This window comes from Brevibacillus sp. HB1.1 (genome assembly GCF_013332445.1).
Lineage (GTDB): Bacteria > Bacillota > Bacilli > Brevibacillales > Brevibacillaceae > Brevibacillus > Brevibacillus porteri.
The window spans coordinates 346,029-459,807 of record NZ_JABMIV010000003.1 but is presented as its reverse complement, the minus strand read 5'-3'; the positions used below and the strand labels follow the sequence as shown (position 1 = coordinate 459,807).

Annotated in this window: 118 protein-coding genes, 1 pseudogene and 2 riboswitches; of the genes and pseudogenes, 46 read left to right on the top strand and 73 right to left on the bottom strand. The window is 47.6% G+C overall.

Annotated features, from left to right (window positions below):
* Nucleotides 1–165: 165 nt before the first annotated feature.
* A complete protein-coding gene (gene eutH / locus HPY27_RS12015) occupies nt 166–1,440 on the top strand; it encodes an ethanolamine utilization protein EutH (RefSeq protein ID WP_017250064.1) in 1,275 nt (424 codons plus the stop codon).
* Between the two features lie 40 nt (nt 1,441–1,480).
* On the opposite strand, the gene HPY27_RS12010 is transcribed toward eutH, so the two are convergent.
* From HPY27_RS12010 to HPY27_RS12000, 3 genes are all read right to left on the bottom strand, one after another.
* Complete coding sequence (locus HPY27_RS12010) at nt 1,481–2,125, bottom strand: DUF2625 domain-containing protein (protein ID WP_173622753.1); 645 nt, start codon at nt 2,123–2,125, stop codon at nt 1,481–1,483.
* 19 nt (nt 2,126–2,144) lie between these two features.
* Nucleotides 2,145–2,471 carry a YnfA family protein gene (locus HPY27_RS12005; RefSeq protein ID WP_106833682.1) on the bottom strand — a complete coding sequence of 109 codons (327 nt, stop codon included), beginning with the start codon at nt 2,469–2,471 and terminating at the stop codon, nt 2,145–2,147.
* A gap of 125 nt (nt 2,472–2,596) precedes the next feature.
* A complete protein-coding gene (locus tag HPY27_RS12000) occupies nt 2,597–3,082 on the bottom strand; it encodes an SRPBCC family protein (RefSeq protein ID WP_174225082.1) in 486 nt (161 codons plus the stop codon).
* Between the two features lie 240 nt (nt 3,083–3,322).
* Between HPY27_RS12000 and HPY27_RS11995 the strand changes: the two genes are divergently transcribed.
* Both HPY27_RS11995 and HPY27_RS11990 read left to right on the top strand, forming a co-directional pair.
* Nucleotides 3,323–4,204, top strand: a complete 882-nt coding sequence (locus HPY27_RS11995) for a YitT family protein (RefSeq protein ID WP_017250060.1) — start codon at nt 3,323–3,325, stop codon at nt 4,202–4,204.
* A gap of 159 nt (nt 4,205–4,363) precedes the next feature.
* Nucleotides 4,364–4,858, top strand: coding sequence for a GNAT family N-acetyltransferase (locus HPY27_RS11990; protein WP_174225081.1), 495 nt, complete (start codon nt 4,364–4,366; stop codon nt 4,856–4,858).
* Between the two features lie 56 nt (nt 4,859–4,914).
* On the opposite strand, the gene HPY27_RS11985 is transcribed toward HPY27_RS11990, so the two are convergent.
* Together HPY27_RS11985 and HPY27_RS11980 are read right to left on the bottom strand one after the other, a co-directional pair.
* Entirely contained in the window at nt 4,915–6,654 is a 1,740-nt protein-coding gene (locus HPY27_RS11985; protein WP_174225080.1) for a sensor histidine kinase, read from the bottom strand.
* Entirely contained in the window at nt 6,651–7,367 is a 717-nt protein-coding gene (locus HPY27_RS11980) for a response regulator transcription factor (RefSeq protein ID WP_017250057.1), read from the bottom strand. The genes HPY27_RS11985 and HPY27_RS11980 overlap by 4 nt, the downstream gene beginning before the upstream one ends.
* A gap of 108 nt (nt 7,368–7,475) precedes the next feature.
* Between HPY27_RS11980 and HPY27_RS11975 the strand changes: the two genes are divergently transcribed.
* Genes HPY27_RS11975 through HPY27_RS11960 form a run of 4 tightly spaced genes read left to right on the top strand, consistent with a single transcriptional unit; the run spans nt 7,476 to nt 9,512 of the window.
* Complete coding sequence (locus HPY27_RS11975) at nt 7,476–8,189, top strand: ABC transporter permease (protein WP_017250056.1); 714 nt, start codon at nt 7,476–7,478, stop codon at nt 8,187–8,189.
* The gene (locus tag HPY27_RS11970; RefSeq protein WP_173622748.1) at nt 8,189–9,109 is read left to right on the top strand and encodes an ABC transporter ATP-binding protein; all 921 of its coding nucleotides are present in this window, start codon (nt 8,189–8,191) and stop codon (nt 9,107–9,109) included. The genes HPY27_RS11975 and HPY27_RS11970 overlap by 1 nt, the downstream gene beginning before the upstream one ends.
* Nucleotides 9,099–9,296 (top strand): hypothetical protein, encoded by a 198-nt coding sequence (locus tag HPY27_RS11965; RefSeq protein WP_017250054.1) that lies wholly within the window; start codon nt 9,099–9,101, stop codon nt 9,294–9,296. The genes HPY27_RS11970 and HPY27_RS11965 overlap by 11 nt, the downstream gene beginning before the upstream one ends.
* A 30-nt stretch (nt 9,297–9,326) precedes the next feature.
* The gene (locus tag HPY27_RS11960) at nt 9,327–9,512 is read left to right on the top strand and encodes a hypothetical protein (RefSeq protein ID WP_017250053.1); all 186 of its coding nucleotides are present in this window, start codon (nt 9,327–9,329) and stop codon (nt 9,510–9,512) included.
* A 56-nt stretch (nt 9,513–9,568) separates the two neighbouring features.
* Here HPY27_RS11960 and HPY27_RS11955 read toward each other — a convergent pair whose 3' ends face one another.
* Entirely contained in the window at nt 9,569–10,273 is a 705-nt protein-coding gene (locus HPY27_RS11955; protein ID WP_174225079.1) for an HAD family hydrolase, read from the bottom strand.
* Nucleotides 10,274–10,371: 98 nt separating this feature from the next.
* Between HPY27_RS11955 and HPY27_RS11950 the strand changes: the two genes are divergently transcribed.
* A complete protein-coding gene (locus HPY27_RS11950) occupies nt 10,372–10,647 on the top strand; it encodes a hypothetical protein (RefSeq protein WP_026043211.1) in 276 nt (91 codons plus the stop codon).
* A gap of 5 nt (nt 10,648–10,652) precedes the next feature.
* Here the strand turns inward: HPY27_RS11950 and HPY27_RS11945 are convergent, their stop codons facing one another.
* Nucleotides 10,653–11,063: an acyl-CoA thioesterase gene (locus HPY27_RS11945; RefSeq protein WP_017250051.1), complete on the bottom strand. Its 411-nt coding sequence runs from the start codon at nt 11,061–11,063 to the stop codon at nt 10,653–10,655.
* 141 nt (nt 11,064–11,204) lie between these two features.
* Between HPY27_RS11945 and HPY27_RS11940 the strand changes: the two genes are divergently transcribed.
* From HPY27_RS11940 to HPY27_RS11930, 3 genes are all read left to right on the top strand, one after another.
* Nucleotides 11,205–11,660 carry a DinB family protein gene (locus HPY27_RS11940; protein WP_174225078.1) on the top strand — a complete coding sequence of 152 codons (456 nt, stop codon included), beginning with the start codon at nt 11,205–11,207 and terminating at the stop codon, nt 11,658–11,660.
* Nucleotides 11,657–12,175 (top strand): GNAT family N-acetyltransferase, encoded by a 519-nt coding sequence (locus HPY27_RS11935; RefSeq protein WP_017250049.1) that lies wholly within the window; start codon nt 11,657–11,659, stop codon nt 12,173–12,175. The genes HPY27_RS11940 and HPY27_RS11935 overlap by 4 nt, the downstream gene beginning before the upstream one ends.
* 146 nt (nt 12,176–12,321) lie before the next feature.
* Nucleotides 12,322–13,260, top strand: a complete 939-nt coding sequence (locus tag HPY27_RS11930; RefSeq protein ID WP_174225077.1) for a DMT family transporter — start codon at nt 12,322–12,324, stop codon at nt 13,258–13,260.
* A gap of 65 nt (nt 13,261–13,325) precedes the next feature.
* On the opposite strand, the gene HPY27_RS11925 is transcribed toward HPY27_RS11930, so the two are convergent.
* From HPY27_RS11925 to HPY27_RS11895, 7 genes are all read right to left on the bottom strand, one after another.
* Nucleotides 13,326–14,345 carry a S66 family peptidase gene (locus tag HPY27_RS11925; RefSeq protein ID WP_174225076.1) on the bottom strand — a complete coding sequence of 340 codons (1,020 nt, stop codon included), beginning with the start codon at nt 14,343–14,345 and terminating at the stop codon, nt 13,326–13,328.
* A gap of 192 nt (nt 14,346–14,537) precedes the next feature.
* On the bottom strand, nt 14,538–14,888 hold the full coding sequence (locus HPY27_RS11920) for a hypothetical protein (RefSeq protein ID WP_174225075.1): 351 nt from the start codon (nt 14,886–14,888) through the stop codon (nt 14,538–14,540).
* 155 nt (nt 14,889–15,043) lie between these two features.
* Entirely contained in the window at nt 15,044–16,480 is a 1,437-nt protein-coding gene (locus tag HPY27_RS11915) for a sensor histidine kinase (protein ID WP_174225074.1), read from the bottom strand.
* Nucleotides 16,480–17,178: a response regulator transcription factor gene (locus HPY27_RS11910; RefSeq protein ID WP_174225073.1), complete on the bottom strand. Its 699-nt coding sequence runs from the start codon at nt 17,176–17,178 to the stop codon at nt 16,480–16,482. The genes HPY27_RS11915 and HPY27_RS11910 overlap by 1 nt, the downstream gene beginning before the upstream one ends.
* 195 nt (nt 17,179–17,373) lie before the next feature.
* Nucleotides 17,374–18,708: a branched-chain amino acid transport system II carrier protein gene (brnQ, locus tag HPY27_RS11905; protein WP_174225072.1), complete on the bottom strand. Its 1,335-nt coding sequence runs from the start codon at nt 18,706–18,708 to the stop codon at nt 17,374–17,376.
* A 119-nt stretch (nt 18,709–18,827) separates the two neighbouring features.
* A complete protein-coding gene (locus HPY27_RS11900; RefSeq protein WP_173622740.1) occupies nt 18,828–19,757 on the bottom strand; it encodes a DNA-3-methyladenine glycosylase family protein in 930 nt (309 codons plus the stop codon).
* 75 nt (nt 19,758–19,832) lie between these two features.
* Entirely contained in the window at nt 19,833–20,753 is a 921-nt protein-coding gene (locus tag HPY27_RS11895; RefSeq protein WP_017250041.1) for a proline dehydrogenase family protein, read from the bottom strand.
* A gap of 201 nt (nt 20,754–20,954) precedes the next feature.
* Between HPY27_RS11895 and HPY27_RS11890 the strand changes: the two genes are divergently transcribed.
* From HPY27_RS11890 to HPY27_RS11880, 3 genes are read left to right on the top strand one after another with little or no spacing between them, the layout of a single operon-like run.
* The gene (locus tag HPY27_RS11890; protein ID WP_017250040.1) at nt 20,955–22,685 is read left to right on the top strand and encodes a sigma-54 interaction domain-containing protein; all 1,731 of its coding nucleotides are present in this window, start codon (nt 20,955–20,957) and stop codon (nt 22,683–22,685) included.
* Complete coding sequence (locus HPY27_RS11885) at nt 22,676–23,821, top strand: winged helix-turn-helix domain-containing protein (protein ID WP_174225071.1); 1,146 nt, start codon at nt 22,676–22,678, stop codon at nt 23,819–23,821. The genes HPY27_RS11890 and HPY27_RS11885 overlap by 10 nt, the downstream gene beginning before the upstream one ends.
* Nucleotides 23,822–23,878: 57 nt before the next feature.
* Nucleotides 23,879–25,135, top strand: coding sequence for an MFS transporter (locus HPY27_RS11880; protein ID WP_174225070.1), 1,257 nt, complete (start codon nt 23,879–23,881; stop codon nt 25,133–25,135).
* Here the strand turns inward: HPY27_RS11880 and HPY27_RS11875 are convergent.
* Nucleotides 25,107–26,225, bottom strand: a complete 1,119-nt coding sequence (locus HPY27_RS11875) for a PQQ-dependent sugar dehydrogenase (protein ID WP_254612880.1) — start codon at nt 26,223–26,225, stop codon at nt 25,107–25,109. The two genes, HPY27_RS11880 and HPY27_RS11875, sit on opposite strands and share 29 nt — an antisense overlap.
* A gap of 628 nt (nt 26,226–26,853) precedes the next feature.
* Entirely contained in the window at nt 26,854–27,474 is a 621-nt protein-coding gene (locus tag HPY27_RS11870; protein ID WP_017250036.1) for a PilZ domain-containing protein, read from the bottom strand.
* Between the two features lie 119 nt (nt 27,475–27,593).
* On the opposite strand from HPY27_RS11870, the gene HPY27_RS11865 reads away from it, so the two are divergent.
* Entirely contained in the window at nt 27,594–27,767 is a 174-nt protein-coding gene (locus HPY27_RS11865; protein WP_007722723.1) for a YlaF family protein, read from the top strand.
* 11 nt (nt 27,768–27,778) lie between these two features.
* Here the strand turns inward: HPY27_RS11865 and HPY27_RS11860 are convergent, their stop codons facing one another.
* The 3 genes from HPY27_RS11860 to HPY27_RS11850 form a co-directional block, all read right to left on the bottom strand.
* Nucleotides 27,779–28,834, bottom strand: coding sequence for a tetraprenyl-beta-curcumene synthase family protein (locus HPY27_RS11860; RefSeq protein WP_174225068.1), 1,056 nt, complete (start codon nt 28,832–28,834; stop codon nt 27,779–27,781).
* Nucleotides 28,835–28,956: 122 nt separating this feature from the next.
* Nucleotides 28,957–29,895, bottom strand: coding sequence for a response regulator (locus tag HPY27_RS11855; RefSeq protein WP_174225067.1), 939 nt, complete (start codon nt 29,893–29,895; stop codon nt 28,957–28,959).
* 4 nt (nt 29,896–29,899) lie between these two features.
* Nucleotides 29,900–31,183 (bottom strand): sensor histidine kinase, encoded by a 1,284-nt coding sequence (locus HPY27_RS11850; RefSeq protein WP_174225066.1) that lies wholly within the window; start codon nt 31,181–31,183, stop codon nt 29,900–29,902.
* A gap of 137 nt (nt 31,184–31,320) precedes the next feature.
* On the opposite strand from HPY27_RS11850, the gene HPY27_RS11845 reads away from it, so the two are divergent.
* The 3 genes from HPY27_RS11845 to HPY27_RS11835 are packed head-to-tail and all read left to right on the top strand — an operon-like array spanning nt 31,321 to nt 34,791.
* The gene (locus HPY27_RS11845; protein ID WP_174225065.1) at nt 31,321–32,304 is read left to right on the top strand and encodes a TAXI family TRAP transporter solute-binding subunit; all 984 of its coding nucleotides are present in this window, start codon (nt 31,321–31,323) and stop codon (nt 32,302–32,304) included.
* Between the two features lie 6 nt (nt 32,305–32,310).
* The gene (locus tag HPY27_RS11840) at nt 32,311–32,844 is read left to right on the top strand and encodes a DUF1850 domain-containing protein (RefSeq protein WP_174225064.1); all 534 of its coding nucleotides are present in this window, start codon (nt 32,311–32,313) and stop codon (nt 32,842–32,844) included.
* Complete coding sequence (locus HPY27_RS11835; protein ID WP_174225063.1) at nt 32,845–34,791, top strand: TRAP transporter permease; 1,947 nt, start codon at nt 32,845–32,847, stop codon at nt 34,789–34,791. It abuts the gene before it with no gap.
* 77 nt (nt 34,792–34,868) lie between these two features.
* On the opposite strand, the gene HPY27_RS11830 is transcribed toward HPY27_RS11835, so the two are convergent.
* On the bottom strand, nt 34,869–35,789 hold the full coding sequence (locus HPY27_RS11830; protein WP_017250029.1) for a CvfB family protein: 921 nt from the start codon (nt 35,787–35,789) through the stop codon (nt 34,869–34,871).
* Between the two features lie 190 nt (nt 35,790–35,979).
* Here HPY27_RS11830 and HPY27_RS11825 point away from each other — a divergent pair, with 190 nt between their 5' ends.
* Entirely contained in the window at nt 35,980–36,759 is a 780-nt protein-coding gene (locus HPY27_RS11825) for an undecaprenyl-diphosphate phosphatase (protein WP_174225062.1), read from the top strand.
* A gap of 33 nt (nt 36,760–36,792) precedes the next feature.
* Here the strand turns inward: HPY27_RS11825 and HPY27_RS11820 are convergent, their stop codons facing one another.
* Entirely contained in the window at nt 36,793–36,999 is a 207-nt protein-coding gene (locus HPY27_RS11820) for a hypothetical protein (RefSeq protein WP_017250027.1), read from the bottom strand.
* A gap of 64 nt (nt 37,000–37,063) precedes the next feature.
* Nucleotides 37,064–37,423 carry a toprim domain-containing protein gene (locus tag HPY27_RS11815; protein ID WP_017250026.1) on the bottom strand — a complete coding sequence of 120 codons (360 nt, stop codon included), beginning with the start codon at nt 37,421–37,423 and terminating at the stop codon, nt 37,064–37,066.
* Nucleotides 37,424–37,559: 136 nt separating this feature from the next.
* On the opposite strand from HPY27_RS11815, the gene HPY27_RS11810 reads away from it, so the two are divergent.
* From HPY27_RS11810 to HPY27_RS11795, 4 genes are all read left to right on the top strand, one after another.
* A complete protein-coding gene (locus tag HPY27_RS11810) occupies nt 37,560–37,718 on the top strand; it encodes a hypothetical protein (protein ID WP_017250025.1) in 159 nt (52 codons plus the stop codon).
* 49 nt (nt 37,719–37,767) lie between these two features.
* Nucleotides 37,768–38,058, top strand: a complete 291-nt coding sequence (locus HPY27_RS11805; RefSeq protein ID WP_017250024.1) for an ArsR/SmtB family transcription factor — start codon at nt 37,768–37,770, stop codon at nt 38,056–38,058.
* 76 nt (nt 38,059–38,134) lie between these two features.
* On the top strand, nt 38,135–39,319 hold the full coding sequence (locus HPY27_RS11800) for an MFS transporter (RefSeq protein WP_174225061.1): 1,185 nt from the start codon (nt 38,135–38,137) through the stop codon (nt 39,317–39,319).
* 80 nt (nt 39,320–39,399) lie between these two features.
* The gene (locus HPY27_RS11795) at nt 39,400–40,647 is read left to right on the top strand and encodes an MFS transporter (RefSeq protein WP_174225060.1); all 1,248 of its coding nucleotides are present in this window, start codon (nt 39,400–39,402) and stop codon (nt 40,645–40,647) included.
* Nucleotides 40,648–40,712: 65 nt separating this feature from the next.
* Here the strand turns inward: HPY27_RS11795 and HPY27_RS11790 are convergent, their stop codons facing one another.
* Nucleotides 40,713–41,795, bottom strand: a complete 1,083-nt coding sequence (locus HPY27_RS11790; RefSeq protein ID WP_371736742.1) for an agmatine deiminase family protein — start codon at nt 41,793–41,795, stop codon at nt 40,713–40,715.
* Nucleotides 41,796–41,925: 130 nt separating this feature from the next.
* The gene (locus HPY27_RS11785) at nt 41,926–42,753 is read right to left on the bottom strand and encodes a MerR family transcriptional regulator (protein ID WP_174225059.1); all 828 of its coding nucleotides are present in this window, start codon (nt 42,751–42,753) and stop codon (nt 41,926–41,928) included.
* A gap of 192 nt (nt 42,754–42,945) precedes the next feature.
* Between HPY27_RS11785 and HPY27_RS11780 the strand changes: the two genes are divergently transcribed.
* The 5 genes from HPY27_RS11780 (at nt 42,946) to HPY27_RS11760 (ending at nt 48,086) form a co-directional block, all read left to right on the top strand.
* Complete coding sequence (locus tag HPY27_RS11780) at nt 42,946–44,280, top strand: ammonium transporter (RefSeq protein ID WP_174225058.1); 1,335 nt, start codon at nt 42,946–42,948, stop codon at nt 44,278–44,280.
* The gene (locus tag HPY27_RS11775; RefSeq protein ID WP_254612878.1) at nt 44,174–45,343 is read left to right on the top strand and encodes a DUF294 nucleotidyltransferase-like domain-containing protein; all 1,170 of its coding nucleotides are present in this window, start codon (nt 44,174–44,176) and stop codon (nt 45,341–45,343) included. Before HPY27_RS11780 ends, HPY27_RS11775 begins: the two co-directional genes overlap by 107 nt.
* An 11-nt stretch (nt 45,344–45,354) precedes the next feature.
* Nucleotides 45,355–46,062 carry an exonuclease domain-containing protein gene (locus HPY27_RS11770; RefSeq protein ID WP_017250017.1) on the top strand — a complete coding sequence of 236 codons (708 nt, stop codon included), beginning with the start codon at nt 45,355–45,357 and terminating at the stop codon, nt 46,060–46,062.
* 55 nt (nt 46,063–46,117) lie between these two features.
* Nucleotides 46,118–46,609, top strand: coding sequence for a GNAT family N-acetyltransferase (locus HPY27_RS11765; RefSeq protein WP_174225057.1), 492 nt, complete (start codon nt 46,118–46,120; stop codon nt 46,607–46,609).
* A 223-nt stretch (nt 46,610–46,832) separates the two neighbouring features.
* Nucleotides 46,833–48,086: an MDR family MFS transporter gene (locus tag HPY27_RS11760; protein ID WP_017250015.1), complete on the top strand. Its 1,254-nt coding sequence runs from the start codon at nt 46,833–46,835 to the stop codon at nt 48,084–48,086.
* A gap of 69 nt (nt 48,087–48,155) precedes the next feature.
* Here HPY27_RS11760 and HPY27_RS11755 read toward each other — a convergent pair whose 3' ends face one another.
* The 10 genes and pseudogenes from HPY27_RS11755 to HPY27_RS11715 all read right to left on the bottom strand — a co-directional run.
* Nucleotides 48,156–48,743, bottom strand: coding sequence for a hypothetical protein (locus tag HPY27_RS11755; RefSeq protein WP_174225056.1), 588 nt, complete (start codon nt 48,741–48,743; stop codon nt 48,156–48,158).
* The gene (locus tag HPY27_RS11750) at nt 48,740–49,228 is read right to left on the bottom strand and encodes a YbaK/EbsC family protein (protein WP_017250013.1); all 489 of its coding nucleotides are present in this window, start codon (nt 49,226–49,228) and stop codon (nt 48,740–48,742) included. The genes HPY27_RS11755 and HPY27_RS11750 overlap by 4 nt, the downstream gene beginning before the upstream one ends.
* Complete coding sequence (locus tag HPY27_RS11745; protein WP_174225055.1) at nt 49,225–49,962, bottom strand: MOSC domain-containing protein; 738 nt, start codon at nt 49,960–49,962, stop codon at nt 49,225–49,227. The genes HPY27_RS11750 and HPY27_RS11745 overlap by 4 nt, the downstream gene beginning before the upstream one ends.
* Nucleotides 49,963–49,987: 25 nt before the next feature.
* Complete coding sequence (locus HPY27_RS11740; RefSeq protein WP_017250011.1) at nt 49,988–50,785, bottom strand: NAD kinase; 798 nt, start codon at nt 50,783–50,785, stop codon at nt 49,988–49,990.
* A gap of 102 nt (nt 50,786–50,887) precedes the next feature.
* Nucleotides 50,888–51,358, bottom strand: coding sequence for an NUDIX domain-containing protein (locus tag HPY27_RS11735; RefSeq protein WP_238144642.1), 471 nt, complete (start codon nt 51,356–51,358; stop codon nt 50,888–50,890).
* A 74-nt stretch (nt 51,359–51,432) separates the two neighbouring features.
* Nucleotides 51,433–51,831: a YugN-like family protein gene (locus HPY27_RS11730; RefSeq protein ID WP_017250009.1), complete on the bottom strand. Its 399-nt coding sequence runs from the start codon at nt 51,829–51,831 to the stop codon at nt 51,433–51,435.
* Between the two features lie 151 nt (nt 51,832–51,982).
* Nucleotides 51,983–52,783, bottom strand: a complete 801-nt coding sequence (locus HPY27_RS11725; RefSeq protein WP_017250008.1) for an LSm family protein — start codon at nt 52,781–52,783, stop codon at nt 51,983–51,985.
* 88 nt (nt 52,784–52,871) lie between these two features.
* Nucleotides 52,872–53,975 (bottom strand): glycine oxidase ThiO, encoded by a 1,104-nt coding sequence (gene thiO, locus HPY27_RS11720; RefSeq protein ID WP_174225054.1) that lies wholly within the window; start codon nt 53,973–53,975, stop codon nt 52,872–52,874.
* Between the two features lie 639 nt (nt 53,976–54,614).
* Nucleotides 54,615–54,731, bottom strand: a riboswitch (TPP riboswitch).
* Between the two features lie 64 nt (nt 54,732–54,795).
* A complete protein-coding gene (locus HPY27_RS30590) occupies nt 54,796–55,020 on the bottom strand; it encodes an excisionase family DNA-binding protein (protein WP_371814326.1) in 225 nt (74 codons plus the stop codon).
* A gap of 15 nt (nt 55,021–55,035) precedes the next feature.
* Nucleotides 55,036–56,385 (bottom strand): annotated as a pseudogene (locus tag HPY27_RS11715) (glucose-6-phosphate isomerase); the annotation flags it as partial.
* 210 nt (nt 56,386–56,595) lie between these two features.
* Between HPY27_RS11715 and HPY27_RS11710 the strand changes: the two are divergent.
* The 3 genes from HPY27_RS11710 to HPY27_RS11700 are packed head-to-tail and all read left to right on the top strand — an operon-like array spanning nt 56,596 to nt 59,803.
* Nucleotides 56,596–57,873 (top strand): efflux RND transporter periplasmic adaptor subunit, encoded by a 1,278-nt coding sequence (locus HPY27_RS11710; RefSeq protein WP_017250004.1) that lies wholly within the window; start codon nt 56,596–56,598, stop codon nt 57,871–57,873.
* Between the two features lie 26 nt (nt 57,874–57,899).
* Entirely contained in the window at nt 57,900–58,619 is a 720-nt protein-coding gene (locus HPY27_RS11705; protein WP_007724719.1) for an ABC transporter ATP-binding protein, read from the top strand.
* Nucleotides 58,616–59,803, top strand: a complete 1,188-nt coding sequence (locus HPY27_RS11700) for an ABC transporter permease (RefSeq protein WP_017250003.1) — start codon at nt 58,616–58,618, stop codon at nt 59,801–59,803. The genes HPY27_RS11705 and HPY27_RS11700 overlap by 4 nt, the downstream gene beginning before the upstream one ends.
* A gap of 44 nt (nt 59,804–59,847) precedes the next feature.
* Here the strand turns inward: HPY27_RS11700 and HPY27_RS11695 are convergent, their stop codons facing one another.
* The 3 genes from HPY27_RS11695 to HPY27_RS11685 are packed head-to-tail and all read right to left on the bottom strand — an operon-like array spanning nt 59,848 to nt 60,491.
* Nucleotides 59,848–60,024 (bottom strand): hypothetical protein, encoded by a 177-nt coding sequence (locus HPY27_RS11695; protein ID WP_007724726.1) that lies wholly within the window; start codon nt 60,022–60,024, stop codon nt 59,848–59,850.
* 48 nt (nt 60,025–60,072) lie between these two features.
* A complete protein-coding gene (locus HPY27_RS11690) occupies nt 60,073–60,219 on the bottom strand; it encodes a hypothetical protein (protein ID WP_007724729.1) in 147 nt (48 codons plus the stop codon).
* A complete protein-coding gene (locus HPY27_RS11685) occupies nt 60,219–60,491 on the bottom strand; it encodes a DUF3886 domain-containing protein (RefSeq protein ID WP_017250002.1) in 273 nt (90 codons plus the stop codon). Before HPY27_RS11685 ends, HPY27_RS11690 begins: the two co-directional genes overlap by 1 nt.
* A gap of 97 nt (nt 60,492–60,588) precedes the next feature.
* Between HPY27_RS11685 and sspK the strand changes: the two genes are divergently transcribed.
* The 5 genes from sspK to HPY27_RS11660 all read left to right on the top strand — a co-directional run bounded on the left by sspK (nt 60,589) and on the right by HPY27_RS11660 (nt 65,025).
* Nucleotides 60,589–60,720: a small acid-soluble spore protein K gene (sspK, locus tag HPY27_RS11680; RefSeq protein ID WP_007724732.1), complete on the top strand. Its 132-nt coding sequence runs from the start codon at nt 60,589–60,591 to the stop codon at nt 60,718–60,720.
* A 769-nt stretch (nt 60,721–61,489) separates the two neighbouring features.
* A complete protein-coding gene (locus tag HPY27_RS11675; RefSeq protein WP_069847490.1) occupies nt 61,490–61,846 on the top strand; it encodes a DUF3905 domain-containing protein in 357 nt (118 codons plus the stop codon).
* Nucleotides 61,847–61,987: 141 nt separating this feature from the next.
* Nucleotides 61,988–62,284 (top strand): iron-sulfur cluster assembly accessory protein, encoded by a 297-nt coding sequence (locus HPY27_RS11670; protein ID WP_017250000.1) that lies wholly within the window; start codon nt 61,988–61,990, stop codon nt 62,282–62,284.
* Nucleotides 62,285–62,357: 73 nt separating this feature from the next.
* On the top strand, nt 62,358–63,470 hold the full coding sequence (locus tag HPY27_RS11665) for a site-2 protease family protein (RefSeq protein ID WP_069846884.1): 1,113 nt from the start codon (nt 62,358–62,360) through the stop codon (nt 63,468–63,470).
* A 217-nt stretch (nt 63,471–63,687) separates the two neighbouring features.
* Nucleotides 63,688–65,025, top strand: coding sequence for a hemolysin family protein (locus HPY27_RS11660; RefSeq protein ID WP_017249998.1), 1,338 nt, complete (start codon nt 63,688–63,690; stop codon nt 65,023–65,025).
* Nucleotides 65,026–65,122: 97 nt separating this feature from the next.
* On the opposite strand, the gene HPY27_RS11655 is transcribed toward HPY27_RS11660, so the two are convergent.
* From HPY27_RS11655 to HPY27_RS11645, 3 genes are all read right to left on the bottom strand, one after another.
* Nucleotides 65,123–66,100, bottom strand: a complete 978-nt coding sequence (locus HPY27_RS11655) for a cation diffusion facilitator family transporter (RefSeq protein ID WP_017249997.1) — start codon at nt 66,098–66,100, stop codon at nt 65,123–65,125.
* A gap of 146 nt (nt 66,101–66,246) precedes the next feature.
* The gene (locus tag HPY27_RS11650) at nt 66,247–66,561 is read right to left on the bottom strand and encodes a DMT family transporter (RefSeq protein WP_017249996.1); all 315 of its coding nucleotides are present in this window, start codon (nt 66,559–66,561) and stop codon (nt 66,247–66,249) included.
* Nucleotides 66,558–66,911, bottom strand: a complete 354-nt coding sequence (locus tag HPY27_RS11645; RefSeq protein WP_017249995.1) for a DMT family transporter — start codon at nt 66,909–66,911, stop codon at nt 66,558–66,560. Before HPY27_RS11645 ends, HPY27_RS11650 begins: the two co-directional genes overlap by 4 nt.
* A gap of 143 nt (nt 66,912–67,054) precedes the next feature.
* A riboswitch (guanidine-I (ykkC/yxkD leader) is annotated at nt 67,055–67,158 on the bottom strand.
* 147 nt (nt 67,159–67,305) lie between these two features.
* Between HPY27_RS11645 and HPY27_RS11640 the strand changes: the two genes are divergently transcribed.
* Nucleotides 67,306–67,776: a low molecular weight protein-tyrosine-phosphatase gene (locus tag HPY27_RS11640; protein WP_174225052.1), complete on the top strand. Its 471-nt coding sequence runs from the start codon at nt 67,306–67,308 to the stop codon at nt 67,774–67,776.
* 26 nt (nt 67,777–67,802) lie between these two features.
* Here HPY27_RS11640 and HPY27_RS11635 read toward each other — a convergent pair whose 3' ends face one another.
* The 3 genes from HPY27_RS11635 to HPY27_RS11625 form a co-directional block, all read right to left on the bottom strand.
* A complete protein-coding gene (locus HPY27_RS11635) occupies nt 67,803–68,621 on the bottom strand; it encodes an alpha/beta hydrolase family protein (protein WP_174225051.1) in 819 nt (272 codons plus the stop codon).
* Nucleotides 68,622–68,727: 106 nt separating this feature from the next.
* Nucleotides 68,728–69,039 (bottom strand): hypothetical protein, encoded by a 312-nt coding sequence (locus HPY27_RS11630; RefSeq protein ID WP_173622719.1) that lies wholly within the window; start codon nt 69,037–69,039, stop codon nt 68,728–68,730.
* 15 nt (nt 69,040–69,054) lie between these two features.
* A complete protein-coding gene (locus tag HPY27_RS11625) occupies nt 69,055–71,367 on the bottom strand; it encodes a hypothetical protein (RefSeq protein WP_174225050.1) in 2,313 nt (770 codons plus the stop codon).
* 289 nt (nt 71,368–71,656) lie between these two features.
* Between HPY27_RS11625 and HPY27_RS11620 the strand changes: the two genes are divergently transcribed.
* The gene (locus HPY27_RS11620; protein WP_017249992.1) at nt 71,657–72,040 is read left to right on the top strand and encodes a winged helix-turn-helix transcriptional regulator; all 384 of its coding nucleotides are present in this window, start codon (nt 71,657–71,659) and stop codon (nt 72,038–72,040) included.
* Nucleotides 72,041–72,606: 566 nt separating this feature from the next.
* On the opposite strand, the gene motB is transcribed toward HPY27_RS11620, so the two are convergent.
* The 9 genes from motB to HPY27_RS11575 form a co-directional block, all read right to left on the bottom strand.
* Nucleotides 72,607–73,416, bottom strand: a complete 810-nt coding sequence (gene motB / locus HPY27_RS11615; RefSeq protein ID WP_017249990.1) for a flagellar motor protein MotB — start codon at nt 73,414–73,416, stop codon at nt 72,607–72,609.
* Nucleotides 73,409–74,224 carry a flagellar motor stator protein MotA gene (gene motA, locus HPY27_RS11610; RefSeq protein ID WP_017249989.1) on the bottom strand — a complete coding sequence of 272 codons (816 nt, stop codon included), beginning with the start codon at nt 74,222–74,224 and terminating at the stop codon, nt 73,409–73,411. The genes motB and motA overlap by 8 nt, the downstream gene beginning before the upstream one ends.
* Nucleotides 74,225–74,315: 91 nt before the next feature.
* The gene (locus HPY27_RS11605; RefSeq protein ID WP_017249988.1) at nt 74,316–75,047 is read right to left on the bottom strand and encodes a ZIP family metal transporter; all 732 of its coding nucleotides are present in this window, start codon (nt 75,045–75,047) and stop codon (nt 74,316–74,318) included.
* A gap of 125 nt (nt 75,048–75,172) precedes the next feature.
* A complete protein-coding gene (gene def, locus HPY27_RS11600; RefSeq protein ID WP_174225049.1) occupies nt 75,173–75,688 on the bottom strand; it encodes a peptide deformylase in 516 nt (171 codons plus the stop codon).
* A gap of 4 nt (nt 75,689–75,692) precedes the next feature.
* Complete coding sequence (locus HPY27_RS11595) at nt 75,693–75,935, bottom strand: helix-turn-helix domain-containing protein (RefSeq protein ID WP_007722000.1); 243 nt, start codon at nt 75,933–75,935, stop codon at nt 75,693–75,695.
* Nucleotides 75,936–76,046: 111 nt separating this feature from the next.
* Complete coding sequence (locus HPY27_RS11590; protein WP_017249986.1) at nt 76,047–76,649, bottom strand: flavin reductase family protein; 603 nt, start codon at nt 76,647–76,649, stop codon at nt 76,047–76,049.
* 103 nt (nt 76,650–76,752) lie between these two features.
* Nucleotides 76,753–77,544, bottom strand: coding sequence for an ankyrin repeat domain-containing protein (locus tag HPY27_RS11585; protein ID WP_174225048.1), 792 nt, complete (start codon nt 77,542–77,544; stop codon nt 76,753–76,755).
* A gap of 93 nt (nt 77,545–77,637) precedes the next feature.
* Nucleotides 77,638–79,656: a hypothetical protein gene (locus tag HPY27_RS11580; protein WP_174225047.1), complete on the bottom strand. Its 2,019-nt coding sequence runs from the start codon at nt 79,654–79,656 to the stop codon at nt 77,638–77,640.
* Nucleotides 79,657–79,853: 197 nt separating this feature from the next.
* Entirely contained in the window at nt 79,854–81,581 is a 1,728-nt protein-coding gene (locus HPY27_RS11575) for a methyl-accepting chemotaxis protein (protein WP_174225046.1), read from the bottom strand.
* Nucleotides 81,582–81,758: 177 nt separating this feature from the next.
* On the opposite strand from HPY27_RS11575, the gene solA reads away from it, so the two are divergent.
* Nucleotides 81,759–82,892, top strand: a complete 1,134-nt coding sequence (solA, locus tag HPY27_RS11570) for an N-methyl-L-tryptophan oxidase (RefSeq protein ID WP_174225045.1) — start codon at nt 81,759–81,761, stop codon at nt 82,890–82,892.
* 63 nt (nt 82,893–82,955) lie between these two features.
* On the opposite strand, the gene HPY27_RS11565 is transcribed toward solA, so the two are convergent.
* The 10 genes from HPY27_RS11565 to HPY27_RS11520 form a co-directional block, all read right to left on the bottom strand.
* The gene (locus tag HPY27_RS11565; RefSeq protein ID WP_174225044.1) at nt 82,956–83,786 is read right to left on the bottom strand and encodes a protein-glutamine gamma-glutamyltransferase; all 831 of its coding nucleotides are present in this window, start codon (nt 83,784–83,786) and stop codon (nt 82,956–82,958) included.
* A 390-nt stretch (nt 83,787–84,176) separates the two neighbouring features.
* On the bottom strand, nt 84,177–85,088 hold the full coding sequence (locus HPY27_RS11560; RefSeq protein ID WP_026043204.1) for a DMT family transporter: 912 nt from the start codon (nt 85,086–85,088) through the stop codon (nt 84,177–84,179).
* 163 nt (nt 85,089–85,251) lie between these two features.
* Nucleotides 85,252–85,950 carry an LrgB family protein gene (locus HPY27_RS11555; RefSeq protein ID WP_174225043.1) on the bottom strand — a complete coding sequence of 233 codons (699 nt, stop codon included), beginning with the start codon at nt 85,948–85,950 and terminating at the stop codon, nt 85,252–85,254.
* The gene (locus HPY27_RS11550) at nt 85,928–86,317 is read right to left on the bottom strand and encodes a CidA/LrgA family protein (RefSeq protein WP_017249977.1); all 390 of its coding nucleotides are present in this window, start codon (nt 86,315–86,317) and stop codon (nt 85,928–85,930) included. Before HPY27_RS11550 ends, HPY27_RS11555 begins: the two co-directional genes overlap by 23 nt.
* 114 nt (nt 86,318–86,431) lie before the next feature.
* Nucleotides 86,432–87,328 carry a LysR family transcriptional regulator gene (locus HPY27_RS11545; RefSeq protein WP_017249976.1) on the bottom strand — a complete coding sequence of 299 codons (897 nt, stop codon included), beginning with the start codon at nt 87,326–87,328 and terminating at the stop codon, nt 86,432–86,434.
* 111 nt (nt 87,329–87,439) lie between these two features.
* Nucleotides 87,440–88,552 (bottom strand): Ig-like domain-containing protein, encoded by a 1,113-nt coding sequence (locus HPY27_RS11540; protein ID WP_069846922.1) that lies wholly within the window; start codon nt 88,550–88,552, stop codon nt 87,440–87,442.
* Nucleotides 88,553–88,645: 93 nt separating this feature from the next.
* The gene (locus HPY27_RS11535; RefSeq protein WP_017249974.1) at nt 88,646–89,833 is read right to left on the bottom strand and encodes an ROK family transcriptional regulator; all 1,188 of its coding nucleotides are present in this window, start codon (nt 89,831–89,833) and stop codon (nt 88,646–88,648) included.
* Between the two features lie 135 nt (nt 89,834–89,968).
* Nucleotides 89,969–90,889: a homoserine O-acetyltransferase MetA gene (gene metA, locus HPY27_RS11530; protein ID WP_017249973.1), complete on the bottom strand. Its 921-nt coding sequence runs from the start codon at nt 90,887–90,889 to the stop codon at nt 89,969–89,971.
* Nucleotides 90,890–91,031: 142 nt separating this feature from the next.
* A complete protein-coding gene (locus HPY27_RS11525; RefSeq protein WP_017249972.1) occupies nt 91,032–92,291 on the bottom strand; it encodes a Glu/Leu/Phe/Val family dehydrogenase in 1,260 nt (419 codons plus the stop codon).
* A gap of 198 nt (nt 92,292–92,489) precedes the next feature.
* A complete protein-coding gene (locus HPY27_RS11520; RefSeq protein WP_017249971.1) occupies nt 92,490–93,938 on the bottom strand; it encodes a nicotinate phosphoribosyltransferase in 1,449 nt (482 codons plus the stop codon).
* A gap of 145 nt (nt 93,939–94,083) precedes the next feature.
* Here HPY27_RS11520 and HPY27_RS11515 point away from each other — a divergent pair, with 145 nt between their 5' ends.
* The 4 genes from HPY27_RS11515 (at nt 94,084) to HPY27_RS11500 (ending at nt 97,280) form a co-directional block, all read left to right on the top strand.
* Nucleotides 94,084–94,725, top strand: coding sequence for an MOSC domain-containing protein (locus HPY27_RS11515; RefSeq protein ID WP_017249970.1), 642 nt, complete (start codon nt 94,084–94,086; stop codon nt 94,723–94,725).
* 24 nt (nt 94,726–94,749) lie between these two features.
* Nucleotides 94,750–95,436 (top strand): 23S rRNA pseudouridine(2604) synthase RluF, encoded by a 687-nt coding sequence (gene rluF, locus HPY27_RS11510; protein ID WP_017249969.1) that lies wholly within the window; start codon nt 94,750–94,752, stop codon nt 95,434–95,436.
* Nucleotides 95,437–95,623: 187 nt separating this feature from the next.
* Nucleotides 95,624–96,892, top strand: coding sequence for a threonine synthase (gene thrC, locus HPY27_RS11505; protein WP_174225042.1), 1,269 nt, complete (start codon nt 95,624–95,626; stop codon nt 96,890–96,892).
* A gap of 187 nt (nt 96,893–97,079) precedes the next feature.
* Complete coding sequence (locus tag HPY27_RS11500; RefSeq protein WP_007721941.1) at nt 97,080–97,280, top strand: cold-shock protein; 201 nt, start codon at nt 97,080–97,082, stop codon at nt 97,278–97,280.
* Nucleotides 97,281–97,459: 179 nt separating this feature from the next.
* Here HPY27_RS11500 and HPY27_RS11495 read toward each other — a convergent pair whose 3' ends face one another.
* Complete coding sequence (locus HPY27_RS11495) at nt 97,460–98,119, bottom strand: Crp/Fnr family transcriptional regulator (RefSeq protein WP_173622712.1); 660 nt, start codon at nt 98,117–98,119, stop codon at nt 97,460–97,462.
* Between the two features lie 179 nt (nt 98,120–98,298).
* On the opposite strand from HPY27_RS11495, the gene HPY27_RS11490 reads away from it, so the two are divergent.
* Nucleotides 98,299–99,012 (top strand): alpha/beta fold hydrolase, encoded by a 714-nt coding sequence (locus tag HPY27_RS11490; protein WP_017249966.1) that lies wholly within the window; start codon nt 98,299–98,301, stop codon nt 99,010–99,012.
* A gap of 52 nt (nt 99,013–99,064) precedes the next feature.
* Here HPY27_RS11490 and HPY27_RS11485 read toward each other — a convergent pair whose 3' ends face one another.
* Entirely contained in the window at nt 99,065–100,492 is a 1,428-nt protein-coding gene (locus HPY27_RS11485; RefSeq protein WP_026043203.1) for an aminotransferase-like domain-containing protein, read from the bottom strand.
* A 112-nt stretch (nt 100,493–100,604) separates the two neighbouring features.
* Between HPY27_RS11485 and HPY27_RS11480 the strand changes: the two genes are divergently transcribed.
* Nucleotides 100,605–101,528, top strand: coding sequence for a DMT family transporter (locus HPY27_RS11480; protein ID WP_173622711.1), 924 nt, complete (start codon nt 100,605–100,607; stop codon nt 101,526–101,528).
* A 59-nt stretch (nt 101,529–101,587) separates the two neighbouring features.
* Here the strand turns inward: HPY27_RS11480 and HPY27_RS11475 are convergent, their stop codons facing one another.
* From HPY27_RS11475 to HPY27_RS11455, 5 genes are all read right to left on the bottom strand, one after another.
* Nucleotides 101,588–102,565: a DUF4367 domain-containing protein gene (locus HPY27_RS11475; RefSeq protein ID WP_174225041.1), complete on the bottom strand. Its 978-nt coding sequence runs from the start codon at nt 102,563–102,565 to the stop codon at nt 101,588–101,590.
* Complete coding sequence (locus HPY27_RS11470) at nt 102,543–103,115, bottom strand: RNA polymerase sigma factor (RefSeq protein ID WP_017249962.1); 573 nt, start codon at nt 103,113–103,115, stop codon at nt 102,543–102,545. Before HPY27_RS11470 ends, HPY27_RS11475 begins: the two co-directional genes overlap by 23 nt.
* Nucleotides 103,116–103,364: 249 nt before the next feature.
* Complete coding sequence (locus HPY27_RS11465) at nt 103,365–103,691, bottom strand: DUF1904 family protein (RefSeq protein WP_012684582.1); 327 nt, start codon at nt 103,689–103,691, stop codon at nt 103,365–103,367.
* A gap of 73 nt (nt 103,692–103,764) precedes the next feature.
* On the bottom strand, nt 103,765–105,822 hold the full coding sequence (locus HPY27_RS11460) for an ABC transporter ATP-binding protein (RefSeq protein ID WP_173622710.1): 2,058 nt from the start codon (nt 105,820–105,822) through the stop codon (nt 103,765–103,767).
* A 4-nt stretch (nt 105,823–105,826) separates the two neighbouring features.
* Nucleotides 105,827–107,578: an ABC transporter ATP-binding protein gene (locus tag HPY27_RS11455; protein WP_017249960.1), complete on the bottom strand. Its 1,752-nt coding sequence runs from the start codon at nt 107,576–107,578 to the stop codon at nt 105,827–105,829.
* Nucleotides 107,579–107,978: 400 nt separating this feature from the next.
* Here HPY27_RS11455 and HPY27_RS11450 point away from each other — a divergent pair, with 400 nt between their 5' ends.
* Nucleotides 107,979–109,337 carry a TrkH family potassium uptake protein gene (locus HPY27_RS11450; protein WP_174225040.1) on the top strand — a complete coding sequence of 453 codons (1,359 nt, stop codon included), beginning with the start codon at nt 107,979–107,981 and terminating at the stop codon, nt 109,335–109,337.
* Nucleotides 109,338–109,358: 21 nt separating this feature from the next.
* Here HPY27_RS11450 and HPY27_RS11445 read toward each other — a convergent pair whose 3' ends face one another.
* From HPY27_RS11445 to HPY27_RS11430, 4 genes are all read right to left on the bottom strand, one after another.
* Entirely contained in the window at nt 109,359–109,985 is a 627-nt protein-coding gene (locus tag HPY27_RS11445; protein WP_017249958.1) for a class I SAM-dependent methyltransferase, read from the bottom strand.
* Between the two features lie 115 nt (nt 109,986–110,100).
* Entirely contained in the window at nt 110,101–110,808 is a 708-nt protein-coding gene (locus tag HPY27_RS11440; RefSeq protein ID WP_173622707.1) for an alpha/beta hydrolase, read from the bottom strand.
* A gap of 242 nt (nt 110,809–111,050) precedes the next feature.
* Nucleotides 111,051–112,463: a YfcC family protein gene (locus HPY27_RS11435; protein WP_017249956.1), complete on the bottom strand. Its 1,413-nt coding sequence runs from the start codon at nt 112,461–112,463 to the stop codon at nt 111,051–111,053.
* Nucleotides 112,464–112,493: 30 nt separating this feature from the next.
* On the bottom strand, nt 112,494–113,627 hold the full coding sequence (locus tag HPY27_RS11430) for a M20 peptidase aminoacylase family protein (RefSeq protein WP_174225039.1): 1,134 nt from the start codon (nt 113,625–113,627) through the stop codon (nt 112,494–112,496).
* Between the last annotated feature and the right edge of the window lie 152 nt (nt 113,628–113,779).

Here is a 113,779-nt window from a genome sequence, read left to right as displayed (position 1 = left end):
TGTTTATTTTTAGCGAGCTATGAAAGCGGTTCCAGCTGGTTGTTATTGCCATTACCTGTAAACAAGTTCATACAAAAGTAAGCAAAGGCGCTTAGGGTCTATCTCATTCATTGATGAGGTCCTAAGTGCTTTTATTGTTTACATCCGCAAAAAGGTGGGATATCCATGGAGCACATTGGAAGCGTCATTATTTACATCATCATGTTATGTGCAGTGATTGGTGCCATTGCCGCGATTCGCAACGCCGATGAGGGTCTCGGTAAGGAGTTCATGGAAGGGATTCACTCAACAGGTTACATCTTCGTTCCTGCTGCCGGTATTATGGCGTCCCTACCGTACATCTCTTGGTTCGTAGAAAAAGCGGTATCACCCATCTTCAACAAAATTGGAGCAGATCCTGCGATTGCGGCAACTGCGATTCTCGCATCTGACATGGGTGGCTATCAGTTGGCAAACCTCCTGAAGACCTCCACAGAAGGATGGGTTATGGCGATGATCGTCGGTCTGATGGCCGGTGCTACGATCGTGTTCTCCATCCCAATGGGACTTGCTATGTTGGACAAGCGCGACCATAAATACATGGCGCTTGGCGTAATGTCCGGTATTTTGACTGTTCCGATTGGTGCTTTTATCTCTAGTGCCATTCTTGTTTTGACAAATGCAGAGGTTCGTGCTGAAATCTCGACGAACGCTGAATCGACTTATGCTTTTGCCATTGGCTTCGGACAGGTACTTCTGAACCTTTCACCGATTTTGTTCTTTGTACTAGCGATTGCTGCTGGTCTGCGTTTCCTGCCAGACTTGATGATTAAAGGCTTCATGATTTTCGGGAAGACAATGGATGCAGCTATCAAGCTCGTTCTCGTATTCTCGATCGTGCAACACTTTACTGGCATCTTTACAAAGATTTTCGGAGCTTGGGGCTTCGATCCAATCATCGCCGATCCAACCGATCAATACCGTGCGTTGGAGACCGCTGGTTACATCGGTATCATGCTCGCAGGTGCGTTCCCAATGGTTTACATGCTGCGTAAATATGCAGCGAAGCCACTCGAAGCATTGGGTAATAAGCTGGGCATGAGCCCTTCTGGTAGTGCAGGCTTGCTCGCAACTAGCGCGAACATCCTGGCTATGTTCCGTCTCATTCGTTCCATGCCGCCAAAAGACAAAGTTATCAACATTTCCTTCGGGGTTTGTTCCGCTTTCTTGCTGGGTGACCACTTGTCCTTCTCGGCAAACTTCCAACCGAACATTATCTTGCCGGTCATGATTGGTAAATTGGGTGCAGGTATTATCGGGATTGCTTTTGCTTACTGGCTCTCCGTTCCGAAAGCACTTGAACTAGAAAAACAAGATCGTGCTGCGGGAATTATCGGTCCAGATGAGTACTTGGATCATCATAATAGCGCTCAAGCTGAAGTTGCAGCAACCAAACAATAAAAGCAAAAGAGCGGTCCTTCGTGGGCCGCTCTTTTTTCCTTTACACAACCTTCTGGTTCATCTCCCAAATTTCCCATGCAGGTACCGGCTTTTTTGAGCACCCCTCCATCGTTAATTCACGCGCTTCTTTTGACCACAAAAAAGGATAGATCGCGAACATTTCATCCCCTTTTAGCTTGGAAACGTCCTTCTCCCAATCCTTCCAGAAAAATGTCGCATAAAACGTATGGATATCCCCCGTCATTGCCCAGTGCAAAAAGTCGGTATAGCCAATCTCAAGATCCTCCCACGCGAGACTGTCCGGAGCAAAATACCATATACCGCCTACCGAATCTGGAAACATTCCACCATTAATCGCAAAGAATCCCCCTATGACATCGTCTGCTACCAACAGCATCTGATTCATGGCACATTGCTGATTCCAAGAAGTGATGGAACGGGGTAAATTCGGATGACCTGACCCTAGAATCCGGAGCCAGCCTTGATGAATCAGAATCCCGCCTGTTTCAAAAGCAACAGCCCCTAGAGTTGACCTCGTCGTTACTTGTAAATCAACAAGCTGTTTTTCCCCTTTCTCCTGTTCAGATGGAAGAAGGGTAATCTTTCGGTCTGATGCTGACTGCCATTTTTTTATCTCTTCGATCGCTGAATCCTTTTCGCAGTACAATTCCTCGAAGCTTTTCATTGCAACCTCCACTCCAAAGTTATTGGCGCGGCGCCCATAAGATGACGCTCACTCCGATCAGGCAGATAATAGCGCCTACCCAGTCATACAAATCAGGTGTCTTTTTATCCACCAGCCATCCCCAAAAAACAGCAAGAATGATAAATACCCCTCCATAGGCGGCATATACCCGCCCGAAGGAAGGGAAGCTTTGAAGCGTAGGAATGATTCCGTACAACACCAGGATCAGCGCCCCGACGATACCGTACCAGTATGGCTTGGACTCCTTTAGCCAAAGCCATACCAAGTATCCCCCGCCGATTTCGGCCAATCCCGCTAAAATAAACAATAGTATCGATACCGTCATCCATGTTTCCTCTTTTCCTATCAAAACGAGTAAGTGCAAAGATCACGTCTATTATCTGATTGTCCCTCATAGTCTGTATATGTAATCATCACATTGGCTCGCCATGACGGACGAATCTTCAAAATCTACCCTTGATGGGCAGCCTGTGGAGAGCAGCACAGATCTCCTTTGCCCGATTCAAGTGCAGATTTCAGGCTCCCCAAAACATGAGACCAAGCCATTTCGTGCCAGCCCCGAGCCTTTTCCCACTCCTCTCCCTCTTTCCAACCGAAATGCTCGACCAATACTTGCGTTTTCCCCTCTGCTTCAGACAAGGTGACAAGCACGTAAGTCAAGGCATCCTCGTGATTCATGGTATCTGCGAATTCATCCGGTCCCTTCCATGTAAAGCCCAAACGCTCCTTCGGTTCAAAATGGGTAATGATGCACCCTTTCGTCCCCATCTGGTCGCGATTGGCTGGATGGAAGTACAATTCGTACGTTCCGCCCAGATACGGCTCAATAGTTGCATCAGGCGCAAACCACTGAACAAGTCGTTCCTTTCGTGTCCATGCCCACCAAACCAGCTCTATGGATGATGATACTTCTATCTCCGTTTTGAAGAAACCCATTAAACTTCCCCCCAACTATTTTCCTAACAGTTTGAAAATAGCAATTTCTGTATAACCAGTCAATACAAGCACTCGCTATCTCCAATTTCATGCCTGAACGAGATTTTAAGCGTATAAATGAGTCTGAACAAGTCTGAATGGAATATTTTTTACTAAAAAGTGTAATTGTGCAGTAATCGCATAAGAATGAATGCTATAATAGCTAAGTAAGTAAAAAATTTCACAATGGGGAGAGGAACGATGGAACAACCACTTGCAAAATCGACTCATCAGAAATTACCCATTGGAAAATTGCTCAAGAGGGTCTTCGGTATCCTGATTGGTGCTTCCCTGTTCTCGGTAGCACTCGAGATTTTTCTCGTACCGAACAATATTATCGACGGTGGAATCGTAGGTATCTCGATTATTACCTCGCATCTGTCTGGATTGCCTCTTGGCGTTTTCCTTTTCGTGCTTAACTTGCCCTTCTTAATCATAGGGTACAAGCAAATCGGAAAAACGTTTGCACTCTCGACCCTCTTTGGGGTTACGATCATGTCAATTGGAACGACACTCCTTCACCCTGTCCCAGGGCTAACGGATGATCCCCTGCTTGCAGCTGTATTTGGCGGCATACTTCTCGGGATTGGTGTAGGACTTGTTCTTCGCTATGGAGGCTCTCTGGATGGTACAGAGATCGTCGCTGTACTACTTAACAAGAAATCTCCGTTCTCCGTTGGTGAGATCGTTATGTTCATGAACTTATTCATTTTGAGCAGTGCCGGATTTGTATTCGGTTGGGATCGCGCGATGTACTCGCTGATTGCCTACTACATTGCATTCAAAATGATCGATCTGACCATCGAAGGCTTCCAGGAGTCGAAAGCGGTATGGATCATTAGCGACAATCACAAGGATTTGGGAGATGCGATTGTTGCTCGTCTGGGCCGTGGTGTGACCTATTTGAATGGTGAAGGCGGCTATACTGGAGACGACAAGAAAGTAATTTTCTGCATTATTACACGATTAGAAGAAGCCAAGCTGAAGCTGATCGTGGAAGAAGTTGACGAGAATGCCTTCTTGGCTGTCGGCAATATTCACGATGTGCGCGGCGGGCAGTTTAAGAAGAAAGCGATTCATTAGAGGGAAAAAAGTGTACCCTATAGAGCAGACTTTTAAAAAGTCGTTCTATAGGGTATTTTTGTAATTACGTTCTGTAAAGAAATGTCTACCATTTGTTTCCACAAGCTGATAAATAGAGTACGATATTCGTATCACTCATGGATGAAGGAGGTTTTCTCAGTGAATCAAGCATTCTCGATAGAGCGAGTTCCTTTTGAACAGAAGCACGCTCTCAAGCAACTGTTGGAGCTGTATACGTACGATTTCACTGAGTTTGAGCCTTTCGAAGTAGATGACAACGGCTTGTTTGGCTATGACTACTTTGAGAAGTATTGGGTAGAACCAGAACGCCATCCCTTTTTTATCAAGGTTAATGGTAAGCTGGCCGGGTTTGTCCTTGTCCGCATGCTCACAACCTCTGATCCAGATTTGCCATCGATCCACTCCATTGCTGAGTTTTTCATCATGAAACGCTACCGTCGGCTGGGGTTCGGAAAAGCGGTCTCCCATCAAATCTTCAAAATGTTCCCGGGTGCCTGGGAAGTCTTTCAATTGGAAAACAACATCCCTGCCATCAGCTTTTGGCGTACCAGCATCCGCGATTACACAGCCCATCACTATCAAGAGCGTCAAGAGGATGGCAAAGTCATTCAAACGTTTATTTCGAAACCGTAATACTAGAAAAAGCCAAGGGACATTGCGAATCCCTTGGCTTTCCTTATAGAAACCAGCTAGCTGGTGACCGCAGGAAACGTCATTACGACAACAGTTCCGCTACCCAGCTTGCTGTCCACCGTAATCTCTCCCCCGTGAGCCAAGACCAGCTGCTTGGCTATCGCCATGCCCAGCCCCGTTCCACTAGTATTCTCTCCTGTATGCCCACCTCGGTAGTATCTTTCGAACAGATTAGCCAGTGTCGTCTCATCCATTCCCGGACCATCGTCGGCAATTTTGACGACAAATTGATCTGCTGCAATCGACTGTACCTCTACGAGCACGTGTGTACCTGTCGGGGTATACTTGATCGCGTTTGTCAAAATGTTGACGATGATGCGGCGAAACCAGATTGGATCGACCTCGGCTGTTATCGATTGGACATTCGCCGAAAATTCGATGTCATGCAAAGAAGAGCTCGGATCGTTCACCATATCCACCACAATCCTGCGAATGGTTTCTACGATCGCGACAGGTTGTTTGACCATCGGCAAAGCTTGGTTCTTAAGTCGATAGGTCAAATTCAAATCCTCAATCAGCCCGTTCATGTAGTCTGACTTTTCCCGTATCGTTTTCCCAAATTCGCTGACTTCTTTTCTGTCCCACTCGTACTGTTCGGACTCCAAAAAGGTAGCATAACCGTAAATCGAGCTCAGCGGTGTCTTAAGATCATGGGAGAGCCCAGTAATCCATTCCTCTCGCGTCTGCTCGATCTCTCGTTGAAGCTTTTCATTGGAACGCAAGGTTTCACTCAGATGCCGGAGAGCGTCAAACACATCCTTGAACACACGAAATGATTTCTTTTCTTTCCCTCGCCAATTCCTTCCGATTGGTTTTCCTTTTTTCCCGATGGGCTCCTCATAGCGACCTTGGGCCAGTCTTTCTAGCCAATTCACCATATGCAAGAGCGGCTTACCTACCCGCCACGCATACCAGCTACCTGCGAATAAAACGACCAGGATCAAAACAATACCGATCTGAAGGAACGTTTCCTTGACCATGGCATCCTCAGACGTCTCTTGGACACCAGACTGATAGTTTGGATTCGGAATGCCTACTACGTATGTCAAATCGCTATTTTTGTCATATCTGCTAGTGATATGAACAGGAACATTTTTGGCTGTCTCACCATTCTGAAGAACTTCCGTCATGTCTAACTGGGCGGAAGCGTTCGGGTGATTCCATTGATGGATGAGTTTCCCCGCACGATCGTATACCAAGTACCATGCCTTTTCTTGGGAAAAGCTTTCGTTCAACTCGTTCCATGTCTCCTTGCTCTTTCCCGTTTTTGCTGCGATCAGGCGCTTCATCATTTCTTTTTCGGGAGCGGGTGTTCCATAAAGGATGATCATGTTCTCGTCAAATTGGTTAATGACCCAATGTGTGATGTGATAACGAGAAGCATCACGATTTTCTACATAAGCGATCCACTCCCCTGGCCCAAATTGACTGGGAACATCAGCAGGTGTCCGATAGTTGTACAGAATTTTACCGTGCTTGTCGATGATCTGCAACCAGCCTTGATGTCTCGCAACACTCTTCTCGATTTCCGGATTGACGTGAATACGCTCCCCCTCATAATCAATCTTCAACGTCAAATCAGACGCATCCAGCCTGGACAAATCGATGGACAATTGCTCGTTCATGATCCGCCAGCCTAACCCCAGCATCGCGATAATCAGAAATAGCAGCAAAACGAGGAGAAATCCGAACAGCTGCCGGACATATTGAAAGATCAGCTTGTTCCGCAAATTCATGACTGTCTTGCCGGGCTAACCAGCTTGTAGCCCAGCCCTCTCACCGTAACCAGGAGCTTTGGCTGTCCCGGATTTTCTTCTATGCGCTGACGCAGCTTGTGAATGTGCACCATGACTGTATTTTCATCAAACATCCCGTACTCGTCTTTCCATACATGATCGTATATTTGTTCTTTCGTAAATACTCGGTTTGGATTCTGGCAGAAGAAGACGAGCAAGGAAAATACTTGCGCCGGGCAGTCTACTCGCTCTCCGTTCACGAACAGCTCGGCTGCCTCCACATTTACGTGAAAACGTCCAAAATCAAAGCGTTTTTCTTCCGTCGATGGAGCAGATCCCCCCAAGGTTCTGCGCAGATGAGCCTTCATCCGGGCAACGACCTCTAACGGATGAAACGGCTTCGTAATATAATCGTCCGCTCCATAAGCAAATCCACTTAATTTATCAAAATCCGTGCCCTTTGCTGTCAGAAAAAAGATTGGTGCCTTTGTTCGCTGGCGCACTGCTCCGCACAGCTCAAAGCCATTTTTATCAGGCAGCATGACATCCAGAATCAACAAGTCGTATGTCTTCTCCTCCACGAGACGAATCGCCTCTGCTGCTGTCGTACATGTATCGATCTGGACAAAGCCTTCCTTTTTCAGCACTGTTTGGAGCATCTGCAAAATCGCTTCTTCATCATCTACCAGCAAGATTCTTGCTTCTTTCTCCATATCCGTTCCCTCCCCTGCTGTCATTCATTCTACCATGAGAAACGACACCAACAAAAAAGATAAGGAAATGGTAAGGTAGCGTTTTAGTAGGGGAAAGGTCTGGCCATTATGATGAAGGAGAAAGGAGCGGATTCACCTATGTGGGCTATTTGCCAACACGAATTTTTTCGGTTGTTTAAAAGTATCAAATCGTTAATTACCGTTGCCTTTATCGTAGGCATCTCGTACTTGGTTTCTGACCTCGTCAATCAGGCAGCAAGCTTTCTGCCACAACAGGAGCTGGCGCAGGGACATGCGCTTGGTATATTTGTACTTATCATGCTGTTTGGGCCGTTGTTTGTATTCAGCCTGTCCCATGATGTCATAAATCGTGAGCTAGCGGGCAGGACGATTCGCTTTCTCGTCACCCGGACCTCACGTAATCAGATCATTTTAGGGAAATTTCTCGGAGTGGCGTTCTTCTGGCTAACCTGCATGCTTATTACGTTTGGCGTAGTATTCGCCACCGTGCAAACGTTTGACGCCAAGACCTTTTACCTCTGCGTATCCCTGCTTATCTATTGCATCTCGCTGGCACTGCTGCTCTCGCTCGTGATACCTCGCCCCAGCTACACGATGTTTTTGGGAATTGTGATCGCACTGATTATGCCAGGTCTCGGTCTGTGGAGCACCTTCTCCAGTCACCCAGCAGCACCATGGATTAAATATTTGACACCCTTTTCATTTATGGAAAAAGGCGGCGCCTGGACCGGCTTCATATGGCTCTATGCAGCAGCTTTCCTAATCGCTTCTATGTACTTATTCCGACGGAGGGATTGTTAATGGCAATGATCGAGACCATACAGTTGAACAAGCGCTTTGGCAATCGCACGGTCGTGAATGACGTCAGTCTTACTGTGCACAGCGGGGAGATTTTCGGATTCCTCGGTCGAAACGGCGCAGGAAAATCGACCTTTATCAATATGCTGACAGGTATTCTGATTCCGACAGCAGGCACCATTCGCATGTTTGGAGAAGATGCCCATACAGAGGGATGGAAAAAACGAATTGGCGTACTGCCGGATTACTCCACCTTCTACGACCATCTCTCACCTGCGGAGCACCTGCACTATTTCGCTCAGGTAAAAGGCGTCACACTGACAAAGGAAGAATGCATGCGCCTTCTGACAGCTGTTGAGCTTGAGGAGCATGCATCCCGCAAAGCCAAAACCTTTTCCTTCGGGATGAAAAAGAAGCTGGGGATTGCCCAAGCATTAGTCGGAGACCCAGAGCTCATCTTCCTTGATGAACCTACTTCTGGCGTAGACGTCGAATCAGCCCTGCATATTCAAAATTTGCTGCGCAAGCTCCATCAACAAGGAAAAACGATCTTCATGACCTCGCACAATTTGAATGAAGTCGAGAAAATCTGTACTCGCATCGCCATCATGAAAAGCGGAAATATCAGTTCTCTCGGCACTCTCGATGAGTTGCAAGCTGCCCATCAGGCATGGCGATCTGTGCATGTGCGCCACTCGGCTTTTGCTACAGAGGATTCTGGAAACCTGCGCACCTTTATTGAGTCACTCGGGCGCAATACAATTTGGGAAGACGGGCGTCTCTCGATCCAGGTCGATGATGATCAAAAAGTGGCAACCCTCGTTCGTGCTCTTGTTCAGGGACGTGTGGATATTTATGGCGTGAACGTTGAAGTACCTTCGCTCGAACGAATCTTTATGGGGGAAGAAGCTCATGATGCTTAATCTCGTTTTTGCCCTGCTTCTATCCGGGATGCTGCTTTTCAACATCTCGATAGGAAAAAGCGTGACCACCGGAAGTATGTCAATCACGATTGGCCTGATTGTCCTCAATCTCATCTTTTTCATCACAAAGTACAGGAAGAGTCATCATGAAAAAATGAAAGATCAGGTTAGTAGAAACCATCGATAATCAGGCTCATGTAAATGGGGGGAGATTCGCATGGCCAGTAGATATCTGGAGTTTGCCGTTATCCTGACAGGGATGTTACTGTATAAAATCTTTTGGGGAAATCTTTCATCGGGAGCTATTGGGATTTTAATTGGGCTGATTATTGTTACTCTCATCCTTTTCATGAGAAAGCAGTACGCAAAACGTGAGGAACAAAAGAAGCAAGAAAATACTTAGAAAAAAGCAGCTCGATTGCCACCGAAAACAGCTATGGGGCAACGGGCTGCTTTTTTCTACAAGATTGCAAGAAGTTGATCCAGTCGTTCAATGACAGCGAGTGGCTGATGCTCGGAAGTAGGTTTCTTCCCACCTGGATTGATCCAAACCGCTGAGAAGCCTGCGTCCATCGCGCCTGCTACATCTGCCTCCCACGTATCTCCAACGAACAGCACCTGTTTGCTCTCAACACCGAGTTTTTCACGAACATGTTCATATATGCGTAGATCAGGCTTATGATGTCCGATGATTTCGGAGATAAACACCCGCTCCCGAGGAAAATACGCAGACAAACCCAACCGCTCCACTTTGATAAAAGCCATATCGACAGGGCCATTGGTGACAATCCCTAGCGTATGCTCTTCTGCCAACTTCGCAATGGTAGACTGAACAGTGACATCTGGCTGGACTGCATCCATACATGCCGCCTGATAGGCTCGTTGAAAATCGTCGACCTGCTCCACTTCAATCTGTCGGTTACAATCAGCCATGGCTCGCTGAAAACGTAACCTTCTGTATTGCGTAAAATCGTAGCGTTTGGCAATCACATCGCCCCACAAATCATCTCCGTGGCGCCGCAGACCCTCAAGGAATTTCTCTTGGTCTAGTTCTGCTGTAAGTGCATGTGCCGCGATCGTCTGCTGCATCCCTTTCTCCCAGCAAGCTGAAAAATCGAAGAGAGTGTCGTCGAGATCAAATAGGATTGTTGTAAATTTGGACATGGCTGAGTTGCGTCCCCTTCCCTTTTTCTTGCTGTTTCATTGTGCATATGACTCTGTCTTTTGTTATGATCATTGTAACGGAAAAAGGAGGTGGAAACATGTCTAACGAAAAACTGGATATTTTGATAGAGGGTATGAATGAGTTGCGTTTGGTTTCTCATGCTCTTATGGATCGGCAGGACGAATTGGATGCCAAGATGGAAGCTTTGACTATGGACGTTCACCAGTTAAAAAACGATGTTGCCGAACTAAAGCAGGATGTTGCTGAGTTAAAGGAAGGTCAAGATCGCCATGAGCGTATCTTGGAGACATTGGCGCTGCGCGCTCTCGAATGGAATAATTTCCGCCGAGATTTCATTCGCAAGTCATCCTGATGCCTTTAGCTTTTAGGCAATTCCACAAGCAGTGTCTCTTTCAACTCAACTGGCAAAGAAATAGACTGGCGTGTATTCGCATCGATCATGACCATTGTCACATCGGCGTCCGCCACTAATACCTCTGCAGCGTTGTACAGCTCCTGGCGGATGACGAAGCTTTTTTCACCCACCTTGATCACCGTAGTAAGCGCCGTTACCTCTTCACGCATCTTCAACTCTTTGCGGTAGTTAATATTTATATTGACCACTACCGGCATGATGGCCCGTCGCCTCAATTCATCCAGTGTAAATCCTTGCTCCCATATCCACTCAAAACGCGCCCACTCCATGTACTCTAAATACTTAGCATTGTTTACATGTCCGATTACATCAATATCAGTAGAACGCACAGTTAAATTATAGCGATGAGCCATCGTTCTCACTCCTTGTTTTTCTTCAGTATAACGAATTCAGCTAGCTGAGTGAACATTCATTCAAAATATTCCGAATGATCATGCTGTTCTTTCCTGATCTTTTTCCTATAATAAAAATAAACCACTAGAAAGGAAGATTGGATGTTCGAACAAGAACTATTGCCGACCTTGCAAACAGCTCGCTCTCGGTATCAGGATGCACTCGTCCATTTGAATGAAGCCGAGCTTGGCTGGAAGCTGGCTCCGGGCTCCAATTCTATCGGATTTTTGATTCATCACATCGCGGAAGTTGAATATCGATTCTGTATGATGTTTTTCGGCAGAGCAATCCCGTCCGAAATCACCCTCACTACAATTGGACCTGTAAAGGATGAAGGAAATTTTACCGACTTGTCTGCCTTGCTTGCTTTCAAAGAGGCTGCCTACCACCACTTGCTGGATTCTCTGGCTACCCTGCCAAAAGACGCGTGGGAAATCCCCTGTGAAGCACCGATTGCCACGTTGACTCCCCGTCAGGCACTTGGTCGTCTGATCTATCATATGGGCTACCACGGCGGGCAGATTGGACTTATCCGCAAGTACGGAGGACCTCAATGAGTCTCATTCTGACAGGTGAGCGGCTCATCATTCGCGAATTGCTGCGCGAGGACTTACCCGACTTACTCGCCACCTACAACAGTAATCCAAAGTACAATCAGCTTCGAAACGGCATGAGCACAGTAAGTCTTGCTGATCTGGAAGTCGAATATGACACCACCATACGCATACCTTCCGGGCATTGGCTCGCCATTACTCGTGAAGGTACGATCATCGGAGTCATCCATATCGTCCTCTCCAGTGAAAACGATCCAAAAAGCTGGATTAGTCTCTTGCTACTGCATGCCGACTATCAGCAGCAGGGCTTTGGAAAAGAGGCAGTGGCGCTCATAGAAGACTACTGCATCCAACATGGCAGTCAGCATGTTCATCACGGTGTCATTGCGCATAATGAACCCACTCTTCTTTTCTGGGGGCGGCTTGGCTATGAGCAGTATCGTCAGGTGGAGGCACCAGTCGGTCGTCTGACACAACCGGTGCTGCTGGTAGCCAAGTGGCTAACCCCTACAAAGTAAGGAGGTGAAATATATGAACCGTCGCCTTTTTGAAAATGATGTGCCCACCCTCCTCTCCTAGTCGGTGAGGAAGCGGTTCTCTTACTGCCTCCCGGCTACGGAATAACGCTCGAATGATTGATTCATTATTCCGGGAGGGACCTGTTATGTCACAATCACAATGGAAGCAAATGTTTTTGGGTGCTGTCTGCCTAACGCTCGCCGCAGCGATCTGGGGCGGTGTTTATGTAGTCAGCAAGGTCGTGTTGGAAGTGATTCCACCGTTCACGCTATTGATTTTTCGCTTTTGCATTGCTTTAGTCGTGTTGGGGGCATTTACCGTTGCTCACAAGGAGCGTGTCGCGAAAAAGGATTATCCTCTACTGATGGCCATCGCATTCGTCGGGGTCACGATCTCAATCGCCGCGCAATTTCTTGGTACCAAGCTGTCTACTGCCCACATGGGTGCATTGATTACCTCCGCATCGCCTGCCTTTATTGCCATTTTTGCGGTCTGGCTACTAAAGGAGCTCATCCATTTGAAGCAGGCAGCGGGTATTTTGTTAGCGACGATTGGTGTGATCATCGTCATCGGTGTTCCAGATCAAGCTGACGCCCAGTCTTCCCTGACAGGCAACCTGATTTTGCTCGTAGCAGCGATTAGCTGGGGATTGTATACCGTTCTCAGCAAAAAGGCAACGCAACGCTATTCGTCCCTGTTAGTCACTACCTACGTAGCATTGTTTGGCATCATCTTTACGAGTCCGCTCATGTTTTGGGAGCTGTCTGTCACGCCTGTCTCCTGGCAATTTGGTTGGGACATCTGGGCAGGCGTTCTCTATATCGGGGTGATTTCTACCGCAGGTGCTTTTTATTTGTGGAACAAAGGCTTCGAGCTGATGCCCGCAGGGAGTGGGGCTGGGTTCTTTTTTGTTCAGCCCATTGTCGGTGCATGTTTAGGCTGGCTGTTGCTACATGAACATTTGGGTGTTGGCTTTTTCGCTGGCGGCGCATTTATTTTCCTTGGTGTCGCCTTGTCCACTCTGCGAACACGTGAATCGACGAAGGAACATCCTCTCCCCCATTACAACGAGAAGCAAGGCTAAAAATCATGTATGCTTACATGCTACGAGGACTTCCCATTCGTTGGGAAGCCCTCGTTTTCTTATGCTTATGGACGAAAATATTGCCGGACGCTTCCTTTTTCGAAAGACAACTCCACTTCAGCAAAGGCGCCATTAATAAACGTGATTTGTGGCGGTATATGCCCGCAATCTACATCGTAGAGGACAGGAACTTGCAGCTCAGCAGCCAACTCCTGATAGACGTCTTCCACGGTATAGCCGTCGACCGCCTGATTCGCTGGACTGCGCCCAAACATGATCCCCGCACAATGATCGAACCATCCGGCCAGCTTCATCTGTACCAATGATCTGCGCAGATCGGTCGTAGAAAGCTCACAGTTTTCCAAATACCAGATGATCGCTTCATTCCCGATCTGTTCTTTTTGAAACGTTTGCACGTCCCCATACGGTGTGCCGATCACATGCCGAATGGTATCGATACAGCCGCCAAGTAGCCGGCCCTGCATGTTTACGTGGGGAGTAGTCTCTGTAGTTTTCCATACAGTCGGTTCTGTCAGGTGAAAGATATGCGGCGAAGGATTCGTATGCTGCCATTCCTTTTGATACATCGGGGAAGAGTACTGCAACACAGACTCGCCCTCTTTCATTGACAGAACCGTTTCCCACATGGCGGTCGTCTCATCCATATCTGCTCCACGCAAATCCACCAGATTCGTCCCATGGGCCGTAGCCATCCCCGTTTTTAATGTAATCGCGAGCAACAGCACACTCACATCTGAATAGCCTAACACCCATTTTGGTTGCATGGACTGAAAATCAAGCTTGTCTAAAATCTCAATCAGCAGCTCGCCACCCCAGGGAGGGATGATGATATCGACGTCTTCCTCTTGCATCAGGGAGTTCAATTCGGCTGCGCGTTTTGTGGCAGGAGCTGACTTGGCTTTTTCCTGAGTCCAGACTGTATCTTTGCAAACGATGGAATACCCCCTGCTCTCCATACGACTGCATGCCAGCCTGATTAGTTCATGCAAATACGCTGGTACACCAGATGATGGCGCAGTTACCCCTATAGTTGCGCCCTTTTTTAACGATGGATACATGATCATGCTGCTCCCTCCCGCTCGCTCTGTATGATTTTGGATAATCATACCACATACCACCAAAGTATCTTCCAGGCTCTCATCACTACGACTACTTTTCTTAGACAAAAAAAAGACGACCTATGGCCGTCATCAAGTTATATAAAACGGGAGGGAAGTAGAGGAGTTCAAACGAACGTGTTTCGAGTTCGTGAATGATTACTTCTTGCTGGCGTCAGTCGTTGCAGCCTGTCCAGTGGAACCGCTGTTGTCAGTTCCCGCAGCACCAGGCGATCCAGTGCTGGTACCTGCATCAGAATTGGCATCTGTCGCAGGTGCTTCCGTAGACGAACCTTTGTCCGCAGAGGCATCCGTTGTAGACTGATCTTGCGAAACCGAGCTATCGGTCGATTGTCCGCTATCAGTAGTGGAGGACCCCGGAGCGGTTTCGCTTGTCGTGCCCTCTGATTGTGTCGCCGGTTCAGGTGTTCCTGTTGTGTCAGAGCAGGCAACCAAGCTGCCAGACAGGAGTAATGCGACAGTGGCAATGGAGAACCATTTTTTGTTCATGTTCATTCCCCTTTCATTCCTTGGCTTCGTGACCTTCTCGCTGTCACACCTATATCGTAACGGACAAAGATAACCATTCTGTAAGGAAAGTGGGAAAAAACGATGATCAAAATATGAAAAAAGTATGACCATGATCATTTGGAGTGGATCATGCTTTAGTTCTCCGGCTTAATCCTTGGAAGCCATATCGTAAAAGTACTGCCTTTCCCAGGCGTGCTCTCTACTCTACATTTGCCATCATGCAGTTCTACCAGCTCTTTTACAATGGCGAGTCCAAGTCCTGTCCCTTTATTGTTCTTGGAACGTCCCCGATCCACTTTGAAAAAACGTTCCCAGATGCGATCCAGGTCATCTGCGGCAATCCCCATCCCTGTATCGATCACTTGAATCTGTACGTATTCCTCTTCCAGCGAAGCACGCATGCGAATTTCACCTGTAGTCGTAAACTTGAGCGCATTCTTCACCAGATTTTTCAGAATTTGCGCGAGCCGGTCCTTGTCAGCATAAATTCGCGGAAGCTCGTCCTCTACCTCTACTCCCATGCGAAGCCCTTTTTCCTCTGCTTCTTGATGGAAGGAAAAAGCAACCCGATTCATGACATCTGCCACATCGACAGGGAATTTGGCCAGATTTACTTCGTTGTTCTCCAGCTTCATCAAGTCCATCAGGTCATCCACCAAGCGATTCACTTGCATCGTTTCGGTGTACATCACAGCGTAATACTTCTGTCGAGCCTCTTCTTCTTCTACCAAGCCGTCTTGCAACGCCTCGAGAAAACCTTGGATCGCGGTGAGAGGCGTCCGCAATTCATGGGAGACATTCGCCAAAAAATCATTGCGCACTTGCTCCAGATGATGACGCTCCTGCTCTACCTTTTCCAGCTTCTGTGCCATTGTATTGATCGTTTGCGCCAAGTCGCTGATCTCGTCAGACGTATCGACCTGAACGCGCTCTGCATAATTCCCGCGACCAATTTCAGCCGCTGTTCTCTCAATGGTTCGCAATGGGCGGGAGATTGACCATGACAAATACGAAACCATGATCGTAGAAAGAAGCACCCCAAACAATGTCGCCCACAGAATCGACTCGCGCATTTGACCAAAGGTTTTCTCAATTCCTTCAATCGGCGCATGCAAAATAATTCCGCCATAAACGTTTTCGCCCTCGCCCCACGGGACGGAGACCGACAGCATCGGGTCATCCAGACCTTCGATTTGCAGCTCGGTTACCGCGCTTTTTCCGTGAAGCACGTTACCCGCGATGGAAACTGCCACGGACTTGCCCGTAAGCATCTCATCCTTCATCGAAGTCGCGACGATTTTTCCTTTCGAATCAAATAACCAGATGCGGGTATCAAATGACTCGTCCAGCATCGCCAGCTTGTCCAAGAGCTGTTTGTTTACTTCATTACTGTTATGGATAGCGGCATTCACTTTTTTCGCCATCCGCAAAAGCTCTTCTTCCTTGGCATTGTAGATGTACTCCTTCGTAAAAAAGGAGAGAACGATACCGGTAATCCCCAGCCCCACCAAAACGGTAGCCAAAAAGCTGACCAGCAGTCTGCGATAGATACTTTTCGACATGCCTAGCATCAGTTATCCACCCCAAACTTATAGCCGATCCCCCAAACTGTTTGAATGCATTCATAAGGGAGCTTATCTAAACGCTGTCTGATCTTTTTAATATGAACATCGATCGTTCGAACATCGCCAAAATAATCGAAGCCCCACACTTGTTCCAGCAATTGCTCCCGTGACCATACACTTCCCGGAGATTTGACAAGTTGAACTAGCAGATCAAACTCCTTCGGGCGAAAGCTCACTTTTTCCCCGGCAACGATTACTTCTCGTTTATCCAGGTCAATCGTCAATTGATCAAAAGTAAAGGTCCGAAGCACTGCCTCATCTTCTACTCTTGGCTTTGGCTGCAATCTGCGCATAATCGCGCGGATACGAGCAACGATCTCACGTGGACTAAACGGCTTCGTTACGTAATCATCCGCTCCGAGCTCCAAGCCGAGTACACGATCAAACTCCTCATCCTTTGCCGTCAGCATAATAATCGGCGTATCCCACTTCTTGCGGATTTCCCGACATGCTTCAAAGCCGTCCACTTGTGGCATCATGACATCGAGAATGACCACATCCGGCTGTTCCTTTTCCATCATCTCAAGAGCTTCTCTTCCATCTGTTGCTGAGATGAGCTCGATTTGTTGTTTTTCAAAATAAAGGCGAATAATTTCGCGTACGTTTGGATCGTCATCGGCAACCAAGACTTTCATCGTGGACATAGCCAATAACCTCCCTTCTTTCAAAACGACATAGAATGAAACATGTCGTTCAGACAATTTACGTTTTTCCATGGTAACATAGATCACCCGTATTGTGGACAGATAGAAGTCCTATGCAGCTGGTAAAAGCAGGACAAGAATTGTTTGCGACATGAAAAAAGCGAGTGGACCTAAAGCCCACCCGCTCTTTATTCTTTACTTCGTTTCTCTTACAATCGGGACACTGCGTGTGAGGCTAGCCCACAACAATCCTAGCAATGCGCCTGCAAAGGCTGGCACCAGCCAACCAATTCCTACTTTGTACAGTGGCAATTGTTCCAAGAATGGCGTCAGATAGTCGATAGACAATCCAAGCTGAGATGCTCCATCCAACAGACTGATGACAGCCGTTGCCGTGATCGCGCCTACGTATACAGCACGATGTCCATTGAACATCCGATCACAAAACGTCAGCAGCATCAGCACAATCGCCAGCGGATAAATCGCCATCAAGACAGGCACTGAGAAGGTAATCAGCTGCGTCAAGCCTACGTTTGCTACCGCAGCACTGAACGCACACAGGATCACAGCCATTTTCTTGTAGGAAATGCTAGGAATACGACTCGAGAAAAATTGACTGCACGCTGTGACGAGCCCAACAGAAGTGGTGAGGCAAGCAAGCGTAACAGCTGCTCCCAGCAGGAGTGAGCCTAATGGACCGAACAGTTGCAGCACAACCCCAGTTAAGATCTGACCGCCGTTTGCCGATTTCGCAATCGAAACACTCGTCGCTCCCAGATAGCTGAGGGCAAGGTATACGAGTCCGAGACCCGTAGCGGCGAGGATTCCGGCTTTGATCGTGGACCACATCACTTTTTTGCGATCGATGATACCTCTATCCTGAACAGCCGATGTTACTACCAGACCAAATACCATCGCAGCCAACGCATCTAGCGTCAGATAGCCTTCGATAAATCCTTTGAAAAATGCTGTATCCTGATAGGCGCCTGTCGGCTGTCCTACCTCACCCAAAGGCGAAATGAGTGATTTGACAAACATCAGACCAATAATGATCAAAAGAGCAGGTGTTAAGATTTTACCGATTCGATCCACCAGCTTGCTCGGGTTCAGACTCAACCAGAAGGTGATGGCAAAATAGACGATCGTGGTCACAAAAAGCGGTACCCAACTGCCTTTCATGGATTCAGGCAAATACGGCAACACGCCCATCTCAAAGGTTACTGTACCTGTCCGCGGAATCGCCATGAATGGACCAATCGACAGATACACAATAAAGGTGAACACAACTGCAAACATTGGATGGACTCTTGACGCCATCGTCTGCAAATTACCACCAGCCAAGCCTACCGCAATGATTCCCAGTAAAGGCAGACCTACACCAGTAATCAAAAAGCCAGCCATCGCGATCCAAACATTATCTCCTGCAGCTTGTCCTAGAGCTGGCGGAAAAATCATGTTCCCTGCTCCAAAGAATAGGGCAAACAGCATCAAACCAATTGTAATTGTTTCTTTCGTTGAAAGTTCTTTCATATGAATCCTCTCAATATTGTTTAATAAAATAAAATTTTCATTAGTATAACTTAAAATTAACTCACTATTCAACCTTTAATTTTTTAAAATTATTGAACTTTTGTTAAAAATGAAAGTTTTTACAGGTCAAATACCTCTTTTCTCTTGATCGCCCCCACTGCTTCCCATACGTACAGACAATAGATACTACGCCATGGAGCCCACTTTTCCCCTATCTTGCGAATATCGTTTTCATTTGGCTTCGAATTCATTCCATAGAGGTGAACAATTCCATTTCGCAAACCGATGTCAGCAGCCGGCAACAAGTCTGGACGCCCCATCCCAAACATGAGAAGGCACTCTACTGTCCACCGTCCAATTCCTCGCAGCGAAGTGAGGTACGTAATGATTTCCTCGTCACCCATTGTCCATAGTCTTTCCAAATCTACCGTTTCATTCACAATGGCACGGGCGAAATCGATAATATACTCTGCTTTTCGCTGACTAAATTGCAGTGTACGCAAATCCTCTACAGTCAATCTCGCTACCGCGTCAGGAGTCGGAAAAGCGATGAGGCCCTCGCCGTTTGGGTTTTCTACTGGGTCACCTGCCAGTGTCACCAGCCTTTCGGTCAAATTGGCTGCAAAGGTCAGATTGATCTGCTGCCCGATAATGGTCTTGACCATACACTGAAATAAATCTGCATCCAGCATAAGACGAAGACCACGAAACCGCTCGGTCAGAATGGCGAGTTCCTTTTCCGCCCTCATTTGCTCGTAAATAACGGATAGATCCAAATCGGCACTAAAAGTACGGCGGATCATTTTTTCTAGCAGCTGCTGGTCTGTCGTGGACAAAATCGCCTGTGTCTCGTAGTGCAATACGGGTTCTTCCAAGCTACCCACAAATTGCATATGGACCAGAACAGGCCGTAAGCCAATACGAAAGACGCGCTCTAGGCTATTTTTTTCTTTATTCACACGTATCTGCGTATCTGGATGTGTCTCAAGACGCCGAAGCAACCGGTCAAAAGAATACGGGGGAGTAAGCGGAATAATCGAACAATTCACAAGACTCTCACCTTTCCAGATAAAATAAAAACCTCCGGAGAATCCTCCGAAGGTGTCAAGTATACTTTGCAAAACTTATTTCGTAAACATCCCTTTGAGAACAAATTTTACGTTTGCCGGACTTTCTGCCAAACGGCGCATGAAATATCCGTACCAGTCGTTTCCATACGGTACATAAACACGCATTTTATAGCCTTCGCGAGCCAAGTCAATTTGGGACTGCGTACGAATGCCATACAGCATTTGAAATTCAAACTGTGTGCGCGGGATGTTGTGTTCCTTTTCCAGCTTTTTCACAAAATCAATAATGTTGTCATCATGGGTTGCTACAGCAGCATACCCGCCGTTCAACAGATGCTGCTTGATGATTTTCTTGTAGTTCTCATCTACATCTGGCTTGTTCGGGTAAGCGACTTCAGGAGACTCCTTGTAAGCTCCTTTTACGAGACGGAAGTTCACTTTTTTGTCCTTCAGGCTGTCGATATCATCCGCTGCTTTGTAGAGATACGCCTGAATAACGGTTCCTACGTTGTCGTACTCTTGCAGTAATTCGTTCAGAATCTCCATGGTCACGTGATTGTGTGCATAGTCCTCCATGTCGATACGAACGAAAATGTTTCCGTTTTTCTTAGCCGAATCCAAAATGCGTCTCATGTTGTTCATGCAGAGCTCACGACTGATGTCCAGACCAAGCGAAGTCATTTTCAACGAGAGATTGCAATCGACACCGGATTGGTGGATCGCTTCCAGCGTTTTGATGCAATAGTCAGCAGACTCGTTTGCTTCCTCTACACTGAACACGAATTCGCCCAGATGATCCAGCGTGCACACGAGACCTTGCTGATTCAGCTTACGTACGGCGCTAATTGCCTCCGCAATGGTTTGACCGGATACAAAGCGACTCGCTCCAAAGCGCAGACCCCACTTTTTCGCGGCAGAATTTAAGGTTTTGTTTTTAGATAAAAATAGAAAGAAATCCTTCATAGCTTGTTCCATCGTTGACTGTCTCCTCCTCAACGTACTCTGTCCACTTCTACTAGCATGAATCATGCCAACTTATTCTCGTAAGCGCTATCGTGATGTCTCTACGACACTTTCAACACATATGTACATTGCGTGTTTATTCTTGTACACTTTTGATTAGATGTACAACAGGGACGATCCCTTTTCCTGTTAGTTTGGATAAGAGGTGACAATTTGAAACCGTTATTTTCGTTGGACAGTACACTCTCTTTCTTTGCGATTCCGATTCCACCTGATATGGTCAAAATACGCGCAGGTGAAACCCTAGGTGAATGGGTTGATAAAGAACAAAAAGGCAGAGTCGTCATCGTTTCTCCTACAACTACGCTCGAACAATCCATCAGCCACATTCTCGCTGGCCCAGGCGTTTCCGATCTGCCTACACTCGTCATCGTGGATGAACAAGGGACTCCGACGGGAATGGTTGAGCCATACCAGCTCATGACTGCCTTTGTCGTGTTGACCCAAAACCAGTCTGCCCTGCTCAGTACCTTGATGGGTACGATGAGTGAGGCCGTCACTATCGTGGACTCCCGCAACGTTGTCCAACACTGGAATCGGGCAGCAGAAACCATTTATGAAATCGATCGCGAGCAAGTCGTCGGAACTTCTCTCGATGAGCACTTCGCCAGTGAATCGATCCGCCTGCTCGATGCCCTGCGTCAAGGGACATCTGTTCAACGTGTCTATCACATTCCTCGTCCTGATAGTCATGTACTCATTAATGCGGCACCGATTCGCCGCGAGGGTGAAATTATCGGCGCGATTTCCATTGAACAGGATATTACTGAGCTGGTTCGTCTCAATGAAGAATTAGCACATACGACGGCCCATCTCCACAATTTACAGCAAGAGATGAGTCGGTTTCAGGCAGCAGACGATCCTTTTTATGCAATCAAGGGGCATTCCGCCTCGATACAATCCGCTATTGGTTCCGCAAAAAAAGTGGCGCAGACGGATGCGACTGTACTGATTTATGGAGAAAGCGGCGTCGGGAAGGAACTGTTTGCCAAAGCGATTCATCAGGCAAGTCGCCGACATGAGAAGCCTTTTATCGCGATCAACTGCGGTGCCATTCCTGCTGCGCTGTTCGAAAGTGAGCTGTTTGGCTATCAGGGCGGTGCTTTTACTGGAGCCGAGAAAAAAGGCAAGCCTGGCAAGCTGGAGCTGGCGCATGGCGGGACGCTTTTCCTCGATGAAATTGGGGAGCTGCCGCTAGAGTTGCAGGTCAAGCTGCTTCGTGCCTTACAGGAACGGCAGTTTTACCGCGTAGGCGGAACAGAGCCGATCACCGTTAACACACGGATCGTAGCAGCGACAAACAGACAGCTGGAGCAAATGGTTGCAGACGGTCGTTTTCGCGAGGATTTGTATTATCGGCTGAACGTCTTTTCTCTGGAAATCCCGCCGCTGCGTGAACGACGCGAAGATTTGCCAGAGCTCGTGCAAATTTTCATTCATGAGTATTCCGTGGCCCATGACCACTCCGTACCACGCATCTCTCCCGAGGTCATGCAAGCGTTGTTCGAGTACAATTGGCCTGGGAACATCCGACAGCTTCGCAACGTCATCGAACGTCTGTCGATCCTGCAAGAAAACGGTGTTATATTGCCTGAGCATCTGCCGACTGTCATTCGCAGCCACGCAGAACCCACCCAAGTTTCTGTGCACACACCGATTGGGGGAACGTATGCGCCGCCGACTCCGACGCCGCCGTCAATCCTACGTCCGTCGATTGCGTACACTGCTCCACCTGTGAACGAAAAAGAGCGCATTCTGGCAGCATTGGAGCGCACGTATGGCAACAAAAAGGCAGCAGCCGAGCTGCTCGGCGTATCTCGCGGAACCCTTTACAATAAAATGAAGAAGTTCAATATAAACGAGGAGTCTTTCAAATGGGATTGATCACATGGTCGGATGATAATACGTATCAAATCCATTATGCCGGGGAAACGATTGTCCTTTTGCCGAAGGAATACGCCTTGTTTCAATTTCTGTACACGTGGAAAAATCGGTCCTTTTCAAGGAGTGATTTGCTGGATCGCGTCTGGCCGCTGGAAGAGCCTACTGACCGTACTGTCGACGATCACATTTACCGCTTGCGGAAAAAATTACAAAAGTGGTCGCATCTGCTCACGATTGATACGGTCCGAGGAGTCGGCTATCGGCTTACGCTAAAAGAGCAGAAATCACCTAGTCCAACGATATTGAACAGCAATTTCTCAGAAACCATCAATAAAATGCTGAGCACCTATCACGGTATGGGAATGGGGGCCGCGTTGCAGACCCTTTATACTCATCAGAAGGTACTGGGCATTCAGATGGACCCATTTTACGCTACCTTTTTGCGATTTGTTGTCGGTGACTTCAACTGGTTTGTAGAGGATAAAGCTACACCCATTTCCGACAAGCTGTTTTATATGTTCCATTTGTACCATATGACGGAACTTGACTCGCAAAAAACAGTAGAAATTTTACAATGGGCTCTGAAAAACGCGAAAAGTATGCCTGAAAATTATCAGGATGAGCTACAGATCACCGCAATCAGTGTCTACGCCCAAGCCAAAGAGTGGGAGCGAGCAAAAAAACAGCTGATACCTGCTAGAGAGGTTATCGACCGAGTCAATTCACCCGGCTTTCGACTCTTTTTTCAAGCAGAAGAAGCCCTCCTGTATCTACTCATGGGTGAGAGTGACGAAGCTGAGAAAGTCATTCAACGCTCTGAGGAAATCTTGCAAGAACTCCCTATGCAGCGTGAGCTCGGCAGCTTTACCATTGCGCGCGGTCTTTGTCTGTACCATCGACAGGAGATTGCCAAGGCGCGCCGATTGGTCGATGAAGGTCTGGAAGTAGTACGAAGCACCAAGTTCGTCCCCCATCTGATTTATGGCGTACAAATGATTTTGTTGTTCTTAAAAAACTTCGGCTACGATTCGGAATGGGAGCGCAAATACCAGAAAATGTGGGCGGAATTATCCGAAGAGTACCAGTTTGACTACTTGCAGAAAAAGATTCGTGCCATCATCCCATCGACTATCTGATATTCCTCTGACAAATCCCTTTTATCATCGATTTAACAGATCGATGGAGGGATTTTTTTGTTAAAGGAAAATAGAACGTTTCGCACACTGTTCATCTCTTACGGACTGTCTACGCTTGGCGATTGGTTTGATTTTATTGCGGTATCCATCCTGTTAGGGTTTGTGTGGAAGGTTGATCCGATGACCATGGCTCTCCTGCCGGTTGCCTATGCGGCTCCAAGCATTTTGCTCGGGCAGTTTGCCGGGGTGCTTGCAGACCGCGTGAACAAGGTACGTATGATCATGACCATGAATATCATTCAGGCTGCTCTCACTCTGCTCCTACTTGCCATGCCTACTCCACTCTGGTTCCTGGTGGTCATTGCCCTGCGTTCAGGTGCCTCTGTCTTCAATGATCCAGCGCAACAGACCTTGACGCGTCAAATCGTACCTGAGAATCAATTGTTACAAGCCTCTGCTTTGAATGGAGCCGTATATCAGATGGGGAAATTGATTGGTCCACTTGCCGGAGGATTGGTAGCGGCCGTTTTTGCACCTGCCATTTGTCTGATGATTAATGCTTCGACCTTCCTTCTCTCTACTGGATTTCTGTTCACGATTCGGAAAGTGGAGAATACGTTGTCTCGTACATCCGTAGAAGAGCAGCCTCTCCCTTACCGTCAAGCATGGCAAGAGGGATGGCGGATCTTTTTGCAAAACCGTGTCCTGTTGTTCAGCACGATCTTCGCAACCGTTACCTCGTTGGCGATTCAATTGGCGGATACACAGTTTCCCGTGATCTTCCGCGAGAAGCTGCCCGACAATCCGGAAATGCTCGGGTTTACAGTCAGTGTCATTGGATTAGGCGCACTTGTTACTGTCACCTGGCTACATCGTTTAAAAGAGATGCGTTCCTACGGGTGGGTGCTGGGCGGTGGCGTATTGCTCATCGGAATTAGCTTTTCGTGGATTGGATTTTTCCAGGCTGGTGCTGGCATGTATTGGCTGCTGATTCCCGCTTTATTGGCAGGAATCGGAACAGGTCTGACTTCGGTCGGCGCCAATTATCTGGTACAAAAAGAAAGCCCCCCGCAAGCACTGGGCCGTGTGAGGGGAATTATCGATTCATTGACGAGCGCTACTTTCATTATTGCTCCGTTGCTCGGTGGCGTCATTATGACCATCTGGGGTCCAAACACTGCTTTTTTATGGGTCGGAATGTTAATCGCTACGATTGGTGGAGGCGCTGTTCTCTTACAACGATGGATTTGGGGGAAACGAACAAAAGACGTGGCTGTTGCTACCGCTACGGCTGGATCGGAACGAGTCGGATAATTTTATCGTCCCCTTCTCTCGGATTTCCACGACCATCGCGGTTGTTGGTCAACAAATAGAGTGCGCCGTCTTTTCCTTCGACCACATCGCGCAATCGTCCGAACTCGTCTTGGAACAAAGTAGCAGCCTCCAATACCGTATCAGGTCGAGTAGCGTCTAAGCTAATTTTCTGAAGCTGCGTACCCCTGAGGTTCGCTACGAGCAGTTGTCCTTTCCACGGCCCTTTGGATACAAACGTCATGCCAGAAGGAGCCCATGTCGTATCACCGCTTTGCAGGAGGGGGGGGTTCATCCCCTCTTTTTGCTGTTCACCAGAAATGACCGGCCAGCCGTAATTTGCGCCTGGCTCGATCCGATTAATCTCATCATGTGCAGTCTGGCCGTGCTCCGAGCTGTAGAGTATTCCTGTATCCGGATACCATGCGATGCCTTGCGGATTGCGATGTCCATAGCTGTATACAGGTGAGCCGGAAAAAGGATTGTCAGCAGGAATGGTTCCATCCAGATTGATACGCAAAATTTTTCCGGCGAGACTTACCCGATCTTGCGCAAGCATCGGCTCATGCGCATCGCCTGTCGTAATATAAAGACGCTGATCCGGACCGATTTTGATCCGTCCTCCGTTGTGGATCGAGCTTCCCGGGATTTTATCGAGGAGTACCTTGTCAATCTGTCCTGCATCGTTTGCTTCTCGTAGTCGCAGAACACGATTGAAAGTAGCCTCTCCCTCTTTGTATGTATGGTAAACGTACAAGTAGTGGTTATTCGCAAAATCAGGATCGAGCACAAGGCCCAACAGCCCGCCCTCTCCCTCGCTGATGAACGGGGCAGGGAATGAGATGAGCGGATCCGGCAACAGCTTGCCTGACTGGATCACTCGCACTCTTCCTGGTCGCTCTGTGAAAAAGATTCGACCATCCGAGGCTATATCCATCGCCCACGGCACAGCCAACTGATCAGCCACTACCTCCATCCGATATGGAAGAGTCTGTTGAGCTGGCTGCGACTCAGGAGCGGGATTCGCCTCACAGGCCACAACCGGCATACTCAAGATCAAGGTAAGAACACACACCATCCATTTTTTCCACATCTCACGTTTTCCTCCCTGTGCGATTTTCCAGTAGGAACCAGGCAGCATTTTAGACAAAGCTTCGCGAATGTACGCTTATGATCCTTTTTTCACTGCGAAAAAATCTGTTTTGGATGTCCTCCAGCAGTTGTGCCGGGACCGAAGCCCGGTGACATGTTTTCCAGTCGCCTATATCCTCTCTTCGTTCGGGCGGTCTCCTTCCAAACATATCACCGTGCTTCCACAACTGAGGTGGGCGTCCAGCTTTTTTAGAACGTTTGTGTAGTTAATCAGAGAAGTCTTTCCGTTTTTCTTTATCTTTTTTTCCTCTTTTATGCCTTTAAAATGTTGACTGAAGCCGCGTAGGAAGAAGCGGATTTCCAGTCCAAGCGCCTTTGGAGCCCAACCCAGCGAAGGAATGAATGTCGGGGGTTTTCAGCTTCACTTATGATATACTCCCTTGAAACTTCAACGTTTGAAGCGCTCCCGACATTCATTCCGTAGCGGACAGCCCCCGCCTCCCGGCAGGGCGTAGGTTGAAGCGTAGACTGGAAATCCGCTTCTTCCCCCCACTACAGCCCCTCCTAATCTACCCCGGAAAAAAGACAAAAAAAAAATTGGTCCCCATTGAACCAATTCACGAAAAGACCTACTCGATATTCACTTGTCTTCGTTCCTCGATTTGTCGATGCAAAATGTACTTTCGCAAATTGTGAAAGTGACGTGCATTGATTCCTTTGATCGTACAGCCGTAAAAATAGTTCGGACCTTCTATTCGTTCATGAATGATAACCAGGTCAGTTTTCACTACCCCATCCGGGCGATTGCGACCATGCAATTCAAAGGAAAAAACAATTTGCTGATCCGCAGGAATATGTTTGTCTGAGCGGAATGCCAAGCCTCCCAGGCTCAAATTCACCAAGTACACCATTTGGCTATAAACGGAAAAAAATGAGTCTGGCTCCTGCGTCGGATACTGGATCCAGCCCTTAACCTCCATGTCGAAACGGGGATAGCGTCTGCGCTGTTCCCGAAATTCAGTAGCTGTTGGAGAGTGGAACAAAAACAAGCGATTTTTGTCTTTAGCCACGACTACGGCTTCAAACGTATTGATCGTTTCATAATCAGCCGTCAATAGACAAGGGATCTGATCCCCTACAGTGACATCCAATGGGCTGGGAAATACGGCTTCGATCAAGTCTCCTTCTTCATAGGTAACATGACCTTCTATCACTCGATTCCCTTTTCTAATTTGTATTATGCTTTCCATCTGCGTTCTCCACCACTTCGCACAATTATATTACCGGGATTTCCGAAATCTTTACCTGGATGCTTTTCGCGGAAAATAAGGTATAATGGGAACATTGACAGATAGGAGGTTACAGACCGATGAATCGTTATCAATTGGTAACACTGGCTTTGGCATTTTTGGTAACCGCCTGTCTCATCGGAGTTGGCATTGCCATTGGGGAAAAAAGCCCCCTCGGTATCCTTGGCTGTATCGTTGTTGCCTTCTCGTTGATGGGATTTGGCTTTTCGTACAAGCGCAAGCATATGCGCTAACCTCTTCTCCGTTATCGCCGTACAAGTAAACTGTTCACATAAAACAGGACAGAGGGCAAGCCCTTTGCCTGCTTCAGTAGTTGTCTAGCGATAGTATAAATGTGTGGCTGGCTCCGATTCACCTTGCGATCCGCGAGATAAAACGCGACTAGCCCGTCCACGATCATACGGTGAAATGCAGGATTTGGCAAGCGTTTAACGCTTGCCTTTGCTTGTTCTATGAAAAGCTTCAAGCGTTCAGTCGCTATCCGTTCTGAATCGTAATAGCTCACAAAGTTTAAATCTCCACCCATTTTATCTTCTTCCAGGTCAATTAAATAGTCTAATAAAATATGTAACCCGCACAGCCATGGAAAGTAAGCTTCACTTACCATTTGAATTTGCTCTTCCCCTACATCTGGATCAGTCGACAAGCAAAAAAGAGCGAATATCCCGATGGTCGAGCCTGTGACAGCCGCAAATTCTTGCCAGTACAAATCATGATAGCGTTCCTGATACTGATCCCACCACGTCAACAAGTGATCCTCGCGCAAATGGGGAGCAATGTGCTTGTATACTTGCAAATCACTATACAAACAAGAAAACTCGAGTATCTTTGCCTGGATTTTTTCATAGGCTGGCAATTGTGCGACATGTTGTTGACAGGTCTGAACCAGCCCAGCCAAAAAGCCGCCGTCATCCTTATCCACGCGGTACAAATAATAGTCGCGTAATGGCGCGCCTGGTGTCAGTGCATCCTGCATCGACACGTGAAGCTGACGGAAGTCTTGCGGGTCTAATGACGTGCTGCGATCACACAGATTATCCAAGTAGTCACTGATCGTTTGGTAGGCGACAATCAGCGGGACAATTGTCTCTACATGCGGGATGACCTGTGCAGCATAAACACATCCCCCTTGGCAGTGAAACTTTTTGGAGTTCATGCTGTCTTGTGCCTGTTTTCTCAGCTCGGGATTGGGAATCGCCTGTGCTCTTTTGTACCAGGCCGCAAACTCTCGCTCCAGAACAGGTTGCACATGACGATAGACTCGGTAAAGTAGCTGCCATGGATTACGTAGTTCGCTCACTTACTTCCCTCCCAAAACAAATGTAAAACGGAGGCATTCCCAAGCTTTTATCAGCTTACATCGAAGCCCTCGCTCATGACCAATAGAAATATCTTATCACATTTGGATGCCCACTCCAAAAATCAGCCCTGAAATACACCAATTCGTCTTTTTGACTCCATATAGAGTACAAAAATAAACTTTTTGGTATTGATACGAGTAGAAGAGATCGTCATTTCCATCTGATTCTCCAGCTCCAACATGCGTTTTCGCACCTCGGTAAAATCAAAGAATGTGGTCGCGTAGCTCTCGAATTTGGGATTACTGTAATCAGTCAGCCCAAGGGAAGCCAGATGGGTTAATGCCTGATAAATGGCTCTGCGAACCCGTTGCTCAGCGGCCTTCGTTTCCTTTTGGATCAGGACAGTCACTCCCTTACCCAGCTTGCGGGCAGCAATCGCCCAAAAAATATCGCGTAAAGGTGGGAGATTCACTTCCCCATCCCTTTCCTTCTCCCAGTGATACAGCCACTCCATCATGTCGAGTAAATCTTTGCTGCCTTTTTCGCTAATCATCCCCAGTTCGGTTAAGAGAAACCGTGCGGAAGACAAGATCCCCTTTTCAGGATACGTTGTTTCTTTTGAAAGAGCTGCCGTCACGTTCATACTGCCGGACAAAACGGAAAGCGACCGCTGAATACCCTCGATGGATTGCTGCAGCAATATGCGTTCCCGTACCTTTTGCAGAACACTGATGACCTCCAGTCGATTCACCGGTTTGGTCACGTAGTATTCGATCCCTGTCGCATACGCCTCTGCGATTATCTCCTTCGTTTCGATTTGCGAGATCATGACAATCTTGCCTGTAAAACGCCTCAGTTGGCGCACTGTTTCAATGCCATCTCGATTCGGCATCAAAAGATCAATCAACAAGATGTCTACTTGCTTCCAATTCAAAAAATCGTGGTCAATCTGTAAACCATCCTCTGCTTCCCCACATACCTCTCCCAAATCAGCATCCTCTATGATCTGAGCGAGCATGAATCGAATCGCCGGATCGTCGTCCACGATGAAGTAGCGCATTAGGTCACCCTTTCTGAATCAGAGTTGCGATTGGCAGGCGAATGCAAAATTGTGTGGTTTGTCCGCACGAGGCCTCGGCTATATCAATCCTTCCTTGGAGATTGTCTGTCACTTCCTTTACGTATGAAAGTCCTATCCCCGTGGAAGGCCTGCCCGATACGTCGTATTTGGTCGTGAATCCAGGCATGAACAAGAGCTCCTTGTCCTCCACCACAATGCCTGGCCCATCATCGGTCACATCAAAATGAATCCACTCCTGACTCTCGTCAATGGAGGCAACGATCGAGACCATCCCCTGGTCACGGATTGCTTCAACACTGTTGCCGACCAGATTGTTGATGAGTGAGAGTGTCGTGTAAATGTGGCAAGCGAGATAGGGCACCTCCACATTCGTTTCAAACTGAATGTCCTTCTCCAACAGTCTCGCGTACTTTCGTTGCACCTGAACAATAATAGCAATCAATTCGCCCAGTGGCATATAATCTCGTTCGTTCTCGTCAGTAATCAGCTTGGAAAGGCCTGCATATATGCGTTGATTGTCCTTTTTCACTTCATGCACTTGTCCGGCAAGGGACAGTAGCCGCTTTGCATATCGCTTGCTCGTCCCATCCTTGTGCTCCACCTCGTTCATCTCGCGATACAACTCATAGCAGCTGCGCGTGATTTCCTCGACCTGATGCAATGTCTTTTTTAGATGAACAGATTCCTCGTACAAGTTGGAAATGAGCATCAACATCTGCTCGTTTCGATTGCGCTGTTGCTTTTCCATCCATTTCGCCTGACGCAGCTGAATCATATTGAAAAAACTAAGGACAAAAAAACTGCGTATCAAAGCAATGACGGCAATCGGCCCTACGACCTCCAGCTGAAAGACTCCCTCCCAGGACACAGCACGAAAGGACAGCTCTACCAAATTGGCAGCTATTTCTGAGACTGTCCCCAACAGTCCCACCCAAAGCGGTCGATGATGTAGTGTATTAACGCGCAAGAGCGAGAATAGACAAGCAAAGGTAGCGTAATAGCAAAAGGCGGGGAAATGCATCTGAAGAGAAGGCAGAAACGAAAAGACATCTCCATACAAGAAATCTAAGATTATTCTAAATAGAACAACAATTAATCCAGTTACTATCCCTGCCAAGAAAGAAGGACGCAGCCACAATAAAAAAAAGAAAAAAGCCGTTGTACCAAAGCTAATGCGGAAATCATCTTGAAACGGGTGGAATTTGAGCTCCCCGGCAATCGGGACAGCAATGAGCATAAGCAGCAGGATCGAAAGGGTCTCTCTCATACAATGTTGCCCGCACTTCCTGTTTATTTCTTAGTTTACTATATTTTTCTATAGATTTTTGTAGTTTTTTATAGACCTCCCCTTACAATGCCAAGGAAAGTTATATAAACAGAACATTTAGACTAGGGGGAATTATCTTGAAGAATCGTCATTTTCTTCTCTCGCTCACACTACTTCTGTCCATGTCGCTCATCACGGCATGTGGTGGTGGCAACTCTTCACAAGGAGGTGCAGGTGGAGGCGCCGATCCCTCCCAATTAATTATTGCAACAGGCGGTACAGGCGGCACTTATTTCCCACTCGGTGGCGGCATGGCTGACCATATAACGAAAAACGCTGGCCTCACTGCTACAGCACAAGCCACAGGCGCTTCAGCAGAAAACATTCGCCTCCTTCGTGATAAAAAGGCGGACATCGCCTTCACGCAAAATGACATTGCCGAGTATGCGTCAAAAGGAACGAACATGTTCCAGCAAGACGGTAAAATTGATTCCTTCCAAGCATTGGGCGCTCTCTACGATGAGACCATCCAAGTCGTCGTCTCTGCTGACAGCAATATTAAAAGCGTTGCCGATTTGAAAGATAAGCGCGTATCTGTAGGCGCTCCAGGAAGCGGCACTGAAGTGAACGCTCAGCAAATTTTAGAAGCATATGGCATGACCTTTGAAGACACCAAGCTCCAGCGCCTCTCCTTCGCTGACTCAGCCAAAGCCATTCAGGACGGCCAATTGGATGCTGCCTTCCAAACTGCTGGTACGCCTACCGCAGCAATCACGGAGCTGGCAGCAACAACTGGCGTAAAAATCATTCCTATTGATGCGGACAAAATCGATGCGATCATCGCCAAATACCCTTACTACGTGAAAACAACCGTCCCAGCCAATACGTACCAAACCGTTCCGGAAGAAGTGACCACCGTCTCCGTCAAATCAATGCTTTTGATTCGCTCCGATCTCAGTGAAGGCCTCGTGTACAAAGTAACAAAGGCGATCTTTGAGAACAGCGACAAGCTCGGTCACGCCAAAGCCAAAGAAATCAAGCTGGAGAACGTGAAGAACGGCGTCAGCATCCCTGTTCACCCGGGCGCCCAAAAGTACTTTGACGAAAAAGGCGTGAAGTAAAGCCAGATGGTTTTTATCCAGGAAGTATCAAAGCAAAGAGGGCGGACGTTGTTCCGCCTTTTCTCCTTCTTTCTTCTCGTCATTGTCATTTATGTGGGCATCGCCACTCCGCTGATTCCCGCTCTGGTTATCCGGGATACTCAATCGAATCAGGTAGTTTGGCGTGCAAACATATACAATGAAGCAGCCTTTGGCATCCGCTGGACTCATTCCATTCATCGGTCGACAATCGAGGAGCAATACCGGATTGTAGATGGTCAAATTATTTTGTCAGAGATGAGCTTTCACGACTACGGTATCGGCATGGAAAATGAATTGGCTCCTGGCGAGGAGCTGATTCTGGCCGATGGACGATTCCACATTCGCAATATGCAGCGCTCTTTTCCTGCCCTGCGGCTTTTTATCGGGCAAGTACGGGCTAATCATACGTTGCTTTTCGCTGGACAGGATATTCCGTTGAGCTTGATCGACAAGCCAGGAGAAGCCATCACGATTCAGGCAGAAAAGCGATCCATTCTGAGCGAGTTAGGAGGTTACTAGATGAGTACAACAACGAATATGAACCAACAAGAGATGGATAAGCTGATCGCGCAATATGACAAGGAATCAGCCACACGCCAGCTCGCGGGTCCTATGAAGTGGATTTCTTTTGGTCTACTTGTCCTCTTCTCCCTGTACCAGTTATCCAGCACGCTTTTCTTCACGCTGCCTCCCCAGATTCATCGTCCGATCCACTTGGCCTTCGGACTGGCACTTGTCTATCTGTTATATGCAGGAACATCCAAAGGCAACCGTAACAAAATCGGAATCGTGAACATGATTCTCGCCTTGTTGGGTGTCTTCGTATCGCTGTATTGGGTCATTGACTACGAAGGACTCGTGACCCGAACAGGTAACTATACGACGATGGATATGGTGGTCGGCGGTATTGCCATCGCGTTCGTCCTAGAGGCTGCACGACGAGTCGTCGGAATTCCAATCGCTCTCATCGCCACTATTTTTCTTTTATACACCTACTTCGGACCTTACATGCCAGGCTTTTTGGAGCATCGCGGCAGTGATGTCGAGCGGATTATTGGGCACAGCTACTACACACTAGAGGGTATTCTCGGTACTCCGCTCGCCGTTTCCTCTACCTTCATCTTTTTGTTTGTGCTATTTGGCGCGTTTCTCGAAAAAACAGGGGTCGGTGAGTATTTTAACGATTTGTCGCTGGTCATTGCAGGCAGACGAATCGGTGGCCCTGCGAAGGTGGCCGTATTTTCCAGCGCCTTGCAAGGGACGATTAGCGGCAGCTCCGTTGCCAATGTCGTTACCTCCGGCGCCTTTACCATCCCGATGATGAAACGGCTCGGCTATCGTTCCGAATTTGCCGCGGCGGTGGAGGCCTCGTCCTCTACTGGTGGACAAATCATGCCGCCTGTCATGGGGGCTGCTGCCTTTTTGATGGCGGAATTCATCGGCGTTCCTTACTTGGAAATCGCCAAATCTGCAATCCTTCCTGCGATTTTATTTTTCGTGGGCATCTGGATTATGACGCACTTCGAAGCAAAGCGCCTCGGGTTACGCGGACTCTCCAAGGAAGAACTACCGAACAAAAAAGAAGTTTTGAAAAAAATGTACTTGCTCCTCCCCATCGTGATCATTATTACCGCTCTGATGATGAACATATCAGCCGAGCGCTCCGCGATTATCGGCATCATCTCCACCATTATCGTGGGCGCCTTCCGAAAAGAAACCCGCATGTCTATTGCTGATATTTTAGAAGCACTTGCCTCAGGTGCCAGAATGGCTCTCGGTGTCGTGGCCGCAACTGCGTGTGCCGGAATTATCGTCGGTACGATTACGTTGACTGGGATCGGATTGAAGCTGGCAAATGGCTTGATTGATTTGGCTGGCGGTCAGCTTTTCCTTACGCTGTTTTTCACGATGATCGCATCGCTTATCTTGGGCATGGGAACACCTACGACGGCGAACTACATCATCACTTCTACCATCGCTGCCCCGGCACTCATTCAATTGGGTGTACCAGCTATCGCTGCTCACATGTTTACATTCTACTTCGGAATCGTTGCAGACATCACGCCGCCAGTTGCGCTTGCTGCCTTTGCCGCATCAGGCATCGCCAAGTCAAAGCCGATCCGGACAGGTGTAGAATCCACGCGGCTATCAATCGCTGCTTTTATGGCTCCCTATATTTTCGTCATCTCACCAGCCTTGCTGCTGATTAATACCACCTTGCTCGAATCGATTTGGGTTATGCTGACTTCAACGCTTGGGATGATCGGGGTGGGAGCAGGGTTGATCGGCTATTGGATGTCCAAGCTAAACGTCTTGGAACGTATCCTCGCAGTTGCAGGTGGCGTGCTCGCGGTCATCCCTGGGATCGAAACGGATATCGCCGGTTTTATTTTGCTAGGGCTCGTTTTTTCCTTATCGTATTACAAAGCCCGTAAGCAAAAACAATCTGTGCAAACGACAATATAAGAAAACAAACAAAAACCCTCCCAAGCATTCATTTCCTGTTGCCAGGAAGCTCTCTTGCCTAGGAGGGTTTTCTTCTTTTATTCTTCTTGTTCGCTTCGAATCATTTTGGTCCAGCCGTCTACTTGCTCCACGCGGCGTTCCTTCATCAGCTTGCCGAGTGCCCGCTTGAAGCTGGACTTGCTCATTTGGAATTTTTCTCGGATGACATCCGCTTCTGTCGAATCGGTGTAAGGCATCGCCCCGTCACGATTGATCAAATAGCGCAGCAGCTTGTCCGCATCTTCGCCATACTGTACTTCCTTGCGTTCTTTCATAGAACCGTTCAGACGGCCATCCTCACGTACAAAGCTAATACGGCAGCGCACAGTTTGTCCGAGGCGCAGACGTCCTACCATTTCATCACGATGAATGAAAAGGATATGCTCGTCTTCCGTCAACAGGAATGCACCTGCTTGAATCACTTTGTAGACCGTACCCTCGACAGACTTGTTCTTCATACTCTGATCTGCCATTGCTGCGATCTTGACGATTTCGTTTTCAGTGACCGGCTTTGCCAAGAGTCTGCCGAGCTTGTCTTGCTTCAGCGCTACCAGCATTTGATCCTTGGGACGCGGCCATTCATCGCTATGCTTGGGCAGGTCATCGATGAACAAGAGCAGATCCTTGTTAATGCCGTTGTCAAGGAATACACCCATGCGCGGAGAGATGTCCACTACTTCCAGCCAGCCGTATTCACCCATGCCGACATGAGGCATGTCCATGGTCGCAGCCAGTCGGTTTTCGTGATCATGGTACAAAAACACTTCGACCTCATCATCGATATGTAAACGCTCGTGCGCTTCATTGGCATGGAGAAACACTTCATCTTTGCCATCGCGCAAAAAATAGCCGATTTCCGTTTTTCGCGCTACCGTCATGGTAAGCGTCATCCCTGCCTCCAAATTGCCGTTCTGAATGATTTGGGGCTCACGCTTTTCACGCATTTGTCTTTTGTACATATTTATTTTTTCCTCGCTCTCTACCATTGTGCACACTAACTATACCCATCCCCCGCAAGAAAATACCACAACTTTTTTCTAACAAAATAACGATGCGAAACGAAATAGGCAAGTCTTCCATTCACGGACATACATATGACAGTAAGACTGGCTTGGCCCTACTTTTCCAAGACTGGAGTGACTCTTGCCTATGCTGTTGTTGCTTGAACATATTTTTCTCGGCATTGTACAAGGCTTGACTGAATTTTTACCGATATCAAGCACGGGTCATCTCGTCCTATTTCGCAAAATGTTTGGCATGCAGGAGGTAGGCCTTTTATTTGACACGATGCTTCATTTCGGTACGCTAATCGCTGTCGTTATTGTCTTTTGGCCACAGGTTCGTTTTATCATCATGAATCCGATGAGCAAGCTGACAAAGCTATTGGTCGTAGGCACGATCCCTACCGCAGTGATCGGACTCGCCTTTGAAGATTATTTTGAAGAAATCTCCCAGACAGGCATTACGATCGGCTGGGAATTTCTTGCGACAGGCGCGATCCTCTGGGCAGTGGAGTCCATGCGCCGTGGAAATCGGAGATTCGAGGAAATCAACTACACGGACGCCCTCATCATCGGAACACTGCAAGGTGCAGCGATCCTACCTGCTATTTCCCGCTCAGGGCTGACGATTGCCGGTGCTCTCCTGCGCGGAATCGACCGTTCTGATGCTGCGCGCTTTTCGTTTTTAATATCCTTGCCTGCGATTCTGGGTGCTTGTGTCTTACAAACAGCCAAGCTCGTAGAAACACCGCTTGAAACAGCTTTATGGATCCCGATGCTCGTGGGCACCCTGTTTGCCGGACTAGCTGGATATGTAGCCATTCGCTGGATGCTTACCATCATCAGTACAGGCTCGATGAAAGGCTTCGCTATCTACGTCTGGGTATTGGGTGGGTTAATTTTACTCATGCAGCTCTTGGGCTGGTAATGCGAAAAAAGCCGGCTGCTTGCTCGCCGGCTTTCATCTACTTTCTTCCTTGTCTGGATAACGGCTGGCAATTAATTTGCCTACCAATAAAATAATGCCATAAAACGCTGTTGCCAAAAGCGAAGTAGCCAGCCACGTCGCCGTCCCCAGCACCAGATAGAGTGCGGCATGAGCAACAAAGATACCTACCAGCCACACCATAATGTTCATTCGATTAAAAAACGTCATCAAACTACGCAATTGCCTCGCACCTCCACCATTCCATTTACTACTGTTATAGCCGATGAAACGGTGTTTTATCCCCTTACCGCTCTCCAAGATCAGGATGAGGCACAATTACCGCAAAGCCTGCTTGCTCCAGAATTTCTGCCAGTACGAAAAGAGGCGTGTCGGCAACCTCTCTGTACATTTTCGGTGTATGCAGATGGATCGCATCAGGAAAGTCTTCACTTAAATGGGTTCGCAATTTTTTCCCGCTGTCATCTTCATCGGTAAATAGGTATACCTCATCTGCATCTGCTGCTTCTGTTTGGGCGAGCAACTTTTCCCCTTTTTCCAAGCTGTAGGAACCGTATGTACAAAGAATAGTGACAGGCTCAGCCAGCACCCGAAGCAAGCGTTCTTTGTCTGTCTTCCCCTCCACGATCATGACACACCCTGCCATCCGTTCCCATCCTCCTGACGCACGCACGTTTTTTTATAGTATACCTCAACTCTCACCTAGGAAAATGAGGATGACTACTCCCTTTCGAAACAAGACATCTTAAGAAAGCATCCATTATCGAACAGGGGGTTGTACCATGTCCAAATTCAAAAGTGCCAAAAACTTGAATCAAAAAGGCTTGGCTGTTGCAGGGCTTACCAGCAGTACAGTTGCGGATGATACGCATACTGAAGACAACCAAGGATCATCCTATCAGCATCAACACAACAACGAAAATAGGAAGAATCAAAAATAAAAGGAATGAAATGGTTGCCTGGATAGAGTTTCCTTAGTAAGATAGTTTTATGAATATTGAACAACTTGAACTAACCGAAAAGCGAATCAAGATTTTTAAAGCGTTGGCAGATGAGACAAGGCTAGCCATTTTAAAGACCTTGTATCATTCCGGCAACGAGCTAAATTGTACAGAAGTAGGCTTTACCTGCGACACCTCCAAGTCCAATGCCTCCTATCATTTCAAGACACTTCGAGAGGCAGGACTGATCAAAGTCAGAAAGGATGGACAAGCACGGTACATGAGCATATATAAAGAAACCTTCGATCAAATATTGCCTGGCTTTTTAGATACCTTGTGATTGGTATCCTTTTTTTGCTCATCAGTTCAAAAGTTATTTAACTATAGAATCACAAAACAACGAGGAGAGATTTTTTATGGAACGCCTATTTTTGATGATCTTTTTCTTCACCATGTTTTTGATAGGTACGAATACATTTATCATTAGCCCACTGCTGCCAACCTTGCGAGAGTTATATCACGTATCCACTAACCAGGCAGCCTGGCTGATCGGAACGTATGCTCTCGGATTTGCTTTGACCGCTTTAGTCGCCGGTCCGCTATCCGATAATCGAAACAGGAAACATGTGATGGCATTCGGTATGCTCGGATTTGCACTTTCCACACTTGCATGCGCCTTTGCACCTAGTTTCGCCGCGATGCTCTTCTTTCGCTTTCTTGCCGGGACCTTCTCTGCCTTTATCGGTCCTCAAGTGTGGGCTGCCATTCCTGTTTTGTTTCCCCCTGCTCGTATCGGAAAAGCTATGGGGATTGTCATGGCAGGTCTTTCGGTTTCCCAAGTGATCGGTGTACCTATAGGCAGTTTTTTGTCCGCTTATCATTGGTCGTTTCCTTTTTTGGCTGTAGGAATTGCTTCTCTCGGAGCTTTTGTACTCATCATCCGAAAACTTCCCGATTTATTGCCTCCTACCGCCATAGCCGGACTTGGAACAAACAACGCCCGGGTGGCTATTTTTGCACGTTACATGGATCTGTTGCGACTGCCTCAAGCTTCACGCAGCTTTATCGGCTATTTCGTTTTCATGACGGGTGTCTATGCAGTCTTTTCATTCTATGGCGTATGGCTTTCCGATCAATATCAGCAATCCGTTACCCAAATTGGCTTGATCACTTTCGTTATCGGGCTTGGCAACACCGTTGGCAGCTTACTCAGCGGTTGGTTACTCGAGCGTTGGAAGACAAATACGATTTTGACCGTTGGGTTTCTGGGTAGCGCCCTGCTCTATCTTGTTTTGCCTTACATACCGGGAGTCGGCTTTTTGCAGGTTGTCCTCTTCTTCATGTACTGCTTCGGCGGTGTACTCGTGCCTGTCCTGATGGGGTACTTGCAATCATTGTCCGACACCTCGCGCGGTACCATATCGAGCTTGGCCAACGCCTGTATGTACATCGGAACTTTCATTGCCTCTTCTTTCGCAGGCAATTTGTATTCTATTTTTGGATTCGCGGGGGTCAGCACCTTCGCCACCTTCACTTTTCTTATCGCCTATCTTCTCTTTGTTTTGAGGACGGGTAAATTAAATGTAACCTCTCAAGCTTGAGTTCTTTACTTTCCCTCTTCGCCTTGCTACGCTATGGTCACATTCATTTTACCGCAGTCAGCAGGACGGAGAGGGTCAACGTGGATTCATCCCCATCTTTATGGAAAAACAGTTCGTTCCTCAAGCTTTGGCTTGCGCAAATGACAGCAAGCATCGGTGATCATTGCTACAGCTTCGCATTACTCTGGTATTTGCTCCAAGCAACCAAATCGGGTACGGTGCTCAGCCTGCTCGCAATCCCGGAAATGGTGGCGGGTCTGATGTTTTACCTCGTCGGCGGAGTTATGGCTGACCGGTACAGCCCGCGCATGCTCATGGTGGGTGCGGATGTTGCTCGAATTCTTGTCGCGATCACGGTTGGCATCATGGTCTACTTGGGTGTGGAAGAGTTTGCTTTTTTTCTGGCAGCCCAATTCTTGTTGGGGTTGTTCTCCAGTCTGTTTCAGCCAGCGCGAACCGTTGCACTCAAATCAGTGGTTCCCCAAGAGCAGCTAGGGCGAGCAAATGCCATCTTGGATACGACTTTCCGAACGATTCGGATTATTGCGCCAATGTCAATTGGACTGGTCGCTTCGATTATGCCGCTGTCTACTTTGTTTTTTGTGAACGCAGGCAGCTATTTAATTTCCGTCTTGTTCCTTTATGCCATCCGTATTTCGTTGACCGATCAACGAGGGGTATCTCCTACGAAAATGACACCCAGGCAGTACGCCCGGGATATTGCCGCAGGTTTACAGGAGCTAAAACAAAATCGTGCTCTGTTCTTGATTCTTCTCTTTAGCAATATGGGCTTTCTCGTTTGGCAGGTCACTTACACGGTGGGCTTCCCATTCATGGCCGAACGCATGCAACAAGGAAACGGAAGTACATTAGCTGTCTTGTTGGGCTTTTACGGGATCGGGAACTTGCTAGGAAGCCTGTACATGGCGCGATCGTTCTACACTCGCTATTTGTTTGTGATTATGATTGGTTGGGTGTTTCAGGCAGTCGGATTCCTGTTGCTTACGGCAGGAGGTACCGCTCACTGGATTGCCTTCCTCGGAGCAGCCGTGGCAGGGATCGGAGGACCGCTCATTGGTATCCCGACCGTGACTGCCATTCAAATCAAAGCATCCAGCAACAGTACAGGCAAAATTTTTGCGATCAACATGCTCATGTTCACTTTCTTTTGCACATTGTCCAGCAGCCTCGGTGCAATCTGGATGGGCAAATGGCCCGTCGAGCAGCTTTTTTTCGTTAGTGGACTATTCCTCGCTGTCATGAGCTTCGCAGGCTTTCTGATTGAAAAACGAAAACCAACGGAACAACACCAATCCTCATCTGCATAAGTAGCTTTTTTCATACCAAAAAGCCGTTTTTTCCTCCTTCAAGGAATCAACGGCTTTTTGTTTTCCTACATTTCAACTGGCTGTTGTTGTGTCACACAATGAATCATCCCACCATGTTTATAAAGCTCTCTGACATCAATGCCAATCACTTCACGGTCAGGGTATAGCTTTTGGATGATCTCGTTTGCGATTTTGTCATTCGGATCATGATAATTCGGCACTAGGACAACGGTATTCCCAATATAGAAATTCACATAGGAGCCTTTGTATCCCAAGTCCTTTCCATTCTCTAAAATGACATTGTGCTTACTGATTGGTAAATTCACGTACTTATACGGCTTACCCAAGGCATTCTTCGCCTTCAGCAATGTTTGGATATCCTTATTCGAGACACCCCATTCCTCTAAATCCTCTTCCTTCATCGTAATAATCGTTGACTGATCATAAAATTTGGCAAAACCATCAATATGAAAATCTGTAATATCGAGGCCTGGTACACCATCTAGCCAAATAAAATTCGTCGCACCAAGATATTCTTTCATATACTTCTCAACATTTGCTTCTGAAAATTTGGGATTTCTATTTTTATTCGTAACAGCACTGCGTGTCGATAAAAATGTACCATTCCCGTCCAATTCAAACGCTCCACCTTCAAGAACAAGCTCATTCAAATCAATTCGTTCCATTCCTGTTTGCTTGCTTAGCTTGCTTGAAAGTAATGCATCTTTTTTATACGGCGTTTTCTTGCCCCATCCGTTAAATCCCCAGTCCATCATTTTCAAGTTCTTATCCTTGTCGTATACAAAAATCGGCGCAGTGTCCCTTGACCATACATCGTCCGTAGGAGCAATGTAGAAGTCGATTTTGTCCATATGGATACCTTCCTCATACAGAAGATCATAAATATAGTCCTTTTCGTATTCATCATAAGCGACAATATGGACATTTTCCCCTTCACTTAAGGCAGCTGTCATCTCGATCCAAATGGACTCAACCTCTTCTTGATAACCTTTCCCATACGTAAAGTTATGCGGCCATACTAACCACGTACCTTCATGCTTGCTTTTTTCATCCGGCATTGTGTATTTGCCTACGTATTGTTTTTTCATGTTTTGACTCTCCTCGGCCTTACTTGGCATACACCCCATTAAGATCCCAGCTGTTAAGACGACCCCTGAGCACAGTACCATTATCTTCTTCATTTCATAATCCCCTCTTATTCTGGTAGCTTTCCCGCAAAAGTAGAGTAAGCCTTGACATAGCGTCAAGGTCAAGCAGTTATTGTCTCGCTTTTTTCATGATAGGAAAACTGATCTGTGTCACATACTCACAGGCAGGGCTGTCACATTCTGGGCCTTTCAAGTAGGTTTCGTAAGGCAGACCATCCAGACGGTAGCCGTTGCTATCTGCCCACTCTTCAAGTGCCATATGCGCGTATCCGATATCGTCATAACTTCCGAAATGCAAAGTAGTAGCAATAAACTGCTCGGGGAGCAGTTTGATCTGCCATTCGCTTGCTGTATTGCAGCCGTTCTCATGAATGATCGGGATCATCAACTCAATATTACTGTTGTCAGGGGTGAATTCTTCATCTAAAAACAAAACAGACGGAGCACCAAGTAACTGAATATGATTTTCTTCCGCTTGCGCGTATATAGAATCAATGTACTTGTCCATGTCCGCAATAGGAATTTGCAAGCTTTGACTGATGATACTTACTTCCTTTCTCATTCCGAGCAATATATCGTACGTTCTTCTCTTTCCTCGAATGATATCTTCCTTTTTTTCAATCATCTCCTGCATTTCTGCAATGATCTGTCTATAACGATTCACCTCATTGGACAGTTCATTTATTTTCGAGTGGATGAATTCGATAAAAAATTTCCTGTCGGATGTCTGAAGGATCGTTTTAATCTCTGGCAGAGAAAATCTGTATTCTTTCAACTTATTGATAAGTAATGCCGTTTCTAATTGACTCTTTTCATAGTATCTGTATCCATTCGTTTCATCGACATGCAAGGGCTTCAAAAGTTCTTCCTTGTCATAGTGTCGCAACATGCGCGGACTCATTTTGCAAAGCTGAGAAAATCTGCTGATTGTGTACATATGTCTCCCTTACCCTTTGTGATGATTTCAAGAAGCTATTATATCATTCAGTATCGAGACTCTGGTGATACCTACCAACGATATTTTCTCATTATTTGCAAAAAAACAATTGCAACCGGAATTTCCATGTCATATAATCTGACATAAATAAAAATAGTGTCAGATTATCTGACACGGATAAGAGGTGGATGGATGGAACCTACTGTCGCAAGTCTCTCGTCTGCCATTGACGCCACATGGGTCATGGTCTCGGCCATTCTGGTCATTCTCATGCAGGTTGGATTCGCCTTACTGGAAGCTGGCTCTACTCGCATGAAAAACGCTGGTCACGTCGCAGGCAAAACGGTCCTTACCTTCGGCATCTGCTCGATTGCCTTTTGGGCGTTTGGCTTTGGTCTGACGTTTGGAGACGGCAACTCTTTCGTCGGACTTTCCGGATTCTTTTTTGATGGCATGCAAAAAGACACTTTCTCCGCTTTTTCCGCTGCAACTGTGCCTATCTCGATTCTCTTCCTCTTTCAGCTCGCTTTTGCAGCCGTTTCACTCGCGATCGCCTGGGGTGGTTTCGCCGAACGTGCCAAGCTGTCCATTTATTTTATTTTCAGCGTACTGTTTACTGTCCTCATCTATCCTGTCGTCGGTCACTGGGTATGGGGCGGCGGTTGGTTGGCACAACTCGGGATGCAAGACTTCGCTGGTTCTACAGTTGTCCATCTCCAAGGTGCCATCGTCGCACTTGTCGCCACTATCCTTTTGAAGCCTCGCATTGGAAAATACAATCGCGACGGCAGCTCCAATCTGATTCCTGGTCACAACCAAGTCTACTCTGTCTTAGGTGTCCTGTTTCTTTGGATCGGCTGGTTCGGCTTTAACGCCGGCTCCACGCTCGGCAGTACATCTGGATTTTTCGGCTATATCGCCGTCACAACCAATCTCGCTACCGCAGCAGGCGCTGTCGCCGCTCTCACTATCTCCTGGATCGTCATGGGGAAAGCAGATATTCCAAGTATGCTCAACGGCGTCCTCGCTGCTCTCGTCGCAATTACAGCATCCTGCGCCTTCGTCGATCCGTGGGCAGCTGTTGTGATCGGTGCTGTGTCAGGTATTCTTACATTTTATACATCCATTTGGTTTGATCGCATGGGGATTGATGATCCCGTCTTCGCTTTTTCCGTGCATGGGGTGGCTGGTATTTGGGGAACGTTGTCCACGGGTTTATTCGCTACTCCAGAGCTTGCCGAAAAGGTCGGCGTAGGTGGTCCTGGGCTGTTTTATGGCGGCGGCCTGCATCAGTTAGGGGTTCAAGCGTTGGGCTTGGCTGGCTCCGCGCTCTACGTTTTCGTCGTAGCCTTCATCATTTTGTATGTGTTAAAAGTAACCATTGGCCTGCGAGTCACTGAAGAGGAAGAGGTGGTTGGTCTTGACCTTAGCGAACATGGGGGATACGGCTATCCCGAACTACTCCAGCCTGAACGCGTACGACCGGCTACATCTACCCAAACCAGCACCTCTCACTCTCTCACCTGAACAAGTGGAAAAAATACGGAATGTTGACTCCTTTGGCGAGCTGGCCTTATTGCGACGAGAATTGTTGGACCCTTCTCCGTTGCGTTCATTGAATCGCGCAGGGGAACTGGCTCCCTTTTCCATTGTCGTCAATCTGATTCACGACAATCTTATCCGACAAGGGGTACTCCTCGCAGTGAACGACCTTGCCAAAAGGGGCTTGGGTACCCCTCCCGTCCCCTTTGCCTTTCTGCAATTCGGCAGTGGCGGACGGTCAGAGCAAGCACTCATCAGCGATCAGGATAACGGCCTCGTCTATCAACTGCCAGATCATCTAGGCGAACAGGAAACAGAAAAGATACATGGTTACTTTCAATTACTGGGGGCGACAATCGTTGCTGGTCTGGAGGTAGCCGGTTATCCTCCCTGCCAAGGGAATGTCACTTGCCTCTCCCCAAAATGGCGAGGTAGCACCGAACAATGGCTGGACCAAATAGACAGATGGGTCTCTCACCCCATCTGGGAGAACGCTCGTTATTTACTGCTCGCAAGTGATGTGCGTGTCTTATGGGGCGAATCGGCCATTTTTACTCCTGTCCATGACCGCTTCCGCCAATTGCTTGCAGGGAACGCCTTTTTGCTGAATCGACTGGTAAGCAATACGTTGCATTATCGGGTACCACTCGGAATATTCGGCAGAGTTTTACCTGAAGTCCATGGACGCTTCCGCGGCGCCATCAATGTGAAGTACGGCATTTATTTGCCACTAGTGAATTGCGTACGGCATTTCGCCTTGGCGCACGGCATCTTTGCCAGCTCTACCTTGGAACGATTGGATCTACTCGGTGAAAAAGGAGTCTGGAGCAAAAGCTTTTGTGACGAGGTAGCCGCGTACTTCCGGCAAATTCAAGGTTTGCGCCTGATTGCTCCTCTCCATTGGGAAGATGGACAATACACCAGTAATAGCTATATCAAACTAGGGGAGCTTTCTCCTGACACCCAAGTGATGGTACGACAATCCATGAAGCTGGCGATCCGCCTGCAAAAAATGACAGAAAAGCTCCCGTCCGTTTTTGGGGGATAGGAGGAGATTGCGTGGCAAAATGGGACTTATTCGGTCGCATTTGGCATATGAGCCGGGCTATGCCAGATATAGCAGATGACAAACAGCACATCGCCTATTTGCGCTCCATCTCCAAAACGAATAAACCAGTCGATTCCAGTGCCGATATTCCTTTGCACGATCTGGAGGTTGTCGTCGTCGATCTGGAAACGACCGGTTTTTATCCCGATCACGGAGACGCGATTATATCGATGGGAGCCGTCGCCATGAGAGGAGAGCACCTCCTCCTCGGCGATTCTTTTTATACGTTGGTCAATCCCGGTCGGGCGATTCCTCCACACATCCGCTCTCTCACCGGGATTACCGATGATATGGTTGCCGATGCTCCCGAGCTGCTAGAGGCTTTGTCCCGTTTTTTTCAATTCGTTGGAGATCGTCCACTCGTTGCCCATCACTCTCGCCATGAACGTGAATTTTTACGATCTGGACTTTGGAAAACGAGCCGGCGTTCGTTTACCCACCGCATGCTGGATACGATGCTACTCATCCGATTGTTGAGCAATCCGATTGGCAACGGTTCGCTGGACGCCCTCTGTGCAGCACACGACATCCCGATCTCACGCAGGCATCACGCTTACTGTGACGCTGTTGCCGCTGGTACGCTCTGGGCGAAGTATTTGGTGAAAGCAAAATCACATGGATTTACAAACCTGCGGCAGGTTTACGAGGCCGTACGCTAGAAGTAGTTCGAACAAGTTCAACAAGTCCTACCAACCAACATGAGGAGAGAATATCATGCTACAAATCAGAGACGCAGTTCTGGGTGACCTACCTGCAATGCTCGCTATTTACAACTACGCGGTAGAAAATCTGGTTGCGACATTTGACTTGGAGCCACAGACCTTGGCCCAGCGCGAAGTGTGGTTTCACAAGCACGGTGACAGACATCCGATCATCGTCGCCGAATACGAAGGGAACGTGATCGGCTATTGCAGCCTGTCCGTTTTCCGTGAGAAACCCGCCTATCAAAAATCGACCGAGCTGTCTATTTATATCGCCCCCGATCAAAGCGGGAAAGGTGTCGGCACGACCTTGATGAGTGCGATTTTGGAGCGTGCCAGACAACTCGAATACCATACGATCGTGAGCGGAATCGTAGGGGGCAATGACGCCAGCGTGAAGCTGCATGAGAAGTTCGGGTTTTCATTGGCTGGGAAGTTTCAAGAGGTGGGATTTAAATTCGGAGAGTGGCACGACGTTCATTTCTATCAATGGATGGTCAAGTAACAGCATACGAAAAGCCGACACCCTTTTCACAAGGAAGTGTCGGCTTATTTGTTATGTAGGAAGCGAATATCGAAAAGTGGCACATCTTAAGCCAGGGTCTAATCCCTTAGCCCTTATGATATTAGTGTAACTGACGGATGATTATAAGTCTATATCTTTTTGAAAATTTGCACTAAAGTAGGTGTACCTGGCCAGGGAATCAAAAACAGGAGGTAACCCTGCTGTGCAATGGCTGTCATGGGATCTGAACCTGAAGACCAGATTGATCGGTGAGACGCTTTTCAACCTATTGTTTTGGATGTACTTTCCCTTTCTTACCCTCCACTTTAGTGATACCTTTGGCAAAAATGTTGCCGGGTTACTCATGACAGTGCCACCGATTATGAGTATGATCGGCAATCTTTTTGGCGGCTATTTGGCTGACCGATTTGGTCGTCGATATGTCATGCTGTCAGGAGCGTTTTTGCAGGCAGGCATGTTTGTCCTGTTTGCCTTCTCCCTCTCTTCTTGGATCGATTATCTTGCGTTTATTGGAATCGGACTTGGCAAAGCGGTATACAGCCCGGCGAGTTCTGCGATGGTCGCTGATCTCACCTCCGAAAAAGACAGACGCAGAATATTCGCTACCTTCGTTACAGCCATGAACATTGGCGCCGTATTGGGACCCGCGTTGGGGGCCATCTTTTTCTTTCAATACCGCAGTGAGCTGCTATGGACTTGTGCGCTTGTCACTTTTTTGTATTCGATTGCGATCTGGCTCCATGTGAGAGAGACACTGCCACAGTCTGTAAAAAGCTCTGTCGCCTCCATCCATTTCCCTTCTGTTATGAAGGAGCAATGGCAGAGCTACACCGTCATTCTACGCGACAAAGCCTTTGCTATCTATATTTTCGCAGGCATGCTGATTACGATCGCAATCGTGCAGCTCGATTTATTTTTGGCCGTCTATGTAAAAGAATTCGTCCCAGCGCAGACACTGCTCTCGTGGAAAGCATGGTCGCTCTCGCTTAGCAGTACGGAAATTTTCGGATGGATGCTGGGAATAAGCGGCCTTCTGTTTGTTCTGTGCGCCCTGCCTGTTACCAAATGGTTTGAGAACTGGAGCGACCGGAATGTCTTCCTCTTGTCCTCCCTGCTGTTTGGCATGGGCATGTTTTTGGTGGGATTCACGACGAATGCATGGCTGTTGTTCGGATGCGTGGTCATTTTTACAGTAGGGGAAGTAATGCGAACGCCGGTAGAGCAGAGCTTCGTCAGCAAATACGCACCAGAACATGCACGAGGACAGTACATGGGCGCCTCTAACCTGCAGTACTCGCTCGGCCGCTTCCTCGCTCCCGTAACCGTCATTCTTTCGGAGTGGATCATGCCTATTGGTGTTTTCGCGTTCATCTTGCTATGCTCTCTGTTGAGTGCCGTTTTTTATATGAAGCTATTCCAAATCGTTCAGAAACGCGAGTCAGTTCATTACGGATAAGCTATAGCCGAAAAACAAGAAGTGGTTGAGCAGCGATAACCTCCTGCCAACCACTTTTTTCGTTCAAGATTATAATTTCTTCGGAGCTTCTAATTTCACGGGGTCAACCATTACTTTTATTTGTGCTGGCGTTCCTTCGATCGTTACTTTCACACCGGAAACAACCATTTCTTTTGGTGTTTTTGCAACGTTGGTATTTGCAATGAACTGATCCAACTCCGGCGTCCAGGTAAGTCCAGTCGCTTGAATCATCGCCTTCACTGTATGAACGTCAGGAACCCCTTCATACATGATACCGTCTATTGTTTTTTGATCACCGCTCAGCATAACGCTTACCCATATCGCTTTTTCGTTTGCCGAATTTTCTTGCTTTGGATAATAAAAGCGGTAGAAGTTTGTTTTCTTCTCTAGTTCAAGCGCAAATGGCAACGTGTGAATACCCTTTTCAGCTAATTCGTCTCTTATGCTGCTGTAATTACTCAGGTACGTTTTGGTTGTCATATTTTTAAACGCAGAATCAGAATGGTTCATTTTTTGTTCTTTCTCATGTGAAATGCTGTTTTCAATTGCAGTCGTTTGGTTAGAACCTCCGAATACGGTAAGACCCGCGACTACGACTATTGCTGCTACTGAGATAGAGACTGCATATTTTTTCATTCTGGATTCCCTTCTGGCGAAGCCGCATCGATTTCCTTCGCCCCTGTCATTTTTAGCAATGCCTCATAAGAGACTGGTAAAAGTGATTCTGCGATACCTGCCGCCGTATAAACCACAGAAAAGCGCTTTAAGGAGCGATCCACATAGACAGGCACTTCCTCCTGCAAAGCAAACGGACAAACTGCTCCGACACGGAAGCCCGTCATTTTTTCTACCTCTTCCGGCGTAGCCATCTTTGGCTTTCCTTGTCCAAACGCTGCCTTCACTTGCTTGGGATGGACTCGTACATCTCCTGCTGCCACGAACAAGGCGAACTGCTCATCCACCCGAAACAAGATCGACTTTGCGATTTGGCCGATCTCGACACCTAATGCCTGTGCAGCCACTTCGGACGTAGGCAACGGCTGTTCAAACAATATCGGCTCGATGCTCGAGTCATAGCGTTGTACGTAGCTACGAACCTTTTCCAGAGGGCTTGCGATCATTCCCCTTCACTCCCAATCTCAACTAAAAAAACGTCATCGCCTTGCGACACACTGCCTGTCTTGACAACTGAAGCATAGACGCCGAAGTGATTATTGTGACGCTTGACGCATGCCTTCAATACGGCAGGAGTCATTGCCAACGTATCTGGGTCGATATTGACATATACACAGCGCTCGCAGTGCTTGTTGACTTGCAAGGTCACATCATTGATTTTGATCTGTTTGCCCAACCATTTGTCTTCCGCGAACGGCTCATCATCCTCCAGGACAACGACCAAATTCCCCCGAAAGCGTCGTGGATCTACCTGCTCTGCGCCAATCTGCCGCGCGATCTCTCTAAGAGAAGCATCCGTAACCAGGAGAATGTGGTCTTCCCAGTTCACACCGCCTTCTTGCGGACTACTAATCATAGGTGTAATGGAGCGATTCGCCGTCTCCGCGACATGAGCAAATAAAGCATCATCCCACTTATGTACACTGCCATCCCGGGCTTCGATCCGAATCGGCGGATACGCTTCTTTTCCTGTCCCTTCGCTCATGCTGGCATGATACCCTATGAGAGCGGGCACGACATCCGCACTGAGATACTTACCTTGCCGGGCATTGTCCCAAAAATAATAGGCACGGTCTCCATACAAGCCAAATTCATCGACCGTACTTGATGCTAGCTCTTCCCCTCGCATTGCTTTGACAGGATGACGGAAAATGGTTTGCAGTGTTCCTACTTTTTTCATTTGGTTTCCCTCCCCAACGCTTTCTCTATCCGGAAATAAACGAATTCCGAACCCGCCCCCAAAACGTCAATCGTTTGTAGCGAGCGAATTTTACTTTGTCTGGCCCCACTCGGCACCGAATGGAACGCACATCTCTCCATACCGCCTGCTCGCGGTCCAATCCAATCATAATCTCGGGATTCATGACAATCAGCTCTACTTCATGATGCTTCGGCAATACGAGCGAGCTGTTGATGGTCCGATACGCTTGGTTATTGATCGAAGCGATCTCGGACAATTGAATCGCCTCAATGGACGGATGAACAATCGCTCCATCCACGGCTTTGTTATAAGCTGTACTTCCGGACGGTGACGATACAATCAAGCCATCACCACGAAATGTCTCCAGCTCATCGCCGTTTATATAGACACATGTCACCAATGTAGACAAATTCGCGTTGCGCAAAACCATTTCATTCAGCGCCCACTTTTCGTACTGCTTACCTTCCCTTGTGCTGATCCTGCATTGGACCGTTGGATATTCCGCGATCAGAGGCTCTTCGTTTAACAGTCGCTCGACGAATTCGTCCAGCTCCTCGGGACGCCAGTCCGCATAAAAGCCAAGATGTCCCGTGTGAATCCCTACATAGGACGGCTCGATTCCGTATTGATGTACAGCCTCCAAAAGCGTCCCATCTCCCCCGATGGACAACACCATATCCGGTTGTTCAGCCGGCCCCTTGACGAAGGTAAACGGGCTATTGGCTGCTTGCAGCTTTTCTTTTAAGGCATGTTCCACTTCTCGTGTGTAATCATCATTTCGCAGTACAGTCGCAATCTTCATGCTGGTCTGCCCTCACTTTTATCCTTACAAGCGGTCTTGCACGCTCTGTTGTTTGTCTTCACTATACCATAGGAAAAATCGACTTGCATAAAATCCCACTTGTCACCAGCGGTCACTCTGAAAAGACTGCTTGCGAAATTGAGATAAACGCCTCTCTGTAGCTGGTGATATTTCCTCAGGAAGCTCATCCCAAGCAAAAAAGCGCATTTCCGCTACTTCTTTGTCATCCTTACTCAATTCTTGACCGGACGTGAGGTCAAAATGATACAAGGCAATGTGGTCTCGTTTCCCTTCCCGCTCACTGTAAAAAAGATGGCAGAGGGTAAGTCCGTCCGCTCGTATTCCGCACTCCTCCCACAACTCCCTGCGAGCAGCATCCCCAAACGACTCTCCTCGCTCTACTCCTCCTCCCGGCAAATACCAGCCATGAACATACGTATGCCGAATTAACAAGACTCCCTTTTCTACATCCGTTACAATGACACGGACACCTAAGGTGAGAGGCTTGCGGATTTTCCAATACCATTTCGCCACTGCATGGTACCAGGCCATATTTCCACCTCGCTTTTCCATGTGCTACCATTCTTTGGCCACCCATATTTTCCCTGCCATGGTCAAGAAAAAAACAGGCCTTTCGACGGCCTGTCTCACGCGAGGCGATTCTCCAGCTCTTTGACAATTGCCTCTGCTTTTCGAATCCATCTCGAATCAATCTCTGCGTCCTTGTCTACCGGCTCCTGAAACTGATTCATCAAACCCGAAGCGAGCGGCTCCATGTAGCCGATATCTTCCTCTACCCCAGTCTGGTACACATGCCTGATCACAAACGGCCGTCCGAGTTCCAGCCATGCATCCGGGCTGTCGAGCTCACCTTGCAATACTTTGACAGGCAAGCGCAAAAAGACCGTGTTCTTGTCATCCAACGCCCGGTCGAAGTACCCTTGCTCATAATCCCAGTTGGATAATGTAAAGTGCGGCTGAAGCGCTTCACGAAAATAGCCAAATGTCGCCCGCGTGCCTGGCAAGCTGCTGTTTATTTGTTTCATCGTCAATCCCTGCCTTTATTTATTCTGTGAGAAACGTTCACCGTTTTGTTCGTAGTGTATGACAAAAGGCGAGGTTGTACTCTCACATCTACAAAAAGCAGCAAGCCTCCTAAGCCGTGATGGCCTTGAGAGGCTTGTAAATTCCCCACCATTAAATCAAGACAATTGTCAGGAGCGTAAAGAGCGCCAATGGAATGATTTTACGTCCGTTCCGGCATCTTTTCCGTCTTCTCCCTTGAACTTTTGGCAAAACATAGGGCGGTGGAGGTGGCGGCGGCGGACAAAAAAAGGGCGGATACGGCGGAAATGGTGGAAATGGCGAAATATTTTGCTCCCAAGGACTCACCTGTGGCTTCTGCTCGCTATACGGACTGACTTGGGGTGGACGATTGCTGGTGCTATACGGGCTGACTTGGGGGGCGGGACGATTACTGCTGCTATACGGGCTGACCCGCGAGTTGTTGGAACTGCCGAAAGGACTGACCTGACTGTATGGATTATACTCATCGCCGTAGGGACTTGCCTGCGAAAAATATGGATTACCTCCATAAGGACTGAGATCGCCATAGGGAGGATAACCTGCATACGGGTTATAGCTCACATACTGAAAGTAATAATCAGGATAGTGCCCCCATCCTCCATACGGCTGCCGATTGGCCACTTCCATTACTTGATAAGGATTGTAGTCCTCATAGTCCTCATAATTCTCATAATCATACTCTTCGAAAACTTCTTCTTCCTCCGCATCCTGGTCTACAACTTCTACGTATACGTTTTGATCATCATAATCGACAATGACGCCTTCAAACACTTGCCCGTCAATTGCTTCGATGCGCACTTTTTTCTCCACGTGCTCCTTGCAGATGTTGTGCACATTTTCTCGCATATCCTTTAACAGGCTGACAAACTGAATGTCAGCCTGATACAGGTTTTTATCAGAATCAGACTGCATGGTAACTCCTCCCCTTCTGGTGTTTCTTTATTACCATATACAAGTGCCCATGGGGAGGTTACCGGAATCTAGGCGAGACTAGCCCAATTTACAGAAAGCGGGCAGGTAAAAATGGAAAAAGGTGCTCCGTCTCCCCTTTTTGCACAAAGTCCGCCATCGATTTAGCCGTGACGGGGGAAAGCAGGATACCATTGCGAAAATGTCCACCTGCGATCGACAGACCTTCCCAACCAGGAACGGGGCCCAAGAGCGGCTTGCCATCTTGTGTCGCAGGTCGAAGTCCTCCCCAAGCCTCCAAAAAGGTAGCGGAGTGTAACGCAGGAACATACGGCATGGTCCCTTGCAGGATACTAGCTAACCCCGCCATTGTGACGTCACGCTGGAAGCCACTCTCATCCTCAGTCGCACCAATGACAATTTTTCCATCCTTTTTCGGAGTGATGTAGCCTGTCGTTCCGAAAATCACCGTTCGCAATGGGATGCCCACGGACGAGACGGCCGCAATCTGTCCGCGCACAGGGCGAATCGGCACGGAAATGCCCAGCATCGCAAGCATCATTCCAACCCACGCTCCCGAGGAAATCACCGTCTGTGCGGCACGCAGTGACCCTGTAGAGGTCTCGATTCCGATCACTTTTCCACCTTTTACCGCAATGCCGCTCACCACGCAGCCAGATAACAGCTTCACTCCTTGCAATTGGCAAGCAGTAGCCAAGGCGCGAAGAAGCATTCGATTGTTAATGTGTCCTTCGTACGGCGAATAGATGGCCGCTTGCACTTGATCGGTCAGAAGTGGCTCTACCTCTTTCACTTGCGCTGTATTCGAGAGCCAATGCACAGCATGTCCCGCTTCTTTTTGCCAACGGTACTTGTCGGCGAGCTGTTGGACTTCCTCCTCATTTAACGCGACGGTCAGCAACCCCTCCAGGCTTAGCTGTACGTCTCCACCAGTCAATTCCTCCAGCTCCGCTGCCCATTCCGGGTATAGCGCAAGTGACTCCATGCCCAAATCTAGCATCGGTCCAGGTGCCGTGAATTCCTTCAAAGGAGCAAGCATTCCGGCCGCAGCAGAAGACGCCTGACCTCCCCATTCTCCTTGCTCGACCAAGGTAACGCTCACCCCGCGCCGTGACAGCTCGTATGCCAAGCTCAATCCGATAATTCCTCCACCCACTACCAGACAATCACTCATCTTTTTTCTCTCCTCACTAAGTTGCGATTACGTCTTTTTTAAAAAACTCTTTGTACGTTGCTGTTGTGGTGTGGAGGAAACAGGAGAAAACGCTCAGCTACTAGGGCCACCCCCTTCGGGATTGACGGCACGACTCCATGCAAAAAGCGAAACCGCGTCCAAAGTGGTCTCTTCAGGATGCATTTTCAGAGGTGGACGCTTAAGAGCGTGTTTCGCTTTTTGCATTGCGTCTCGGTCGGTGTCCCTAAGATCTTCGCTTATTTCTCCTGTTTCCTCTACGAGCTTTCGTGTTATCCGATTTTTTAAAGATTTTTAATTAATGAAGAACGCAATCAGTTACGCCAGAGAAGAATATTTCCAGACGTAGCGACTTGTGGAGTCCTACCGAGCAGAGAAGGGATGAGCGGGCAAAAGAAACGCAACCGTGCCCGTGCTACGAAGCGGCTACCACTTTTGCGTTTCCCCGCGAATCCCTTCGGAGCGGGCAGTCCCAGCCCCCAGCAGGACGGAGCCTGGAGCCTAGACTGGAAATATTCTTCTCTCCACTACAGCCACGCATAACTCCATAACAAAAAGCCCACCCGTTCCTGAGCAGGAAAAGGTGGGCTACATACGCATAGGTAACAATAAGCAAAAAGCGCAGTCTGCCGGCAACCGTATCCCTGCGCCGGCATGATCCGGATCAGGTGCAATGGGTCGATGGTCGATTGCTTCCATCCTCTCAGCCCCGCATGAAGGACTCCCCAAGTTGCTTGTTTATTATGATATTCCTTTGTAAGTATAGTCCTCTTTACAACCATCTGACAAGCACGTCCGCTGGTTAATCCTCATCCTTCACATCGTAGCTCTCTGGAATCGGGTCATGACGCGCGGCATCCTCGAACTCCTGGAGCTTGCGAATTTCCTCCAGATGATGATTGAATTGCTCTTTGTTGATGATGTACTCATTGCCGTCATGGACAGCACGGATGCGACCCTGCTTGATTTTTTCCATAATAAACGTCTCGGGAAGCTCCAAATAAGCAGCTGTCTCCTCGACGGTCAAATACGTCTTATTCTCGCGCAATCTAGCCTCCAGTTCCGCTTTCTGCCGCTCGTAGCCTGGCTTGCCCAGCAAGGCAAACATATTGGCTTTGTACGCCTCCACCCCTGGCTGATCAAACGGATTGACGCCCAGCAAATAGCCGCTGATTCCGCATGCCTTTTCAAAAAAGTAAATCAGTCCACCGAGATAGTAAGCTGTCGCCTCCGGTATTTCCACAAGCAGATTCGGTACACCGCCGTCCACATGGGCCAGCACCGTTCCCTCGAAAGCTTTTTTATTGACATACCCCATTCGTTTGCCAGTCAAAAAATTCAACCCATCGACGTCAGCGGGGTCCTCCTGGACAGTCAAATCCACAGCGGGCTTCGTCACAGACACAACGGTCTCAAACAAATGCCTCATGCCGTCCTGTATGTATTGGCCCAACGAATGCAAGTCCGTTGAAAACTCGGCAGAAGCCGGAAAAATCCCTTTGCCATCCTTACCCTCCGATTCCCCGAAGAGCTGCTTCCACCACTCCGCAAAGTAGCGAAACTGCGGCTCATAGCTAACCAACAGCTCCACTGTCTTGCCTTTTCGATAGAGCGCATTACGAATCGCCGCATACTGATAGCATGGATTATCGCGCAAATCCATGACCATATAACGTTCGCGTGCATCCTTTGCCCCTTGCATGAGTGCATCCATGTTTGCCCCGCTTACAGCGATCGGCAACAATCCAACCGCGGTCAGGACTGAATATCGCCCTCCGATATCATCTGGAATGACAAAGCACTCATAGCCTTCGTCATCCGCCAGCTTTTTCAGGGCTCCCCGCTGTTTATCGGTCGTAATGTAAATTCGTTTTTTGGCCTCTTCACGTCCACATTTCTTTTCCAGCCATTCCCGAAAAAGTCGAAATGCGATAGCTGGCTCTGTCGTCGTGCCCGATTTTGAGATGACGTTGATGGACACATTTTTTCCTTCTAATACGTCCATCAGATGAGAGATATAAATCGGACTAATATTGTTGCCCACAAAATAAATCTCTGGAGAACGTCGCTTGGACTTCGGCAGCAAATTGTAGAAGCTGTGGCCCAAAATGTCAAGCACCGCTTTTGCGCCTAGATACGAGCCTCCGATGCCAATCACCAAAAGCACATCCGAATGCGATTGAATCCGGGCTGACGCTTGGCGAATTCGTTCATACTCGTCCCGGTCGTATTGTTCCGGCCAATCGACCCACCCAAGATAATCTTTTCCAGGTCCAGTCCTTGCATGAAGCATTTGATGCGCAATTTCGATCGCTGGAGAAAGCTGCTCCCACTCATGCTGTTTGACAAAGGCTCGAGCGTTGGCGTAATCAAAACGAATCGTTTTGTTCATAGCTCCCCTCCGAGGAACGTCATCTCATCTTTATCTATGATATCACGGCAAATGGCGGCAAAGAACTTTCCGACAAAACGTATCAAAATGCGCTTAATTATGTCCAAAATGTGAACATTCGGCATTTCATGTTACCTTTTTCCAGTACTACCGTAAAAACCTTTCGAGCAATGAAATAATATGGTTCTTACCAAAGCAAGGAGAATGAACATGAAAAAACGATGGTGGATCATCGGTTCCGTCGTAGTCCTCCTGGGCATCGGGGGCGTTGCGTTTTCCATGATGGGATCGCAACAAGCTATGGGAATGCCTGTCAACATCGGCGCACCAACGAAATCAGCTTTGGAAAGCAAGGTTTTGACATCAGGGCTCGTCACCGTAGAAGACAAGCTCAAACAGTACGCCAACGTCACCGGGACCTTACGCGAGTTTGTCGTCAAAGAAGGTGACAAGGTGAAAAAGGGACAAGTGATCGCGAAAATCGACACGTCCGATGTCGATAGCCGAATCCTCGAGATGGACGCGCAAATGGAATTGGCCAAAGCCAACCTCGCCAAGGCACAAATCGGCAACGAGCCGGAAGAAGTCGCACAGGACCAAGAACGTGTCTCCCAAGCCCAGCGTGAATACGATGCGGCAAAGCGAGAATATGATCGGATGAATCAATTATTCACTTCTGGTGCTTCCACCCAGCAAGAGCTGGACAAGTTGAAATCACAAATGGATAGCGCTCTATCTACGCTGAATGTCGCCAAGCAACAGCTCGCTCTCAAGCAAAAGGGACCACGTAAGGAAGACATTGCCGCTCAGCAAGCCCAAATCAACAAGCTGAATGTAGAAAAAGCACAGCTGAATAAAGAACGAGTCCAAAGTGTCGTCGTGGCACCTATGGATGGAACCGTCATTGGCGTTGCAGCTGATAACGGTCAATACGTCAACAAGGGAACGGAAATCTTGACCCTTGCCAATCTAAACAATCTGTTGATTGAAGCAGACATCAACGAATCCGATGTCAACAAGCTCAAAATCGGTCAATCTGCCACGATTGAAGGCGTGACACTCGGAAAGAAAAAGCTGAATGCGGAAGTAGCTCGCATCTCTCCAACCGCGACCACTACTGCCACCAAGTCGGGGCAAGGTGAAAAAACACGCGTCAAAGTCACCCTTAAGCCATCTGGAGATCTATCTGCTTTGAAGCCGGGCTTCCATGTAGACATCAACATCTCCGTGGAAAAAATCGATAATGCCATGCAAGTGCCAATCGAAGCTATACAGCAAGATGCTGACGGCAGTACCTTTGTCTGGGTATCTGCTAATGGTGTTGCGAAAAAGCAAAAGGTCGAAACCGGTATGGAAAATGAGTTGTTCACTCACGTCAAGTCTGGACTTAACGGTGATGAGCAAGTGATTTTAGGCCCTGTCGAATCCCTGACTGAAGGAGCTCCTATCATGCCAATGAGTGGTGGCGACGCACCAATGGGTATGTAACACGTAAAGAAGGAGGTCAGCCGACGATGCTTCATGTAGAAGGCTTGACGAAAGCATACAAGACGGGTGATACCGTACTGCCCATCTTAAAAGGTGTCTCCCTGCTGGTGGAACAAGGCGAATTCGTTGCCATCATGGGGCCATCAGGATCAGGGAAATCGACGTTTATGAACATGCTGGGCTGCCTGGATCGTCCAGATTCGGGTTCGTACATGCTAGACGGCATTGAGGTTAGCAGTCTGAAGGATACGGAGCTCGCCGTTGTTCGCAACCAAAAGATCGGCTTTGTGTTCCAATCGTTTAATCTACTCGCCCGCTCTAGCTCTTTGCACAATGTAGAGCTGCCGATGATGTACGCGAATGTCAGCCGCTCAGAACGGCGCAAACGGGCTACAGAAGCACTCAAACGGGTGGGGTTGGCTGAACGCATGGACCATAAACCAACCCAGCTATCCGGTGGTCAAAAACAGCGTGTAGCGATTGCCAGAGCACTAGTCAATAAACCAGCCATCCTGCTGGCAGACGAACCGACGGGAAATCTGGACAGCCGCTCCGGGGTCGAAATCATGGCCATGTTTCAGGAACTGCATGCGCAGGGCGTTACGATCATTCTCGTTACCCACGAATTGGATATCGCCCAGCACGCTGAGCGGATTGTGACTTTCAAGGATGGCGTGATCATTCGCGATGAAAAGGTTACGGAGCGGATATTCTCCAAGCCGTCTGACGAGGTGATTGTCACATGAATTTTATGGAAAGCTTTAACACCGCCGTGGAGGGTATCTGGGCGAATAAAATGCGCTCGATCTTGACCATGCTCGGGATCATCATCGGGATTACCTCCGTCATTGTCGTCACGGCACTCGGTGAAGGTGGACAGAGAGCCATCAACGAAGAGATGGAAAAGTTCGGGCAGAACACGTTTAACGTCTTCATCAATTGGGAGACAAAAGAAGAGATAGCCTCAGAAGATATGACCGTAGAAGATACCGAGGTGCTCGGCAGGATTAGTCCCGCCATCGAATACATCGTGCCTTCCAACTCCAGTACGATTGATTTGAAGGGTCCGAAAAAAGAAGAGCGCGTCAACCTCACTGCCTCCACTGCTGATTATTTTTCGATGCAATCAACATTGAAGGTGGCAAAAGGGCGACTTTTCACCGAGGTCGATGACAAAGAGCAACGCGCCGTCATCGTCCTAGAGGAGGCTCTTGCCCAAAAGCTGTTCGGTCAAATGAGCCCGATTGGTCAGCGTGTTCGCTGGGGGAATCAATCTCTCGTCGTAATTGGAACGTACACGGAAGAGAAGTTCAAGTTCGATATGGCAACGAGCTATGGCGCGATTATTCCCATCCGTTACGAAATGAGCCTGCAGGAAGAGCCTTCTGTCCAAATGATCATGGGAAAAGCGATCGACAAAGCCTCTGTCGAACCAGCCATGCAGCAGGTCAAACAGTACTTGAGCCGCAAGCATCAAAAGGAAGACCATTACAGAGTTCGCAGCATGCAAGAATCCATGGATCAGTTTAATCAAATGACGGGCACCTTGACGCTGATCTTCAGTATCATCGCAGGAATCTCCCTCGTGGTTGGTGGCGTCGGCGTTATGAACATCATGCTCGTATCCGTGACAGAGCGTACTCGCGAAATCGGGATTCGCAAAGCATTAGGGGCACGCCGACGAGATATTTTGATTCAATTTTTGATTGAATCGGTCATCGTTTGCTTGATCGGTGGATTGATCGGGGTGTTGTTTGGCCTTGGTATTGCTTCGATCATCGCCTATTTTGCACAGTTGCCGCCGCTTATGTCCTGGAACAGCGTGTTTATCGCATTCGGCTTCTCCAGTGCCATCGGTATATTCTTCGGCCTTTATCCGGCCAATAAGGCAGCCAAGCTCGATCCAATCGAAGCACTGCGTTACGAATAAGGAAAAAACAAGCACCTGTAAGCTCTCTGGCTACAGGTGCTTGTTTATGTTGGCAACGTATCTGTTACCAGCTTCAAAAGAAAAAAAAGCGCAATCCCCACGCTCGCGACTGTCCACCAGAGCGGCTTGCTGTCAGCCTTTTCTGCCTTGTAGATCCCGATTAACTTCCAGGTACCCACCGCCACGCACAAGAGGCTAAACAGGAGCAGGATTGTCCCCATGACCTCCCTCCCCTCACTCCTAGCTATATGGGGATGAGAGGGAAAAAATCACTTCTTCGGGTCCTTTTTGCCCAATCGACCGAGGACCATTCGGCCCCGTTCCTTGATGGACTCGTCCTTGATATCTTGTTGACGCTTTTTCATCAAACCGTTTTTGGAAGTATCCGGTCGGTCCGTTTGCCGTCCATCTCGCATTAGCTGTACTTGCCTCCGCTTTTTTTCTCGTAATCGTCCAAAAGCTCAGCAAAGCCCTTGTTGCGCTCGCGTTCTTCCTGCTCCCGGCGCTTTTGTTCGGCTGCTTCCATCGCTTTGCGCTCGCCTTCTGTCTTCATGTCTTTTTCAAGCTGCTTGAGTGCTCCGAGCGCATCTGCATTCAGCATATCCTTCAAACTGTTCAATCCACTTTTCGCGTCTATCGTAGTTGTTGTCTCTGCTTGACGCTGTGGTTTTCGTTGTTTTTTCGCCATTGAAATTGCCACCCTTTCCCTATCCTCATTCTGTCCTCATTCTCTGGCCCCATCCGGGTCATACTATCTTCATCTTTCACAAAGAGGAGGACATCACATGGTTCGCAACAAAGAAAAAGATTTTGGAAAAACTGCTGAAATCCGAGGACCCAAAGCCCAATCCGAGGCTGTCCGCTCTGACGGCTCCATTAATAGTGAACCACAAGAAAGGCTAAAAGAAAACCGCTAACAAAAAAACCGCCGAGCAGCCATTATGCTCGGCGATTTTTATTCTTTCTAAAGTTTGGTGAGTCTAGGGTGAGTGTATTCTCATGAGAATGAAACTAAATCAATTTGGAAAAGCGGAAACAGTTCATTGGAGAGCTACGCGAAGAAATTATACAGCAGGAGAGAATCATCAAATTAATCGCGTCCTATAAGCCTACAAATTGAGGATTCGGGCGTTTGTTTGCATAATATTGTGACAGACGAAGATGAAGGTTTGCCACTCACTGGCTGGCTGCGTTACTGTATACAAAAAGCCGATTGCAAAAACAATCGGCTGAGAGAAACGCTGCGCGTGTCGTAAGACTAAAAACTCATAGGTGGTGGATTGTACCATGACACAAGTGATAGTAGTTCTGATTATATTTACTTTTGTTGCCCTGATTGCCCGAATTGTTTTCCGATCAATCAAGGAGAAAAGACTTCCAAATCCGCCTAACTATACCCCTTACGATGATGTAATGTCTGGAAAAGTACGCTCGGATGAAACCCAATATTCCTCTTCAGACATTCCCAGACCTTGAATCAGACCATCAGTTCAGGCTAAACAAGGTATACAGTAGCTGATGAGCTGCATCTCTCACGGGAATGATCGCACTCGTTACCATCAGATCTTCCCCCTTTATTTAGCATATGCAGCTGGGTCTCATTTGGGCTGAGCGCGATCTCCCCTCGGAAACCGAATAAGGGGTTAGTGACTGATGCATGCTATGGGAAAAAAGGAGGTCCAGATGATGGATAACGATAAGCAAAAGAACGACAAGACGAAGGATATTTCCCTCGATGGGACGCTGCCGCACCAAATCAGTGCTCCTGACTTCAAAAACTCGTCCCGTACGATTCAAAAGCCATTCGTCAATGAGTTCGGAGTCGTCATCGGTGACAGCTTGTACGAGTCCCAGGAATCTCCCTTACACAACTGGAGCACGGAAACCGATCCCTCCATCATGGCAGGGGACCAGTGGGTACATCCGACCAACGACATTGGCTGGAACTCGATAGAAAATCGTGAGCTTCTTGAGGATCAAGAAGAACAAGATGGAGCACGTTTTATGCACCCGACCTTTGATGTGAGCAAAGGCAAGGACTAATGCCAGCTTTTTCATGCAGCCCGTTCGGCAGAAGCACTTCTGACCGGACGGGTGTTTTTGGATTGCGCTTGACCTGGAGCTTCGGGACACTACTCTGACTTGTGTTACAATGGAAGACAAGTAGCAGAAAGGAGCTAGTCCATGAGTATCACACTTGCGATAGAGCCAGCGTTTTCCCTTGCCTATCAACGTTATGCCGGCTTTGTACCGGGGGATACACTTCGATTGTATGTACGAACAAGCGGCCCCGGAACCGGTGGTATGTTTTATGCGATTGAAAAAGATGAGGTCCTCACCGATGATGCTGTATTTGAAGTAGAGGGGTTGCGATTTGTCATTCGTCCAACGGATTTCTGGTATTTCGACGGGGGACATCTGAGCTACAATCCGCTCTATGGCGAGTACGGCTTTCACTTCACCAACACTCGTCTGGATTAGCACTAGACAGAAACTTCTTTTGGCTTGATTCGTAAGAAGGAATATCTGCCTATATCTTCTGGGAGGAAAAACGATGAAAAAAAGCCGTTCAGTCCTTTTGGCGATCGGTGCTTTCTTACTTGCCAATTTAAAATGGATACTTAGCATACTGAAGTTTTCAAAATTCGGGACCACCATTATATCCATGGGGATTACTTTGTGGGCGTATGCCGTTTTTTACGGATGGAAATTCGCCGTGGCTCTCGTCTATCTGATCTTCGTCCACGAAATGGGGCATGTGATTGCCGCCAAACGAAAAGGAATCGCGACCTCACCCGCTGTCTTTATTCCTTTTGCCGGAGCCTTCATCGCCATGAAAGACATGCCGCGTGATGCAAAAACCGAGGCATACTTAGCCTACGGCGGACCCTTGGCAGGAATGATTGCTTTCTTGCCTGCCCTTCCGTTGTATTGGTATACGCAGGACCCTTTCTGGGGGTTGGTTATCTACTTGGGTGCCATGCTTAATTTATTTAACCTACTGCCCATCTCCCCGCTAGATGGGGGCCGCATCGTTTCGGTATTGTCGACGAAAATTTGGTTTATCGGGTTAGTCGGTCTGGGCGTTATGCTGTTCGCCAACCCAGGACCGATTACCGTGTTTATTTTCATCATCGGCTTGATCACGTGGTACAACCGCCTACGTGGCGGCTATCAACAAAAGCTCCTGCAATATGAGCGCGAAAGAATTGCAGACTTCCAGCAAAGCATAGCCAAATGGCCCGCGTTGGAATCGACATGGGATATCCGCACGCAAATGAATGCCGAGGTAAATGCAATCAATCAGGAGGATTTGAAGAAATTTTATGTTCCGTTTTTGCAGGACAAACAACGCCTTCAGCGTGACTTCAAGCGACTCGATAAAGTGTATGTGAACAGAAAATGGGAACTGTTCAGACTGTGGGAACGAGAGCCTGTTTTGTTTTACGATTCGGACCCGAACCGACCGATCCCATCGGATGCGCTTCGGGATGGGGAACGTGCGGCGCAAGAGAGATTAGCCGAACTGGATGAGCAAATGCACCAGCTCACTACGTATTACGATGCACCTGCCTCTACGAAGTGGAAAGTGTTAGTTGCCTATCTCGGCCTAGCTGCTGTACTATCAGCGTTTTTCGTCTACGCCCAACAAATTCTGCACAGGTAACCGCTTGCACTTTGCGTTGCTTGACAGAAATGGATGCCTATCTGCGGCCTTCTCCGAGCGCAAAAACGTGCGCTACGGTTATCTGAGGGTCGCTCTTCCCGACCCAAAGGGCGTAAAACGCCCCCTACGGTGGTATATCGCTTTTGTGCGTTCCACCCAATCAGAGTAAAATAGAAAATAGTACTTTCATAAAATTCCAGAGAGGATGACTTTTTACTTGGACACCGTCCCGATAGTGCTCAACCTACTGCTTGTTATATTTCTTGTTTTTCTTAACGGCTTTTTCGTAGCCGCAGAGTTCTCACTCGTGAAGGTGCGGCAAACGCGCCTGACACAGATGGTGAATGAGGGTAACAGACGTGCAGTCTATGCCCAAAAAGTAACGCATAAGCTAGACGCCTACCTATCTGCCTGCCAGGTCGGGATTACTCTCGCCTCGTTGGGACTGGGTTGGGTCGGGGAACCGGCCATTGCCCATATGATTGTGGAGCCTTTGCTTGGATCTTCAGGATTGCCTGAATATGCAATCTCCGCGATTTCTTTTGGTGTAGCCTTTGCGATTATTACGTTCCTCCACATTGTCTTGGGTGAGTTGGCTCCGAAATCATTGGCCATTCAAAAAGCAGAAATGACCTCGTTGTGGGTTGCCGCGCCATTGATGTTTTTCTATAAATTGCTTTACCCGGCTATCTGGTTCTTGAACGGAACAGCCAACGCTCTCATGAGACGACTCGGACTCGAAGCCATCTCGGAACATGAAGCGGCACATACCGAAGAAGAAATTCGCCTGTTGGTCAACCAAAGTCACCAAAGTGGCCATATCGACCAAACCGAATTGGCTCTTGTGGAACAAGTTTTTGACTTCTCCGAAACCGTTGCTCGGGAAACGATGATCCCGCGCATTGATATGGTTTGCTTATATACGACGAATACCTTTGAAGAAAACCTGGAGATTATCCGCTCGCAACGCCACACGCGTTTTCCAGTTGCAGCTGAAGACAAGGACAACATCATCGGTTTTGTCCATGCGACAGACTTCTACCTTTCTGCGTTACAAGACGGAAGCGTGGAGCTGGATTCGTTGCTCCGCCCTGTCCTGACCGTACCGGAAACCATGGAAATCAGCACGGTATTGCGCCTGATGCAGAAAAACCGTTCACAGCTCGCGATTGTCATCGACGAATACGGCGGAACAGCCGGTCTCGTGACGATGGAGGATATTCTGGAAGAAATCGTTGGGGATATCCAAGACGAGTTTGACGAGGAAAGACCAGAGATTGAGAAGCTGGACAATGGCCTCTCCGTATCCGGTATGCTCGTGTTGGCTGACCTGAATGACCATCTTCCGTTCGAACTCGAATCCGAAGATGTAGACACAATCGGCGGTTGGTTGTACAGCCAGCTCGAAGAAGACATCGCTGTTGGCGCGATAGTAGAATGGGAAAACCACCTGTTCACCGTCAAGCAGATGGATCATCACCGTGTCACACGCGTCCTGATTACGCGTTTGGAAAAAGATGAATCGGAGCAACAAGAACTGTTGACCGTCTCCTAATCATCACACCTCCGTACAAACCAAAGCCCCACACCTGCTTACTTGGCTGGTGCGGGGCTTTTTTATTTCGCAGGTGAGTTTCGTCGTTCTCGTTCGTCTACGTGGTCTCCTGGCCCATGAGTGGCTTCCAGTCGTCCACGCCGTTGTCCTCCAAAATTCCCATCGTCACATCGCTAATATCCGGGTCGGTGAGCAAGCTGTCACGAATGCGGTATTTAATATCGTCTGCCACAGCAAGACTCAGTCCTGTCCGCAACTCTACATAGCACTCCACATGGTAAAAACGCCCTTCCTGTACAATCCGCATCCGGTTGATGTCCGTCACATCCGGGTCAGCAAAAATGACTTTGGCTACCCGATCCTCGATTTCTTTGGGAGCTGCAATACCAATCAAACCGACCATGTTGTCGTACCCTACCTTGAATGCCACACCCACCATGAGAATCCCAATCAGAATGGTGGCAATCCCGTCCAGCAAGGCAAAGGAAGTAAATGTAGTGACGATAACGGCAATCAGCGCCAATAACGCACCGAGGGTTGCCACGATGTCTTCGTAAAAGACAAGTCGTGTCGGTGGAGCCGCACGTCCTACATTCCGAAAGGCTGCCGGGATGACAGCAAAGCCTTTCGCTTCCACCCTAGCTTCATGAACGATTTCAAACATCACTTTTACCAGCACATATCCATCCACGATGACTGCCAGAGACAAAATGATGAAATTCAACCAAAAATGACTGGATTCTGCTGGCTCGGAAATGAGATGGAAGCCTTTGATAATGGTTTCGTAGGCCATGATGGTTACGACGATCACCGCGACCATACAGAAAATGTTAATGACACGACCAAAGCCTGTAGGGAACCTCGGTGTCGGTTTTTTCTCTGCGAGTACGCTGCCAAAGAAAACGAAGAACTGGTTGACCGCATCGGCTACCGAATGCATCGCCGACGCAAACATGGCTCCACTCCCACTATAGACAGCCGCAAAGCCTTTTGCGATAGCAAGCCCCGTGTTCCCCAAAGCCGCTGTCGCCGAGGACATATTTCCCTTTTTTAGCGTTGCCCAAAAAGAGCCCATGGTGTTGCCATTCCCTCCTTGAACGAGACGATTTCCTTTACTATTCCCTATTCGTAAGGAGTGTTTCTTATGAGAAATGGAACATATACACAAAGAAAAGACAGACATCCGAAGTGGAGTATCTGCCTTTCCTTGTTACCGCTACCTTATGCTACTAATTTCAATCCTGCTACTGCTATAATCACCACGGCGATGCACAAGATCCGCAGCTTGTCTTTTGCTTCTCCATAAAACATCATCCCGACAAGAGCGCTACCTACCGTACCAATCCCTGTCCAAACCGCATAGGCCGTTCCCATAGGAATTTCTCTCATCGCAAGAGACAGAAGAAGAAAGCTAATCGAAAAACCGCCGATTAGTACCGTAAAAGAACGGAAAGAAGGCTTCGTGTTGACCTGTGTAATCCCCATCACGCCGACGACCTCAAACAACCCTGCAAAAATTAAGGCTACCCATGTCATGCCACTTCACCTTCCTTTCGCGGCTTTTCTTCATGATCCGGTGTAACCAGCTTCAAACCAAGGATTCCCCCCAGAAGAAGCGCGATCAAGCCTACTTTTGTCCAGCTGAACGGTTCTCCAAACAGGACCATTTCGCTAATAACCGTACCGGCCGTACCCAAACCGACGAAGATCGCATAAACCGTACTCGTTGGCAGCTTTTTCCCTGAATAGATCAAAACACCAAAGCTGATAATAATCGCTAAGACGGTCAATGCCCACGACCAAAAGCTATCAGCGTGCTTCAAGCCCGCTACCCACATGACTTCAAATACTGCTGCGACGACAACCATCAACCAATATTTCCCCATGCTCTGGCTCCCTCCTCTTTCTTTTACGCTCATGGTAACGGACGTATCCGTTTTTATCGTTCCCCAAAATACATACTCATCCAAGATGGCTCAGGCTTTTTCCGAATGCAAAAAAAGCCTCGGGTGAATACCATCACAGATATTCCTCCCGGGCTTTTATCCCTCCGTGTACACGACCGTGGTCGTGGGTTTTCTCTCGGTCCTGACCGGCCAGATGACTGACCGCGGAACCCTAGAAAACTCAGTACATATGCAGTTCTTTTCTTGGGGTAACTGTCCTTATCATATCAAAAAACGCCGCGTTTGGCAATGAATGTGCGACACTTCGGCAAAGGACCACCTTATGGTATTCTACAAAGAGAAGCATGATACAAGGGAAGAGAGGAACGTACGTATGACGAAAGTGTTGTTTGTTTGTCTGGGCAATATTTGTCGCTCGCCCATGGCCGAAGCCGTATTTCGACATCTCGTAGAGGCGGAGGGATTGGCAGGGGAAATCTCCATCGATTCAGCGGGGATCGGTGGTTGGCACGCTGGTGAACCTCCACACAAAGGTACACAAAAGGTGTTGACCGAGAATGGGATTGCGCATGATACACTGCGTGCTCGCCAAATTATCACACAGGACTTCTCGGCGTACGACTATATCGTCTGCATGGATGAGGAAAATTTGTCCGCACTCAAGCAGATGGCGCCGTCAGGGAAAAAGGTGTACCGCCTGCTCGACTTTGCCGATTCTGCCCAGGAACAAAATGTGGAGGACCCTTATTATACAGGACGATTCACCTATGTATATGACCTGGTGAATGCGGGTTGCCGTGGGCTGCTGAACGAAATCAAAGACAATATCGCCAAAAAGGGATAGCCCGTCATCTGGGTCATCCCTTTTTCTTATACGGCAACCGTCTCCTTCTCCTGCAATCTTACCAGCCAGCCCTTCGTACTCGCAATCAAGCGTTTGTAGCTGTCTGTCGAGGAAAAGGTATGGTCTCCGCCGACTACTACTTCTGTTTCGCAGCTCCCCCGTCTCCGCAGGTGTAGCTCTCGCTCATAGTGGAACATGGCATCCACCGCAATGACGTCATCCCGATTACCGTGCAGGATTAACACATCTCCCTCAAACTGCTTGGCTTGACGCAGCGGAAGAGCCGTGCCCAGCGACTGGAAAAAACGCTTCTCCAATCCGTAGCCCAAATGATCCGTTTTGCCATACGAAAGTGCTTCCTTGTATTCCTTCTCCCCCACGATCCGAACGATATCATCGAAAGGTCGTGCTACCGGTGCCCATAGGATGAGCGAGTGTATGCGTTTATCCTGGCTCGCTGTCAGTACACTGACCGCACCACCCAAACTATGCCCTAACAGGCACACGCGCTCCTGATCTACTTGTTCCAGCGTGAAAACATGGTCGAGGACATCACGTGTTTGCGCAAGCAGGACATCCAAACCACCTGCACCATAAACGCCGTCACTTTCCCCGCAGCCTCCGTAATCGAAACGCAATACGCCAAAACCGTGTGAAGCCAGTTCTCTGGCAGCTTTTACAAACAAGCGGTTCACTCCAATCCGACTGCCGATAAAGCCATGGCAAATGACAACCAACGGGTATTTCACTCTGGTCTTGCCTGTGGTGCATGTAGGTTCATGCAGGGTAGCCGTCAACGAAATCGTTTCGCTAGGTATTTGCAAAATCCGTTCCAAAGAACTCACCTCTTTTATTTTTAGTATTCCGAGTTGTTTACTAAGATATAATCCTATTATCACTGATTCATTTTACTGTGTCAAGAAGGTCATGCCTGATTGTCACTAGGCCAGGCTAAACAAGTTCTGCAATAACTGCAAAATAGATATTGCCCTCGTACTTGTCATCCCATGAGTCAGACCAGTCGCGAACTCCTAGTGTTGCCGTCACTGTTACTATATTAGAATTATCAGGTGTGGTCGCATCAACCTTGATGTTAACCATTCCCAGATGCCGATCTTTTTTTGGAGAAAATCCAAAATCAGTACCGGTTAATATAGCAGTTGCTTTCAAAACGTTACTGCCAAATACGATATGTTTTGAAGCAGTTCGTGGACCATCACCAGAATAACTACCAAAGCTAATGAAATCTGTTTTCATTTCCATAATATAAAACACCTCTTACCGCTCATATATAATTGGATTTTTCACTACGATATGGATTGAAGCAGCACACTCTTGGTTATCCCTATCTAGAACCTTTAAAGAAATCGTGTGTGATCCTGGTTGTAATGATCTAACATAAATCTCTTGTCCTACTCCAAGCAGTCCACCAATATCGGAGTACCAATGAAGTTTGGAGGGGTGTACGGATCCAATATCAGGTGAGAACGCATCCCCCATGAAGTGGATCACTTGACCAAGCCAAACGATCGCTCCAGGAACTGGATTGTTAATATATACCTTGCATGGTTCGCTTACTGCCATACCCGTTCGAATGCCTTCAGTAGCCAGTACCTGAAACTGGCAAGAACCTCCGCTAGGTAAACGATCAAGATCCACTTCGTATTCGGTTACTTCCATCGAAGGTGCCACAGCCCTCCAGCTCCTTCCCCCGTCGTTACTGTAACGGAGCAGGTAAGAAGCTGCTTTGTTACCGGCTTCCGTTTTCCAAGCTACACGTACTTTTCCGGAAAGTTGTTTCCCCCCTTGTGGCGAAAGAATATGTACTTTAGGTGGATCACTTGGAACGTTCACTACGAGCAATTCTTTCTGCTCACAACTTCCACTTGCACCACATGTAAATACAATCTGCACTGTATGTCGGTGAAATGGGACAGGCACGTAAAAATCCAATCGGGCACTGTCAAGATCCTTGTGTGGATCCGTCAAATATATTCTTTTTGCATGCAAGACTTTGTTATGACAGTCGCGTAGCTCAATTGCGTATGGAGTCCATTCTCCCGATTCAATCGCGGGTTGGGACAGATAGTGGAAGCTCGGAAAAACTTCTACTTTTCCTCCGCGGTAAACATGAAACTTTAAAAATAAATGTTCACTCGATGCACCCTTTTTTTCTGGCAGATCCAGTCTATTTTCGGTATGAGAAATGGGCGGAAACTTTTGTTGCAATGCCTTATACGTATAGGGTGACACCCAACGTGGGTCGCAATAGCCCATGAAATCAAATGTGTATGCCGGATCTTGTACATTCCCCAGTTCATCAATGCCAATTTCACCGATGCTCCCTGAAGGAAGTGCATCATATACTGGATAATTTGGATCAATATTCAGGGGCTTGCCGCAGGGAGAGTGCATTCTTCCAAAAGCGTGGCCTATTTCGTGAGCAGCAATTTCACCATTGTAAATAAAACCAGCTCCTACTCCACTGCGCCCACACCCAATGTATTGAGTGGTTGGAACGCCTATAGGTAACAACCCATAGTAAACATCCCCGGTATCTCCCCTCATTTCACTAAGTTTCCCAAGTAGGTCATTCCAACCGTCACCACACCCATCACCAGATTTCTCTGTTAGGTCACCATCGAAATCAATGATGTCAAAGCCTGTAATAAAGACTCGGCATGGATATACTTTCCGAACATAACTGAGCGTACTGCTTAACGCAATTTCATTGGGTGCAGCAAGGTTAGGTTGCTTACCAGTGTACCGAATACCAACCCCTCTTACCCGTAATGGCGACACCTCAGTAAACGTTAGTGTGTTTTGAAATCTCCCGCTAAAATAGCCCGGTTGATTCGGTTGTAACACGTCAAATACCCGAATGCGATAATCAACATTCCCTACGCAGAGAGCACCCGGAATCAAAAAATTCAACGTGTCATCAGGATTTCGGCGGTTGATGGAAGAGTCTGTTTTAGGTACAATAGGTCCATTTATTGGACTTATGGGAGTCCAGTTTCCACTACCTGGGAGACGAACTTCCAATAAACCCGAAATCCTTCCAATCACCGGACGTGTTGGATCTGACTGTGTATCTATATAAACACGTAAAACTGTATTCTTCCCAGCAACTAAGCCAATGGAGTTGTCGGGTTGTGCTGTAGCAGGATCAAGATGTAACTGAGAGCGGAAAAATTGAATGGCTTGGTTGTGTTCCACTCCTGTTATAGAAAGATTCGAAGGAACAACTCCCGTTTCTAATTCCGTCAGTAACACAAATTGTATGCTTCCCTCATATAGATCGTCCCAATTATCGCTCCAATCGCGCACACCAAATGTACCTTCGACGATAACAACGTCATCATCTATCCGTGTATCCAGACGAATATTTACGTTCCCTAGATGATGGTCACCTATACGCAAACAAGTAAAACCAGTACATATCTCAATAGGTGAGAATCCAAAATTAGTCCCTATTAATCCGGCAACAGCCTGACTTACAGTTTGGTTAAAGTTAAAAACTACCTCTGCTTTTCGTGGCCCTATTCCTTTTATACTAGGAAAACTCAAAGATCCAGTACGAATTTCCATACTTGCTTCCTCCTTTTTTAGAGTATGTCTTACAGTTAATGGAATTTATTCGTTTGTTTTAAAAATAGCTTTCTTTTGCCCATGTGAAGGGACGACATTTCAGGTTGCCTGTACCTACTCGCAACCTGAAATGTCCATAAATCATTTGAAAACACTCCTATTTCAATGCAATGCGGTATAATTGAATGGCTTCAACAAGGCTTATTATGGATGCAATCGTGGAGCAACATAAAAATGTACTTTTTTGCTTAAGCCAGTGCACCGAAGATAGAATTGTGAGGAGAAAACTATGTCCGACTTGCGAAAAGAAACCTTGGAAAAAATAAAAAACGGTGATTTCACCTGTTCCAAGGAGCTGACCTTGTCTATGTTCAGCGGAAAATGGAAAGTCGTGATCCTGTGGCATTTAGGGGTAGAAGGCCCGCATCGCTTTAGCGAGCTGCAACGGCTGTTTCCAAAAATCACACATAAAATGCTGACGAATCAGTTAAAAGAGTTAATCGAAGACGGGATTGTTCACCGGGAAGTATACCCTGAGGTTCCACCGCGCGTGGAGTATTCTATGACGGAGCTGGGGATGACTTTGTTGCCCATTGTGGAAATGATGTATGAGTGGGGCGAAATGCGGATGGGGCAATTGAAGCTGGCGTTAGGGGAGGCGTCTTCTGACTAGCTGCTGTGGTGGGGAGGAAACAGGAGAAAACGCTCAGATTCTTGGAACACCTGCGGGGAAGCTGGGGGCCCGGCTCCGTGAAAAAAAGAGAAACCGCGTCCAAAGTCGACTGTTCAGGAGGCTTCTCAGAGGTGGACGCTAAAGGCAGTTTCTCTTTTTTTCACTGCGCCTCGGTAGGTGTGTCCAAAGATCTTCGCTGTTTTCTCCTGTTTCCTCTGCGAGCTGTTCTGGATTCCACCTTCGTTTTATAAAAAAGAAAAAGACCACATGAATGCTACTTTCAAGATGAAGACAATAGCCACGTGGGAAGAAGCACATTTCCAGTCCTAGCGCCTCTGGAGCCCTACTTAGCTGAGAAATGAATGGCGGGGGTTTTCAGCTTCAACCTCTGAGATTACATCTTCGAAACTCTACTTTTGAAGCGCTCCCGACATTCATTTCTCAGCGGACAGTCTAACCCCTTGCGGGGCGTAGGCTGAAGCGTAGACTGGAAATGGGCTTCTTCCCCTCCACAACCGACACTAAAAACAAAAAGGATAGCACCTCGGGCGCTATCCTTTTTGTTATTACGGATTCACACTATTTTTCGGAGGAGAAGCCAGATCACGCAGGATCGCTACCTCTACCCGTCTGTTTTTCGCTCTGCCTTCTGCCGTTGTATTCGGCGCTACCGGATGGTATTCTCCCAAGCCAGTTGCGCTGAACTTCGTCGGGTCTAGGTTCTTGTTTTCCAGAAGCACCTTCAAGAAGTTCACCGAACGTTTGGCACTGAGATCCCAGTTGGATGGGAACTCTGCACGGCGAATCGGCACATTGTCCGTATGACCAGTTACGGTCACTTTTTTCGGGTGAGGCACCAGCATCGCTGCCATTTCAGAGGCAAGCTTTCTCGCTTCCGGTTTCAGATCAGCTTTACCGGAGTCAAACAGCGCATTGTCCAAAATGGTGATCAGCAGTCCTTCTTCGGTCAGCTTGGTCTGGAGCTTGTCCTGCAGCTTGTTTTGCTGAATGTATCCGTCCAGCTTTGTTTGCAGCTTTTTCAAGTCCTCTGTTTCTTTGCGGACCGCTTCTTCCAGACGCTTCTCTTCTTCTGTCTTCTGTTTTTCTGCTTCCTGTGCGCCTTTGTGCAAGGTCTGCTGCTGAAGTTCCGGGTCTAGCGGCACCGGACTCGGGTAGTTCATGACACCCACACCGCCGTTGATTGCAACGTTGAAGGACCGAACCATTTGGTCGAACTTCTTCGCATCCATCTCGCTAGAGGCGAACAACACGATAAACAAAGCGAGCAGAAGGGTGAGCAAGTCCGCGTATGGAATTAGCCAAGACTCGTCCATATGCTCTTCATGATGAGCATGTCTCTTTGGTCGCTTAGCCATTTACCGCAGCTCCTTCCTCCCTCTTCTCTTCCTTCATTTCTTCTTTCATTTCTGCACGCTCTTGGTATGGGATGTATACCAGCAGCTTTTGTTCAATCGCAGTCGGAGATACACCCGCTTGAATGGAAAGCAATCCTTCGACCATGATTTTTTTGATTTCGATTTCTGCCTTTGATTTCCGTTTGAGCTTGGTTGCGAACGGGTGCCATAATACGTAACCCGTGAAAATACCGAGCAAGGTAGCTACGAACGCCGCCGCAATCGATATACCCAATGCATCGATGTCACTCAAGTTACCCAAGGCGGCAATCAGACCGACAACGGCACCCAATACCCCGAGAGTCGGAGCGTAGCTTCCCGCTTGGCTAAAGACGAGTGCCCCTGCCTGATGGCGCTCTTCAATGGCGTGAATTTCTTCATTCAGAACATCGCGAACAAAATCCGGTTCCCCACCATCAATGATCATCTTCATGCCGTTACGCAGAAATGGATCTTCAATCTCATCAGAAGTGTTTTCCAGTGCAAGCAATCCTTCGCGACGAGCGATGGAAGCCCAGTTCATAAACTGACCGATCAATTCTTTTTTTTCAGGGAGCTTTTCTTCTTTAAAAATTATCTTGAAAAGAGCAGGAATACGTTTGATTTCCGACATAGGAAATGCGTTACAGATAGCAGCAACTGTACCTACGATGATGATCATAAACGCTGCTGGATTCAGTAATGCCATCGGACTCGCATGCTTCAAGATCATTCCGACCACTACTGCGATAATACCTAAAACTATACCTATCAAGGTAGACTTTTCCATCGTGACACTCCCTACTTCCATAATCGAAATCTATCTATATATGGTTTCGGAATTTTTGCTCTCACTTGTGAGGCTTTTTGAAAAAAACCGCTCATCCAAACGACTGAACTAGTCCAATCATGACCAAAAGTCCTAGAATGAACGAAAAAGTCGCGGAACGAGCATGACCATCTCCATGGCTTTCGGGGATGAGCTCCTTGTAAACGATAAATAACATCGCGCCTGCGGCAAAGGAAAGCCCATATGGCACCAGCCCTTGTACCACAGAGGTCAGGTAATAGCCACAGATCCCAGAGACGATTTCGACTGCTCCGGTCATCGTAGCCAAAATAAACGCCTTGAGACGACTAACCCTTTGATTGATCAGGAAGAGAGCGACCAGGAAGCCTTCTGGTGCATTTTGCAGACCGATTGCAAAAGAAATCAGGCCACCCAAGCCCGACTGTTCACTCGAATAACTCACGCCAACGGACAAGCCCTCCGGAATATTGTGCAAGGTAATCGCGGACAAAATCAGCAGCGATTGCGAATCCATCGAAATGTTGATTCTCGTATGCTCCAGATCGATATGTGGGACAATGCTTTCCAACACCGTAAGCAGCAATGTTCCGGTAAGTACTCCCAAACAAACGATAATAAATGGCGCGCTATGAAGTGCCTGTGGGATCAGACTGAATGTCGAGGCAGCCACCATAATTCCAGCCGTAAACGCCAGCAATATATCCCGCCATCGATGGGATACCGACTTGAAAAAAAGGATAGGCAAGGCGCCCACTCCAGTAGCCATGGCAGAAAGAAAGCTACCTATCAGTAGTTGTTCCATGTGTGTTCCTCCACGTAATAATGCCGCTCTTCAGATGATACCATTTAGGTTCACGTAAAAAGATATCCGGAACAAACGGCCTTCTACTATTCATATTTCCCGAATGGAGACGGTACGCCTTTTTGTTAGGCCTTTTTTGTTAAGCGGATCACATCCAGCAAATCGATTTTTTGTCTTGTTTTTTCATGGTACAGCCATTTATCCTGAACATGATCCACAAATAAAATTCCGTCTAAATGGTCGATTTCATGCTGCATACAAACAGCAAGGAATCCATCTGCTGCAAGGATCATTTCCTCACCTTGTCTGTTCAACGTCTTTACCTTTACATGGTCGGCTCTCTTTACGTTGCCATAGTAACCCGGAAAAGATAAGCAAGCTTCCATTCCGATTTGTTCGCCACTTTTTTCTATGATTTCCGGATTAATGAGCTCCATTAATCCATCTCCACAATCCATGACAATCACTCTGCGAAGAATTCCTACTTGAGGTGCGGCAAGGCCAGCACGGCCGTCCGTGGCATATAAGGTTTCAGCCATCTCATCCAGTAGCTTGAATGTTCTTGCATTCAGGTCATCCACTGGCTTGGCTACTTTGCGCAAGATCGGGTCTCCAAAAGGCAAAATCTGTTTCACTGCCATCTTCTTATGCTCCCTTCACTCTATTAGGCGGTGTATATGCCCACAAGTCATTTGGTGTACACTCCAGAGCTGTACAGAGTGCATCAAGTGTCTCGGCTTTCATTTGTTTGGGTTGACTGGTTAGTAAAGCACTGATGGAGGCTGGAGACAGACTGTAATTTGCTTTTTCTTTCAACAACCTCGCTAAAGCGGCTCCCGTCCAAACTCCTCTTTCTGCCATTACTTTTCGCAACATCCAGACAAGCATCTTTTCACCCCTCGACTTTTAGGTGTTAGCTAACTTTATAAGGCAATACCTAATATACCATATTTTCCTACAGAAATAAAAAAACGCCAAATGCTTGGCGTTTTTGACGTTCTACGTTTCCGAACGATATGTTTTTCCCAACTGATCACTCAGACCAAAATAATGGCGGAAGTTGTAGATCAGCGGATTCCATGCTTGAGGGTTCACGTGATGAGCACTTTGGACAATCTGTTTGTCTGCATGGACGTGACGTACTTCTGTCTCCACAATCGCAAACATGTCGGCATATTCCGGAAAACGGATTGTGCGGACAATTGCTTCGAGTTGAAGCGGGCATTCTCCCACTCGCTTTGGACGAACGATATCAGAGTCAACAGGAGTCAGCTTGGCTGCCTGAAACTTATCTGCTTCATAGCGGAAGCCCAGTTCTTTTTTATAAGCGGGTACGGGATTGCGGCCTGTTAGCGGAGCCAGCGCTTCCACTTGCTGCCACATGGAGGCATCTGGCAAATTGATAACACACTCGGGCCGCTGACGCAAATTTTCCAATCCATGCGAACCAAACCCGAGTCCCAGAATAACATAATTCCCCAACGCCCATGACGATGAAATGGGGCTGATATTCGTTGTTCCATCTTCATTTTCAGTCGTCAACAGGACGACGGGAGTTCCGTAATACAAAATCTTCGGTTGGATGGTCGTATGGCTAGTCATGAACATAGCCTCCTTTGACTAGAATCACTCTTGCTACGACTTATTCTAGTCGAGGATTATTTCCATCGCGCTCGAAGTATGAATGTATGCTTACTTCCGCAAATTAGCGTGCTCCAGCTTTTTGCAGGATTTGTACAATCTCGTCATAGCCACGTTCTTTTGCACGATACAGTGGCGTTTTTCCTTCGCTATCCGGGATGTTCACATCAGCACCGTGGTCGATTAACAGTTGAACCATCTCTTGTTGTTTTTTTCCACCATCATTCAATACGATGGCTTCCATCAATGCTGTCCATCCCGGATTGTTCACATGGTTGACGTCTACATCCGTCCGGGTAAGAAGTTCCTTTGCTACTTCTACATACCCATGTTCTGCCGCTGGAATCAAAGGAGTACCTCCAAAGCGGTTGTAAATCTTCGTATCTGGAATTGCATCGATAACCAGCTTCAAGATTTCTAGGTATCCTTCTGCTCCCGCATACAAGAACGGATTATCTTGCCGGTCATCCTGAATGTTGATGTCAGCTCCTGCTTCAATGAGGACCTTCACGGTTTCCACATGGTTGCCGTGTGTAGCCGCCATCGCCGCTGTTCTTCCACGATCATCCTGTGCGTTTATCTCAGCCCCTGCTGCCAAGCTAGCCTTGACTTCATCGGTTTTGCCCTCAGCTGCGGCTGCAAGCATTTTATTGTTCCATGCTTTTATTTCCTCTTTAGACAGAGACGGCTTTTTACTTGTTTGGGACTGTTGCGGCGGCGGTGGTGTAGGTGTTTGTGTTGATTGCTGCTGTTGTTGCTGTGCTGTCGTGACTGTCGGGGCTGTTGTTGTCGGTTCATCCATGCAGCCAGTCAACAGCATGCCGAATGGGATCGCAGTGAGAATGAGTCGATACATCTGGTACATTCCTCCTCGGTTCGTCATTGTGATAAAGGTCTAAGCCCGGTTAAACACCGAGCTTAGATTGCCTGTTAGAGGTTTTGTTCGTTGTTACTTTGTCGTGAAGGTAAGACCTGCCCATTGCCCTACAGGCGTAACGGAATACATGGTATTTGGTTCTAGCTTGCCGCCGTTCATCATTTCGAAGATTCCGGTAGAGCCTTTGCGTGTTGTTACTTTGTATTGAGCAACCAGCTCCGTTCCATCCGGTGCTGTTAATTTGATTTGACGGGAAGCAAACAGTTCATCCCGCGGATCATTGCTCAATCTTACTTCCAGCGTAGTTGGGTTTACTTCATTTACGGAGCGAATCGTCAGTGGGTTGATCGCTTTCGCTGTAAACTTGGAATCTTTGATATCAGCCCAATCCGTTGTAACGGTATACTCTACGCCTGGAATCAGTGTCTCACCTGCTGGCAAACGAAATTTTGGTTCCTGACGACCATCTGTCGCTTGTGTAAATGGAACGTACGTCGCAACGATTGGCTCGCCACCTTCTGGCGTGATGTACACTTGTGCCGTTCTCAGCGATGGAATGATTTCATAGTTCTTTCCCCGATATTGATTGTTTTGATCTAACACAAAGTCTAGACCATTGCGCTTGCCGACATAAGACGCAATCACATTTTCATAGTCTGTTACGCCAGCGCGCAGGCTTGATTCAATCTCAATCGTATCGTACGCTACCTGACGTGCTTCAACCATATCAATCAAGTCACTGTTCGTTTCAAAAGTACCAGCCATTTCGTCCTTATATGTCAACGTGTACGTCATGTTAGAAGTTTGAGGCGTCGTTGGAACATAGTAAGTAGCTATTGTGCCTGTCTTTAACTGCGGGATATTGCGAATCGTCAAACCGTTATCGAATTGGAAATTTTCCTGAGCTTTTGCCAATACCAAATCTTCCGCCACGAGTGGAGCGGACAAGGTGACTTCCAATGTGATCGGATTGAGCGACTTGATGCTCTGTACTTCTGCGTTTTCATCTGGTTGGGCATCCGTTGTAACAGACACGTTTCGCGCTGTAGCCCATTCTCCTACTGGCTCCACCTGATAGGTTACATTCGACTCCAGCTCTTTTCCATCCATAATTTCAAACGTTCCCGTTGTCCCATTGCGCGTCGTAAATTTATATTGGGCAACCAGTTCTGTTCCATCTGGAGCTGTCAATGTGATGCGGCGGAGTGGAAAAATCTCTTCGCGCGGATCGCGGCGCAGTGTTACGTCGAGTGTGGTTTCATTCTTTGCTTTTACAGACTGGATGGTAAGTGGATCAACATCTCTCGCTGTGAAGGTAGCGTCACGGAAATCAGCCCAATCCGAAGAGACTGTGTAAGTTACACCTGGCTCCAATTCTTCTCCCGCTGGTAGGCGGAATTTCGGTTCTTGAACTCCATCTGTATTTTGGGTAAACGGAACGTATGTGGCAACGATCGGCTCACCGTTTCGTGGTGTCAAGGTTACTTGTGTACCGCGCAAGGATGAGATGATTTGGTATTCTCTCCCTCTGTAACGGTTGTCCTCATCCAATTCAAAATCAAGGCCGCCTCGTTTGCCTGCATATGCTTCGATCACATTTCCGTAATCGGTTACGCGGTCACCTAGACGAGACTCGATCTCAATCGTATCATTGGACACTTGACGCGCTTCTCGCATGTTAATTTTTTCATCGCTTGCCTCAAAGGTGCCCATTTCCTCGCCTTTGTAAGTGAAGGTATACGTTGTGCCTTCCTCTTGCGGAGTAGTAGGTACGATGTAGGTAGATTCGAATCCTGTTTTTCGTTGTGGAACATTTCGAATGGTCAGGTCGTTATCGAATTCGAAGTTTTTTAGCGCGTTGTTTAGTTCGACTTCTGTTGAGCTAAGTGGCTCTGCAAAGGTGATTTCGAGTGTAATTGAGTTCAGAGACTTGATGCTCGTCACCTCGACAGCTTCTCTGTCATCCTGCTTATCATGAGAGGCTGCTCTCGCTACTGTATCCATGTTCAGAACGTTGAAAGGAACCGCTCCCCCTGTTCCAAGCATCGACGCGAGTAAAAGTAGTGAGAGGTGCTTTTTCGTTTTCTTCATACGATCATCTCCTTGTCTACGATGGGGGATCAACCCTCTGAATCTATCGTAGTCGGAAGAAATAAACTCCTACTAAACCTGTTCTTAATGAACTATTTCCTAAAGATTAACTTTTTCTAAAAAAATGGCAGAGGAAAGAAGAAAAAACAAAAACGCCAAAGTGACTGGCGTTTTTGCGTTCGTTTATTCGATTATGTCTACACCTTAAATCGGCGAATCATGTGTTGCAGCTCTTCTGCCATATTGGAAAGAGCTGTCGCTGACGAAGCGATTTCCTCCATGGAAGCGAGCTGCTGCTGTGTAGCAGCGGAAACGTTCTGCGTGCCATCCGCAGTCAAGTCAGAAACTTCGCTGACCAGCTCCATCGCCTGTACGACCTGTTCGGAATGGGCAGACACTTCCTGGGCTGATGCAGACACGTCGTGAATCTGGTCGGCTACTGTGCCAATCGAATTCTGAATATGACCGAACGTTTCGCCCGCACGATGAACGACGCGAATTCCTTCTTGTACTTCCCGGGTGCCTGTTTCCATCGATTCGACGGCGACTTTTGTATCTGTCTGAATCGTACTGATCAACTGCGCGATTTTTTGGGCGGACTGTGCCGATTGCTCTGCCAGCTTCCGTACCTCATCTGCTACAACCGCAAATCCACGGCCGTGCTCTCCTGCGCGTGCTGCTTCAATCGCTGCATTGAGGGCGAGCAGATTGGTCTGATCCGCAATGCCTGTAATGACTTCGATGATTTCTCCGATTGCTTGAGAATGATTGCCCAGACCGTCTACCACGGCTGAGAGCTCATGCATGGAGTCGTGGATCGCATTCATTTGTTTAACAGCATCCTGAATGGACTGGTTCCCTTCTCCCGCCATGTTGGCGACTTCGCTCACCATATTGGAGGTTTGCTGTGCGTTGCTTGCGATTTGACGAATTCCTCGTGACATATCATCAATGGATTTCGCTCCATTCTCTACACTCGCTACCTGACGATCAACTCCTGCTGCCACTTCTTGAACAGTAACAGCAATCTGTTCGGTTGCCCGGCTCGTCTGATCTGCGCTTGCCGTCAGTTGCTCTGCCGATGCGGCTACCTGCTCCGAGGTCCCACCTACCTGACGAATGACAGAAGTTAGACTGGTCGCCATTTCATTAAACGAATTCGTCAGATCCAAAATCTCGTCACGAGTTTTGACAACCAATGGCTCTGCTCTCAAATCTCCATCAGCGACTTTCTTCATCTCTTCCATCAAACGCACGATCGGTTGACGGATATTTACGGTCAGCCAGATAGCCAATGATATACCTGCTATCACAGAGACAACCATGACGATGAGCATATCGCGTTTTACGGATTCGTACATTTCTGCGCTTTCCGTGCCAACGCGTTGGGCTCCTTCGCTGTTATACGTAATCAGTGCATCCAAGTATTTTTTGCGTTCAAGAAACAGTTCACTGCTTTTTTTCTTGATGAGCTCCAGCTCAGCCATGTCTGCATCGCTAGCAGCCTTTCTGATATCCACTCTTTTGCCGATTTCGACGAACTGAGGGTTGAATTCTTCGTATTTTTTCAGAGCCTGCTTCAATCCCTCATAATTTTGGCGGTCTTCTTCACCGACAATCGTTTTTTCATAGCTGGCTAATAACCCGTCAATATAGGCAAATTGATCATCCACTGTTTTTGCATACTTGTTCTTGTCATCCATGTTCTCTGTTGTGAGCATGGTTTGAGTAACTCCGTAAATGGTTTCCAGCGTCATGTTGATCTTCAGAATGTCTTCTAATCCCGGGCGCCAGCTTGTATTCATTTCCACCATCTTCTGGTTCATTTCCTGCATCTTTACAATACTTGTTATTCCCGTAAAAATAATGATGACCAGGACAAATGCGAATGCACCGCCCAGTTTTTTTCCGATCGTCCATTTCATTTCGTAAACACCACTTTTCTTAACGTAATGATGATAGCGTAATCTCCTTTTCCCGCCCAACTGATGGAATAAACCTTAATGCGCACAAAAAAATTGATCTTTACACAAAAATTTAAATCCACAATTCAGAAAACTCCTGTAAGATAGATGAAAATAAAGCGGAATGGAGGACGGTTGATGCAAAACTACGATGTCATTATTGTTGGAGCAGGATCGATGGGAATGGCAGCTGGCTACTATCTGGCGAAACAGGGTGTGCATACACTCATGATCGATGCCTTTGATCCCCCACACACGATGGGCAGTCATCATGGGGATACCCGTATCATTCGCCATGCGTATGGAGAAGGAAAACAGTACGTCCCGCTTGCGTTGCGAGCGCAACAGTTGTGGTCAGAATTGGAACAAGCATCCAGCATGCCGATCTTCGCCAAAACAGGTGTTTTGAACGCTGGACCCTTGCATTGTCCTTTCCTGAATGAAATTCGGGAGAGCGCTGAGCAGTACTCCCTTCCCTTGGAAGTACTTAGTGCCAATGAGGTCATGCAACGCTGGCCAGGAATCAATCTGCCTGCTGATTACTACGGCTGCCTGGAGCCTACTTCAGGTGTGCTTTATTCTGAAAACGGCATCCGCGCCTATCGAGAGCTCGCCCTTGCCGCAGGAGCTACGCTGTTGACGAACACGCCAGTCATGCAGTTGGAGCCAGCAGGTAATGGGTTCATCGTGCATACGGAATCTGCCAGCTACCACGGCGATAAAGTCCTTCTATCCGCCGGTGCTTGGAATGGTTCTCTCCTTGACTCCTTGGGCTTGTCCATCCCGCTCACCCCTACACGCAAAACGGTTGCCTGGTTTGGTGCAGATGAGAGCCAGTACAGTGCGGATGGATTTCCCGCTTTCATCTTTCGCCTTCATGACTCCATGTTCTACGGATTTCCCAGCTTTGATGGCATTGGTGTAAAAATCGGACGCCATGACGGAGGACTAGCCATCGATCCTGATAAACTGGAACGTACCTTTGGCACCTATTTGTCGGACGAAGGGGATGTTCGTTCCTTTTTGGAAGCGTATATGCCTGGTGCCGCCGGACCATTGCGACAAGGCAAGGTATGCATTTACACCATGACGCCTGATGAACATTTCGTCATTGACCGTCATCCTGAACATCCACAGCTTGTATTTGCAGCAGGCTTTTCCGGGCACGGTTTTAAATTCGCCAGTGCGATCGGGGAAGCGACCAGCCAACTGCTAGTAGAGGGAGCATCTTCCCTCGACTTGTCTATGTTTTCTTGGAAGCGATTCTCCTGAACACACACGAATGAGCGAAAAAAGCCTCTCGCCGCATTTTATGGCAGGAGGCTTTTGTTCGTTTTACCACTCCCAAGACAAAGATCCGATCTGCGCTGAAATTCGACTGCTCACTTGTATGGGAAGTCCAGAAGCTCGCATGGTGGAACGACCGTTGTCGTAGGGAAACAGGTAGGCGAAACCAGGCCGAGTCGCCTGATTGACCAGATAGGCAGACCTCATTGCTCCCGCTCTTCGTTGTTCATTCAAAAATGCTACCATCTCACTCGCTCGTTTGATCCCCGCACCATGCCCGTAATACAAGCCATTGCCGAGCACGACTGCATTTTCTCCTTGCCACTGAGGTGTCGCGCGATCGTAATCAGGATTGGCAAAATAAATCACATCACCAGGCAAGAAGGTATTTGTCCGCAATGTTTGCAAGTCTAGATCCTGATCGTACCGCCAGTCATATAGTAAGATGTCCGCAAACATTCTCTCAAAATCGGGTAAACGAATGGACTGTAGGACTGCATGATAAATAATAACGACCATCGCGGTTGCGCACTCTGTAGCGTATTTTTGGCCCTCACGAAAAATATTGATAATCCCGCTGGATGGCGACACTCCCGGTCGCAAGCGGAATCCGCCCTGGTCTGTTCGAATCCAGTAAGCTGGATTGGCACGAGATTCTTCAAAAGTAGAAAAGGCCAGGCCGCTTTCGTTCAGTGCCAAGGCAGACCTCACCAGATGATCGCGCATTTTCAGTTCAAATTGCAGGAGCTCAGGAGTCGGATATTCAAATACTTCATCACTTCGTGCCATAATCGCTACCGTTTCACGCTGTACCGGATTTAATCCCCATTCCGCTGCCAACGAGGCGTGATTAGCTGGTCTCCCCGCTATGACGATCATATACAACCTCCCCTTCACACACTGTCCTTCTTATTTGTATGCGAATGCCCATGTCCAAGTGATCGACTAAGAAAAACCATCAGATAAGCACGGAACACAGTGAGGAGAAGAAAAAGCACAGTTCTCTTCGACTCTGACACGCCAGCAGGGGGGATTCACTGGACGTCTCCATTACAAAAAGGGGACCGTCGAGCCAAAGCCACCCTACGGGCGGAAGATTCTCAGGGGAGAAGTGTTCGACAAGCGTGGTCTCCTTTTTGTAGTTCCGACTGGGTAGGCGTTGTCAAGGTCTACGAGCCCTGTGCTTTTTCTTCTCACTAGCCTAGTCCGTTGATCGGTACCTTCTAATAAAAATCCCCCGCCTGTTTGACCAGACGAGGGATTTCCTTTTTAGCCTTGTGCTTGCTTGACTGTATGTGGTGTCGGGGTCGAGACGTGCTTTAAGCGTGAGAACATATAGCAGCCGACAATGACGATCATACTGCCGAGCAATTGGATGATGGTCATACGCTCCCCGAGTAAAAGAAATGCGAGAATGGCCGTAAAAATAGGATTGAAATTGAGGAACATACCTGCTGAGGTTGCGCCAACCTTTTGTACACCAATATTCCACAACACCATGCTGACGACAGTCGCCATTACACCAACGTAGAACAACGACAGCCAGAACGTCCAGTCTGTGTTGCTAATCGTAAATGTGGTGACATTAAAGGGCAGCATCAGCGCGACACCGAAAATCCCCGAGTACAGTGTGGACATCATCGGCGAGACCGTCTTCATCGCCCAACGCCCGCATACGGAGTAAATCCCCCACATGGCGACAGCGGCGAGCATCCACAAATCACCCGTGTTAAAGTGCAATTGGGACAAGTGCGCGAAGTCTCCTTTTGTCATCACCACAAGGACGCCTGCAAACGAGACAAGCATCGCGACAATCTGCAACGGTCGAATCTTTTCACCCACCAGCAAAAAGGAGAAAATCGCGATCGAAACCGGATTCAGCGTGGACAATAGACCAACATTGGTCGCGTCTGTCCGCTCAAGTGCCCAGAACATGAATAAATTAAAAAGTGCTACGCCGGTCACTCCCATCACGATCAAAGGAAGAAGTGCCTCTCGCGTTGGGAAAATCCGTTTTTCGCGTATCCAAACAACCGGCAACAAGCAAACAACAGCAATGAGCCAGCGCAAATTGGTCAGCGTCAAGGAAGACGCGTGCCCGACAAGGAATTTACCAACAACAAAATTTCCTCCCCAAAGGAAGCTGGTACAGAGTAATAGGACGATATATAGCGGTCTCATGTTGCCTCCTGCCAAGATGAAAGAGTTATGGAGCTTTTATTTGTCCTCTATCATACACCTTTCGCCAGCATTTGGGCGGTCACGTTGCACTTTCCATTTTTATCCTTTTAAAATCCAAATCCATGAGTGAAATAAAAAAAGGGCTATCTAACAGCCCCTTCCTTCACACAGCCAGCCACGACATGATCACCGGCAGCAAGGTAAACGCCCACACCACCGTAATCATCGCTCCGGCGATCACAGCCAAAGTCGCACTGCTTCCTTCTGTTTCCCCACGCTCAAAAGCTTTGACCATCCCCAACGCATGTGCGCCCATTCCGTACATCAAGCCGATGGACACAGGATGACGGAGCCTCATTCTCTTGATGATTTTAGGAGCCAAAAAAACGCCTGCAAAGCTGGTCAGCATCCCGAAAACGGCCGTCATCGTAGGCATTCCGCCAATCGCCTCCGTTACGCTCACCGCAATTGGCAAGGTAATCGAGCGAGGAATGACGCTAAGCGCCGCTTCTTTTCCCAATCCGACTAACATCGTCGTGGAGACACCTGCAATGATAGCGATGAGGGAACCCGTAGCAAGACTCGTCAAAATCATCCGGCGATGCGCCATTAACACCGACCAATTTCGGTACAGCGGAATCGCAAACGCCACTGTGACTACGCTCATCATTTCACTAATGAGCGAGGTCGCTTCACTGTACACCTGATAAGGAATGCCTGCGAAAAGCAAAAACAGAATCAAACCGATCGGCGCCAATATGGCCGGAGAAAACAGCAGAGACGCTCTTTTCTTGTTGAACCTTTTTGCTGCATAGAAGAAAACGAGTGTCAGGAGCACGCTAGACGTTTTCCACAGGATCATGCTGTTTCACCTCTCCACGATTGAACATACGCTCAGCAATAACACCTGTCGAAATCATCACAAGCGCACAACCGCTTACGACTACCACAAGGACCAGTAATCCTTTTATTCCTAATAACCATGGATATTGCATCATCCCGACCAGCGATGGTACGAAAAACAGGATCATCTGCGAGAATAACAGAGTCGCCCCTGCTTCCACCCACTGTAGACGAATCAAGCCGGTATATAGACAAATGAACAAAAGCGCGAGTCCGATCAGACTGCCGGGAACAGGAAGGTGAAAAAACGAGCTCACCCATTTCCCGAGCCAGGTGAAACCGAACAATAGCAAAACTTGTGCAATGATGGAGAACCATCTTTTCATCGAGACCACCCCAGTTGCTCTACAAAGGTTGTTCAAAAAGTCACCTTTTGAACGAGTTACCTTCATTCTAAGCCGTCTCGATTCCATTCGTACAATACATAAAAATCATCATTTCTATTCCATTTGGTTATGGCTGTACATTTTCTCTACAAACGATATGAAAGCCTTTGTCGCATGCGATAAATACCCTTCTTTTCGATAAATCAAAGCATACTGCCAGTCAATCACTGGGTAGGAAATGTTGACGGTGTGCAAATTCCCGTTATTCAAGCGTCTCACGATGGAGCGTGGAATGAGTGATATCCCTAGTTGAGTAGCCACCATCTCTCCGACAAAATCCCATAAAGAGCTCATGTAAGCGACTTTCGGTTCAAAGCCGGACAGCTTGCACGCTTGGCGCACTACATCGTGCATCGCGTATTCTTCGGTAAACAAAATGAAAGCCTCGTCCTTAAGCTGTTCCAAGCTCACCTCATCGGCTCCCGCCAGCCAATGATCCCGATGAACGATCGCGACGAGGTCCTCTGCGAGCAAGGGAACCGCCACAAATTTCTCCTGATCCGTTGGAAGAACGGTTAATGCCACCTCAATGCTTCCTTGCTCCATTTGGATTTCAAGCAGCTTGGCGCTGTATTCCTTCATCTCGATATCGATGCCTGGATACTGCTTTTTAAACAAGGCAATCACATTCGGCAAGAGAAAAGAACCCACGGTCGGCATCATACCCAGTTTGACCCGACCACGCTCGACATTTCGCAATTCTGCAATCGATGATGACATACCTTCCATCAGCTGCAACACTTTGGTCGCATAGCTGTAGACCATTTCCCCTGCGTCTGTCAGATCCATTTTCCGCTCCGTCCGATCCAGCAGAACTACCTCTAGCTCTTCTTCCAATGCCTTGATCATTTTGCTGATAGAAGGCTGGGAGACGTGGAGGGATTGCGCGGCCTTCGTAAAGTTTTTATGTTTGACTACTTCCACAAAGTAATGCAGCTGTCGAATATCCATGGTGCCCTCCGTCTTCGTCCAATCAAAAGCGTTAGCTACAGATTACCACAGGCGAGAGTATGCAAAAAAGCCAGGTACGCAGTCGCGCCCTGGCTTTTCCTCCAGCTTGAGTTACTTCACGGTTACCTGTATTTTTACGACTTTTCCATTATACGTAGCGGCAATCGTTGCGCGACCTGCTTTCACAGCCGTGAGCTTGCCATCCGCTACAGTCACAACGGAGCTGTTCGTGGAGATCCAGTCTGCATCGACTGTGACATCGACCTTGGTTTTGTCGGTATAGACAGCAGATACCTTCAAGTCTTTTGATTCGCCGACTTTGAGATCTGCCTTTTTCGTGTCAAATTCTAGCTTGGAGATAATAGCAGACTCTACAGGGATCGAGATTGTCTTTCCACCGTAAGTTGCTTTGATTCTCGCTTTGCCAGAACCTACAGTTGTCACGACTCCGTTTTCAACTGTGGCGACTTTTTCATCGTCGGATGTCCACTTGGCTTTGCTTGTTACATCGACCTTTTCTTTGCTAGACAAGATAGCCAGCAGCGTAACCGACTGGGTAGTGCCTGGACGCAGATACAGCTTTTTCTTATCGCTGTCCAGCTTGGAGACGACATCCACCTCTACTGGAATGGATACGTTTTTTCCACCGTACTTCACTTTGAGTTTCGCTGTGCCCGAACTTACTGCTGTAACCAAACCATTCGTGACCGTTACGATTTCCGTATCATCGCTTTCCCACTCTGCATTGGCGGTTACATCAGAGGTAGACTTGTCTGAGAAGGTTGCCGTTGCGTTTACCTGCTTCGTGCCTCCCACGTTGAGAACCAGTTTCTTCTGGTCAGCAGTGAGCTTGGAAATCACATCGATCTCAACAGGGACACTCACACTTTTGCCCCCGAAGCTTGCTTTCACTCTTGTTTTACCGGAACTAACAGCGGTTACCAAGCCTTTTTCAACGCGTGCGATGTCACTGTCAGAGGAAGTCCACTCTGCTTGCTGTGTGACGTCTTCTGTTGTTTTATCCGTGTATTGCACGCGGACGTTCAACTGCTGCGTCCCCGCTTTTTTCAATTTTATTGTCTTTGTATCAACCACAAGCTTGGAAATCTTCTTCTGCGTACTTGTCGTCGCAGAATTTGCCAATGCCGGTACTTGGCCGACACTGGAAAAGATCAGCCCAACGGTAACAGCCGTAGCGAGCATACCTTTTTGCCAGTTTCTCATGCTCACATCCCACTCCTTTTCCTTTCTACTTTTCCACCATTTTCTATATCGGCTAAACTGCCGTACTTGTTGAATACAAAATGGCAAAGAAAGTCATGATTCTTCTGCCCATGTCCCTGCCAAGGGAGCAAAGTGCTGCATCGCCAAAGCTCCTGCCCCCATCACGATTGCCTCCCCCTTCAATTCGGAAGGAATGACGCGAAATTTCCCCTTGAATGGCTCCCAGATCACTTGATCGCTATGCTCCTCGACCAAATCAATGATTTCGCGATAATTCTCCACCAAATCACCACTTACAATCACGGTATCTGGATTGTACATGCATACAATATTGTTAATCGTGATTCCGAGGTACAACGCGGTACGGGAGACGATTTCCTTCGCCCAGCGCTCTTCGTTTCTCGCTGCCGCGAACACCTGACGGACATCACTGACATCCTTCACCCGACGCGCTTCCATGATCAAAGAATTTTCGTCTATGTATGTTTGCAGGCATCCGCGCTTTCCGCATTCACACAGATTCCCATTCGGATCGAGCGTCGTATGCCCCAGCTCTCCTGCGCTATTGGAGCCTCCGCGAAACACTTCGCCATTGATAATTAAAGCAGAGCCGATACCCGTGCCAATGCCAATCAAGGCTGTCTTGTTCGAGCCTTTGGCCGATCCGTACAAGTACTCCGAGAGGATTTTCACCTTCAAATCGTTGTCGATAACAGTTTTGATTTTCAGCCTTTTTTCAATCAGGCTGGCAAACGCTACGTCTTTCCAGTCCAGCGTAGTGGATAGCTGAACAATCCCTCGCTCATAATTAATCACCCCTGGCATCCCAATGCCGATCCCGACCACTTTTTCTAACGGAATGCCTGTCTGTTTGAGTATCCCTTCAATCTCGTTACAAATCAGTTCAGCCGTCTCTTCCGGTGTAGAATCCTGTGTTTTATGATCCATCCGGTGCTGTGCAATAATTGCTTCGCTAAAGTCCATGATCCCAAAGCTGATGCGCTTTTTTGCCATGTCCACGCCGATTGTATAAATGGCCCCCGGCTCGATATCGAGCATAATTGCCTTCCTGCCCACACCTGATGAGGTTAGCTCTGTCTCTCGAATCAGTCCTTCTTCGCACAGCTCATTTACAAATCTGCCAATCGAGGTGGCACTCATCCGCGTAATTTTGGCGATTTCTGCACGCGATATCGGTCTCTGCTTTTTGATAATGTCGAGGATCATTTGCTTGTTATGCTGCTTGGTCACGTCCTGATCTTGCTTCATGATTTTTTTCATCTTACAAAACTCCCATCTTGCTTGAATTCCCGGTAGTATTCCTGCGCGATTATTCTCACACTACCTGTCGCCATTTATTACGTCAACTGGGCCAAACAAAAACCATCCGAATCACCTCGGATGGTTTCTACGTTGCTATCGCTTGTTGTTGTTCAAATCATACGGTGTCTCTTGGTAAACGTAATAGTTTAACCAGTTGGAAAACATCAAATTCGCATGTGCGCGCCAAGTGACAATAGGCTCGCGATTTGGGTCGTCCTTTGGATAGTAATTACGCGGAACAGCAATGTCCAAGCCTTTGTTCACATCCCGCTGGTACTCATCTTGCAGGGTGGTCGGATCATACTCGGAATGTCCTGTCACAAAAATTTGTCGACCATCCCTCGTCGCTACGATGTAAACACCTGATTCATCAGACTCGGACAATATCTCCAATTCAGGCACTTGCTCGATGTCTTCCCTGCGATTTTCGGTATGCCTGGAATGCGGAATGTAGAAGTAGTTATCAAATCCGCGGAACAACTTCACCTTTTGCTTATTGAGTGTATGAGGGAAGATTCCGAACATTTTTTCTGGCAAAGGATGCTTCGGAACGCCAAAGTGGTGGTAAAGACCCGCTTGTGCTCCCCAACAAATATGCAGGGTCGAAGTGACGTTCTCCATTTTCCAATCGAGGATTTTTGTCAGCTCCTGCCAATACGTGACGTCTGTAAACTCGAGCTGTTCCACTGGTGCTCCGGTGATGATCATGCCATCAAATCGCTGGTCACAGATCTCCTCAAACGTTTTATAAAACATCGATAAATGTTCTTCCGACGTATTTTTGGACGTATGACTGGACATGTGCAAAAGCACGATTTCCACCTGTAGCGGTGTATTCCCCAGGAGGCGGAGCAACTGTGTTTCCGTTGTTTCCTTCACGGGCATGAGGTTGAGAATGACGATCCTGAGCGGTCGTATGTCCTGTGTGAAGGCACGGCTATCCTTCATCACAAAAATATTTTCTTGGGCGAGTATTTCCGTTGCAGGCAATTCGTCGGGCAATTTGATTGGCATAAAGATCCCCCTTTCCATCCTTTGAACACAGGTAGAAACACAATAATCCGACAAATTCGACAAAAATACTAGACTTCCTGCCAATCCCACAGGGGAAAACGAAAAGATCCCCTTGCAAGCAAGTTGCAAGAGGTCTCTTTCCTTAAATCCAGCCGCGCGCTTCCATCGCCTCCGTAATTCGCAATAGCGAGATCATATAGGCTCCCGTGCGCAAGTCTACCTTGTATTGATCAGAGAGTTCTTTCACAGCACGATAGGCGTTAATCATTGTCGTTTGCAGCTTTTCGTTTACCTCAACCTCGGACCAGTAGTAATTCATCAGGTTTTGCACCCATTCAAAATAAGAAACCGTTACGCCACCTGCGTTGGCGAGAATATCTGGGATCACGGTAATCCCTTTTTCCCGCAAAATGGCATCCGCATCCGGTGTAGTAGGTCCATTTGCTGCTTCTGCAATCCACTTGGCCTGAATGCTGTGGGCATTCGCTGCTGTGATGACATTTTCCAATGCGGCCGGGATCAGAATATCCACTTCCAGCTCTAATAGTTGTTCATTGGAGATGACCGTACCACCTGCATACTCCAAAATGGTGGCGTTGTCTTTTAACTGCCCTACCTGTTCGATGTCCAAGCCAGCAGCATCATAAATACCTCCACGTGAGTCACTGACCGCCACGATTTTGAAGCCCAGCTCTGTCAAAAGTCTGGCAGCAATTCTTCCCGCGTTGCCGAATCCTTGAATCGCGACGGTTGTTTGTTCTGGCTTTCGTCCAGAATCTTTAAGCGCCTCTAGTATGGTAAAGACACATCCGCGGGCAGTCGCTTCGTTTCTTCCTTTGGAACCGCCGACACTCAGCGGTTTTCCCGTGATCACTCCCGGAGAATAGGTGCCTTTTAATCGACTGTACGTATCCATCATCCACCCCATGATTTGTGGGGTCGTATACACATCGGGTGCAGGTATGTCTGTCTCCGGTCCGACAATATCAGCGATAGCTTCCATGAAGCCGCGGCTGACTCGTTCCAGCTCACTTTTGCTGAATTCGTGGGGATCACATATGACGCCACCTTTTCCACCGCCATAAGGAAGACCAACCACGCCACATTTGAATGACATCCACATGGAGAGCGCCTTGACTTCATCCATCGTCACATCCGGATGAAAGCGAATCCCTCCTTTGGTCGGCCCTACCGCATCATTATGCTGAGATCGGTAGCCTTCAAAGACACGCACGCTACCATCGTCCATCTTGACAGGAAAACTGACAGCCAATACTCGTTTGGGTCGCTTTAAAATTTCTACAGCATCGCTTCGCAATCCCAACAGTGCCGCTGCAGCATCAATCTGTTTCTGCACAATCTCGTATGGATTCAGGTTTTCTTTCTCTACAGTATTTAGCATCTCTCTTCCTCCCCAATACTTTTCACACGCATTTTCCACATCACCTTGGCGCAGAGCTAAAGGATGAATGGAGTAATTATATACGATGCAAGTAAATTCAGACAATTTATTTTCTTTGTTTTCACATTATTGTGTTATTTTTGGGAAACAAATAAAAAACGCCCGATGCATCCTCTCGACACATCAGACGTTTTTCTCTTATTTTTTCAAATACGTCTTCATCAGCTTTGTTTTCGTCTCCCACATCTCTTCGCTGATGTGCAGACGGTAATGCTCCGGATTCAGCATGCGCAAGTATTCAGGCCAGAACAGCTTGAGTTGCTCACGATGGTAGTTGCGAATCTCTTGAAGGTTCGGCAGTTCATAGACCAGTTCCCCATCCACAAATACCGGAATTAGCAAGGACTCTGCCTGGTAGTTCTCCAAATGCTTGCTCAAATACGTATGGCTCGGATGGAACAAATGGAGAGGTCCTCCATCATCGACTGTTGTTTCATGTGGGAAGCACATATAGTCAGCAATCGCTTTGCCTGTTTCCGGATCAATCAATCGGTACATATCTTTGATACCTGGCGTTGTGACTTTTTCCGGATTCCCGGAGATTTTGATGGTCGGCTGATATTCTCCGTCCGCTCCTTCACGCGCCACCAGCTTGTATACGCCTCCGAGTGTCGGCTGATCCGCTGCCGTGATGAGCTGCGTTCCTACTCCCCAGCTATTTACGCGTGCACCTTGTACCTTCAGGTTCATAATCGTGTGCTCATCGAGATCGTTGGAAGCGACAATTTGCACATCGGTCATGCCTGCCTTATCAAGCATTTCACGAGTCTTGCAAGACAAGTACGTCAAGTCGCCACTGTCCAAGCGCACCGCCGTCAGCTTTTTACCTTGTTTCTCCAGGCGTTTTCCGACCTTAATTGCATTAGGCACGCCGCTTTTGAGCGTATCATACGTATCAACCAGCAAGGTTACCTGTCCTGGTAGAGCTGCTGCGAAGCGCTCAAATGCTTCTTCCTCACTCTCAAAGCTCTGTACCCATGAGTGAGCGTGCGTCCCTTTTGTCGGAATGCCAAACATTTTCCCTGCCAGCATATTCGAGGTCGCATCGAAACCCGCCAAATACGCTGCCCGCGTCCCCCACAACGCAGCATCTGCCTCCTGCGCCCTTCTTGTTCCGAACTCCATAAGAACATCATTGCCCGCCACGTTTTTAATCCGCGAAGCTTTGGTCGCAATCAGCGTCTGGTAGTTCATGTAGTTCAACAGGGCCGTCTCAACCAGCTGTGCCTCCATGACACGCCCCTCTACGCGAATCAGCGGCTCGTTCGGGAAAACCACGGTACCTTCCTTCACGGAATAGAGCGAGCCCTTAAAACGAAGCTGGCGCAGCTCTTCCAAAAACTTCGGATCGTAGTTCTCCTCCTGCTCACTCAAATACTTGAGATCGCTTTCTTCAAAGCTCAAATTTTTTATATAAGAAACAATGCGTTCCAATCCAGCAGATACGGCGTATCCGTTTCCAAAAGGTAGCTTGCGGAAAAATGCTTCGAAAACGACCTTTTGATTGTGCGTTCCGTTCACCCAATGGGCGTACATCATGTTGATCTGATATTTATCTGTGTGTAGTGCCACACCAAATGATTGCATGTCACTGAGGCCTCCTGTGTATTCCTTTCTATCATCATACCAGAAGCGTCCGCTGGTGCCCATCCGCTGTGGAGGATATGAGGGAATGTGGTATAGTATGGGGATAAAAAGAGAAGCAATCGTGCAGGCTGGGAGTGAGTATAAGTTGAACAGAAAAGTCGTTACGATTAGTAAAGGTTTGCCTAAAAGTAATATGTACAACGGTAAGGAATATCTCTCCGGGATTTGGAAGGAAGAAGCCGATGAGCTCGTTGTCCGTTCCGAGAAAATTGATGACGACGATATCGCGAATCCAGAGTACCATGGCGGCCCAGACCGCGTCGTCTGTGCGTATCCTTTTGAACATTATGCCCATTGGGAGAAGTTATTCGGCCAACCACTGACCAATGCGGCATTCGGAGAAAATCTCACGCTGGCTGGCATGACCGAAGAGCAGGTCTGCATCGGGGATGTGTATCAATTCGGTGATACCATCCTGCAAGTGACGCAAGGCAGATTTCCTTGCGCGACCATCAACAAGCGCAACAACAATAACCAGCTGCTCAAAGCGGTGGTGGAAATGGGCTATACGGGTTATTTCTTCCGCGTCTTGCAGGAAGGGACGATCAAGCCAGACTCCAAGATTACCCTCATCACTGCACATCCAAAACAAGTAACGGTAGCGTCGATTCACCACTTATACTTCCACGACAAGTCACCATCCCAAGAGACGATTCAGCGTATGCTTGAGGTGGAGGAATTGGCGCAGCCTTGGCGAAAAAAACTACTGGAAAAACTGGATAAGTAGCAGTAATAGCGAAAGGAACGTCTCATGCGAATTAATAAGTTCATCAGTGAAACCGGCATTTGCTCACGAAGAGAAGCCGATAAATTAATCGAGGCCAAGCGTGTGACGATCAATGGCCAAGTCGCGGAGCTAGGAAGTACGGTTGCGTCAGGAGATGATGTGCGCATCGATGGACAGCCGCTCGGTTCCAAAAAGAAAGATGTCTATATCGCCTTGAACAAGCCTGTCGGAATTACGTGTACCACTGAACTGCATGTCAAAGGCAACATCATCGATTTCGTGAATCACCCGGAGCGGATTTTTCCTATCGGACGTCTGGATAAGGATTCGCAAGGCCTCATCCTGTTAACTAATGACGGGGATATCGTAAACAAAGTTTTGCGTGCTGAAAACAATCATGACAAAGAGTACATCGTCACCGTAGACAAGCCCATCACGGCGAATTTCTTACACGGAATGGCAAACGGCGTACGTATTCTCGGAACAACTACAAAGCCTTGCAAAGTAACCAAAGTCAGCGACCGCGTCTTCAATATCGTGCTGACGCAAGGGCTGAATCGGCAAATCAGACGGATGTGTCAGGCTTTTGGTTATCAGGTGCGAAAGCTAGAGCGGGTACGTATCATGAACATTATGCTGGGGAATTTGAAGTTGGGGCAATGGCGCAATCTGACGGCCAAGGAATTAACTGATCTGAATAAAAGCTTGTGAAATAGGGACGGGTTGGAGTCTGTATAGTGGCTCCTTCCCGTCTTTCGTATCTGCATATGAATATTTTGTTTTTACTGAAAACTGTCATTTACACACTCCCCTTCTCCGTTTACCATATAGAAAACCATACGAGAGAAAAGAGGTGGAGAGATTCTCCCGCACACTTTTTGGGGTGAATCTTGCGAGGATGAAACTGGTTTGTGTCGAGTGCAGCAAGGAAGTGCCTGCCCATTTATTTGACTATCAATGCACATGCGGCGGCTTGTTTGACATCATTCACGATACGTCAGCCATCGATGCCGAACAGTTGAAGCGCGTCTTTCATGAGCGACTGTCCGAACGCATTACCCCTTATGCGAGCGGAGTATGGCGCTACAAAGAGCTGATTTTCCCCGAGCTTCCTGATGCGTACATCACGACCAAGTACGAAGGAAATACAGGGCTATACGCATCTGCACTCATCCAATCCTATGTAGGAAGCAACAGCAAGGTATGGCTGAAGGCACAAAGCGAGAATCCGAGTGGTTCATTCAAAGACAACGGGATGACTGTCGCCGTATCACACGGGCGTTCACTAGGCTATCAACGCTTCACCTGCACATCGACTGGCAATACCTCTTCCTCTCTCGCCATGTATGCTGCACTCGCCCATCACGAATCGTACGTGTTTGTCCCGAACAAAAACATTTCTTTGAATAAAGTCATGCAAACACTGGCCTACGGAGCAAAGGTCATCAGCTTTGATGGTACCTACGATGATGGCATCCGTTTTTATGAGCAATACAGCAAAGAGCTCGGCCTCTACATCTGCAATTCGATCAATCCATTCCGCATTGAAGGGCAGAAGAGTATCGTGTACGAAATTGCGCAGTACCTCAATTGGAACCTTCCCGATTGGGTGGTCATCCCTGGAGGAGCATTGAGCAATGTGACTGCTCTCGGAAAGGGCTTGCAGGATTTGAAAAACCTCGGCTTTATCGAAAAAGTTCCTCGGGTGGCGCTCGTACAAGCGGAAGGTGCTAGTCCATTCCATCGCATGGTCGCAGGCGGACACACCGAGCTGACACCTGAACCGAATCCATATACACGTGCCTCTGCGCTCAACATCGGCAATCCACCCAGCTGGAAAAAGGCACTACGTACTTTAGAAGAAACAAATGGTGTTACCTGCTCCGTGACTGATCAAGAGATTCTCGACGCTAAAGCATGGGTGGATAAGAGCGGGATCGGCTGCGAGCCTGCCTCTGCTGCTACGGTCGCCGGATTGCGGAAGCTCATCGCAGGACAAGTAATCGACAAGGACGAAACAGCCGTGTGTATTTTGACAGGAAACATGCTGAAGGACACTGATGCACTGCAAGAGTATCATGTGGGGGAATCGACACAAGCGAGCTATCCAAATAAAATTGTCTCGTCACAGCTTACGTTGAAAGAGATTGGCGCCATGCTTTCGTAACAGCTCATCTATATTTTCTTTCGTCAACATACGCGAATTATTTGCTATCCTTTCAATATCCTGTTATGCTAGTAAAGAATTATTTTTGTTCGAAGCAACGGATAGCGTAGATAACAAATTTTCGTCTAGATGATCCTGCGAGCAAGGATAGTAATACATGTGTGTTACACACTAGGAGGCAATAACAATGGAACAAGGTACAGTAAAATGGTTTAACGCAGAAAAAGGTTTTGGTTTTATTGAGCGCGAAGGTAAAGAAGACGTATTTGTACACTTCTCTGCTATCCAAGGCGACGGTTTCAAATCCCTTGACGAAGGTCAAAAAGTTACTTTTGACGTAGAACAAGGCCAACGCGGACCACAAGCTACTAACGTTCAAAAAGTTTAATATAGCCATACACAAAAAACAGACTCCTGTAAGGGGGTCTGTTTTTTGGTTGTTTGAAACAAAAATAAAAAACCCTACTCACGTAAACGGAGTAGGGAATGCTACAGAACAGTAAATGGTAGACTCAGTATAACACAGTACCTATCGCTTCCTAAAATTTTTATATTTTCAAATATAGATTATTGAACCGCAGACAGTCTAGAACGTTGAATTTCTGTAATTTGCCCCCGTGCTACACGCAACAGCCCTTCTTTTTCCATTTTCTTTAGTGTCCGGCTAATCACCTCACGAGCAGTCCCCAGCTCAATTGCCAACTGATCATGTGTAATGGCGAGCGAATCATCCTCCGCACTTGTATGCTCGATCAAATATTCGGAAATCCGAACCCGAATGGATTTAAAATGAATATCGTCAATCAAGTTCGACATGATAATCAATCGCCGCGCAAATGATTGAAAAATATACTGGCGAAAGCCTTGATGCTTCTCGATCCATTTCTTATAAATCTTCGTCGGGACGTTCAAGACCATACTCGGCATCTCCACGCAAGCCGAAGCTTCATACACCGTTTCTCCCAATATACTAGACGCGATGAGTGGGCAGCACTCGCCAGCCGATAGCCTGTACAGCGTAACCTCTCTTCCATCGCTGCTCAGTTTGAAAATGCGAACAAGCCCATCCAAGATTAATGGCGCATTCTCCAAAAACTCGCCTTCATCAATGGTAAAGTTGGCTGGAACCGTAGTGATGGAGATTCCCTCCTCTTGCCACTCTTCTAGAGTAAGTGCCGCCAGACTTGGAAAACGTGCAAGGACTTCCGCAATCTGCTCCTTTTGCATATGGACAAAGAACCTCCTTGTGAAAAAAATAACTTTGGTGACAAAGTCACAGATTACCGATACAGATTTTTATTATTATTGCACTCAAGAGGCACGAACACAAGAACACCCTGTTTAATAAGAAATCGCTTCGTTAACACTAACGAACGATCATCATGAAACGAAGGAGATGTATGTAAATGAGTACTTTTGTATTGGTTCATGGAGCTTGCCAAGGTGAATGGGTATGGGAAAAAGTAAAACCTTCGCTGGAAGCATTGGGACACAAGGTCGCGACGTTGGACTTGCCTGGAAGTGGACAAGACATGACACCTCCTCAGCAGGTAACACTGGATCTCTACGTCGAGAAAGTATCTGACCTGATCAAGCAACAAAACGATAAAGTAATCCTTGTCGGACACAGCATGGGTGGCGTCGTTATTACGCAAACAGCTGAAAAAGTACATGACAAAATTGATAAGCTCGTCTACCTTTGCGCATTCTTGCCGAAAAACGGGGAAAGTCTCATAAGCAAGTCTGAAGGAGAAAAAGGCCCAGAATTCGAATTGAATGAAGCCGATATGACGCTGGCTCCGAAGCTCGAGACTGTGGAAGGGACATTTTTCAACGCGGTTGAGGATGAGGCACTGAGGCTGGCGTCGATGAAGCGTTGCCGTCCGCAAGCGCTGGCTCCGTTTACACAGCCAGTGCAAATTACTGAAGAGAAATTCGGCAGTGTCGATCGCGTCTATATTGAGACCACATTAGACAATGCGATCCCAATCGATTTCCAACGCAGAATGAACACAGAAACACCTTGCAGCAAAGTCATTACACTGGAAGCCGATCATGCGCCTTTCTTGTCGAAACCAGAAGAGCTGGTTAATCATCTCGATCAAGTAAGCAAATCATAAAATAACCAAAAACAAGGCTGTCGACCATCATGTCGGCAGCCTTGCTTCATTCCTATTCCTCTATGTTCAACTGGCGAACCGTACGTACGAGCCTTTGCAATCCATCCCGCAGCTGTTGTTCATTCAAATAAGAATAACTGATGCGTATCCAAGATTTTAACTCTCGCTGTGGGTCACAGATCGCGCCGGGCACAAACGTAATCGATTGCTCTATGCATTTGGCCAGAAGACTTTCCATCGGGACGGAATCAGGCAGCTTCACCCATAAGTTAAAGCCTCCTGGTGGGCTGGACCACTCCCAGTCGGTCACAGACAGCTCTTCCTCCATGATATCCCGGCGAATGGCCAATGCAATCCGCAGCTTTGCCAAATGCTGCTGCATTCTTTCGGAGAAGAAATAGTGCAAAAATATCTTTTGATTCAATAGGGGCGCTCCACTGTCGGACAATGATTTCGCTTGAATCAAATACTTCATAATAGATGGACGGCATGCCACAGTCGCAATACTTAGCCCCGGCGCAATGTACTTGCTAAAGCTGCGCAGATAGATGACATAGCCCTCCGTGTCGTAAGAAAAAAACGGCAGTGGAGGCTTATCGCCGAAGTAAAGATCGCGGCACGGATCATCCTCTACGATCAGGCACTGATACTTCGCAGCCAGCTCCACCAGTCTCTTCCGTTGTTCAGCGGGAACCGTATAGCCCGTCGGATTGTGAAAGGTCGGATTGAGATAAAACAGGCGTGGTTTTTCTTTTTGCATCAACCGTTCAACCTGCTCCAAATCATATCCATGCGGCGTAATCTCGATGGGAATCATATTGGCGCCCTGTCTTCTGAATACATCAATGGCAGGACTGTAAGTGGGTCTCTCCAGCAACACGACATCACGCGGCTTTACAAGGACTCTGGCAACCAAATCAATCGCTTCCTGCGAACCAGATGTAATCATCAGCTCATCAGGTGACAGGTGAAAATGATAACGGCTGATATAATAGCTGCACAGTGCTTCCCGCAGCTCTTGATCTCCCTGTGTGGTTGAGTAGGTACCCAGTACCTTTGGATACAGATCAAACACTTTCTTCACGTACTCAGAAAAGTAATGATTTGGTAATAAATTCGGTTCGATCAATGCTTTGGAAAATTGATAGGTCGCCTGCACTTGATGAATTTCAGAAAGGTGGCTCTTGTGCACATAGGCAGAAACGATTGGATCATCCATCGATTCCACTGGCAACAGGCTGCTCGGTTGTACGTAATACCCCGACTTATCCTTCACATACACGTGGCGGTTTTGTTTTAATAATTGAAATGCTTTAAAAACCGTCAGGCGATGCACATTCAATTCCAGCGCCAATGTTCGAACAGAAGGAAGCTTCTGATGTGCCCGCCACTCTTCGCGTCTGATCCGGTCCAGAAGATATTCATATACTTGCTCGAACAGCTTATCAGAATGGCTGTTTGAAAGAGCCTCCCTTTTCATGCAAGCTTCCCCCCTTTCCCCCATGATAATGGATTGATCTTTGTATCTGTTCTATTCCATTTCATCTGTTCTGTTCCCTTCCCTTTATGATGAGGAAAAGGGAGGAATCATAATGGTACTACTCAACTATGTGGTCATGTGCTTGATATTCGGAACGACTTTTCTGGCAATCAAAGTCGGTATTGATGCGGGGGCCCCGCCGTTTTTCTCAGGAGGACTTCGGTTCTTACTGGCAGGTGTCATTTTGTTTTCATTTATGCTCTGGAAAAAACAGGCGCGACTGTCGCTGCTGCTTCATAAAGAAATGTTCCTTACTGGAGTCGGTTTGACGTTTGGGACGTTTGCCCCCTTGTATTGGGCGGAGCAGCATGTAAGTTCAGGAATTGCAGCCATATTATCTGCAACAGCCCCTCTCATGGTGATGCTGCTTCAGACAGGTATTACTCGGCAAAAGCTCCCCGGTATTTCGTGGGCGGGTTGCTTGATTGCCTTTGTCGGTGTCTTTATGCTAATTTTACCCGGTGTGACCATCTCATTTAGTCTCCTTTGGCTTACAGGGTGCATGGTAATCATATTCGGGCAAATCTTTTATTCTGCTGGTGCAGTTTACTCCCGTAGCGTCATTCAACGGTTTCAAGACACCTCCCCCATTGCTTTGAATGCAGCACAGATGATGTATGGAGGAGCCATGCTGCTTGTATTATCTCTGTTCACCGAGCAAGTGCATATCGAATCGATGCTCACGGCTAATGCGATCCTCTCGCTCCTGTACTTGATCGTCGTTGGTTCCATGATGGGGCACACCATTTTCTATTGGCTCGTGGCCAAGACCAACCCTGTGTTTCCATCCACGTGGCTCTATATCTCTCCGTTGATTGCCTTAAGCCTGGGCGTCATCCTGTACAATGAGCCGCTTTATCTCCTGTCGTTGGCAGGGGGAATTACGATTATTGTCGGCATTATCCTGATTAATAGGGATGGCTTGAAGCAGTTGATGGGTAAAAAGGCAAACAAGCTACGAGACGTTAGCCATTGATGAAAAAGAAGGAGTGCCACAAGCTGGTGCTTTGTGGTACTCCTCTATTTGGAAAATGGTTACCTCGTATCGTTGATTTGTTCCGCCATTTTCAGCAGCTCTACTTTCGTGCTCACACTCATATTGGCTCTCAGGCTATAGTCCACCTTTGTCCCATTTTTCACCCATTGCAAAGAGTGCACAGTTTTCCCATTTTCAGGTGCGAAAGTGGAGTACACGGCTTCATTGTCGCCAATCATGATCTTCTCCAGATTCTCCGCAAATGTACCTCCACTTTTATTCTTGTCATCCAGAATGGACACTTCTAAGAAAGCACTCCCTTTTTGGCCCTTGTACTCAATCTCTGCATTACGAAGCTTGTCCGATAACGGAACTGGTTGTACCACGTATTCTTTTTTCGTTCTTTCTTGTTCCTCTTTCATCGCTCTCTCATCATACTTGTCACTTGGGAGATAGATCGCTTCGCCTGCTGCAAATTTGAAGTCCGTCCCCATCTCTGCCGGGACCTTGAACAGATGGCCAAGCTTTTGTTCCATGTCCTTCCACGTTGTATAGGTAAAAGGCTTGGAGCGTACATCTACAAAAGGCTTGCTGTTTGGATTTGATTCCAACTGAAGCTTTGTCAGCGGCCAATAAATGGCAACCGCTTCTCCTGGTTTTAATCCATTGACGATTTGTTCTCCGGTATCCAACTGTTTATAAATCTCTGCACTACTTTTTTTGATCTGATCCTTTGTGTCAGGGGGTAGCTGCTGCATCATTTGTTGCTGTTCTTGCATACTCATTTGTTCAAGCTCTAACACTACTTCTCCCTTCTCATTTTTCAACTGGATCATTTCCATCCCCGCCCATACGGAAGACGCTCCTACCAGCATACCTACAGTGACTAACAAGCCAATTTTCTTTTTCACGACTTTCTCCTCCTTGTTCTCCTTGGCACGAATTGCGGCCATGACTTTATGTTTGACATTGACTTTCGGGACGGGCTTCGCTGCAAGCATGTCTCGCATATGCTTAAACGGATTTTTGTCCATCATTTCGCACCCCTCCCGTCGTTGGCAAATAACGTTTGCACTTTTTCAAAACACGTTCAAATTGCTTGCGCAGGGCTGCAGGACTTTTGTCCATCAGCTCTGCAATTTCCTCGTACTCTCTTTCCTCTAGCACCCGCAGGAACATGAGTGTTCGTTCTTCGGCGGACAGTCGTTTCCAGATGCGTTCAAGCGGCTCCCCAAAATGGTTATTGTCAATGCTCTCCTCGACATAATTGCGTCCATCCTGATCCCGGTTGTACAAAAAGGGCAACACGCGGCTTAATTTCCTGCGCTTTAGCACATTCGCACAATGGTTGTAAGCGATCCGGTACAGCCATGCGGAAAATGACAGCGAGTACGTATACTGTCCAAGATGCTCGTAGGCACGAAACAGGACTTCCTGAACAGCGTCTTCTGCATCTTGACGGTGACCGAGCATGTGGTAGCAGTATGTAAAGATCGGTTGTTGATAGTGATCGATAATGATTTCGTATTGCTCAAGAGAGCCTGCTTTTATTTCGCTCAACAGGCGCTCTATCTCTGTTTTTTCCACGGTTTGCCCTCCTCTCACTATGAATAACAATTGGCATCTTTTGTTTGTGACACCTATTTTAGAAATTTTTGGTTACACGAGTAAAAATTCGCTGCAATAAAAAGGGTGCTCCACCCGTCGCGTACGAAAAATCTCGCGCTTACGGAAAGGAACACCCTTATTCCATGCTTATATTCATTTATTTGTCCGTACGCTTGTCGAATGTCTTGATTCTTTCCCGGGAAATCGACAGCACCTGTCGGCTTCCCTTTAGAAATGCTCTCCGTTGGCATAGTAGCTTTCTTTTTGATAAGCGACAAATGCCATCTCTACTTCTGGAATGCCAAGAGATAAGACATGCTTGGTCACGATCTGGGCAAACTGGTCACGAACTTCTTGCCCCCGCTCGAACCATGCTACTTCGATAAAAGGAAACGACTCCACAATCTTCCCACCAAAAACGCCTGTTGTATGCAAGCATTCGATCGTGAAATTGTCCGTGCCGCATTGGCAGAGTGCAGCAAGCTCCACTGCAAGCGGTTCGCTAATCGTGGCCATTTGTTCAGCTTGGATACCTCGAACGATAAGATGTGGCATGATGATCCCTCCTGAAAAGTACATACTTCTATGCTCTATCTTACCGTTCAAGAGGCAAAAAGAGTAGAAAAAACTAGGTCAGAGCCGCGGCGCTTCCGTGCTTTCCTACTGCCTCTTGCACCCGCGCTTCTTTGTTCCCTTGCTGCAATTGATACATCTGATAGTACCTGCCTTGCTTCTCCATCAAGTCTTCATGCTTTCCTCGCTCTACGATTCTGCCTCGATCCAGTACGAGAATTTGATCTGCATTTTTGATCGTAGACAGGCGGTGAGCAATGATGAAGGTCGTTCTCCCTTTTTTCAACACCTCAAGTGCATTTTGAATAATGCCCTCTGTTTCCGTGTCGATGCTGGCAGTCGCTTCATCCAAAATGAGGATAGCCGGGTCAAAAGCGAGAGCACGCGCAAACGAAATCAATTGACGCTGCCCGAGTGAAAGCGTACTGCCCTTCTCAATAACAGGTTCATCGAATCCTTGCGGAAGACTGCGGAACAGTTGGTCTGCCCCTACATCACACAGAGCTTTCTCTACTTTTTCAGGCGAAATCGACGGATCATCCAGACTCACATTGGAACGAATCGTTCCTGTAAACAAAAACGGGTCCTGCAAAACAATCGCCATATGCTGACGAAGCTGCTGTTTGGAAAACGACTGCACATTGCGCCCATCAATCATAATCGCTCCACTGTTTACATCATAGAAGCGGAGTAACAGATTGATAATCGAGCTTTTTCCCGATCCCGTGTGACCAACCAGTGCCACTGTCTCTCCGGGCCATGCTTCGAATGAGATGTTTTTCAGCACGTATTGGTCGTCTTTGTAGGCAAAAGAAACATCGTCAAAGCGGACATTCCCCTGATAGCAAGGAACTTTTGCCGGATCAACGTCAATGCCCTCTTCATCGAGCAGTTCAAACACGCGCGACGCCGCGACGAGAGATTGCTCCAGGTTCGCCAGTTGGTTGACGATCTGTGTCATCGGCTGGAACAAGCGATTGAGATAATCGACGAATGCATAGAGGACACCAAGCGATAGCAGTGTACCTATCCCGAGGGAGGCACCGCCGAAATACCAGATGAATAAAACAAACGCGATATTGCGGATAAACTGAACCAGGTTAAACGAAGCGGTCGCATTGAGCCGTAGCATTTTATTTTGATAGGTGAATAGCTCTTCGTTCAGTTCGCCGAATTCCCGCATTGTTTCCTTTTCCCTGCGAAATGCCTGAATAATCGGCATCCCTTGGATCGACTCGTTAATCATCCCGTTGATGTCGCTGATGCGTGCCCGAATGACATGGTTAAATGCAGAAGCGTACTTGCGGTACAAGTAAATCCACACGACCATGATTGGCAGAATGACCAGACAAACGAGCGCGAGTCGTACATCAAGCAAGAACAGCGCTGCGAAAATACCGATTAAATAAATCCCGCTCGTAATGAAGTTGCCGAGAACATTCGTAAACAGCTCTCGGACTGCTTCCGTATCGTTTGTAACACGAGCAACCACCTTCCCGGCAGGGAGATGATCGAAATACTGGATGGGCAATCGTTGAATATGCGCGAACACATCCATGCGCAGTCTCTCGATGACCTGATTCGCTGATTTTTGCCATAAGAACTTTTGCCCATAGTGGAAAAGCGAAGCAACTACCAATAATCCGAAATAGAGAGCAGCCAGTGTGAACAAGCCTCTTGTCTCTGGCCGGAAAAATTCGAATATCTCCTGATTACTTAAGAGAGTGGCCTGGTACTCAGCTCGATCCGTACCTTTTACAATAACGAGCTTCCCATCCTCAATGGCTCGCTGCCCATCAAACTTAATCGCCTGGTTCAGGAAATAATAGTCGCTTCCTATCTGGAGAACACGAGCTTCCTCGCCTCTACTCTCCCCTGCTGCCAGATGATCCTGTCTCGTGTAATACTTCCCTTTGTATTGTACGGAACCCTCACGCTGTGCCGTCTCATACCAAGGGAATTCAATGCCCAGTATGTGGGTATTAATCATTTCTTTCGCCAAGAATGGTCCCGTTAGCTCTGCCCCAACAGATATAGAGAGCATCAGAATCGCTAAAAGGATTGTCTTTTTAAAAATCGCTGCATAGTGAACTAGCCTTTTCCCCGTCGTCATTCATTCACCCGCTTTCTGTCAGCGTCGCTTCAATCTGCTGTTTCTCGAATTGTTCTTTATACCAACCGCCCAGCTCCAATAGCTGTGCATGTGTGCCTTCCTCGACGATTCGTCCTTCGTCTATGACGAGAATCCAATCTGCATGCTGGACGGCCGTTAAGCGATGTGTGGTGATCAGTGTTGTTTTGCCTGCACGCTCCCGGCGAATATTCGTGATCATCTCCGCTTCGGTTTTTCCATCCACCGCCGACATGGCATCATCGAGAATCAAGATTTCTGGATTAACCAAAAGAGCCCGAGCAATCGAGACCCGCTGTTTTTGACCGCCTGAAAGGGCTACACCTTTTTCACCAACAAGCGTTTGCAAGCCTTCGGGCAATAGTTGTACGTCCCGAGCAAATGCAGCCTGCTTCAACACTTCCTGTAATTGTTCTTCTGTTGCCTCGTTGTTCCCGAACAGGATGTTTTCGCGGACTGACTTCGAGAACAAAATCTGCTCCTGCGGTACATAGCCGATCCAGCTCTTGATGTTATCCAGACTGATCTGTTCTAGCGCCTCTCCCGAAACACTGATGGCTCCCCGTCCTAACGGATATTCGCGAAGCAGCTGTCGCACCAGCGTGGATTTTCCGCTTCCCGTACGCCCGACGATTCCTAGCGTCTGACCCCGACCAAGAGTAAAGGAGACCTCGCTTAATTGGTCAACATGCGCAGATGGATAGCGGAATGTCACAGAATCAAACCGAATGACTTCTGGAACTGCCACATGAACTGGTCTGTCGTGATCCGTCACATCTGCTTCGTAAGCCAATGTTTCAGTGACGCGATCCAGCGAGGCACTTCCTCTTTGCATCACATTGATCAATTCACCAATCGCAAACATCGGCCAAATCAGCATCCCGAGATAGACGTTGAACGAGACCAGCTCTCCCAGGGTCAGTTCTCTTTGAAACACGAGGTATCCACCGTAGATCAAGCCAATCATATAACTGATTCCAACCAATATTTTGACGGTTGGCTCAATCAGCGAATCGATTCTCGCCACATCGATATTTTTTTGATACACTTCATGTATTTTTTGGCGAAAACGCTCCTGATCCGCCATCTCCTGTACGTAAGCTCGAATCACACGAACGCCAGAGACGGATTCCAAGACGCGGTCGTTCAGCTCGCCGAACGATGTTTGTGCGGTAGAAAAACGCTCGTGAATTTTTTTCCCATATTGCTTGATGATATAGGCCATGAACGGCAATGGAAGGATCGCTGCTAAGGTCAGCTTCCAACTGATCAAAAAGCCCATCGTCAGCACAATTGCCCCTGTAAAGGATAACGAGTCCACCATCGTCAAAATTCCGAAGCCTGTCGTCATCGAGACAGCCTTGAGGTCATTTGTCGCTCGCGCCATCAGATCACCGGTACGATTGCGCTGATAAAACGTTGGCGTCATCCGCAAAAAATGCGTCATGAGCTTCGACCGTAACGTCCGCTCCGCCAGAAACGCTCCTCCAAACAGCTGGCGAATCCAGATAAAATTGACCCAATAAATCGCGACAGACAATACACCGAAAAACAGCAAAATGGATACCAGCCGCTCGCCAGTCAGTGTCCCCAGGTGAATCTCATCAATAGCCACCCCGATGATTTTTGGAGGGATAATCTCCAGTAAGCCGCCCAGAATCAATAGCAGAATAGCGACCGTATAACGTTTCCAATGCTCCTTGAAAAACCAATCAAGCTTTGCCAAAACCGAGAACATCCGTGTTTCTCCCCTCTCTTTAGCTGGCTGGGTGACCTTTTTTAGAGGACAAAAAAGACACATCGCCCGTGAGCAACATGCCTTTTCATCAACAAAAATAGAAAAGGCGCAAGTTACGAAATAGGTAACCTACGCCATGTTAACGAGATCAAAAAAACGATACTACGCTCGTATCAATGGTGGGGTTACGTCATGTATGCCCTTGTATGGATGACCCATGCGTACAATTCTTTTCATGACAAGCCCACCTTTCCATTAATATTTTGAATTTCCAATAAATACATTCTGAACTTTACCATTCTTGCGGATACATTGTCAACTGATCTTTTCCGCGCTTTTGCTTCCTTTCATTTATTTGGTATGATTATCCCCATGAAGCTCATTCAGGAGGCCATTTATTTTGTTATCTTCCAATCAAAAGCGACGATTGACATCTGTTCAAATCATCGTGTTCGCCTACGTTGGGCTCATCCTGATCTCAGCGTTTCTTCTGTCATTGCCGTTTTTTCACTTGCCGGGAGTCTCTCTTTCTTTTATTGACGCTTTGTTTACCGCGGCGAGTGCCATCAGCGTTACGGGGCTTACTGTCATTACGATTCATGAGGTTTTCAACCAGTGGGGGATTCTCTTTCTTACGTTGCTCTTCCAGGTTGGCGGGGTCGGAATTATGACACTCGGAACGTTCATCTGGATCCTTATGGGCCATAAAATCGGTCTTGAGCAGCGCATCTGGATCGCGACGGACCACAACCGCTCCACGTTGTCCGGTCTGGTCGACCTGATGCGCAATATTCTCGTGATTGCGCTCTTGATTGAGCTGGTGGGAACCATTCTGTTAGGCAGTCATTTTATTTACGCCGGCTACTACGACGATTGGTACACCGCGTTCTACCACGGTTACTTTGCATCTGTCAGTGCTTTTACGAATGCCGGGTTTGACCTGCACGGAAATTCCATGCTCAATTTTACCCACGATTACGTGTTTCAGACCATCGTGATGATCTTGATTATTTGTGGAGCGATCGGGTTTCCCGTACTCGTAGAGCTGAGAACGTACTTTTCCTATCGCCGCGCAAAAGTGCGTTTCACCTTTTCGCTCTTCACCAAGATTACGACACTGACGTTCTTTTCCTTGATCGCCGTTGGCGCCCTGCTCATTTTCGTTTTTGAGCGAAATCAGTTTTTGGCTGATAAGACCTGGCATGAAATGCTGTTCTATTCGTTATTCCACTCCGTCTCCTCGCGTAGTGGCGGCTTGGCTACGATGGATATCAGCCTCTTGTCGACCGCGACACTCATCATGCTCTCCGGGATGATGTTCATTGGTGCTTCCCCGAGTAGTGTGGGCGGGGGGATACGGACCACAACGTTCTTCGTCCTGATTGCCTCTGTTTTTGCCAACATGCGTGGCTACAAGGAAGTAAAGGTGTTCGGAAGAGAGCTGGTTGATGAGGACATTCAGCGCTCCTTCATCGTCTTTTTTATCGCGATTATCATGGTGTTCACAGCGGTCATGCTGCTCGTCTGGTTGGAGGATTTACCTTTCCAGCACGTTTTGTTCGAGGTCTGCTCTGCTTTCGGTACGACCGGATTGTCTACCGGGATTACAGCTCAGATGGGTGTAGGCGGCAAGCTCATCCTGATTATTACGATGATGATCGGACGTATCGGGATTATCAATTTGCTCCTCTTCTTGAAGCGCAATGACCGGATCGTACGCTACCATTATCCGAAAGAACGCATCATCATTGGTCAATAGAGGAAAGGAAATCCCCCAAAGCTATGTAGCCGTTGGGGGATTTTTTTCTAGAATCAAAAAGCTTGCAGAGGACAGGTCTGGGTATTTCTGTTCAATCTTTCGCGTAACGAAGAAATCGTTGTACTTTTTCAAGTAGTGCAAGATGTCTCGGTCTTTGATCATATCGACGACTTGCGACTCTGTCCCATCCGTTACCTTCGTGTAGAGAATGACATGCTTTTTGGCGCAAGAAAAGATGTCATCCAATGTTTTCTCGAATTCTTCCTCATCGATAATGTGATACAGCACATCCAGGCAAACGACCAGATCACTTTTCAAGTATCCTTGATTGTAAAAGGATTTCGGATGGTATAAAAGAAAGCTTTTCGACGAATCCTTCCCAAACATTCTGGCACACATCTGTACCGAAGTCGGTGAAATGTCCAACCCCAAGTAATTGGCATATTTCATAAAGAGAAGTTGATTGCCGTCTCCGCAGCCAAATTCAATGACGCTTTTCACTTGCTGCTCCTTGATGTATTCATTGATGACTTCTGCTTTAAAAAGAGCTAGCACGCCATAGGAGCCAAGTCCAGAATTTCCACCCGAAGCGTAATGATCCTCCCAGTATTTCCGATAATCAAAAGCGGATTGATTTTCCGTACTCATGGTGAGCTTCCCCACTTTCTGCCTTCGAAAATGATGTGTCGTTGCACAGTTTATGCGCGTGAAGAATTTTAATGAAAGGCGATGTTTTAAAACAATGTTTGAAATTAAATTATCATTAAACGTAAATATGTTTTTTCAGCCATTGTCTGAAATACTGCAACTGTTCCTCAGAATGGAAATAGTGTTCTCCATTCTCCATTACTTGCAAATTACAGTTAAAACGTTTATTAAATTCAGATACAACGTCAAACTCACATAAGTTATCTTCTGAACCATAGAGAATGGAAGTTGGATTATTCCAAGCAACAATAGGATGTTCTTTCACATAACAGTAGTAATCCCAATAGAGAGTTTGTCCAATAGGTGTAGAAATTTCTTTCTCTATTTTTAGTCTACTCTCACTTATGTTAAACCATGTCATCATATTATTTATGATACGTTCCATATTTACCACAGGAGAGAGAAACAAACACTGCTTCAACGGCTCATGGCTATATTCTAATAGGCTAAAATATGCTCCCATGCTACAAGCAAAAATGCTTATATTATTGGATAACGTTTTTGCATAGGTCATAATTGTATTAAGGTCTTGAACACAGTTTTGAACTTTGCAAAGATAAGTATCATCCTTACGGTCACCATGTTGAGGTAAATCAAAACTAAGCACTTGATAACCTAGTGCTGTTGCTTCTTCTGCAAATACAATAATCGAGTCATCTGCCTTATTTGACATGTTACCATGCACCACCACAAATAACTTATCTGATTTGTCACCCCACAAAATCGCTGGAATGTTTTCTATTTTAAAATGATTTTTTATCATTACAATTTATCCTCCATAAAATATAAATAATTCGTCATTCCAAATATTACAAATGTAGTCAGTTTCAAATAATTGTAGCCATTTAAACCAATTTCCTTCTTTATGTTTTCCTCTTTAATATACGTAAAAAAAACAAAACCCCAGAATGCCGTAAAATCAACATTCTGGGGTTTTTAATTTCAGTGCAATTTACCCTAAAATGGACTTTTTGGACAGCCCCTTCCTTGTCATCGAAAGTCGGCTTAATACGGGCCCCAGTTAATCAATACCCCGATAACGATAAACACGATGGAGAGAGCTGTCCATACCGCTGTAAGCGGAAGCATGAACTTCAGCCACTTGCCGTAGGAAATACCACTCATTGCCAAAATACTCATCAGAACACCTGAGGTCGGATTAATGCAGTTGACCACACCTTCTCCGAGCATCAGAGCCTCTACTGCCACTTGGCGCGTAATGCCCATCAGGTCAGACAATGGTGCCAACAACGGCATCAGCATAACGGCTTCACCTGAACCGGACGAAATCAAGAAATGCAGCCCGGCGCTTCCGAGGAACATCCCAATTGCACCTGCCATCGGTGACAGCGGCTCCAGAATGGTAGCAAGCCCGTACACGATGGTATCAAGGAACTTCCCATCTTCCAAAATGACCGTGATCGCACGTGCCATACCGACAATCAAAGCCCCATAAATCAGGCCCTGACAGCCCTTTAAGAATGTTTTGGCAATATCGTTGCCGCTCATCTTGTTGAGCAAGCCTACTCCGATCGCAATGAAAATAAAGATTCCGGACATCTCGTTTACGTCCCATTTGAACAAGATCGTGCAGACGATAAAACCAATCAGAACGATCCCCGTAAACGCCAAGATCAATTTGTGACGGGTTGTAAAATCAACATTTTTCGTGTCTGCTTCCATCGTGGTTGAGCCACTATCAGAAGGAAAGAGCTCGTCCCCCAAGATACTCTTGTTTTGACGAACCTTCCGCGCGTAACGCCCGATGTACAGAATGGTTACGATCACAAACGTAACATAAATAATGGTGCGGTAGCCGATACCTGAAAACAGCGGAAGCTCCGCAATTTGTTGGGACAAGCCCAGCGTTCCTGGAAAGGCAATTGTCGTATTGAATCCGGCATACACACCCAAATAAATCAGAGCCACACCGAAGATCGCATCCATTTTCATCGCTCTCGCAATCATGATGCCAAGCGGAACGAAAGCAATGACGGAGTTGACGATGACACCCAACGTACCCAATACGGAAAAGACGGAGGTGATCAAAATAACCAGCAGCCACTCTCTATTTCCTAATTTTCGGACCATGGTCAGAATCGCTGCGTTGAGTGCACCTGTCTTATCCAAAACAGCTAAAGCACCGCCTGTGAACAAAACGAGGAAGATGATCGGCGCGCCTTTGACCATCCCGGTCTGTATCGCGGTAAAAAACTCGATAAAGCCCGTAGGATTCGGCTCCACCGCATGATAGCTGCCCGGGACAACGGTCGTCACATTGCCGTTTTTTACACGGTCAAATTCTCCTGTCGGGACCACATAGGTAGCCAATGCACATAGAAGTAAGATGCAAAACAAAAGGACATAGGCGTCTAGCCGAAATAAGCTTTTCTTTTTTAGTTGCTTGCTCTCTGTCATAAGGTAACCCCCTGCGTGTGTAGCGCTTCTCTAAGAATATTGGGCAGCTTCATAAATCGCAGCTGTCATGATTTTAGCCCCATAAATCAAGGCATCCGTCTGAAAAGTCATCTGTGGATGATGCAAGACTGGCGTGAGCCCACATCCCAGACCAATCATCGTCGTAGCAAGCTCAGGGCGGTGAATCGCGTAAAAATGGAAGTCCTCTCCGCCTGGCGTCACACATGTATCGGCAATGTTGTCCTCACCCAATACTTGCCCAATTGCCTTTTTGGCTACTTGGATCATGTTCGCATTGGCGACCGCAGCCGGTGTGACTCCCGACCATTCCCACTCCACATCCATGCCCATCAAAGCCCCAGTCTGACTCATGGCATGCTCGGTTTTTCTCCGCAATTCTGCCATGCCTTCATTGGACTGTGCACGTACATCGAGGCTAAAGGTCGCTCGATCAGGAATGACGTTCACCGTTTCTCCCCCTGCTTGCAATTGGGTCATCTTCACGGAAAAAGAGCATCCGTCTTCCAGGCGAATGTTTTGCAACGCAATAACCAAAAACGAAGCGGCTTCGATTACATTTTTCCCGAGCGCCGGACGTGCTCCGTGTGCTTGCAGACCTGTAATCGTCCCTTTGATGGAGCTGGATGATCCATGCAAAATCGCCGGAGCAGCGCTCCCATACGGCACTTCCATTTCCGGACGCAGATGAACGCCGATCAGCTTTGTCACGCCTTCCAGAGCGCCATCCTTCATCATCTGTAAGGCTCCACCCATTTTCTCTTCAGCAGGCTGGAACAGAAAGCGCATCGTTTTCGGCGGTACCACTCCGCTTGCTTGAATCGCAAGGGCGCTGTAGAGAGCCAGTGTCGAGTGAGCATCGTGTCCGCATGAGTGATTCGGTCTCACTACGCCGTCCACTTCCTGCACGAGTGCATCCATATCCGCGCGCAAAGCCACGATTTCAGCACTCTCTCCAGGAATCTCTGCATAAAAGCCGTGATGCCCTTCGAAGCATGTGACGGCAATTCCGGCCACCTCCAAGCGTTCCCGCAAATATCTCGCTGTTTTCTCCTCGTGCCAGCTCGGCTCCGCCAATTGATGCAACTCTTTGTATGTTCGCACTATTTCGTCGCGATGCTCGTCCATATATAAGAACGGATTCATCCGATCCATCATCCTCCCTGATGTATTCTCTAGTATCTCTCTTTGCTCTACCGGATGTATAGCAAGATTTGTGCCAAAACCATATTGTTATAAAAGTTAAGCATTTCTGAACAATTTCGGATTTTTAGGTTATAATATAGGTTGGTTTTTAC

What these genes read in the sequence shown, in the direction of transcription:
- HPY27_RS11485 (WP_026043203.1), bottom strand. Translation starts at nt 100,492, where the DNA reads ATGAAAAGGGAGGCTCTTTCAAACAGCCATTCTGATAAGCTGTTCGAG.
- HPY27_RS11965 (WP_017250054.1), top strand. Translation starts at nt 9,099, where the DNA reads ATGATGCTTAATCTCGTTTTTGCCCTGCTTCTATCCGGGATGCTGCTT.
- HPY27_RS11520 (WP_017249971.1), bottom strand. Translation starts at nt 93,938, where the DNA reads ATGCAATCATTTGGTGTGGCACTACACACAGATAAATATCAGATCAAC.
- HPY27_RS11875 (WP_254612880.1), bottom strand. Translation starts at nt 26,225, where the DNA reads ATGTGGAAAAAATGGATGGTGTGTGTTCTTACCTTGATCTTGAGTATG.
- HPY27_RS11940 (WP_174225078.1), top strand. Translation starts at nt 11,205, where the DNA reads ATGTTCGAACAAGAACTATTGCCGACCTTGCAAACAGCTCGCTCTCGG.
- HPY27_RS11580 (WP_174225047.1), bottom strand. Translation starts at nt 79,656, where the DNA reads ATGAAGAAAACGAAAAAGCACCTCTCACTACTTTTACTCGCGTCGATG.
- HPY27_RS11475 (WP_174225041.1), bottom strand. Translation starts at nt 102,565, where the DNA reads ATGATGGACAAAAATCCGTTTAAGCATATGCGAGACATGCTTGCAGCG.
- HPY27_RS11730 (WP_017250009.1), bottom strand. Translation starts at nt 51,831, where the DNA reads ATGAAACAAATAAACAGCAGCTTGCCAGGCACGCGGGCGACATTTGGC.
- HPY27_RS11840 (WP_174225064.1), top strand. Translation starts at nt 32,311, where the DNA reads ATGGTTTTTATCCAGGAAGTATCAAAGCAAAGAGGGCGGACGTTGTTC.
- HPY27_RS11815 (WP_017250026.1), bottom strand. Translation starts at nt 37,423, where the DNA reads ATGGCAGGGTGTGTCATGATCGTGGAGGGGAAGACAGACAAAGAACGC.
- HPY27_RS11605 (WP_017249988.1), bottom strand. Translation starts at nt 75,047, where the DNA reads ATGGAACAACTACTGATAGGTAGCTTTCTTTCTGCCATGGCTACTGGA.
- HPY27_RS11460 (WP_173622710.1), bottom strand. Translation starts at nt 105,822, where the DNA reads ATGACGACGGGGAAAAGGCTAGTTCACTATGCAGCGATTTTTAAAAAG.
- HPY27_RS11455 (WP_017249960.1), bottom strand. Translation starts at nt 107,578, where the DNA reads ATGTTCTCGGTTTTGGCAAAGCTTGATTGGTTTTTCAAGGAGCATTGG.
- HPY27_RS11685 (WP_017250002.1), bottom strand. Translation starts at nt 60,491, where the DNA reads ATGGCGAAAAAACAACGAAAACCACAGCGTCAAGCAGAGACAACAACT.
- thrC (WP_174225042.1), top strand. Translation starts at nt 95,624, where the DNA reads ATGAAACTGGTTTGTGTCGAGTGCAGCAAGGAAGTGCCTGCCCATTTA.
- HPY27_RS11710 (WP_017250004.1), top strand. Translation starts at nt 56,596, where the DNA reads ATGAAAAAACGATGGTGGATCATCGGTTCCGTCGTAGTCCTCCTGGGC.
- HPY27_RS11535 (WP_017249974.1), bottom strand. Translation starts at nt 89,833, where the DNA reads ATGAAAAAAATCATGAAGCAAGATCAGGACGTGACCAAGCAGCATAAC.
- HPY27_RS11500 (WP_007721941.1), top strand. Translation starts at nt 97,080, where the DNA reads ATGGAACAAGGTACAGTAAAATGGTTTAACGCAGAAAAAGGTTTTGGT.
- HPY27_RS12000 (WP_174225082.1), bottom strand. Translation starts at nt 3,082, where the DNA reads ATGGGTTTCTTCAAAACGGAGATAGAAGTATCATCATCCATAGAGCTG.
- HPY27_RS11950 (WP_026043211.1), top strand. Translation starts at nt 10,372, where the DNA reads ATGTCTAACGAAAAACTGGATATTTTGATAGAGGGTATGAATGAGTTG.
- HPY27_RS11555 (WP_174225043.1), bottom strand. Translation starts at nt 85,950, where the DNA reads ATGATCCTGTGGAAAACGTCTAGCGTGCTCCTGACACTCGTTTTCTTC.
- HPY27_RS11850 (WP_174225066.1), bottom strand. Translation starts at nt 31,183, where the DNA reads ATGAGAGAGACCCTTTCGATCCTGCTGCTTATGCTCATTGCTGTCCCG.
- HPY27_RS11885 (WP_174225071.1), top strand. Translation starts at nt 22,676, where the DNA reads ATGGGATTGATCACATGGTCGGATGATAATACGTATCAAATCCATTAT.
- HPY27_RS11595 (WP_007722000.1), bottom strand. Translation starts at nt 75,935, where the DNA reads ATGCTTGTCTGGATGTTGCGAAAAGTAATGGCAGAAAGAGGAGTTTGG.
- HPY27_RS11690 (WP_007724729.1), bottom strand. Translation starts at nt 60,219, where the DNA reads ATGCGAGATGGACGGCAAACGGACCGACCGGATACTTCCAAAAACGGT.
- motA (WP_017249989.1), bottom strand. Translation starts at nt 74,224, where the DNA reads ATGGAAAAGTCTACCTTGATAGGTATAGTTTTAGGTATTATCGCAGTA.
- HPY27_RS11750 (WP_017250013.1), bottom strand. Translation starts at nt 49,228, where the DNA reads ATGATCGCAAGCCCTCTGGAAAAGGTTCGTAGCTACGTACAACGCTAT.
- HPY27_RS11995 (WP_017250060.1), top strand. Translation starts at nt 3,323, where the DNA reads ATGGAACAACCACTTGCAAAATCGACTCATCAGAAATTACCCATTGGA.
- HPY27_RS11545 (WP_017249976.1), bottom strand. Translation starts at nt 87,328, where the DNA reads ATGGATATTCGACAGCTGCATTACTTTGTGGAAGTAGTCAAACATAAA.
- HPY27_RS11745 (WP_174225055.1), bottom strand. Translation starts at nt 49,962, where the DNA reads ATGAAAAAAGTAGGAACACTGCAAACCATTTTCCGTCATCCTGTCAAA.
- HPY27_RS11980 (WP_017250057.1), bottom strand. Translation starts at nt 7,367, where the DNA reads ATGGAGAAAGAAGCAAGAATCTTGCTGGTAGATGATGAAGAAGCGATT.
- HPY27_RS11740 (WP_017250011.1), bottom strand. Translation starts at nt 50,785, where the DNA reads ATGAAGATTGCGACTGTACTGCGAAATGATGATTACACACGAGAAGTG.
- HPY27_RS11800 (WP_174225061.1), top strand. Translation starts at nt 38,135, where the DNA reads ATGGAACGCCTATTTTTGATGATCTTTTTCTTCACCATGTTTTTGATA.
- HPY27_RS11700 (WP_017250003.1), top strand. Translation starts at nt 58,616, where the DNA reads ATGAATTTTATGGAAAGCTTTAACACCGCCGTGGAGGGTATCTGGGCG.
- HPY27_RS12005 (WP_106833682.1), bottom strand. Translation starts at nt 2,471, where the DNA reads ATGACGGTATCGATACTATTGTTTATTTTAGCGGGATTGGCCGAAATC.
- HPY27_RS11665 (WP_069846884.1), top strand. Translation starts at nt 62,358, where the DNA reads ATGAAAAAAAGCCGTTCAGTCCTTTTGGCGATCGGTGCTTTCTTACTT.
- HPY27_RS11465 (WP_012684582.1), bottom strand. Translation starts at nt 103,691, where the DNA reads ATGCCACATCTTATCGTTCGAGGTATCCAAGCTGAACAAATGGCCACG.
- brnQ (WP_174225072.1), bottom strand. Translation starts at nt 18,708, where the DNA reads ATGAAAGAACTTTCAACGAAAGAAACAATTACAATTGGTTTGATGCTG.
- HPY27_RS11540 (WP_069846922.1), bottom strand. Translation starts at nt 88,552, where the DNA reads ATGAGAAACTGGCAAAAAGGTATGCTCGCTACGGCTGTTACCGTTGGG.
- HPY27_RS11705 (WP_007724719.1), top strand. Translation starts at nt 57,900, where the DNA reads ATGCTTCATGTAGAAGGCTTGACGAAAGCATACAAGACGGGTGATACC.
- HPY27_RS11735 (WP_238144642.1), bottom strand. Translation starts at nt 51,358, where the DNA reads ATGGAAAAGCGAGGTGGAAATATGGCCTGGTACCATGCAGTGGCGAAA.
- HPY27_RS11565 (WP_174225044.1), bottom strand. Translation starts at nt 83,786, where the DNA reads ATGATCGTCATAGCGGGGAGACCAGCTAATCACGCCTCGTTGGCAGCG.
- HPY27_RS11490 (WP_017249966.1), top strand. Translation starts at nt 98,299, where the DNA reads ATGAGTACTTTTGTATTGGTTCATGGAGCTTGCCAAGGTGAATGGGTA.
- HPY27_RS11955 (WP_174225079.1), bottom strand. Translation starts at nt 10,273, where the DNA reads ATGTCCAAATTTACAACAATCCTATTTGATCTCGACGACACTCTCTTC.
- HPY27_RS11780 (WP_174225058.1), top strand. Translation starts at nt 42,946, where the DNA reads ATGGAACCTACTGTCGCAAGTCTCTCGTCTGCCATTGACGCCACATGG.
- rluF (WP_017249969.1), top strand. Translation starts at nt 94,750, where the DNA reads ATGCGAATTAATAAGTTCATCAGTGAAACCGGCATTTGCTCACGAAGA.
- HPY27_RS11445 (WP_017249958.1), bottom strand. Translation starts at nt 109,985, where the DNA reads ATGAGTACGGAAAATCAATCCGCTTTTGATTATCGGAAATACTGGGAG.
- HPY27_RS11575 (WP_174225046.1), bottom strand. Translation starts at nt 81,581, where the DNA reads ATGAAATGGACGATCGGAAAAAAACTGGGCGGTGCATTCGCATTTGTC.
- HPY27_RS11930 (WP_174225077.1), top strand. Translation starts at nt 12,322, where the DNA reads ATGTCACAATCACAATGGAAGCAAATGTTTTTGGGTGCTGTCTGCCTA.
- HPY27_RS11865 (WP_007722723.1), top strand. Translation starts at nt 27,594, where the DNA reads ATGAATCGTTATCAATTGGTAACACTGGCTTTGGCATTTTTGGTAACC.
- HPY27_RS11805 (WP_017250024.1), top strand. Translation starts at nt 37,768, where the DNA reads ATGAATATTGAACAACTTGAACTAACCGAAAAGCGAATCAAGATTTTT.
- HPY27_RS11640 (WP_174225052.1), top strand. Translation starts at nt 67,306, where the DNA reads ATGACGAAAGTGTTGTTTGTTTGTCTGGGCAATATTTGTCGCTCGCCC.
- def (WP_174225049.1), bottom strand. Translation starts at nt 75,688, where the DNA reads ATGGCAGTGAAACAGATTTTGCCTTTTGGAGACCCGATCTTGCGCAAA.
- HPY27_RS11830 (WP_017250029.1), bottom strand. Translation starts at nt 35,789, where the DNA reads ATGTACAAAAGACAAATGCGTGAAAAGCGTGAGCCCCAAATCATTCAG.
- HPY27_RS11825 (WP_174225062.1), top strand. Translation starts at nt 35,980, where the DNA reads ATGCTGTTGTTGCTTGAACATATTTTTCTCGGCATTGTACAAGGCTTG.
- HPY27_RS11650 (WP_017249996.1), bottom strand. Translation starts at nt 66,561, where the DNA reads ATGACATGGGTAGCCTTAATTTTTGCAGGGTTGTTTGAGGTCGTCGGC.
- HPY27_RS11655 (WP_017249997.1), bottom strand. Translation starts at nt 66,100, where the DNA reads ATGGGCTCTTTTTGGGCAACGCTAAAAAAGGGAAATATGTCCTCGGCG.
- HPY27_RS11440 (WP_173622707.1), bottom strand. Translation starts at nt 110,808, where the DNA reads ATGATAAAAAATCATTTTAAAATAGAAAACATTCCAGCGATTTTGTGG.
- HPY27_RS11785 (WP_174225059.1), bottom strand. Translation starts at nt 42,753, where the DNA reads ATGTACACAATCAGCAGATTTTCTCAGCTTTGCAAAATGAGTCCGCGC.
- HPY27_RS11810 (WP_017250025.1), top strand. Translation starts at nt 37,560, where the DNA reads ATGTCCAAATTCAAAAGTGCCAAAAACTTGAATCAAAAAGGCTTGGCT.
- HPY27_RS11550 (WP_017249977.1), bottom strand. Translation starts at nt 86,317, where the DNA reads ATGAAAAGATGGTTCTCCATCATTGCACAAGTTTTGCTATTGTTCGGT.
- HPY27_RS11895 (WP_017250041.1), bottom strand. Translation starts at nt 20,753, where the DNA reads ATGGAACAAGCTATGAAGGATTTCTTTCTATTTTTATCTAAAAACAAA.
- HPY27_RS11915 (WP_174225074.1), bottom strand. Translation starts at nt 16,480, where the DNA reads ATGCTAGGCATGTCGAAAAGTATCTATCGCAGACTGCTGGTCAGCTTT.
- HPY27_RS11755 (WP_174225056.1), bottom strand. Translation starts at nt 48,743, where the DNA reads ATGAAAAAATATGCAGTCTCTATCTCAGTAGCAGCAATAGTCGTAGTC.
- metA (WP_017249973.1), bottom strand. Translation starts at nt 90,889, where the DNA reads ATGCCAATCAAATTGCCCGACGAATTGCCTGCAACGGAAATACTCGCC.
- HPY27_RS11835 (WP_174225063.1), top strand. Translation starts at nt 32,845, where the DNA reads ATGAGTACAACAACGAATATGAACCAACAAGAGATGGATAAGCTGATC.
- eutH (WP_017250064.1), top strand. Translation starts at nt 166, where the DNA reads ATGGAGCACATTGGAAGCGTCATTATTTACATCATCATGTTATGTGCA.
- HPY27_RS11675 (WP_069847490.1), top strand. Translation starts at nt 61,490, where the DNA reads ATGGATAACGATAAGCAAAAGAACGACAAGACGAAGGATATTTCCCTC.
- HPY27_RS11985 (WP_174225080.1), bottom strand. Translation starts at nt 6,654, where the DNA reads ATGAATTTGCGGAACAAGCTGATCTTTCAATATGTCCGGCAGCTGTTC.
- HPY27_RS11585 (WP_174225048.1), bottom strand. Translation starts at nt 77,544, where the DNA reads ATGTATCGACTCATTCTCACTGCGATCCCATTCGGCATGCTGTTGACT.
- HPY27_RS11975 (WP_017250056.1), top strand. Translation starts at nt 7,476, where the DNA reads ATGATGAAGGAGAAAGGAGCGGATTCACCTATGTGGGCTATTTGCCAA.
- thiO (WP_174225054.1), bottom strand. Translation starts at nt 53,975, where the DNA reads ATGAGTGATTGTCTGGTAGTGGGTGGAGGAATTATCGGATTGAGCTTG.
- HPY27_RS11495 (WP_173622712.1), bottom strand. Translation starts at nt 98,119, where the DNA reads ATGCAAAAGGAGCAGATTGCGGAAGTCCTTGCACGTTTTCCAAGTCTG.
- HPY27_RS11855 (WP_174225067.1), bottom strand. Translation starts at nt 29,895, where the DNA reads ATGCGCTACTTCATCGTGGACGACGATCCGGCGATTCGATTCATGCTC.
- HPY27_RS11625 (WP_174225050.1), bottom strand. Translation starts at nt 71,367, where the DNA reads ATGGAAATTCGTACTGGATCTTTGAGTTTTCCTAGTATAAAAGGAATA.
- HPY27_RS11910 (WP_174225073.1), bottom strand. Translation starts at nt 17,178, where the DNA reads ATGTCCACGATGAAAGTCTTGGTTGCCGATGACGATCCAAACGTACGC.
- HPY27_RS11870 (WP_017250036.1), bottom strand. Translation starts at nt 27,474, where the DNA reads ATGGAAAGCATAATACAAATTAGAAAAGGGAATCGAGTGATAGAAGGT.
- HPY27_RS11925 (WP_174225076.1), bottom strand. Translation starts at nt 14,345, where the DNA reads ATGATCATGTATCCATCGTTAAAAAAGGGCGCAACTATAGGGGTAACT.
- HPY27_RS11725 (WP_017250008.1), bottom strand. Translation starts at nt 52,783, where the DNA reads ATGCAGTCTGATTCTGATAAAAACCTGTATCAGGCTGACATTCAGTTT.
- HPY27_RS11435 (WP_017249956.1), bottom strand. Translation starts at nt 112,463, where the DNA reads ATGACAGAGAGCAAGCAACTAAAAAAGAAAAGCTTATTTCGGCTAGAC.
- HPY27_RS11430 (WP_174225039.1), bottom strand. Translation starts at nt 113,627, where the DNA reads ATGAATCCGTTCTTATATATGGACGAGCATCGCGACGAAATAGTGCGA.
- HPY27_RS11525 (WP_017249972.1), bottom strand. Translation starts at nt 92,291, where the DNA reads ATGCTAAATACTGTAGAGAAAGAAAACCTGAATCCATACGAGATTGTG.
- HPY27_RS11695 (WP_007724726.1), bottom strand. Translation starts at nt 60,024, where the DNA reads ATGGGGACAATCCTGCTCCTGTTTAGCCTCTTGTGCGTGGCGGTGGGT.
- HPY27_RS11790 (WP_371736742.1), bottom strand. Translation starts at nt 41,795, where the DNA reads ATGGGGTGTATGCCAAGTAAGGCCGAGGAGAGTCAAAACATGAAAAAA.
- HPY27_RS11960 (WP_017250053.1), top strand. Translation starts at nt 9,327, where the DNA reads ATGGCCAGTAGATATCTGGAGTTTGCCGTTATCCTGACAGGGATGTTA.
- HPY27_RS11645 (WP_017249995.1), bottom strand. Translation starts at nt 66,911, where the DNA reads ATGGGGAAATATTGGTTGATGGTTGTCGTCGCAGCAGTATTTGAAGTC.
- HPY27_RS11970 (WP_173622748.1), top strand. Translation starts at nt 8,189, where the DNA reads ATGGCAATGATCGAGACCATACAGTTGAACAAGCGCTTTGGCAATCGC.
- HPY27_RS11945 (WP_017250051.1), bottom strand. Translation starts at nt 11,063, where the DNA reads ATGGCTCATCGCTATAATTTAACTGTGCGTTCTACTGATATTGATGTA.
- HPY27_RS11560 (WP_026043204.1), bottom strand. Translation starts at nt 85,088, where the DNA reads ATGAGACCGCTATATATCGTCCTATTACTCTGTACCAGCTTCCTTTGG.
- sspK (WP_007724732.1), top strand. Translation starts at nt 60,589, where the DNA reads ATGGTTCGCAACAAAGAAAAAGATTTTGGAAAAACTGCTGAAATCCGA.
- HPY27_RS11765 (WP_174225057.1), top strand. Translation starts at nt 46,118, where the DNA reads ATGCTACAAATCAGAGACGCAGTTCTGGGTGACCTACCTGCAATGCTC.
- solA (WP_174225045.1), top strand. Translation starts at nt 81,759, where the DNA reads ATGCAAAACTACGATGTCATTATTGTTGGAGCAGGATCGATGGGAATG.
- HPY27_RS11935 (WP_017250049.1), top strand. Translation starts at nt 11,657, where the DNA reads ATGAGTCTCATTCTGACAGGTGAGCGGCTCATCATTCGCGAATTGCTG.
- HPY27_RS11630 (WP_173622719.1), bottom strand. Translation starts at nt 69,039, where the DNA reads ATGGAAATGAAAACAGATTTCATTAGCTTTGGTAGTTATTCTGGTGAT.
- HPY27_RS11920 (WP_174225075.1), bottom strand. Translation starts at nt 14,888, where the DNA reads ATGAACAAAAAATGGTTCTCCATTGCCACTGTCGCATTACTCCTGTCT.
- HPY27_RS11480 (WP_173622711.1), top strand. Translation starts at nt 100,605, where the DNA reads ATGGTACTACTCAACTATGTGGTCATGTGCTTGATATTCGGAACGACT.
- HPY27_RS11590 (WP_017249986.1), bottom strand. Translation starts at nt 76,649, where the DNA reads ATGACTAGCCATACGACCATCCAACCGAAGATTTTGTATTACGGAACT.
- HPY27_RS12010 (WP_173622753.1), bottom strand. Translation starts at nt 2,125, where the DNA reads ATGAAAAGCTTCGAGGAATTGTACTGCGAAAAGGATTCAGCGATCGAA.
- HPY27_RS11620 (WP_017249992.1), top strand. Translation starts at nt 71,657, where the DNA reads ATGTCCGACTTGCGAAAAGAAACCTTGGAAAAAATAAAAAACGGTGAT.
- motB (WP_017249990.1), bottom strand. Translation starts at nt 73,416, where the DNA reads ATGGCTAAGCGACCAAAGAGACATGCTCATCATGAAGAGCATATGGAC.
- HPY27_RS11670 (WP_017250000.1), top strand. Translation starts at nt 61,988, where the DNA reads ATGAGTATCACACTTGCGATAGAGCCAGCGTTTTCCCTTGCCTATCAA.